The 81,958-nt window shown below is 62.0% G+C and carries 83 protein-coding genes and 9 pseudogenes; 36 read left to right on the top strand and 56 right to left on the bottom strand.

Annotation, left to right across the window (positions count from 1 at the left end; translation table 11 throughout):
- On the bottom strand, window positions 1–451 hold a 451-nt coding region (locus B5E41_RS27305), incomplete at its 3' end, for a PAS domain-containing protein (protein ID WP_141098814.1).
- A gap of 477 nt (window positions 452–928) precedes the next feature.
- Between B5E41_RS27305 and B5E41_RS27300 the strand changes: the two are divergent.
- Window positions 929–1,328, top strand: a pseudogene (locus B5E41_RS27300) (LuxR C-terminal-related transcriptional regulator).
- Window positions 1,329–1,340: 12 nt separating this feature from the next.
- Here the strand turns inward: B5E41_RS27300 and B5E41_RS27295 are convergent.
- On the bottom strand, window positions 1,341–3,638 hold the full coding sequence (locus B5E41_RS27295) for a putative bifunctional diguanylate cyclase/phosphodiesterase (protein WP_088396844.1): 2,298 nt from the start codon (window positions 3,636–3,638) through the stop codon (window positions 1,341–1,343).
- A gap of 252 nt (window positions 3,639–3,890) precedes the next feature.
- Between B5E41_RS27295 and B5E41_RS27290 the strand changes: the two genes are divergently transcribed.
- A complete protein-coding gene (locus tag B5E41_RS27290) occupies window positions 3,891–5,258 on the top strand; it encodes a TIGR03808 family TAT-translocated repetitive protein (RefSeq protein ID WP_088396834.1) in 1,368 nt (455 codons plus the stop codon).
- A 19-nt stretch (window positions 5,259–5,277) separates the two neighbouring features.
- On the opposite strand, the gene B5E41_RS27285 is transcribed toward B5E41_RS27290, so the two are convergent.
- Together B5E41_RS27285 and B5E41_RS27280 are read right to left on the bottom strand one after the other, a co-directional pair.
- Window positions 5,278–5,742: a YbhB/YbcL family Raf kinase inhibitor-like protein gene (locus B5E41_RS27285; RefSeq protein ID WP_085858719.1), complete on the bottom strand. Its 465-nt coding sequence runs from the start codon at window positions 5,740–5,742 to the stop codon at window positions 5,278–5,280.
- A gap of 116 nt (window positions 5,743–5,858) precedes the next feature.
- Window positions 5,859–6,098: a hypothetical protein gene (locus tag B5E41_RS27280; protein WP_088396843.1), complete on the bottom strand. Its 240-nt coding sequence runs from the start codon at window positions 6,096–6,098 to the stop codon at window positions 5,859–5,861.
- Between the two features lie 235 nt (window positions 6,099–6,333).
- Between B5E41_RS27280 and B5E41_RS27275 the strand changes: the two are divergent.
- Window positions 6,334–7,001: pseudogene (locus tag B5E41_RS27275) on the top strand (glutathione S-transferase family protein).
- Between the two features lie 3 nt (window positions 7,002–7,004).
- On the opposite strand, the gene B5E41_RS27270 reads toward B5E41_RS27275, so the two are convergent.
- Entirely contained in the window at window positions 7,005–7,901 is an 897-nt protein-coding gene (locus B5E41_RS27270) for a LysR substrate-binding domain-containing protein (protein ID WP_064801148.1), read from the bottom strand.
- Window positions 7,902–8,079: 178 nt separating this feature from the next.
- Between B5E41_RS27270 and B5E41_RS27265 the strand changes: the two genes are divergently transcribed.
- Window positions 8,080–8,265 carry a hypothetical protein gene (locus tag B5E41_RS27265; RefSeq protein WP_085858715.1) on the top strand — a complete coding sequence of 62 codons (186 nt, stop codon included), beginning with the start codon at window positions 8,080–8,082 and terminating at the stop codon, window positions 8,263–8,265.
- 157 nt (window positions 8,266–8,422) lie between these two features.
- Here the strand turns inward: B5E41_RS27265 and B5E41_RS27260 are convergent, their stop codons facing one another.
- From B5E41_RS27260 to B5E41_RS31460, 3 genes are all read right to left on the bottom strand, one after another.
- The gene (locus B5E41_RS27260; RefSeq protein WP_088396833.1) at window positions 8,423–8,887 is read right to left on the bottom strand and encodes a DUF2231 domain-containing protein; all 465 of its coding nucleotides are present in this window, start codon (window positions 8,885–8,887) and stop codon (window positions 8,423–8,425) included.
- 1 nt (window position 8,888) lies between these two features.
- Window positions 8,889–9,104, bottom strand: a complete 216-nt coding sequence (locus B5E41_RS27255) for a hypervirulence associated TUDOR domain-containing protein (protein ID WP_064806016.1) — start codon at window positions 9,102–9,104, stop codon at window positions 8,889–8,891.
- 65 nt (window positions 9,105–9,169) lie between these two features.
- Window positions 9,170–9,439 carry a hypothetical protein gene (locus B5E41_RS31460; protein ID WP_141098813.1) on the bottom strand — a complete coding sequence of 90 codons (270 nt, stop codon included), beginning with the start codon at window positions 9,437–9,439 and terminating at the stop codon, window positions 9,170–9,172.
- Between the two features lie 69 nt (window positions 9,440–9,508).
- Between B5E41_RS31460 and B5E41_RS27250 the strand changes: the two genes are divergently transcribed.
- The 5 genes from B5E41_RS27250 to B5E41_RS27230 all read left to right on the top strand — a co-directional run bounded on the left by B5E41_RS27250 (window position 9,509) and on the right by B5E41_RS27230 (window position 12,905).
- Window positions 9,509–10,510 carry an ABC transporter ATP-binding protein gene (locus tag B5E41_RS27250; RefSeq protein WP_088396832.1) on the top strand — a complete coding sequence of 334 codons (1,002 nt, stop codon included), beginning with the start codon at window positions 9,509–9,511 and terminating at the stop codon, window positions 10,508–10,510.
- 43 nt (window positions 10,511–10,553) lie between these two features.
- Window positions 10,554–11,354, top strand: coding sequence for an ABC transporter permease (locus B5E41_RS27245; RefSeq protein ID WP_088396831.1), 801 nt, complete (start codon window positions 10,554–10,556; stop codon window positions 11,352–11,354).
- 2 nt (window positions 11,355–11,356) lie between these two features.
- Window positions 11,357–12,160, top strand: a complete 804-nt coding sequence (locus B5E41_RS27240; RefSeq protein WP_088396830.1) for an ABC transporter permease — start codon at window positions 11,357–11,359, stop codon at window positions 12,158–12,160.
- An 83-nt stretch (window positions 12,161–12,243) separates the two neighbouring features.
- Entirely contained in the window at window positions 12,244–12,498 is a 255-nt protein-coding gene (locus tag B5E41_RS27235; RefSeq protein WP_088396829.1) for a type II toxin-antitoxin system Phd/YefM family antitoxin, read from the top strand.
- Window positions 12,498–12,905 carry a type II toxin-antitoxin system VapC family toxin gene (locus tag B5E41_RS27230; RefSeq protein ID WP_088396828.1) on the top strand — a complete coding sequence of 136 codons (408 nt, stop codon included), beginning with the start codon at window positions 12,498–12,500 and terminating at the stop codon, window positions 12,903–12,905. Before B5E41_RS27235 ends, B5E41_RS27230 begins: the two co-directional genes overlap by 1 nt.
- Window positions 12,906–12,965: 60 nt before the next feature.
- Here B5E41_RS27230 and B5E41_RS27225 read toward each other — a convergent pair whose 3' ends face one another.
- Entirely contained in the window at window positions 12,966–13,586 is a 621-nt protein-coding gene (locus B5E41_RS27225) for a glutathione S-transferase family protein (RefSeq protein WP_088396827.1), read from the bottom strand.
- Window positions 13,587–13,876: 290 nt separating this feature from the next.
- Window positions 13,877–14,233: a DUF4406 domain-containing protein gene (locus B5E41_RS27220; protein WP_088396842.1), complete on the bottom strand. Its 357-nt coding sequence runs from the start codon at window positions 14,231–14,233 to the stop codon at window positions 13,877–13,879.
- Window positions 14,234–14,356: 123 nt separating this feature from the next.
- Between B5E41_RS27220 and B5E41_RS27215 the strand changes: the two genes are divergently transcribed.
- Entirely contained in the window at window positions 14,357–15,112 is a 756-nt protein-coding gene (locus tag B5E41_RS27215; RefSeq protein WP_088396826.1) for a DeoR/GlpR family DNA-binding transcription regulator, read from the top strand.
- A gap of 56 nt (window positions 15,113–15,168) precedes the next feature.
- Here the strand turns inward: B5E41_RS27215 and B5E41_RS27210 are convergent, their stop codons facing one another.
- Both B5E41_RS27210 and B5E41_RS27205 read right to left on the bottom strand, forming a co-directional pair.
- The gene (locus B5E41_RS27210; RefSeq protein ID WP_088396825.1) at window positions 15,169–16,176 is read right to left on the bottom strand and encodes an asparaginase; all 1,008 of its coding nucleotides are present in this window, start codon (window positions 16,174–16,176) and stop codon (window positions 15,169–15,171) included.
- Between the two features lie 186 nt (window positions 16,177–16,362).
- The gene (locus B5E41_RS27205; RefSeq protein ID WP_088396824.1) at window positions 16,363–16,701 is read right to left on the bottom strand and encodes a hypothetical protein; all 339 of its coding nucleotides are present in this window, start codon (window positions 16,699–16,701) and stop codon (window positions 16,363–16,365) included.
- A 727-nt stretch (window positions 16,702–17,428) separates the two neighbouring features.
- On the opposite strand from B5E41_RS27205, the gene B5E41_RS27195 reads away from it, so the two are divergent.
- Window positions 17,429–18,640, top strand: a complete 1,212-nt coding sequence (locus tag B5E41_RS27195; protein ID WP_088396822.1) for an MFS transporter — start codon at window positions 17,429–17,431, stop codon at window positions 18,638–18,640.
- 43 nt (window positions 18,641–18,683) lie between these two features.
- On the opposite strand, the gene B5E41_RS27190 is transcribed toward B5E41_RS27195, so the two are convergent.
- Window positions 18,684–19,307 carry a helix-turn-helix transcriptional regulator gene (locus B5E41_RS27190; RefSeq protein ID WP_088396821.1) on the bottom strand — a complete coding sequence of 208 codons (624 nt, stop codon included), beginning with the start codon at window positions 19,305–19,307 and terminating at the stop codon, window positions 18,684–18,686.
- A 102-nt stretch (window positions 19,308–19,409) separates the two neighbouring features.
- Between B5E41_RS27190 and B5E41_RS27185 the strand changes: the two genes are divergently transcribed.
- The gene (locus B5E41_RS27185; protein ID WP_088396820.1) at window positions 19,410–20,831 is read left to right on the top strand and encodes an MFS transporter; all 1,422 of its coding nucleotides are present in this window, start codon (window positions 19,410–19,412) and stop codon (window positions 20,829–20,831) included.
- Window positions 20,832–20,924: 93 nt separating this feature from the next.
- On the opposite strand, the gene B5E41_RS27180 is transcribed toward B5E41_RS27185, so the two are convergent.
- From B5E41_RS27180 to B5E41_RS27165, 4 genes are all read right to left on the bottom strand, one after another.
- Window positions 20,925–21,929 (bottom strand): NAD(P)H-quinone oxidoreductase, encoded by a 1,005-nt coding sequence (locus B5E41_RS27180; protein ID WP_088396819.1) that lies wholly within the window; start codon window positions 21,927–21,929, stop codon window positions 20,925–20,927.
- Window positions 21,930–22,006: 77 nt separating this feature from the next.
- A complete protein-coding gene (locus tag B5E41_RS27175; protein ID WP_245303164.1) occupies window positions 22,007–23,755 on the bottom strand; it encodes a GGDEF domain-containing protein in 1,749 nt (582 codons plus the stop codon).
- A gap of 227 nt (window positions 23,756–23,982) precedes the next feature.
- Entirely contained in the window at window positions 23,983–24,225 is a 243-nt protein-coding gene (locus tag B5E41_RS27170) for a ribbon-helix-helix domain-containing protein (protein ID WP_088396817.1), read from the bottom strand.
- A gap of 195 nt (window positions 24,226–24,420) precedes the next feature.
- Window positions 24,421–24,969 carry an HdeD family acid-resistance protein gene (locus B5E41_RS27165; RefSeq protein WP_088396816.1) on the bottom strand — a complete coding sequence of 183 codons (549 nt, stop codon included), beginning with the start codon at window positions 24,967–24,969 and terminating at the stop codon, window positions 24,421–24,423.
- Between the two features lie 183 nt (window positions 24,970–25,152).
- Between B5E41_RS27165 and betI the strand changes: the two are divergent.
- From betI to betA, 3 genes and pseudogenes are all read left to right on the top strand, one after another.
- Window positions 25,153–25,737: pseudogene (betI, locus tag B5E41_RS27160) on the top strand (transcriptional regulator BetI); the annotation flags it as partial.
- Between the two features lie 151 nt (window positions 25,738–25,888).
- Window positions 25,889–27,352, top strand: a complete 1,464-nt coding sequence (betB, locus tag B5E41_RS27155) for a betaine-aldehyde dehydrogenase (protein WP_088396814.1) — start codon at window positions 25,889–25,891, stop codon at window positions 27,350–27,352.
- A 167-nt stretch (window positions 27,353–27,519) separates the two neighbouring features.
- Window positions 27,520–29,169 (top strand): choline dehydrogenase, encoded by a 1,650-nt coding sequence (gene betA / locus B5E41_RS27150; RefSeq protein ID WP_088396813.1) that lies wholly within the window; start codon window positions 27,520–27,522, stop codon window positions 29,167–29,169.
- 11 nt (window positions 29,170–29,180) lie between these two features.
- On the opposite strand, the pseudogene B5E41_RS27145 reads toward betA, so the two are convergent.
- The 3 genes and pseudogenes from B5E41_RS27145 to B5E41_RS27135 all read right to left on the bottom strand — a co-directional run bounded on the left by B5E41_RS27145 (window position 29,181) and on the right by B5E41_RS27135 (window position 30,609).
- A pseudogene (locus tag B5E41_RS27145) lies at window positions 29,181–29,655 on the bottom strand (DUF6644 family protein).
- A 6-nt stretch (window positions 29,656–29,661) separates the two neighbouring features.
- Window positions 29,662–30,048 (bottom strand): DUF6152 family protein, encoded by a 387-nt coding sequence (locus tag B5E41_RS27140; RefSeq protein ID WP_088396812.1) that lies wholly within the window; start codon window positions 30,046–30,048, stop codon window positions 29,662–29,664.
- Between the two features lie 114 nt (window positions 30,049–30,162).
- Window positions 30,163–30,609 carry an RrF2 family transcriptional regulator gene (locus B5E41_RS27135; RefSeq protein ID WP_088396811.1) on the bottom strand — a complete coding sequence of 149 codons (447 nt, stop codon included), beginning with the start codon at window positions 30,607–30,609 and terminating at the stop codon, window positions 30,163–30,165.
- 422 nt (window positions 30,610–31,031) lie between these two features.
- Here B5E41_RS27135 and B5E41_RS27130 point away from each other — a divergent pair, with 422 nt between their 5' ends.
- From B5E41_RS27130 to B5E41_RS27100, 8 genes and pseudogenes are all read left to right on the top strand, one after another.
- Window positions 31,032–31,775: a phosphoadenylyl-sulfate reductase gene (locus B5E41_RS27130; protein WP_088396841.1), complete on the top strand. Its 744-nt coding sequence runs from the start codon at window positions 31,032–31,034 to the stop codon at window positions 31,773–31,775.
- Window positions 31,776–31,888: 113 nt separating this feature from the next.
- A complete protein-coding gene (gene cysD, locus B5E41_RS27125) occupies window positions 31,889–32,842 on the top strand; it encodes a sulfate adenylyltransferase subunit CysD (protein ID WP_088396810.1) in 954 nt (317 codons plus the stop codon).
- A gap of 1 nt (window position 32,843) precedes the next feature.
- Window positions 32,844–34,340, top strand: a complete 1,497-nt coding sequence (gene cysN / locus B5E41_RS27120; protein WP_088396809.1) for a sulfate adenylyltransferase subunit CysN — start codon at window positions 32,844–32,846, stop codon at window positions 34,338–34,340.
- Window positions 34,341–34,714: 374 nt separating this feature from the next.
- Window positions 34,715–34,987 carry a hypothetical protein gene (locus B5E41_RS27115; RefSeq protein ID WP_176439503.1) on the top strand — a complete coding sequence of 91 codons (273 nt, stop codon included), beginning with the start codon at window positions 34,715–34,717 and terminating at the stop codon, window positions 34,985–34,987.
- Window positions 34,988–35,513: 526 nt separating this feature from the next.
- Window positions 35,514–35,954, top strand: coding sequence for a lipid-binding SYLF domain-containing protein (locus B5E41_RS27110; protein WP_088396807.1), 441 nt, complete (start codon window positions 35,514–35,516; stop codon window positions 35,952–35,954).
- 24 nt (window positions 35,955–35,978) lie between these two features.
- A pseudogene (locus tag B5E41_RS32720) lies at window positions 35,979–36,114 on the top strand (tautomerase family protein).
- 287 nt (window positions 36,115–36,401) lie between these two features.
- Window positions 36,402–37,043, top strand: a complete 642-nt coding sequence (locus tag B5E41_RS27105; RefSeq protein WP_088396806.1) for a peroxiredoxin-like family protein — start codon at window positions 36,402–36,404, stop codon at window positions 37,041–37,043.
- 104 nt (window positions 37,044–37,147) lie between these two features.
- On the top strand, window positions 37,148–39,439 hold the full coding sequence (locus tag B5E41_RS27100; RefSeq protein ID WP_088396805.1) for a PBP1A family penicillin-binding protein: 2,292 nt from the start codon (window positions 37,148–37,150) through the stop codon (window positions 39,437–39,439).
- Window positions 39,440–39,807: 368 nt separating this feature from the next.
- On the opposite strand, the gene B5E41_RS27095 is transcribed toward B5E41_RS27100, so the two are convergent.
- Entirely contained in the window at window positions 39,808–40,845 is a 1,038-nt protein-coding gene (locus B5E41_RS27095; RefSeq protein WP_088396804.1) for a LacI family DNA-binding transcriptional regulator, read from the bottom strand.
- A gap of 452 nt (window positions 40,846–41,297) precedes the next feature.
- Here B5E41_RS27095 and B5E41_RS27090 point away from each other — a divergent pair, with 452 nt between their 5' ends.
- Complete coding sequence (locus B5E41_RS27090) at window positions 41,298–42,800, top strand: DegQ family serine endoprotease (RefSeq protein ID WP_088396803.1); 1,503 nt, start codon at window positions 41,298–41,300, stop codon at window positions 42,798–42,800.
- A gap of 530 nt (window positions 42,801–43,330) precedes the next feature.
- Window positions 43,331–43,531: a hypothetical protein gene (locus B5E41_RS27085; protein ID WP_085858659.1), complete on the top strand. Its 201-nt coding sequence runs from the start codon at window positions 43,331–43,333 to the stop codon at window positions 43,529–43,531.
- Window positions 43,532–43,678: 147 nt separating this feature from the next.
- Here B5E41_RS27085 and B5E41_RS27080 read toward each other — a convergent pair whose 3' ends face one another.
- The 7 genes and pseudogenes from B5E41_RS27080 to B5E41_RS27050 form a co-directional block, all read right to left on the bottom strand.
- Window positions 43,679–43,864: a hypothetical protein gene (locus B5E41_RS27080; protein WP_020920687.1), complete on the bottom strand. Its 186-nt coding sequence runs from the start codon at window positions 43,862–43,864 to the stop codon at window positions 43,679–43,681.
- Between the two features lie 184 nt (window positions 43,865–44,048).
- Complete coding sequence (locus tag B5E41_RS27075; RefSeq protein ID WP_088396802.1) at window positions 44,049–44,477, bottom strand: DUF1515 domain-containing protein; 429 nt, start codon at window positions 44,475–44,477, stop codon at window positions 44,049–44,051.
- Window positions 44,478–44,489: 12 nt separating this feature from the next.
- Window positions 44,490–46,342 (bottom strand): annotated as a pseudogene (locus B5E41_RS27070) (hypothetical protein).
- Window positions 46,339–46,566 (bottom strand): hypothetical protein, encoded by a 228-nt coding sequence (locus tag B5E41_RS27065; protein WP_088396840.1) that lies wholly within the window; start codon window positions 46,564–46,566, stop codon window positions 46,339–46,341. The pseudogene B5E41_RS27070 and the gene B5E41_RS27065 overlap by 4 nt, the downstream one beginning before the upstream one ends.
- Window positions 46,567–46,570: 4 nt before the next feature.
- Window positions 46,571–46,933 carry a hypothetical protein gene (locus B5E41_RS27060; RefSeq protein WP_088396801.1) on the bottom strand — a complete coding sequence of 121 codons (363 nt, stop codon included), beginning with the start codon at window positions 46,931–46,933 and terminating at the stop codon, window positions 46,571–46,573.
- Window positions 46,933–47,394, bottom strand: a complete 462-nt coding sequence (locus tag B5E41_RS27055) for a lysozyme (RefSeq protein ID WP_088396800.1) — start codon at window positions 47,392–47,394, stop codon at window positions 46,933–46,935. The genes B5E41_RS27060 and B5E41_RS27055 overlap by 1 nt, the downstream gene beginning before the upstream one ends.
- Window positions 47,387–47,587: a DUF7940 domain-containing protein gene (locus B5E41_RS27050; protein WP_088396799.1), complete on the bottom strand. Its 201-nt coding sequence runs from the start codon at window positions 47,585–47,587 to the stop codon at window positions 47,387–47,389. The genes B5E41_RS27055 and B5E41_RS27050 overlap by 8 nt, the downstream gene beginning before the upstream one ends.
- 242 nt (window positions 47,588–47,829) lie before the next feature.
- Between B5E41_RS27050 and B5E41_RS27045 the strand changes: the two genes are divergently transcribed.
- Complete coding sequence (locus B5E41_RS27045; RefSeq protein WP_245303163.1) at window positions 47,830–48,684, top strand: acyltransferase family protein; 855 nt, start codon at window positions 47,830–47,832, stop codon at window positions 48,682–48,684.
- A gap of 206 nt (window positions 48,685–48,890) precedes the next feature.
- Here the strand turns inward: B5E41_RS27045 and B5E41_RS27040 are convergent, their stop codons facing one another.
- The 3 genes from B5E41_RS27040 to B5E41_RS27030 form a co-directional block, all read right to left on the bottom strand.
- Complete coding sequence (locus B5E41_RS27040) at window positions 48,891–49,694, bottom strand: class I SAM-dependent methyltransferase (RefSeq protein ID WP_245303162.1); 804 nt, start codon at window positions 49,692–49,694, stop codon at window positions 48,891–48,893.
- Between the two features lie 538 nt (window positions 49,695–50,232).
- Complete coding sequence (locus B5E41_RS27035; protein WP_088396798.1) at window positions 50,233–51,588, bottom strand: hypothetical protein; 1,356 nt, start codon at window positions 51,586–51,588, stop codon at window positions 50,233–50,235.
- A 241-nt stretch (window positions 51,589–51,829) separates the two neighbouring features.
- On the bottom strand, window positions 51,830–52,603 hold the full coding sequence (locus B5E41_RS27030; RefSeq protein ID WP_088396797.1) for a class I SAM-dependent methyltransferase: 774 nt from the start codon (window positions 52,601–52,603) through the stop codon (window positions 51,830–51,832).
- A 411-nt stretch (window positions 52,604–53,014) separates the two neighbouring features.
- Between B5E41_RS27030 and B5E41_RS31925 the strand changes: the two genes are divergently transcribed.
- Window positions 53,015–53,188 (top strand): hypothetical protein, encoded by a 174-nt coding sequence (locus B5E41_RS31925; RefSeq protein ID WP_176439502.1) that lies wholly within the window; start codon window positions 53,015–53,017, stop codon window positions 53,186–53,188.
- A gap of 5 nt (window positions 53,189–53,193) precedes the next feature.
- On the opposite strand, the gene B5E41_RS27025 is transcribed toward B5E41_RS31925, so the two are convergent.
- From B5E41_RS27025 to B5E41_RS26955, 15 genes and pseudogenes are all read right to left on the bottom strand, one after another.
- On the bottom strand, window positions 53,194–54,615 hold the full coding sequence (locus B5E41_RS27025) for a DUF885 domain-containing protein (RefSeq protein ID WP_088396796.1): 1,422 nt from the start codon (window positions 54,613–54,615) through the stop codon (window positions 53,194–53,196).
- Window positions 54,615–55,052: a hypothetical protein gene (locus B5E41_RS32475; RefSeq protein ID WP_245303161.1), complete on the bottom strand. Its 438-nt coding sequence runs from the start codon at window positions 55,050–55,052 to the stop codon at window positions 54,615–54,617. The genes B5E41_RS27025 and B5E41_RS32475 overlap by 1 nt, the downstream gene beginning before the upstream one ends.
- Complete coding sequence (locus B5E41_RS27015) at window positions 55,049–56,056, bottom strand: tail fiber domain-containing protein (RefSeq protein ID WP_088396795.1); 1,008 nt, start codon at window positions 56,054–56,056, stop codon at window positions 55,049–55,051. Before B5E41_RS27015 ends, B5E41_RS32475 begins: the two co-directional genes overlap by 4 nt.
- Window positions 56,022–56,438 carry a GNAT family N-acetyltransferase gene (locus tag B5E41_RS27010; RefSeq protein ID WP_088396794.1) on the bottom strand — a complete coding sequence of 139 codons (417 nt, stop codon included), beginning with the start codon at window positions 56,436–56,438 and terminating at the stop codon, window positions 56,022–56,024. Before B5E41_RS27010 ends, B5E41_RS27015 begins: the two co-directional genes overlap by 35 nt.
- A complete protein-coding gene (locus B5E41_RS27005; protein WP_088396793.1) occupies window positions 56,435–58,258 on the bottom strand; it encodes a hypothetical protein in 1,824 nt (607 codons plus the stop codon). The genes B5E41_RS27010 and B5E41_RS27005 overlap by 4 nt, the downstream gene beginning before the upstream one ends.
- The gene (locus B5E41_RS27000; RefSeq protein WP_088396792.1) at window positions 58,255–58,959 is read right to left on the bottom strand and encodes a hypothetical protein; all 705 of its coding nucleotides are present in this window, start codon (window positions 58,957–58,959) and stop codon (window positions 58,255–58,257) included. The genes B5E41_RS27005 and B5E41_RS27000 overlap by 4 nt, the downstream gene beginning before the upstream one ends.
- Before the next feature lie 99 nt (window positions 58,960–59,058).
- Window positions 59,059–59,625: a hypothetical protein gene (locus B5E41_RS26995; RefSeq protein WP_088396791.1), complete on the bottom strand. Its 567-nt coding sequence runs from the start codon at window positions 59,623–59,625 to the stop codon at window positions 59,059–59,061.
- A 197-nt stretch (window positions 59,626–59,822) separates the two neighbouring features.
- A pseudogene (locus tag B5E41_RS26990) lies at window positions 59,823–60,609 on the bottom strand (hypothetical protein).
- Window positions 60,610–60,631: 22 nt separating this feature from the next.
- A complete protein-coding gene (locus B5E41_RS26985) occupies window positions 60,632–61,606 on the bottom strand; it encodes a phage major capsid protein (protein WP_088396790.1) in 975 nt (324 codons plus the stop codon).
- Window positions 61,607–61,638: 32 nt separating this feature from the next.
- Window positions 61,639–62,685, bottom strand: a complete 1,047-nt coding sequence (locus B5E41_RS26980; RefSeq protein ID WP_088396789.1) for a hypothetical protein — start codon at window positions 62,683–62,685, stop codon at window positions 61,639–61,641.
- A 41-nt stretch (window positions 62,686–62,726) separates the two neighbouring features.
- The gene (locus B5E41_RS26975; RefSeq protein ID WP_088396788.1) at window positions 62,727–63,038 is read right to left on the bottom strand and encodes a hypothetical protein; all 312 of its coding nucleotides are present in this window, start codon (window positions 63,036–63,038) and stop codon (window positions 62,727–62,729) included.
- Complete coding sequence (locus B5E41_RS26970; protein WP_088396787.1) at window positions 63,035–65,158, bottom strand: hypothetical protein; 2,124 nt, start codon at window positions 65,156–65,158, stop codon at window positions 63,035–63,037. Before B5E41_RS26970 ends, B5E41_RS26975 begins: the two co-directional genes overlap by 4 nt.
- Window positions 65,158–66,729: a terminase large subunit gene (locus B5E41_RS26965; RefSeq protein WP_088396786.1), complete on the bottom strand. Its 1,572-nt coding sequence runs from the start codon at window positions 66,727–66,729 to the stop codon at window positions 65,158–65,160. Before B5E41_RS26965 ends, B5E41_RS26970 begins: the two co-directional genes overlap by 1 nt.
- Entirely contained in the window at window positions 66,695–67,165 is a 471-nt protein-coding gene (locus B5E41_RS26960) for a terminase small subunit-like protein (RefSeq protein WP_088396785.1), read from the bottom strand. Before B5E41_RS26960 ends, B5E41_RS26965 begins: the two co-directional genes overlap by 35 nt.
- A 19-nt stretch (window positions 67,166–67,184) precedes the next feature.
- Window positions 67,185–67,421 carry a spike base protein, RCAP_Rcc01079 family gene (locus B5E41_RS26955; protein WP_088396784.1) on the bottom strand — a complete coding sequence of 79 codons (237 nt, stop codon included), beginning with the start codon at window positions 67,419–67,421 and terminating at the stop codon, window positions 67,185–67,187.
- Window positions 67,422–68,209: 788 nt separating this feature from the next.
- On the opposite strand from B5E41_RS26955, the gene B5E41_RS26950 reads away from it, so the two are divergent.
- A complete protein-coding gene (locus tag B5E41_RS26950; RefSeq protein WP_176439501.1) occupies window positions 68,210–69,109 on the top strand; it encodes a dienelactone hydrolase family protein in 900 nt (299 codons plus the stop codon).
- A gap of 321 nt (window positions 69,110–69,430) precedes the next feature.
- Here B5E41_RS26950 and B5E41_RS26935 read toward each other — a convergent pair whose 3' ends face one another.
- The 8 genes from B5E41_RS26935 to B5E41_RS26900 all read right to left on the bottom strand — a co-directional run bounded on the left by B5E41_RS26935 (window position 69,431) and on the right by B5E41_RS26900 (window position 75,049).
- Window positions 69,431–69,964, bottom strand: coding sequence for a YidB family protein (locus B5E41_RS26935; RefSeq protein ID WP_088396783.1), 534 nt, complete (start codon window positions 69,962–69,964; stop codon window positions 69,431–69,433).
- 140 nt (window positions 69,965–70,104) lie between these two features.
- Entirely contained in the window at window positions 70,105–70,437 is a 333-nt protein-coding gene (locus B5E41_RS26930) for a hypothetical protein (RefSeq protein WP_011424430.1), read from the bottom strand.
- A gap of 123 nt (window positions 70,438–70,560) precedes the next feature.
- Entirely contained in the window at window positions 70,561–71,364 is an 804-nt protein-coding gene (gene aac(3), locus B5E41_RS26925) for an aminoglycoside 3-N-acetyltransferase (protein ID WP_088396838.1), read from the bottom strand.
- 124 nt (window positions 71,365–71,488) lie between these two features.
- The gene (locus B5E41_RS26920; RefSeq protein WP_088396782.1) at window positions 71,489–72,499 is read right to left on the bottom strand and encodes a DUF3618 domain-containing protein; all 1,011 of its coding nucleotides are present in this window, start codon (window positions 72,497–72,499) and stop codon (window positions 71,489–71,491) included.
- The gene (locus B5E41_RS26915) at window positions 72,499–72,915 is read right to left on the bottom strand and encodes a phage holin family protein (RefSeq protein WP_088396781.1); all 417 of its coding nucleotides are present in this window, start codon (window positions 72,913–72,915) and stop codon (window positions 72,499–72,501) included. Before B5E41_RS26915 ends, B5E41_RS26920 begins: the two co-directional genes overlap by 1 nt.
- Window positions 72,908–73,474, bottom strand: coding sequence for a nutrient deprivation-induced protein (locus B5E41_RS26910; RefSeq protein ID WP_088396780.1), 567 nt, complete (start codon window positions 73,472–73,474; stop codon window positions 72,908–72,910). The genes B5E41_RS26915 and B5E41_RS26910 overlap by 8 nt, the downstream gene beginning before the upstream one ends.
- Before the next feature lie 2 nt (window positions 73,475–73,476).
- Window positions 73,477–74,730 (bottom strand): sialidase family protein, encoded by a 1,254-nt coding sequence (locus tag B5E41_RS26905; RefSeq protein ID WP_245303160.1) that lies wholly within the window; start codon window positions 74,728–74,730, stop codon window positions 73,477–73,479.
- Window positions 74,731–74,746: 16 nt separating this feature from the next.
- Window positions 74,747–75,049 (bottom strand): hypothetical protein, encoded by a 303-nt coding sequence (locus B5E41_RS26900; RefSeq protein ID WP_088396779.1) that lies wholly within the window; start codon window positions 75,047–75,049, stop codon window positions 74,747–74,749.
- A 194-nt stretch (window positions 75,050–75,243) separates the two neighbouring features.
- On the opposite strand from B5E41_RS26900, the gene B5E41_RS26895 reads away from it, so the two are divergent.
- The 7 genes from B5E41_RS26895 to B5E41_RS26865 all read left to right on the top strand — a co-directional run bounded on the left by B5E41_RS26895 (window position 75,244) and on the right by B5E41_RS26865 (window position 79,177).
- A complete protein-coding gene (locus B5E41_RS26895) occupies window positions 75,244–75,573 on the top strand; it encodes an ArsR/SmtB family transcription factor (protein ID WP_088396778.1) in 330 nt (109 codons plus the stop codon).
- A complete protein-coding gene (locus B5E41_RS26890) occupies window positions 75,570–76,034 on the top strand; it encodes an SRPBCC family protein (protein WP_088396777.1) in 465 nt (154 codons plus the stop codon). The genes B5E41_RS26895 and B5E41_RS26890 overlap by 4 nt, the downstream gene beginning before the upstream one ends.
- Before the next feature lie 41 nt (window positions 76,035–76,075).
- Window positions 76,076–76,492, top strand: a complete 417-nt coding sequence (locus B5E41_RS26885) for a GFA family protein (protein WP_088396776.1) — start codon at window positions 76,076–76,078, stop codon at window positions 76,490–76,492.
- A 189-nt stretch (window positions 76,493–76,681) separates the two neighbouring features.
- Window positions 76,682–77,014, top strand: a complete 333-nt coding sequence (locus B5E41_RS26880) for an ArsR/SmtB family transcription factor (RefSeq protein WP_088396775.1) — start codon at window positions 76,682–76,684, stop codon at window positions 77,012–77,014.
- A complete protein-coding gene (locus tag B5E41_RS26875; RefSeq protein WP_088396774.1) occupies window positions 77,007–77,489 on the top strand; it encodes an SRPBCC family protein in 483 nt (160 codons plus the stop codon). The genes B5E41_RS26880 and B5E41_RS26875 overlap by 8 nt, the downstream gene beginning before the upstream one ends.
- Window positions 77,482–78,102: a glutathione S-transferase family protein gene (locus tag B5E41_RS26870; protein ID WP_176439500.1), complete on the top strand. Its 621-nt coding sequence runs from the start codon at window positions 77,482–77,484 to the stop codon at window positions 78,100–78,102. Before B5E41_RS26875 ends, B5E41_RS26870 begins: the two co-directional genes overlap by 8 nt.
- 199 nt (window positions 78,103–78,301) lie before the next feature.
- Window positions 78,302–79,177 carry an alpha/beta hydrolase gene (locus B5E41_RS26865; protein WP_088396773.1) on the top strand — a complete coding sequence of 292 codons (876 nt, stop codon included), beginning with the start codon at window positions 78,302–78,304 and terminating at the stop codon, window positions 79,175–79,177.
- Here B5E41_RS26865 and B5E41_RS32470 read toward each other — a convergent pair.
- Both B5E41_RS32470 and B5E41_RS32465 read right to left on the bottom strand, forming a co-directional pair.
- Window positions 79,147–79,349, bottom strand: a pseudogene (locus B5E41_RS32470) (antibiotic biosynthesis monooxygenase family protein); the annotation flags it as partial. The gene B5E41_RS26865 and the pseudogene B5E41_RS32470 sit on opposite strands and share 31 nt — an antisense overlap.
- Before the next feature lie 122 nt (window positions 79,350–79,471).
- Entirely contained in the window at window positions 79,472–79,999 is a 528-nt protein-coding gene (locus B5E41_RS32465) for a hypothetical protein (RefSeq protein WP_245303159.1), read from the bottom strand.
- 398 nt (window positions 80,000–80,397) lie between these two features.
- On the opposite strand from B5E41_RS32465, the pseudogene B5E41_RS26845 reads away from it, so the two are divergent.
- Window positions 80,398–81,958 (top strand): annotated as a pseudogene (locus B5E41_RS26845) (hypothetical protein); the annotation flags it as partial.

Genomic DNA, 81,958 nt, shown 5'->3' with positions numbered 1-81,958 from the left:
GCGTGAATTCGATAACCGCCTGGGCGCGCGACAGCGCGCTTATCTTGCCGGCATCTTCGGCGCTTTGCATTTTCTGCCTGGTGATATCGGTCGCGAATTTCACCACCTTATACGGCTTTCCGCCACTGAAGACGGGATTGTAGGAGGCTTCGATCCAGATTTCCCTGCCGCCCTTGCCGATGCGCTTGTATTGGCGCTGATCGAACTCGCCTCGGCCGAGCTTTGCCCAGAACTCGCGATACTCGGCCGAGGAAACTTCTGCCGGCTCGACGAACATCCGGTGGTGCTGGCCGACAATCTCGGACAATTCGTAACCGAGCGCGGCACAGAAATTGGCGTTGGCCGTCAGAATCTTGCCGGTGAGGTCAAATTCGATGATGGCCTGTGACCTGCTCATCGCCGCCAGTACGGCCTTGGCATCCGAACCGAAGCCGAATCCTAGTGTCTTCATGCTGTTCCCCCTAACACAGATGTTACGCGAATGACTGCCGCGACCCATCACCGGACTTGCGCTGGATGGGCAACCTGGGAAGAGAATCCGATAAATTCTTTAAGTATCCATTAACCCACAATCGCCGAACAGAAGCCCTCACGCCCGAACGCCACGTAAATAATAACAAAATAAAATCAGCTATTTGCCTGAAGCCCCCCGAGGGCCGGCTTCAGCAGGAGATATTCCCGTGGGGATTTCGAGCGTGAAGACAGCGTTTTTTTCACATGGACCTGCCCTGAAAAATCTAAGATCGGTTTACTCTTTGTTAAGCATCAATCGCCCTTTATGTTCGTATTTCCGGCGGTGAACAGCCTTTCTGTTTTCCCGCTACAACTGCATATTTCAGCGTCCTTCGAGCGTGCAGGATCAATTCCAATACGGGCGAATTGCTGGACACGTCAGCCGTGAACGCGGGGAGTGATTTGGAGAAAAGACATGAAGCTCGAGGATGAGTTCAATCGAATTGAGGACGTCGCCGCAGGCTTCAAGACGCATTACGAAGTTTCAAATATATGAAAGATCTGACCCAGGATCTGGGAATGACGGCTTTCCTGATCATGACGCTGCCGACGGTCGACTTCGTTGAAATAGGCGCGACAAAGATCATCACCTGACATTGAACGAGAAACACAAACCGATTGCCTTTAAGCCGAGCGAGCTGGACTGCCTGAGGCTGACGGCCGGGGGCAGGAAGAGCAGCGAAATCGCGAAGCTTCTCGATCTGTCGGAAAATGCGGTCAACAATCATATCGGCAGCGTGATCAAGAAGCTGGGATGCACGACGAGGACACAGGCGGTCGTCGGCGCTCTGCGCCTCAATATCATTCGGGTTTAGAGCTTTTCCGAGTTAGATCGACTGCGCCTGCAGCAACAGGGTAGCCTCCTCCGGCGGGACGGGCTTCGAGAAGCGATAGCCCTGCGCTTGCTCGCAATGGGCCTGCCGCAGGAAATCCATCTGGGCGTCGGTCTCTACGCCTTCGGCGAGGACCGACAGTTTCAGCGTTTGCGCTAGCGAAATGACGGCGGAGGCGATGGCGACGGCGGTTTTGTCGCCCGGCAGGGCCTCGACCAGCGAGCGGTCCATCTTCAGCCGGTCGAAGGGGAAGGTCTTCAGGGCCGCGAGGCTGGAATAGCCGGAGCCGAAATCGTCGATCGACAGGCGCACGCCGAGCGCCCGCAGTGATGCCATCATCGCCAGAGCGCGTTCGGCATCCTGCATCACCACGCTTTCGGTGACTTCGAGCTCCAGCCAGTGGGATTGCAGACGGTGGCGCTCCAGCGCCTCGGCGACGTGGGTTGCGAAATCCGGATCGGCGAACTGCTTGGCCGAGACGTTCACGGCGATCGTCACCGGCGCCAGGCCCATATCGTGCCAGGCGCGCGTCTGGCGGCAGGCTTCGTTCAGCACCCAGAGGCCGAGGGGAACGATCAGGCCGGTCTCTTCGGCGAGCGGGATGAATTTGACGGGCGGCACCCTGCCCTTGGCCGGATGGTTCCAGCGCACCAGCGCCTCGATGCCGGTGATGCGGCCGGTGGCGACATCGACCTGCGGCTGATATTCCAGGAACAGCTGGTCGCCGGTGATCGCCTGGTGGAGTTCCTCGTGCTCACCGAGCGGCATGCCGACGGGCGCGCCGTCGCCATCATGATGCTGCAGCGTGTTGCGGCCGAGCTGCTTGGCGCGGTACATGGCGCGGTCGGCGTTGGCGAGAAGCTCGTCCGACGTTGCGCCGTCGAAGGGAAAGGCGGCGACCCCGATGCTCGAGGTAATGGCCATCTCGCCGCTCCCGCCGTGTATCGGCCGGTTGATCGCCTTCTGCAGCTCGCGAAGACGGCGGGTGATGCCGGCATCGTGGCTCGACTGGTGGACGAGCACCACGAGGAATTCATCGCCGCCGAGCCGCACCACCATATCCGAGGGACGGATGCTGTTGGCCATGCGGGTGGCGATCTCCTTCAGCACCTCGTCGCCGGCCGCATGGCCGCGGCCGTCGTTGATGTCCTTGAAATTGTCGAGGTCGATATAGGCGACGGTGACCTTGCGATTGTTGCGCCGGGCTTGATCAAGAATGTTGGCGAGCCGCTCCTTCAGAAAGGCGCGGTTCGGCAGGCCGGTGAGTTCGTCGTGATGGGCCATGAAATGGATGCGATCGTCGACCCGCTTGCGCTCTATGGCGATGCCGGCGATGTGGGTGGCGAGCGCCACCAGGTTCATTTCATGCTCGGTGGGACGGCGCACTTCCCTGGAATAGAGAGCAAAGGTGCCGAGCACATTATTCTCGGAGGTGGCAATCGGTGTCGACCAGCAGGAGCGGAAGCCGAAGGGGGCGACCAGGCCCCGGAAATCCTCCCAGAGCGGGTCGCTCATCACGTCCTCGACGATGACAGGCTGGCCGCGCCAGGCGGCGGTGCCGCAGGATCCGACTTTTGGGCCGATGGTGACGCCGTCGATGAGCCGGCTGTAGCCGCCGGGCAAGTTCGGCGCCGCGCCGTGATAGAGCCTGGTGCCCTCGATATCGAGCAGCAGTACCGATCCGTCGATGCCGGTCAGTTGCGCCTCGATCATCAGCACCAGCGCCTCGAGGATCATCGGCAGCGGCTCGTTGCGGGCGATCATTTCGAGCAGTTTCGCCTGGCCGCGATGCAGATCCTCCTGCAGTTTGCGCTCGGTGATATCGCGGGAAACACCGATCAGGCCGACGATTTCGCTGCGTTCGTTGCGCAGCGGTATCTTCGAGGTCAGCCGGCAGACCGGCCTGGGGCTGCCTGGAAGAACGATCGTCTCCTCCATGTCGATCCGGGCCTGGCCGCTCGCCATGATCTGCTGCTCAATATCGAAATGCCGGCGCGCCACCTCGAAATCGAACAGGTCGAAGTCGCGCTTGCCGGTGATCTCTTCTGCGCTCGTAAAGCCAAGGTGGCTGGCGGTGACGGCATTGGCGAAAACGAAGCGGCTGTCACGATCCTTGACGTAGAGAAAGTCCGGAAGTTCGTGGATGATTGCTTTCAGGCGCAGGTTCTCAACGCCCTCCGAGAGGTGATGAGCGGTGGACGCCATCATCGCCTCAGTCGCAGCAACGAAACGCCGCGTTTCGGCCGTCAGGGAATCGACAGTTTCCTGTCGCCTGGCACTCGCTTCGTGCATGACGCCATTCTCCCCCAGCGGCTGAAGGCCCATTCCGCAACACCCAATGTATTTTCACCTCAAAGTAGTCCGCATTCCCTTCGGGTTGCTTAAACGAAAGGGTGAATGACACACCAAGATAAGCGGCGAGATCCTGCCATCGGCCCCTGTCGCAGCAAGAATTTCGGATTGATGTGAAGGGCCTGTGCCAAAAGAAGGCAGGCGGGCTGGCACGTTTTCTGCTACGGGCGCGTCATGACAGGAGAGCCCGGAATGCCCCTTCGCCGCGACATGCTCCTCTTTCTCGCCGCCTCGGCGCTGGCGGGCGGGACGTCGCGAGCGCTTGCCTCGCCGCTGACGGCTGCCAGTCAGCCCGATCTGCGCGGTGCAATCGACGCGGTGGAATATCGCGCCGTTCCCGAAAGCGGCGACCGCAAGACCCGCAACCTGGAGCAGATGATAAAGCAGGCGGCGGCCGAGAACGTGCCGGTCTTCCTGCCGCCCGGCACCTACAAGATTTCCAACCTCACCCTGCCCGACAATACGCGCATATCAGGCGTGCCCGGCGCCTCGCGGATCGTCTATACCGGCGACGGCCATCTATTTGCGGCCGAAAACATCAGGCGCATCGAGCTTTCCAATCTCGTCATCGACGGCGGCAACCGCTGGCTCGGCGATCATGCCGGCGGGCTCCTGCAATTTACCGGTGTCGACGAGGTGCTGATCGACAATTGCGAGATCGGCGGCAGCCGCAAGCACGGCCTGCAGCTGGAGCGCTGTGGCGGGCGGATCGAACGCAGCCGCATTTCGGGCGCCGCTCAATCCGGCCTCTACGCCGTCGATTCCGCCAATCTTTCGATCGTTGCAAATATGGTCTCGGATTGCGGCAATGGCGGCATTCTCGTGCATCGCTGGAAGAATGCGGAGGACGGCACGGTCGTTTCCGGCAATCGTATTTCCAACATCCGCGCCAATGACGGCGGCACCGGCCAGAACGGCAACGGCATCAACATCTTCCGAGCCGACGGGGTGATGGTGGTGAACAACCAGATTTCCGACTGCGCCTTCACGGCGATCCGCGCCAACTCGGCCTCGGACATCCAGATCAGCAGCAATCAGTGCCGGCGCTCAGGCGAGACGGCGATCTATGTCGAATTCGCCTTCGAAGGGGCGGTGGTCTCCGCCAATATGATCGACGGGGCGGCGAACGGCATTTCGATCGCCAATTTCGACGAGGGCGGGCGGCTCGCGAGCGTCACCGGCAATGTCGTGCGCAACCTGACGCTGAAAGGCCCCTACAAGCACGAGGTCGGCTTCGGCATCGGCATTGCGGCGGAAGCCGATACGCTGGTGTCCGGCAATGTGATCGAGGGCGCGCCACGCTGGGGCCTGCAGATCGGATGGGGGGCTTATCTCAGAAATGTCGTCGTCAGCGGCAATGTGGTGCGCAAGGCCCCTGTGGGATGCGCGGTCTCGGTCGCCGAGGGGGCCGGCACGGCCGTCATCACCGACAACATCTTCCAGGAGGTTGGTGAAGGGGCGGTCCTCGGCTTTGAGTGGGACAGACAAGTCTCCGCCGAAATGGCGGGCGGCAACGCGCCCTATGCGCAGCTGACCGTCGAGCGAAACCGCGTGTCCTGACACGCGGCTCCGTCTTTGCTCAGTGCGTCTGATAGGTGCCGGTGACGGTCGCTTCCGCCAATGCGTGTTTCTTTGCCTCCGCCCACATCGCGCTGATACCGGCGGCATCCGGCGTAGAAAGCTTCGGCACGTCGAGGGCCGCGAGGCGGAAGATGTAGTGATGCGGGCGATCGCCTGCCGGCGGCTGCGGGCCATCGTAACGGGCATTGCCGAAATCGTTCTTGTAGAAGCGCGGCGCCTGCTCCGGCGCCGTATCGACGCTTTCGGCAAGTGCGCACCACTCAGCCGGGATATTGGCAATGCCGCAATGGCGGAACGTGCCATGCGGAGCATCCGGATCCTCAACCATCAGAGCAAAGCTCCTGGTCTCCTCGGGCGCGCCGCTCCAGGTCAGGGGCGGAAAGAGATTCTCGCCGGCGCGCGCATATTTCTTCGGGATCGGCTGATCCTGGGCAAAAGCCTTGCTGATCAATGTCAAAGTCATGACATTCTCCTTTCTAAGCGGGCTCCTTTCTAAGCGGGCTCCTTTCCAAGGGGGCTCCTTTCTAATCGGGCTCCTTTCTGATCGGGAGCTCCTTGATGTTCGGGGCTCCTTCATCGTCAGGGACGACCACCCCCCTTTTTATGCTCGCTCTCCTGATTGCGGCCGCGCATCATGGCCCGGTCGTCATTGCGGGGGTCCGGGTCGGCCTTCAGATCATTGCCTTTGCGATAGGCTTCCTTCGCCTGCTCATTGCGTTGCAGATCTGCCTTGGCGTCGAAATCCTTGCCGGCATTTGCGGTTTTCTCGCGTTTCTCGATGACACGAAGCTGTTGTTCATGCGTCTTCTTGCCCGTCATGAGTTCCTCCTTTGCCTGGCCCGCGTTGCGCACGCGGCTCATCGCTTTTCGGCGCTTGGACGGCGCCAATCTCAGGGTCCAACCCGCCGGCTCTCTCATTGTTCCCAATTGTGCTCGATCCGGCCGGGAAGGCCCCGGCGGCATCAAAAGCTTTCATCGTCCCATCAGCGGCGAGGACTTTTCCGAGGGTGATCCGGCGTTTACGGTTTCTGCGACACAGCGAGGGGATATCGTCATGCTGACAATCTATGGGGTCTATCGATCGCGCGCTTCGCGCTCGTCTACTGGATGGCGGAGGAACTCGGGCTCGAATTCCGCTCGATCCCCGTGCTGCAGGCCAGGCGGCTTGCCGACCCGCTCGCCGAAGAGGCGCCGCTCAACACGCATTCGCCCGATTTTACAGCCCTCAACCCGATGGCGCAGATCCCCAGCATTCGCGACGGCGACCTCGTCATGCACGAGTCGCTGGCGATCAATCTCTACCTCGCGCGCAAGCATGGCGGGCCGCTTTCCGGCCAAACCGTCGAGGAAGACGGATTGCTGACGATGTGGACGATCTGGGCGGCCTCGCAGGTCGAGCCGCATTCGGTGCGGATCGTCCTGACCTACGATAACGAGCTTGAGAACAGCGACGATGGCAAGCAGACGATCGCCGCCGCCTGCTACGGGCTGCGCCGGCCATTTGCGGCGCTCGAAGGTCACCTTTCCGGCCGGCAGTGGATCGTCGGCGATCGCTTCACCGTCGCCGATCTCAACATCGCCGAGGTGTTGCGTTATGCCCAGAGCGAGGCGGATCTTTTCGACGCGCATCCGAACATCAAGGCTTGGATCGAACGCTGCCAGTCCCGCCCGGCTTACAAAGCGATGCAGGCGGCTCGCAGCAAGGAGCCGGTCGAGGTTTAACGCCTACTCGAAAAGCGCCAGCGTTCCGGCCATCTCCTCGCGGATCCAGGCCTTGAAATCCTTGACCTTCTTCGGTTCGCGCGCGCCTTCGGCGGTGATGAAATAGTGGCCGAAGCCGGTCTTTGCGCGAATGCCGAAGGGCGCCGCCAGCCGGCCTTCGGCCAGCGCAAAGTGCGCAAGCGTCTGCCAGGCGAGCATCACGCCCTGGCCGGCGATCGCCGCATCGAGGCACAGCGAGGCGTCGTTGAAGACATGGCGCGTCGACGGCGTCGCGCCCGAAAGTCCGGCCTCGCGCATCCAGACTTCCCAGCTGAACATGGCGCGGCCGTCGATAACCGCTGGTAATCGCAGGATATCCGCGGGTTCATGTAGTTTCGCCGCCATCTCAGGCGAACAGACGGGAAAGACCTCCTGTTCCAGCAGCAGTTCAGCCTTCACGTCGGGCCATTTGCCGGCTCCGACGCGGATGCCGATATCGACGTCGCCGAGCGCCGGATTGACGAGATTGTGCGTCGCATCCAGCCGCAGCTTGATGTCGGGGTAACGCTCGGCGAAGCGGTCAAGCCGGCAGACGAGCCAGCGGGCGGCGAAGACCGGCGCCACCGAGATGGTCAGGATCGTATCGTCCTTGCGGCTTGCGATCGAGACCGCCGCCGAAAGGCGGGCGAAGCCCTCGTCGAGCGCTGCGAGCACCGGCCGACCGGCTTCGGTGGCGATCATGCCCCGGGCGGTGCGCTCGAAGATCACTTGGCCGAGTTGGGCTTCGGCCTTGATCACCTGCTGGCTGACGGCGCCAACCGAGACGCCGAGCTCGTCGGCGGCCGCCTGCAATGAGCCGAGACGACCGACGGCCTCCAGCGCCCTGAGGCCGTTGAGATGGACGCTATTCAGGTTCTTCATATAGTTTTTCTATAATGTCGCCGTGGTAATCTCAATTGAAAAAGCACCGGCGCAGGCAGACATTGCAAGCATACAGAATCCCGCTCGACCGGCGATGGCACGATGAGCGGGAGAGCTTGTTCGGCACCAGCCGCCGTTTGACCATCTTTCCGCGCCGCTGGAGAATGCGAGGCTTGCCATGTCATGGCTGAAGTTTTTCTTGAGGTCTGCCGCGGGGACGCAGATCGACCCGGACTGGAAGGATGACCCGCTGCGGCATCCCGAGGTCCAGCGCATGTCGCTACGCGAAATCGCCGATCTGCCGCTGGGAGCGGAGACCGGTTTTCATGCCGAGGCCAGGCCGCCGCTGGCGAAATGCGCGTGAGCACCGCTCCCGCGCTTTTGCTGGTTTTGCGTTATGCCGGCGCCCGTTAAACGGCAGATGCCTGCCAGCAAATCACCGAACGCAGCGCCTCGAGAGCCTCATCCTTGTACGTTGCCGTTGGTGTATGATGGGGTCGTGCGGCGGGGATGCATGCCGTTCATGATCTCGTCGGATTGGCCGGATCCTCGCTGACGCCGACGCGGTGGCGATAGACCATTTCCCAGCCTTTCCAGCCGTTGAACAGAAGAAGGGCGGTGGCGATCAACGACAGCACCAATCCCGTCGGCACGATGAAGTCGCCACCTTCGGCCAATCGGCGCCAGAGGTTGACGGCCTCGATCAGGACGAGGACGACATTGCCGATCATATGGAACCAGGCGTCGCGCAGGTCGCGAATGCGGCTGTCGCCGAGAAAGTCAGTCAATCCGGCAACTGCCGCCAGCGCCGCCATGACAAGGCCGGCGCCGAGCATCCAGTTGGTCGCTACTGCCCAGGCCGGATCGCCCGATCTGGCGTAGACGATGTCGACAACAAGCGTGCCGACGAAGGCGGCGACCGGGAACGGGATCAACATCGGATGGATCGGATGACCGGCAATGCTCAAGGTGCTTTTCGGGTTCATCCTATTGTCCTCCGACCTTTTTCAATGCGTCTTGCCTGTGGGCAGCGATATGATCGCTCTTGTCGCTCTTGATCTCGTACTGGGGCGATGCCTCCGTCGCCCGGCGCCGATGGCCCTTGTAATCAAAATCCCGGGTGTGGATCGCGATGATGCGGCCGGAGACCTGCCCGGCCTCCGAATTCCAGGTGACGTGATCTCCCCGAGCAAATTTGGCCATGTCGCACAACTCGTCAGATGCAGCAGAGTATGCGTCAAACATCCAGACCGCCTGGTTTGTTCCCGTCACGGCCGACAAGCTGAAACCCGCAGCTGTGGAGAAGAGGCCTGCCGCTTGCGGCGCGAGCGAAGATTGCGGAAGCCCAGATAGTGATCGGCATCCGAGGTGTTCCATCGACCGGCAAGAACGATGATCGCGATGTCCACAGCGACGATGAGCAAGGCATAGATTTGCCCATGCCTGCAATGAAGCGCAGGCGGAAATCGGTCAAAGGTGGTGGCGACATAAGGCCGAAATGACGGTCGAAACGCAACTTCAGCTTGAACGAATCCCACTTCGCGCTAGCCTGCCTTCGCAAGCCCTCGCCGCCCGAGTCGGCTCGCTTCACCTCCGAGGGAATAGACATGCCGGCTTTGATCGAAGCACGGGGCGTCAGCAAGCGCTTCCGGCAGCACAAGAGATTTCCGGGTTTGTTCGGCGCCTTCAAGACGCTGGTGACGAGCGAGTATACCGAGGTTCAGGCGGTTTCCGATATCGGCTTCGATATTACCGCCGGCGAAGCCGTCGGCTATCTCGGCCCGAACGGCGCCGGCAAATCGACGATGATCAAGATGATGACCGGCATTCTGGTGCCGAGCGCCGGCACGCTTTCGGTGCTCGGCCGCACGCCGCATCTCTCCCGCATGGACAATGCGCGCGAGATCGGCGTCGTCTTCGGCCAGCGCAGCCAGCTGTGGTGGGACCTGCCGCTGATCGACAGCTTCACCCTGCACCAGCGCATCTATGATATCCCGGCTTCTCGCTATGCGGACAACCTGCGTCACTTCAGCGAGCTGCTCGACCTTTCGCCCTTTCTCGACCGGGCGGTGCGCCAGCTCAGCCTCGGCCAGCGCATGCGCGCCGAGATCGTCATGTCGCTGCTGCACGATCCGAAAATCCTCTTTCTCGACGAACCGACGATCGGGCTCGACGTGGTCGCCAAGGATGCCGTGCGGCGCTTCCTCGCCGAGATCAACCGCGAACGCGGCGTCACCATCATTCTCACCACGCATGACCTGCAGGACATCGAGACCATCTGCCCGCGGCTGATCATGGTCGATCACGCGAGGCTGATCTTCGACGGCGAATTGCGCCGCCTGCGCGCCGCCCTCGGCTCGGCTCGGCGGCTGACGCTGGAATTTGCCAGCGACCCCGGCCCTTTGCGGCTCAGCACCGCGTCGCTCGTCAACGACGAGGGCTTGCGCAAGGAATATCTGATCGAGCGCGAGGACGTGTCGCTGGTCAAAATCCTTTCGGAGGTCGGCAGCGACCGCGACCTCAAGGACGTGGCGCTGCACGAGCCCGACATCGAAGAGGTCATCCGCACCTTCTACCAGGGTCGCAATGCCAGAGCCCGGGCCTCATGAGCGCTTATCTCGCCTTCACACGCAACGCCCGGGCGCCCACGCTATGAGCGCATATCTTGCCTTTACACGCAGCGCCTTCCACGCGCAGCTCGCCTATCGCAACGAGGTCTGGGCCAATATTTTCGGCAAGCTGGTGCAGGTCGTCGCCCGCGTCGCCATCTGGCTCGCCGTCTATGGCGGCGCCGGCGCGACCGTGGTCGACGGCGTCTCGCTGCAGCAGATGGTGACTTATGCGCTGCTCGGCGGGGCTGTGATGGGCGCTACCCGTCCGGAAAGGGTCATCGGGGAGATCGGCCGGTCGCTCAAGACAGGCGATATCGCCGTCTGGCTGCTGAAGCCGCTTTCCTATCCGCTCTATCTCTTCGCCAATGAATGCGGCAGCTTTTCCTATCGCCTGGCGACGCAGGTCATCCCGACCGTCGCCTTCACCGCCTTGATCTACGGCATGCTGGCGCCGGCAAGCCTGTTCCATGGCCTGATGTTCGCCGTCTTCTGGGCGCTGTCCTTCGTGCTGATCTTCCTGATGTCGGCGCTGTTCGGGCTGATCGCCTTCTGGCTGATGACGAGCTTCTCGCTCGACTGGATCCTCGGCGCCCTGCTGCATCTGTTCTCCGGCCTGCTGGTGCCCTTCTGGTTCTTCCCTGAGCCCTTAGCGACGATCGCCCGCCACCTGCCCTTCGCCTGGGTCGTCTATTATCCCAATGCCGTCTATCTCGGCAGGCTTTCGGTGGCCGACACCTGGCTACATCTCGGCCTCGGCCTCGGCTGGGCCGGACTGTTCCTTTTGGGTGTGCTCTGGCTGTGGCGCCTGGCATCGCGCCGCATCACCGTGCAGGGAGGCTGATCGTGTTCATCTATCACCTCCGCGTCATTCCGCTCCTGGTGCGCATGCATGTGCGCTCACAAATGGAATATCGCGGCGCCTTCTGGCTCGACCGGCTTGCGCAGATCCTCTCCTATGGTAGCGTCTTTGCAACGATCGGCATCCTGCTTGCCCGGTTTCAGACGCTCGGCGGCTGGACCTGGCCGGAGCTGGCGCTGCTCTTCAGCTTCCAGCTGCTCGCCTATTCGCTGGGGGCAGCGATGAGCTTCGTGCAATTGCGCGACCTCGAGGAGCTGGTGCGGCTCGGCACCTACGATACGCTCCTGGTGAAGCCGTTCAGCCCCTGGGCCTATCTCGTCTTCTCCGGCCTCAATATCGGCTATGCCGGCCACATCATCCTGGCAGTGCCGCTGCTCGGTTGGGCCATCCTGTCGGTCGACTTCGCCTGGTCTGCGCCGTCCATAGCTTTTCTGCTTGCCGCGATCGTCAGTGCGACGCTGTTGACCGGTGCGATGATCACCATGATCGGCGCGACGGCACTGATGTGGGTACGGTCGAACCACCTGTTTTCGATCTTCTTCGGCTTCTGGGAGCTGACGCGTTATCCTCTCAACATCTTTCCCGGCAGCATCCAGCTGACGCTGATCACCGCCGTTCCCCTGGCACTGACCAGCTCGGTCCCGGTCGGCGCCCTGCTCGGCAAACCCATCCCGATCCTCGGCGGTTGGGCCGGGCTGGTGACGCTCGCCGCCGGCCCGGTCTGGGTGTTGCTCGCCATGGCCCACTGGCGCTACGCCACCCGCAGGTACCAGGGTGCGGGCGGCTGATGATCGGGCAGCCGAGAACACCCTCATTGACCTGCCGCCCTTCCGCTCTTACATAGCTAGACAGTCTAGCTAGGAGCGGTTTTATGGAATGGCAATTGCAGGACGCAAAGAACCAGTTCTCGAAAGTGGTTCAGAAGGCGCGAGACGAGGGACCGCAAGTGGTCACCTTGCGCGGTGAGCGCGCGGCTGTCGTATTGTCCGCCGACGATTACGACGCCCTGCGTGCCGGCCGCCCGACGCTGGTCGATGATCTACTGGGCGGTCCTGCCTGGGACGATGATCTCGCCGATGCGGTCGAAGCGAGGGTCAAGAGCCCGAGCCGTGGCGTGACTTTCTGATGTATCTCGTCGATACCAATATCGTCTCTGAGGCGCGACGCGGCACGCTCCAGGCGGTTTCCTGGCTGCGCTCTGTCGATCCGCTGAGCATCCATCTGAGCGCGTTGACGCTCGGCGAGATCATGCGCGGCATTGCCCTCAAACAGAGGTCGGATCCGAAGGCCGCGACCCACTTGGCCGAGTGGCTGCGCAAGCTGCGCCACGACCATGGCAGCCGTATCCTTCCGGTGACCGATCAGATTGCCGTGGAATGGGGCCGCATTGCAGCGATCCGGCCGCGCGGCGACATTGATGGATTGATCGCTGCGACGGCGATCGTCCACGATCTCATCGTCGTCACCCGCAATGTCGACGACTTCCAGGACACCGGTGCATCCGTGATCGACCCCTGGCAGACCTCAGCGTGAGTTCAGGGGCGGCTACGACCGGCCCCACGCCCCCGACCGGAGTTGACATCTCCCGGCGCATCAGCCCCGGTCATAGACCAGCGCCCGCTGAACGGCGGGGCGCTGCAGCATGCGGGCGTGGTGGTCGCTGACCTTTGCGAAACGGGCGGGATCGACGCCGTCGGCGGGCAGCCAGTCGGTCATGACGAAGAGATAGGGATCGGCGAGCGAATAGGTCTCGCCCATCACCCACGGGCCTTTGAACATCGTCTCTTCGATCAGCGTGAAGCAATCGGCCATATTCTGCGGTACCTTGGCCTTCATCGCCTCGAGTGCCGCCGGCTCGTCGGCCCAGCGCGAGCCGCGCCGGCGATGGGCATGGTTCACATGCACGGTCGAGCAGAGATAGCTGTTGAAGGATTGCAACCGCGCCATTTCGAAGGCATCGCCGAGCGGCGCGAGCTTTGCGGTCGGGGCGCTTTCAGCGATGAAGCCGAGGATCGCCGGCGTTTCCGTCAGCACGCCGCGCTCGGTGACGAGCGCCGGCACCCGGCCCTTCGGATTGATCTTCAGATAGTCGGGCGAACGCTGCTCGCCATTGGCGAAGCTGAGCTTCTTCGTTTCGAAGGCTAGGCCGGATTCTTCCAGAGCAATAAGGCTTGCGAGCGCGCAGGTTCCGGACGCGTAATATAATGTCAGCATGGTTGTCCACTCCCTTTCGGAACGAGATATAGCGCAGGGATGACTGCGCCGGAACGGGGGAGATGGGTTTGCTTTGCGTCGGAGTCGCCCCTCATCCGGCTGCCGCCACCCTCTCCCCGTTCTGACGGGGAGAAGGGAATATGCCGCGACCTCTCGGTCCCCCTCGGGCCTCTCGCAGGGCACGTCCCCTCTCCCCGTCAAAATGGGGGTCCGCGGGACGGGTCGAGACCAGCGGCTCGCCCCCGGCAAGGGCTAGGGTGAGGGGCAAATCACCGGCACAAACTCGCTGCTCAGCCGCAACCCGGCACATCCTCCAGCCGGTGCCAGACCGGGATGCCGCGTTCTCTGGCGATGCGCACGTCATTGTCGGCGCCCTTGGAATCGCCGGGTAAGCGCAGCACGCCCTCGCAGAGCTGCAGCAGCCGGCCGGCGACCGGATGGAAGATTTCCTCGTAGAGCGCGTCCCCGACCGATCTGCCGCCGGCGGCGTGCCAGATCGGCAGCGCCACCCATTCGCCGATCATCGGCACATGGCCGGCTTCAAACAGCTTGTGGGAGGGTTCCTCCAGCCGCTTCAGGTTGGCCGCCATTTTTTCCGGGTCGTCGCCCGTCCCGGACCGATAAGGCCCGGCAATCAATATCAACATGATCCACTCCATCACTCTCCCGGCTTCATGCACGGGATTTCCCGAAAATGCACGATATTTCTTGAATGTCGAGTCATTTCGTGCAACATCATGTCGTCTCGTTCATTTTCGTGCGGAAAGACAATGCTCACGACGCAACGCAAGACCCTGATCCTCGACATTCTGCGCCGTGACGGTCAGGTGATTGCCAAGCGTGTCGCCGAGGATTTTTCGCTTTCGGAAGACACGATCCGGCGCGACCTCAGGGAAATGGCGGCGGAAGGGCTGTTGAAACGGGTGCATGGCGGGGCGATGCCGCTTTCGCCCCATCTGCCCGATTTCACCGCGCGGCGCAGCGTCTCGTCCGAGGTCAAGGCGCGGCTCGGAGCCGCCGCGGCGGCGATGATCAAGCCGGGGCAGATGATCTTCCTCGACGGCGGCACGACGACAGCGGAGATCGCCAGGCATTTGCCGCGTGACATGGCGCTGACGGTCGCGACCCACAGTCCGACGATCGCCGCCGAGCTCGAGCACCATCCGACGGCGGAGGTGATCCTGGCCGGCGGACGGCTCTACAAACATTCGATGGTGGCGACGGGCGCTGCGGCGATGGCGGCGATTTCGCAGTTGCGCCCCGATCTCTTCTTCCTCGGCGTCACCGCCGCCCATCCCGTACACGGGCTTTCCACCGGCGATTTCGAGGAAGCGGCGATCAAGAGACATATCGCCCGCTGCGCGGCTGAAACGCATGTGCTGCTGACGGAGGAGAAGTTCGACCTCGTCTCGCCCTGCCCTGTGCTCGGCATTGCCGAAGTGGCCGGGCTGATCGTGCCGACGGAGATGACGGCCGAGCGGCTGAAACCCTACCGCGATCTCAACGGTACGATAATGGCAGCCTAATCACGCGCTAAAAAGCAGGGCATGATGTCGTGCGAAAACCGCGCACGGTTTCGGCATCACGCCGAGAAGATGGAGGTCGCTCTGATATCGCCGACATGGATGCCGTTCCAGTTGCCCATCGGCATTGCGGCAAAGGCCATCAAGGCTGCATGCACCGTCTCTTCCGTCTCGAAGAAGCGGGCAAGCGTCGCCGCCACCATGGCCTCGGCGGCGCGGGTGGCGCCATCCTCACATTTCAGCGCGATGGCGATGCCCTTTTCCGGGATCGCGGCACAGAAGACACCCTCGGCGCCGGTCTTGACGAAGATGCGGCCGGGAGCGATCTGCATCAGTTTGGTGCAGGCGCGGCCGGAGCCGGCGACATAGAAGGGCTCGGCCATGCAGGCTTCGATCAGGCGGCGGGATGCTTTGGCGCGCAGGGGCTCCAGGCCGATGCCGGTCGCCATTTTGGCAAAGCCGTGGGCCAGGCTGCGCAAAGGCACGGCATAGGTCGGGATTGAGCAGCCGTCGGTGCCGCAGCTCTCGGCGCCGAGCACGGCGCCGGTCAGACTTTCCATCACTGCTCGGATCTCGACCTGCAGCGGATGCTCGTAGCCGACATAACCCTTCGGGTCGATATCGCGGTGGCAGCAGGCGCAGATGAAGCCGGCATGCTTTCCCGAGCAATTGTTGTGCAGCGCCGTCGGTGCGTCGAGCGTGCGGGCCTGATGGATCAGAACTTTCTGGTTCATCGACCAGTGGGCGCCGCATTCCAGCGCTTCGGCATTCCGGCCGGCATGCGACAGCATCGAGGCGGCAAGCGCCACATGTTCTTCCTCGCCATTATGCGAGGCGCAGGCGAGCGCCAGTTCTTTGTCGCCGAAGCCATAGGCATCCGCCGCGCCGCTCTCGACGAGCGGCAGTGCCTGCATCGCCTTGCAGGCCGAGCGCGGGAAGACCGCGGCGTCGATGTCGCCGAGCGAAAAGACAAGCCTGCCGTCGCCATCAACGACCGCCACCGCGCCGCGATGACGGCTTTCGACGAGCAGACCACGGGTGACTTCGACGGCGACGGGATTGGTCATGGCTCTCATCCGGATGCTGGGGACGAGGGAGGCATAACGCGTCCCGCCGCGAAAGCCAACGGGTTTAGCCCCACCCCTCCGTCATGCTCGGCCTTGAGCCGAGCATCCATACCGCATCTACCAACAGCAGCGGCATGGATCCGGGATCAAGCCGAAGGACGACGGTGGATGGAGAGCAGTCCGCGCCTATTCTCTTTCAATGACGATTTTCCTGAGGACACCGCCACTGTCGGGAACCTCGACTTCGATGGCTTTGCTCTTACGTCCGGACTGCACTTTGCCGCAAACCGCGATTGCAGCCCTCATGAGGCCTCTGTCGGTCAGGCGTTCTCTGTCGGTCGGGATGGCTGGCTTAAACGTATCTGTGGCTTCTTTCGCCGATTCCCATGTCATTTGGAAACCACATCCGTTCATCACGAGGTTCCGAAAGAAGTGCTGAACGAGCGGACGACCGTCGGGGGCTGTGTGCGTGCAACCTGCAACGGCCAAAGAAAGCGCGACAATGCCAAGAATGCGAAATTTCATCGTCCCATCCAAATGATCAACCCCGGCGAGCACTAATGACAGAAAATTGGTAGAGTCAATCGACTAGAGCAACGCACGCATTTACGCCGAAGCGCCCACCCACTCGGTCATCCCAGGCCTTGATGGATGCGGTGTGGATGCTCGGCTCAAGGCCGAGCATGACGAAGGGTGGGGTGGCTCGTGGAGCAGAACTGCAATGCCGGGCGGAGGAGAATGATTGCGCACGCTGCCAATTCGGCCTCGACCTCCGTCATCCTTGCGCCTGGCTCCAACCATATTGATGAAGGCTGCTCGGATCGCGCCGTCCGCACCCCGTTGAATCCAAGCCTTGAGGTTGGACGCGTAGCGACGCTATCTTGCAACCAAAATCACATTCGAAGGAAGTGCTTTGCAATCAACTCTATCCATTTCAGAGTCCATATTGTGGCTATTTTTCACGCTTGTCTCTCTCGGTCTGGCGTGCTGGTTGGCGCGCCGGCCTAAAAGGACAATCGTCGGAATCATCCTCGGAGCGCTTCTCGGGTTGGCATTGATGTCAATCGCGTCGGTTCTGACCGGCTTCCTCGGAAGCGTTCTTCCCTTGGGGCAAATCGATTTCTGGCTCTCCAGTTTGACGGCGCAGATCTGACGCAGACAGTCATCACAGGAATTGACTGAAACGATCGAAAACTATCGTTTCTCTGATGCATCGGACGCGGCTAAAGATGGTGCATCAGGAACCGCCCGAATGTCATCCACTCTTTCCCTCATCCTGCGCGACAACAGGATCCGCATTCCCGCCGTGACGCTCGTCGCGCTTGCCTTTACCTACGCCTCGACCGTGCCCTACCAGTCGATCATCGGGATCAACGAGCTGGGCTTAAGCAACGGCGCCTATTCGGCGCTGGTGTTCTTCTCGGCGATCGTCAACGTGACGACCAGCCTGACGCTCGGCATCTGGTCGGACAGGCTGAAGGAGCGCCGGCCGCTGGTGCTGGGGCTTTCGGTCGCCGGCATGCTCGGCTTCGGATCGATCGCAATCATCCACAGCCCGGCAATCTTCATCTTTTCGACGCTGCTGCTGGTGCCGATGAGCGGCTCCACCTATTCGCTGCTCTTCGCCAGCCTGCGCGCCAGGACCAACCAGATGGAGCGTAGCGAGGGCGCGGCGGTGACGGCAACGGTGCGGGCGCTGTTTTCCGGCTCCTGGGCGCTGGCGCCGGGGCTGATCGGCCTTTATCTCGTCAATTCGCCATCGATGACGCCGGCCTATGGCATCGCCGCACTCGCCAGCTGCACCTGCTTCTGCCTGTATTTCTTCTTCGCCCCCGGCAACGGCAGCACCGGCCCTGCTCCCGATCCGGTGGGTTTCCTCGCTTCGCTGAAACGGATCTTCATGCCGAACGTGCTGATCCGCGTCGTCATCATGTCGCTGCTTTTCGCTCTGCAGCGGCTGAACGGCATGCTTCTGCCGCTGATCATCACCCGTGCGGCGGGCGGAAACGTCGCTGACGTCGGTTTCATCGCCGGGCTGACGGCGCTTCTCGAAATGCCGTTCATGATGATGTGGGGCATGGCGCAGCGGCGCTTCCGCACCGCGTATGTGCTCGCCTTCGGCGCGCTGATCTACTGCGCCTATCTGCTGCTGCTCGGATTTGCGTCCTCGCCCTGGCACATCTATGCGCTGCTGCTCGTCAACGCCTGCGGCGCGGCGGCAATTCTCAGCGTGCCGATCACCTATCTGCAGGATCTGATCGCCGACCGGCCGGGGCTCGGAACCTCGCTGCTCTCGCTCAACACCTTCATCGGCACCGGCATCGCCGCCGGGCTCTTCGCCTTCGGCACATCGCTCACCGACTATTCCGGCACCGCCTTCGTCGGCGCCGCCTCCGGCCTGGCGGCGGTTGGGGCGTTGCTCCATCTGGAAAGCAGCAGGCGGCAGGCGCGGCAGCCGGCCTGATTGCAGGCAGTGCAGGGCACACGCCCGCTTCAATCGCCATGCCTTAACGCGCCGTGATGCGGTAAGCGCAGCGGCGGGCGCCGGTGAGGATATGTTCGCTACGCTCGACGTCTGCGCCGAGGGCGGCGCGGAAGGTTTCGAGCTCGGAGCGGCAGAAGCCGGCGCAGGCGGTGGCAGCCGCGCAGATCGGACAGTGATTTTCAACCAGCATGAACGAGCCGTCCGCCTGCTGCCAACTGTCGGCCATATAACCCTCGCGGGTGCGGATCGCGGCCAGGCCCTCGACGCGCGCGGCAAGGTCGCTGGCGTTTTCGAGCTCGTGGCGATAGCGCTTCAGCGTCTCGACCTCGCGGGCGGCGATGACGGTGTCAAGCGCTCCCGCCCCAAGCTGATCAACGAGGGTGCCGAGGAGATTGGCCGTCAGTTCGGCATGGCCATCGGGGAAGCGGCGATTGCCGGCCGCAGTCAGGTGCCAGAGCTGACGCGGCCTGCCCCTGCCGGCAGCGGCAACGGTGACCGGCTGCACCAACCCCTCCTCTGCCATCTTCGCCAGCTGCTGGCGGGCGGCCTCGCTGGAAATGCCAAGCGCATCGCCGATTGCCGAGCCAAGCTGCGGGCCCTCGGTCTTGAGCAGGATCAGAATTCGGTTGGCCGGGGACTGACGCATATTTCTCCAAGTGAACTCTTGTTTTAATCGCAGCGACGTGCAATTTTCCAATTTATAACTTGGAAAATAATAATCCGCCAGCAAAAACATCGGGAGCATCCCATGTCCGATATCGACCAGACTATTTCCATTCCGAACGCCAGTTCCGTCTTCCGCCTGTTCCTGCCGGAACACCTGCCGGCGACCTTCATGCTTGCCGGCGGCGTGACGCTTTATGCTGTCGAGAGTTACATCACCGCCACCATCACGCCCTCGATCGTGCGCGATATCGGCGGCCTTGCCCTGATTTCCTGGGTGACGAGCCTGTTCGTGGCGGCCGCCATTCTCGGTTCGATCTTCGTCGCCATGCGCCCGCGGGGAATCGGGCTCCGCGTGGTCTACGTGATCGCGGCGCTGGTCTTCGGCGTGGGCAGCATGGTCGCGGCAATCGGCCCTTCGATGCCGGTGGTGCTGATCGGCCGCGCCGTCCAGGGCCTAGGGACGGGTGCGCTGGCTGCCCTCGGCTATGCCTTCATCCGCTATGTCTACCCGGAACCACTATGGCGAAAAGCCTCGACGCTCTATGCGGCGATCTGGGGTGTGGCGACCGTCATCGGGCCGACGCTCGGCGGCTTCTTTTCGTCAGGCAGCGATTGGCGCTACGCCTTCATCGTGCTCGTACCGCTCGGTCTTGCGATGGCGGCGCTGGCGCCGCGGCTTTTGCCCGAGGCCAGGGATGAGCGCGACCAGGCGGGAACACCGGTCCTGCAGATTGGGCTGCTGCTTACCGCCGTGCTGATGGTCAGTGCGGCCGGCGCGATCGACGTGACAGCCATCAAAGCCCTGCTGATCATCGCCTCGGTCGTCGCGGTCTCGGCCATGCTCGGCATCGAGGGCCGAAGCCGCAACCGGCTGCTGCCGTCCGGCGCCGTCAGCCTTTCCCGACCGATTTGCCGCGTCTACCTGGCAATGCTCGCCATGACCGTCGTGCTCGTCAGCGAGGTCTTCATTCCCTATTTCCTGCAGGTGCTGCACGGGGTAACGCCGCTGATCTCCGGTTATCTCGTGGCGCTGGTCGCCCTCGGCTGGACCTTCGCCGCCTTCATCGGCAGTTCGTTGAGTGGCCGACAGGCCTATCTGGCGATTGTCGCCGGCGCGCTGATCGAGGCGGCGGCGACCGCTTCGCTGGCGGTATTTCTCGCCAACGAAAATCCGCAGGGGGATTTGCCGCTCATCCTGCCGGCAGCGGCCGCCATGTTCATGATGGGCTTCGGTATCGGTCTCGGCTGGGCGCATCTCGTCGCCATGGTGCTGAAGCTTGTTGCCAGCAACGAACAGGACAAGGCCTCGGCGGCAATCCCGACGATGAGCTCGCTTGGCGGCGCCTTCGGTGCGGCTTTCGCCGGCGTCATCGCCAATGGCGCCGGCCTCGTCGATCCGGGCGGCATGTCGGGCGCGCTGTCGGCAGCGCATTGGCTTTATCTGCTGATGGCGCTGCCGGGCATTCTCGCCGTCGGCGTCTCGCTGACCCTCAGAACAGGATGATTTTAGGCCGAGTCGGCCTAAAACCTGAATCCTGTTCTAGATTAAAAGAGTTAGAGCATGATGTAGCCCGAAAACCGTTCACACTTTTCGGCATCATGCTCGGCTGACGCGCAGCATGACCTTGCCGACATGGCTGCCCTCTTCCAGCAGCCGGTGCGCCTCGACGACATGCTCGAAGGCGAAGACCTTGTGGATCACGGGGGCGACCGTGCCGGCCTCCAGCAGCGGCCAGACTTCGGAAAGCAGGTCGTCGCGGATGGCGCGTTTTTCTTCGGCGGTGCGCGGGCGCATGGTGGAGCCAGTGACCGTCAGCCGCTTGACCATGATCGGCGAGAGATTGACCTTTTCGGCGACGGCCCCGCCGAGGAAGGCGATGATCGACAGGCAGCCGTCCTTGGCAAGCGAGGCGATGTTGCGCTCGAAATAGGCGGCGCCGATCATGTCGAGGATGACATCGACACCCTGGCCGGTCTCGGCCTTGATCACCGCGGCGAAATCCTCGCTCCTATAGTTGATCCCTCGTTTGGCGCCGAGCTTTTCGCAGGCCTCGCATTTTTCCGTCGAGCCGGCGGTGGCATAGACCTCGGCGCCGAAGGCGCGGGCGAGCTGGATGGCGGTGGTGCCGATGCCGCTCGTGCCGCCATGGATCAGCACGCTCTCGCCTTCGGTCAGCCCGGCCATCTGGAAGAGATTTGCCCAGACGGTGAAGAAGGTCTCGGGAAGCGCCGCGGCCTTTACAGCGTCGTATCCCTTGGGAAAGGGCAGGATCTGACCGGCTGGCAGCAGGCAATATTCGGCATAGGCGCCGCCATTGGCGAGGCCGCAGACCTTGTCGCCGACCGCATAGCCGCGGACGCCAGGCCCGACGCCGACGATTTCACCGGATAGCTCCAGCCCGAGAATCGGGCTCGCATCCTTGGGCGGGGGATAGCTGCCCTGCCGCTGGGCAATATCGGGACGGTTGACGCCGATCGCCTCGGCGCGCACGAGGACCTCGCCTTCGCCGGCCACCGGCAGAGGACGCTTGCCGATCACCATCACATCAGGCCCGCCGAAGGATTTGAGATCGACGAAACGCATTTCCTGAGGCAATGACATGGCGCGACCCTCCTGATCCAGAAGGTTCGGAATAGATCAGCCCGGCCGGCTTGGGAAGGCTGGAAGCGGCAAGGGCGTCAATTCGCCTCGCCGAGGAAATGGAAGGCGAGGCCCTCCTCGCTCTCCTTGGCGGCCGACTTGATGACGGCGATTTCGGCGCTCACGCGGTTGATATCGTCGATGACGAGGCCTTCCGGCAGTTCGAGAACGCCGATCGAGCAGCGCATCAGCGGGAACAGGGCCTCAGTGCCGGTGCGATCGTGGCCGAGGATGCGGCCGGCGGCGCGGTGCTCGTCGGAATAAAGATCGAGCACGTCGTCGTGGAAATCGCTGATCAGCCGGTCGAGGATCTCGGCCAGCTCCTCCTTCGTCCAGCCGACGACGCCGATGAAGAAATCATCGCCGCCGACATGGCCGAGAAAATGCCGCTCGGCGAAGAAATAGCGGCGCATCAGCGCGGCAAACAGCGAGATCGCGTGGTCGCCGAGATGGAAGCCGTAGGCATCGTTGAACGGCTTGAAGTTGTCGAAGTCGCAATAGCAGAAATGGCGGACCTCATCGCCGTCGCGGCCGGACTGGCGCATGAAATCGCGGATGGCGCGATTGCCCGGCAGGCCGGTCAGAGGGTTCTGGTCCTGGGCGGTCTTCAGCTGTTTCTCGTTGATGACCTTGATCAGCGAAGCGGCGGAAACAACGCCGGCATAACGCATATTGTCGGTCAGGATCAGGCAGTTGCTGCCTTCCATATTGGCGAAGATCGCCATCAGCTGCTCGGCATCGCTGTCGAGGCCGACGATCGGCGCCATCTCGACGAAATGCGAAATGGAGCGCTCGTACATCTTGTTCTTCAGGAGGTCACGGCCAAAGGGCTGATAAATATACTCTTTGAGATGCTGCTCGTGGATGATGCCGCGCGGTTCGCTATTGGCGTTGAGGACGGGAAAGAAGGCCTGGCGCGGATTTCGGCGGAAGAGCTCGAAGACGCTGTCGATGCTGTCGTTTTCGTAGACCGTCGGCAGGAGTTCGATCTGCTTGCGGATGAGGATTTCGTCGAGCGACTGGCTCGCCCGCTTGCTCTTGCCGAGCTCCTGCAGATGCGGGAAGGATGGCGCCAGCTCCGACATATGCGTGGTCGGCCGCGAGATGAACCAGCCCTGGACGAGATCGACACCATATTCGCGGCAGGCGATGAATTCGGCCTCGGTTTCGATGCCTTCGGCGATGACGCGGGTGCCGAGCACATGGGCAATGTTGACGATGCTCTTCAGCAGATGACGCTTGCGCGGGCTGCGGTCGATCTCGGCGACGAAATGCCGGTCGATCTTCAGATAGTCGACGGCATGATCGCAAAGCAGCTTCATCTCGCCGTGACCGACGCCGAAATCGTCGATCGCCAGCTTGAAGCCGGCCTTGCGCAGCGTGGAAACCAGGGCGGCAAATTCCGGCACGCTGGTATTGTCGAAACGTTCGGAGAACTCGAAACAGATGGAGGACGGCGGAATATTGGCCGTCCGCAGGTGTTGCAGCAGGCTCTCGACCAGGCGCTCACCATCGGGGATCAGCCGGACATCGAGATTGAGGAACAGCGTCGCGGTGGAGAAATTCGACAGCGTCGCGAACTTGGCGAGCGCGCGGCTGGCAACCATCTGTTCGAGCTGCAGCAGCTGACCGGTCCGATGCGCCTCGTCCAGAATGTCGGCCGGCGTTTCGTAACCGATGCGCTCCTGGCCGCGCATCAGGGACTCGTAACCGAAGACAGTACCGGTGCCGGCTTCGACAATCGGCTGGAAGGCGTTCTCGACGACGAGCTTGGCAAGGGTTACCATCTGATCGCTCGCATAACGGCGGAGCACGCCCGGCTCGACGGCGCCAGCCAAAGAAATTGCAGTCTTCATTGTGGGCCGATCTCCACTGCGACTTGTTCTTCTTGCTCAGGAACTTGCCGCAGAAGGATCAATGAACCCTTTCGCCAATATGAAAGTTTTGTGAAAGACGCGAATCCCGGCACGCGTTCCGCGTGAATTCGAATTACCCAGTACAATCAGGCGCTTGTTCAGGCGGAGCGATGGCGCTGCGCTTCGTGATCGGCAAACATGTCGGCGACGCATCTGCCGCCGGAGGCGACGCTCTCGTCGTCGAGGAGATCTGCCTTGAATTCGCCGAGCTTGCGGGCGGTATCCCAGAGGCGAAGCGCCTCGCGGACGACCTCGCTGCTCGAGGCGTAACCACCCGTGTCGACGGCGGCACGGATGCCCGCCGCCTGTTGCGGAGAGAGGGAAACGGTGACCATCGGCATGAACTTCCTCCCTTTTTTTCTTCAGGCAGTACCCTGCCTTTGGGGGACGCATGACCATTTTCGGCATCTCGGCGATTTCGCCGGTGCTGTGGTGCATTCGCACGGAAACCGTCCGCATAACCCGGATCGGCCCTAATCCCTAAAGTCTAATCCCCCGTCATGTCCTTGTCAAAAAAGAAACGGCTTTTCACCGTTTCAGCTGCGGATGCCGAGGCCGAAGGCGATCATCGTCCAGCCCTGGACAATGAGATCGACGGCCAGGAACAGGCCGAGGACCCAGAGGCTGTTGACCGGCCAGCCGAGCGCGATGACGAAACCGGCAAGCGCGGTGATGACGCCGCTTGCGACGATCCAGCCCCAGCCTTTGACCGGCTTCATGCGCCTTCCGACCCAGGTGCGGAAGACGCCGGCGATGACGAGGGCGAGCGATAGAAACAGCGTCAGCGCCGCCGATGTCAGGATCGGATTGACGAAGGCTGCGATGCCGGCAAACACATAGAGCAGGCCGCTCAGGGTCCAGAAGAGCACATGATCCCAGCCACGGACCTGAAAGGCATGGACGAGATAGGTCACGCCGCCGAACAGCATGAGCATGCCGACGTAATAGACTGAAACGACGGTGGCGAGCATCAGGTTGCCGAGCGCGATCAGACCGCAGACCAAGAGCAGCACGCCGAGGCCGACGAACCAGATCCATTTCGACTGCAGCTGGGATGCCGGCGTTTCGTTGAAGACATCGGCCATAAACGCACCTCCCGTAGCTTTGAATATGTTGCAGCACTGGCCCGGGGGAAGATGCGGCCGCGGGCGGCATGCAAGAAAGATTTTTATTGATTGATCAGTCAATCAAAAATAATATGGGTAGAGATATGGCCAGAAGTAACATGGCGCCGTTTTCAGGGAGTTGCGGCCTTGCCGAAAGTCGGAATGGAGCCGGTGCGCCGCAAGGCGCTTGTCGATGCAGCGCTGCGGGTGATCGGTGATCACGGCTCGCTTGCCGTCACCATGTCCGACATCGCCCGGCAGGCCGGCGTCTCGCCAGCCCTTGCCCATCATTATTTCGGCAGTAAGGAACAATTGCTGATCGAGACGATCCGCTCGCTGCTGAGACAGTTGCGCAGCGATACGGTGGCAGCGCTGAAGGCAGCGAAGACGCCGCGCGAACGGCTTTCGGCGGTGATCCGTATCAGCTTCCACGCCGACCAGTTCGCACCGGAGACGATTGCCGCCTGGCTTGCCTTTTACGCCGAAGCGCAGCGGTCCGAGGAGACGCGGCGCTTTCTGGTGATCTATGCCAGCCGGCTGCGTTCGAACCTGCTTGCCGACCTCAAGGCGCTGCTGCCGGCCGACGCCGCAGAACGCATCGCCGAGGGCGCTGCGGCGATGATCGACGGGCTCTATATCAGGCAGAGTCTGAAATCGGCGCCGATCGGCATCGAAGCCTCGATCGCGCTGACGGAGGATTATGTGAACGCGCTTCTAGCCGCCACCTCCCCTTCTCCCCAGCGGGGAGAAGATGTCCGAAGGACAGATGAGGGGGTGAGCGACGCAGGAGCGAACGGCCGAAAGGCCGAGATTGCCGCCCCCTCATCCGGCCCTGCGGGCCACCTTCTCCCCCAGGGGAGAAGGGACGACCACATCGAACACCCCAAGGACAAATGACATGAAAGCCCAGCCGAAAGCCTCGCACTTCATCGACGGCGAATATGTCGAGGATACCGACGGCACCGTCATCGAGAGCCTCTATCCCGCCACCGGCGAGGTCATCGCCCGGCTGCATGCGGCAACGCCCGCAATTGTCGAAAAGGCGATTGCTGCGGCCAAGCGCGCTCAGCCGGAATGGGCGGCGATGAGCCCGATGGCGCGCGGGCGCATCCTCAAGCGCGCCGCCGAGATCATGCGCCAACGCAACCGCGAGCTTTCCGAACTGGAGACGCTCGACACCGGCAAGCCGATCCAGGAAACGATCGTGGCCGACCCGACCTCGGGTGCGGATGCCTTCGAATTCTTCGGCGGCGTCGCACCCGCCGGCCTCAACGGCGCCCATATCCCGCTCGGGCAGGATTTTGCCTATACCAAGCGGGTGCCCCTCGGCGTCTGCGTCGGCATCGGTGCCTGGAACTATCCGCAGCAGATCGCCTGCTGGAAAGCGGCCCCGGCGCTGGTCTGCGGCAATGCCATGGTGTTCAAGCCTTCCGAGAACACGCCGCTCGGCGCCCTGAAGATCGCCGAGATCCTGCATGAGGCGGGGCTGCCGAAGGGGCTCTTCAACGTCATCCAGGGCGACCGCGACACCGGGCCGTTGCTCGTCAATCATGCCGATGTCGCCAAGGTGTCGCTGACCGGCTCGGTGCCGACGGGCCGCAGGGTCGCGGCCGCGGCGGCCGGCAACCTCAAGCACGTGACGATGGAGCTCGGCGGCAAGTCGCCGCTCATCGTCTTCGACGATGCCGATCTCGATTCGGCGGTCGGCGGGGCGATGCTCGGCAATTTCTATTCCACAGGCCAGGTCTGCTCGAACGGCACCCGCGTCTTCGTGCAGAAGGGCATCAAGGCCGAATTCCTCAAGCGGCTGAAGGCGCGCACCGAGGCGATACTGATCGGCGATCCGCTGGATGAGGCGACGCAAATCGGGCCGATGGTTTCCTGGGCGCAGCGCGAGAAGGTGACCGCCTATATCGCGAAGGGCAAGGCCGAAGGCGCAACACTCGTTGCCGGCGGCGGCATTCCGAACAATGTCTCGGGCGAAGGCTATTACGTGCAGCCGACCGTCTTTGCCGATGTCACCGACGACATGACGATCGCCCGCGAGGAGATCTTCGGGCCTGTGATGTCGGTGCTCGATTTCGACGATGAGGACGAGGTGATCGCGCGCGCCAATGCCAGCGAATTCGGCCTCTCCGGCGGCGTCTTCACCGCCGATCTCACCCGCGCCCACCGCGTCGTCGACCGGCTGGAGGCCGGCACGCTGTGGATCAACACCTATAATCTCTGCCCTGTCGAAATCCCCTTCGGCGGCTCGAAACAATCCGGCTTCGGCCGGGAGAATTCGCTGGCGGCGCTGGAGCATTATTCCGAGCTGAAGACGGTTTACGTCGGCCTGGGGCCGGTAGAGGCGCCTTACTAAGTCAGCGCAAGCAGCCCCTCATCCGCCCTCCGGGCACCTTCTCCCCCAGGGGAGAAGGGAGTCGAGAGGCCGCGGCACGTCCCTTCTCCCCTCGGGGAGAAGGTGGCGGCAGCCGGATGAGGGGGCGACGCGGCGCGGCGGCTGAAGCAAAACACGAGAGAAAAACCATGCAAGCAGATTTCGTCATCATCGGCTCCGGCTCGGCCGGCTCCGCCCTTGCCTACCGCCTCTCCGAGGACGGCAAGAACAGCGTGCTCGTCATCGAGGCGGGCGGCAGCGATTTCGGGCCGTTCATCCAGATGCCGGCAGCGCTTGCCTGGCCGATGAGCATGAAGCGCTATAATTGGGGTTATCTCTCAGAGCCGGAGCCGAACCTCAACAACCGGCGCATCACCGCGCCGCGCGGCAAGGTGATCGGCGGCTCCTCCTCGATCAACGGCATGGTGTATGTGCGCGGCCACGCGGAAGACTTCAACCGCTGGGAGGAGCTCGGCGCCAGCGGCTGGGCCTATGCCGACGTTCTTCCCTATTTCAAGCGGATGGAGCATTCGCATGGTGGCGAGGAAGGCTGGCGCGGCACGGACGGGCCGCTGCACGTGCAGCGCGGCGGCTTCACCAATCCGCTGTTCCGGGCCTTCGTCGAGGCCGGCAAGCAGGCGGGCTTCGAGACGACCGAGGATTATAACGGCAGCAAGCAGGAAGGCTTCGGACTGATGGAGCAGACCATCTTTGCCGGGCGCCGCTGGTCTGCCGCCAATGCCTATCTGAAACCGGCGCTGAAGCGCGATAATGTCGGGATCGTCTACGGTATGGCGCGCCGGATCGTCATCGAGAACGGGCGGGCCACCGGCGTCGAGATCGAACGCGGCGGCAGGACAGAGTTGGTGAAGGCGAACCGCGAGGTGATCGTCGCGGCCTCCTCCTTCAACTCGCCAAAGCTTCTGATGCTGTCCGGCATCGGCCCGGGCGAGCACCTGAAGGAAATGGGCATCGCGGTGAAGGCCGACCGGCCGGGTGTCGGCGCCAATCTGCAGGACCATATGGAATTCTATTTCCAGCAGGTCAGCACCAAGCCGGTGTCGCTCTATTCCTGGCTGCCCTGGTTCTGGCAGGGGGTGGCGGGCGCGCAATGGCTCTTATCGAAGGGCGGGCTCGGCGCCTCAAACCAGTTCGAAGCCTGCGCCTTCCTGCGCTCCGCACCCGGGCTGAAGCAGCCCGACATCCAGTATCATTTCCTCCCCGTGGCGATCAGCTATGACGGCAAGGCGGCGGCCAAGAGCCACGGCTTCCAGGTGCATGTCGGCTACAACCTGTCGAAATCGCGCGGCAGCGTGACGCTGCGCTCGCCCGACCCCAAGGCCGATCCTGTGCTGCGCTTCAATTATATGAGCCATCCGGAAGACTGGGAGAAGTTTCGCCACTGCGTGCGGTTGACCCGCGAGATCTTCGGGCAGAAGGCGTTCGACGCCTATCGCGGCCCGGAGATCCAGCCGGGGGAAAGCGTCCAGAGCGACGAGCAAATCGACGCCTTCCTGCGCGAACATCTGGAAAGCGCCTATCACCCCTGCGGCACCTGCAAGATGGGGGCGAAGGACGATCCGATGGCGGTGGTCGATCCGCAGACGCGGGTGATCGGCGTCGACGGCTTACGCGTCGCCGACAGCTCGATCTTCCCGCATGTCACCTACGGCAACCTGAACGGCCCCTCGATCATGACCGGCGAGAAGGCCGCCGACCACATTCTCGGCAAACAGCCGCTGGCGCGCTCCAATCAGGAGCCGTGGATCAATCCAAGGGCGGCGGTCAGCGATCGGTAACAGCCTCGGCGTCAGAGAAATCCGATCCACCGCCCGGCCAATAGAGCGGCGATCCAGCTCGCCGCCGACAGCGCTGCAGAAAAGCGCAGGCCCGGCCGGATGCGGCCGCTGGTGGTGAGTGTTTTCCACCCTTGCCCGAGATGGACCGCAAGGAGGTTGAGAAGGCCGAACCCGATCAGGGCGAGCTTGGCCAGGAAGGCGGGATTGGCGGCATATTCGACCGCCCGCACGCTGAAGAGGCCGAAGCCGGTGAGGATGGCCGCGGCAAGGCCGATGCCCGCCGCGCGCGACAGAAATGGCGCGATGATCTGCGCCGGCACCTTGCGGAAGAAGCCGGCGAGCCTGAGATCGAGCGGCAGGATGGCGCCGACGAGAAGCCCGATCGCCAGGATATGGGCGGCGTTGACGAAACATGTAGAGCGTTGCGGAGCGCCTGAGCGCAACCGCGGGCGCTGTGGCCGACAGCCATTCGAGGACGGCGATCACGGCGGATCAGTTCGTCCGGATCCGGTCGGGATAGATATCGTACCGCTTGTCGCCGATGCTGATGCGCACGGCCTTCATCCGCTTCTCGTTGCGATCCTGCGAACGGTTGCCAAGCGCGACCACCTGATCACCGGGCTTGGCGACACCCTCGACGAAGCCGGAGCGTTCGGTCTGGCGCGGATTGCCGAGTTCGACACGCCAGAGGCCGTCATCGGCGGTGGCGACATCGAGCGTCGGATGCGGCCCGCCCCATGATATTTTCTCGATGGTGCCGCGCAGCTCGATCTGGTCCGCCTCGGCCCATGACCAGCCGTGATGGGCGGCAGCGCTGGTTGCAAGGGCAACAGACAGTCCGACGGCGGCCAGCCCATGCTTTGTCGAAAGTGCAAACATGATTGTTCTCCCTACCCGAATGGGCAGGCAGGTGGAGCATTGCGGCGGCGAGAAAAGCCATTTCACCAAATGTTGAAGGTGAGACGCCCAGCGCCCTTCTCCGAGCCTTGGTGCTCAGGCCAGCAGGCGGGTGACTTCGGCGCCCTGTCTCGGACCGACGGCATCGGCGATGGTCGTCGAGAACAGCACCTTGCGTGTGGCGTCGGCCACCTTGGCGAAGACGTGCCTGATTTCGCAGGTCTGTTCGCCGTCGCAATCTTCGCACCTGCGATAGGCTGTGATCGACAGGCACGGCAGCGGTGCGATCGGGCCGTCGATGATGCGCAGGATTTCGCCGAAGGTGATGGTGTGGGCGGGCTTGAGCAGGAGATAACCACCCTGCTTGCCTCGGCGGCTGGCGACGATGCCGTGATGTTTCAGGTCGAGCAGGATCTGTTCGAGGAACTTTTTCGGGATCTTCTGCTGGGCGGCGATATCGGAAATCATCACCGGTTCGTCGGCATCGGCATCAGCCAGAACCGTCAGCGCCCGCAGCGCATATTTCGCCTTTTGCGTAATCATCTCAGACCGTCGACACACACAGGCGGCGCGCATTTCCGCGCCGCTTCACGAGCACATTTGCCTCTATGGCACAACCAGCATGAACGGAATTTGAACGCACCAGCAGAAAGCCTTGAGGGACAAGCATTTTGGCCTCGTTTTTGACGCTCGGCCAAGCCCTTGCAATCTACGCCAAATCAGCGCCTCCCGCATCTTTCTCGGCATCACTTCAGATTTCGGATTGACAGGCTGCGTGTAACTCTACTAAATTTATAGACATTCAGGCGGCCGAGGCAGATTTTCTCTGCCGGGCGGCTGTTTTTTTGCATTGCGGCAGCTTCGGAGAGATATTTGCTCCTCCTGCCGCAGCTTTCGAAATCCCTTTTTCTGTGCGATGCATGCGCGAACTGCGATACTCCTGCTCAACAAAGGACAGGATTCTGATGACTGTTACCAATCCAATCGCGCAGGCCGAGGCGCTGAACGAGAAGCTGGCGGGTCTCGACCTTGCCGGACGTCTGTCGCTGGTGGCGGGCCTTGGTGGCCGCGTGGTGTTCACCACCTCGCTCGGCATCGAAGATCAGGTGATCACCGCCGAGATCGGCACGCACCGTCTGCCGATCGACGTCGCGACACTGGAAACCGGTCGGCTGTTTGCCGAGACGCTTGATCTGATGACCGAGACGGAAGCCCAGTACGACATCCATATCCAGCGCTTCGGGCCTGAGAAGGCCGATATCGACGCCTATGCTGCGCAATACGGCCTCAATGGTTTCTACGAGAGCATCGAAGCCAGACATGCCTGTTGCGGCGTGCGCAAGCTGAAGCCGCTTGCGCGTGCGCTCGAAGGGGCGACGATCTGGATCACCGGCCTGCGCCGCGGGCAATCGGCCAACCGCGCCGAGACGCCCTTTGCCGAATATGACGCCGAACGGCACCTCCTGAAGGTCAATCCGCTCGCCGATTGGGACATCGAGGCGATCAAGGCCTTCGTTTCGGAAAACGGCGTGCCGGTCAATCCGCTGCATGCGCGCGGCTACCCCTCGATCGGGTGCGAGCCCTGCACAAGGGCGATCAAGCCCGGCGAACCTGAGCGCGCCGGCCGCTGGTGGTGGGAGCAGGACGAGAAGCGCGAATGCGGCCTGCATGTCGCCGAAGAGGCCTCAGCGGTGGTGGCCGCACAATAATCAACCCTCACGGCTTTCCCAATCAGGGCGCGGCGGCCGCTGCAGCCTTTGGGGAAGCCAACATCAAGGAATTGTTTGCGGGCAGCCGCAAGATCGACAGTCTGGAGTAAGACATGCCCGATAGCCGTCCGGATACGGAACTCAGCAATCCCCAGAGCGCCAAGGCGCCGCTCGACCCGCATCTGAAGGCGCTGGAAAACGAATCCATCCACATTTTCCGCGAGGTCGCGGCCGAATTCGAGCGTCCCGTCATGCTCTATTCGATCGGCAAGGATTCCTCGGTGCTGCTGCACCTGGCGCGCAAGGCCTTCTATCCCGGCCGCGTGCCCTTCCCGCTCCTGCATGTCAACACTGGCTGGAAATTCCGCGAGATGATCGCCTTCCGCGACGAAACCGCGAAGAAGTACGATCTCGATCTGATCGAGCACATCAATCCACGCGGTGCGGCCGAAAACATCACGCCCTTCACCCATGGATCGGCGGCCTTCACCGATATCATGAAGACCGAGAGCCTGCGCCAGGCGCTCGATGCCGGCCAGTTTGACGCCGCTTTCGGCGGTGCGCGGCGTGACGAGGAAGCAAGCCGCGCCAAGGAGCGCATCTATTCCTTCCGTACGCCCGATCACCGTTGGGACCCGCGCAATCAGCGGCCGGAACTCTGGAACATCTATAACGGCATGATCCGCAAGGGCGAGAGCGTGCGCGCCTTCCCACTGTCGAACTGGACGGAAGTCGATATCTGGCGCTACATCCAGGCCGAGGACATTCCGCTCGTTCCGCTCTACTACGCCAAGAAGCGCAAGTTCGTGGAACGCGACGGCATGATGATCCTGGCCGAGGATCCGCGCCTCGAACTCTTGCCCGGCGAAGTGCGCCAGGAAGGCATGATCCGTTTCCGCACGCTCGGCGACTTCCCGCTGACCGGCGCCATCCGCTCGCAGGCGACGACGCTCGAAGAGGTGATTGCCGAACTCGAAATCGCAACGGTGTCCGAACGCCAGGGCCGCGCGATCGACCGCGACCAGTCCGGCTCCATGGAAAAGAAGAAGCGTGAAGGATATTTCTGAGATGACCGCAGCCAACACCGCCGTCTCGGCCGCAACCGTCGCCAGCCTGCCCGCGGCCGAGCCGCAGAAGGCTCAGCGCGACTCGCGCCCGCTGCGCCTGATCACCTGCGGCAGCGTCGATGACGGCAAGTCGACGCTGATCGGCCGCCTGCTCTGGGACACCAAGGCCGTCAAGGAAGACCAGGCCGCCACGCTGCAGCGCGATTCGACCGGCAAGCAGAACGATCTCGGCCTGCCCGACTTCGCGCTCTTGCTCGACGGGCTGCAGGCCGAGCGCGAACAGGGCATCACCATCGATGTCGCCTATCGCTATTTCTCGACCGACAAGCGCTCCTTCATCGTCGCCGACACGCCCGGCCACGAGCAATATACCCGCAATATGGCGACCGGCGCTTCGACCGCCGATCTCGCCATCTTGCTGGTCGACGCGCGCTTCGGCATCCTGGAACAGACGCGCCGCCACGCGACGATCGCCTCGCTGCTCGGCATCAAGCAGTTCGTGCTTGCCGTCAACAAGATCGACCTGACGGGCTACGACCGCGCCGGCTTCGAGAAGATCAGCCACGAATTCCGCGAGTTCGCCCTGTCGCTCGGCGTCAAGCAGATCACTGCCATTCCGATGTCGGCGCTGAAGGGCGAAAACGTCGTCTATTCCGGCCAGGGCGCCATGCCCTGGTACAGCGGCCCAACGCTGGTGGAGACGTTGGAGCTTGCCACCGTTCGTTCGTCGCAGACAGTCGGCTTCCGCCTGTCGGTGCAGCGCGTCTCGCGTCCGGGCGAAAGCTTCCGCGGCTATCAGGGCACGGTTGCCGGCGGCTCGGTCAAGCCGGGAGACAGCGTCATGATCCTGCCGTCGGGCATGGTCGCCAATGTCTCCAAGATCGTCACCTTCGATCTCGTGCGCAACGCCGCGGTTGCCGGCGACGCCATCACCCTGGTGCTCGACCGCCAGGTGGACGTGGCGCGCGGCGACATGATCGTCTCGATCGACGCCCAGCCGCAGGTCGGCCTTGCCTTCGACGCCCAGATCGTCGCCCTGCAGCCCGAGGGCATCGAGCCCGGCAAACGCTACTGGCTGAAGAGCGGTTCGCGTCGCCAGCGCGTCCAGGTGCAGCCGTTAAGCCAGCTCGAATTGAAGACCGGCACGTGGAACGCCGCCCAGCGGCTCTACATGAACGCGATCGGCAAGGTGCGCCTTTCCTTCGACGAAGCGGCGATCTTCGACCCGTACGAGCAGAACCGCCAATCCGGCTCCTTCATCCTGATCGATCCGGAGACCAACAACACGGTCGCCGGCGGCATGGTGACCGGCAAGCGCACCGAACTCGGCGGCCTGCACACCGGCGACGCTCGCGTCATCCTCTCGCTGCCGGCCGATCTCGCCGAGCAGATCATGGCGAGCGAACTCTTCGCCAGCCGCAGCCATGAAGCCGAAGTGCGGCGCATGACGGCAGCCGAAGCGGCCGAACTCTGGTCGAGCGCTGCGAGCGATATCTGATAAGAGATAGGGGCCAGCAAGATTGGCCCCTTATGCGAGGCCGAACCCGCTGGCTAAGGGCTGGCGGATTCCTCGCGAAAGGCGCTGTCGCAAACTTCAGTGATGAAATCGATCCGCTCCTCGGACGTTGCACACCCGCTTTCGGCCGGAAGCGGCCAAAGCCCTCGGGCTTAAGCCCATTGCCTTGTCCGGCATTTTCCAAGCCACTTAGGCGAGACCAGATTAATCGCAAGACCCGCTCTCAGAGTTGACTCCCAGAAATAGTCACACCTGTTCTGCAGGCAGTGGCTCACGAGGATGTGATGACGAATTGGCGAATATCGGCGGTGGCTAGCGTGTTGTCGTCCAGGGCAGAAAACGAAGGAGTTCTTGCGATGAAAATCCATCCCTTGATTACCGCGGCGTTCTTTCTGATTTCCACCTGCGGCGTTGCCCAGGCCGACGACCACCTTTTCCAGGCGGAACAGCATGGATTGAAGTCCGGCAGCACGGCAGCTTCCACGACGCATGCCTTTACGACCAACAGTGCCGGTCACAGCGGTACATTGGCGCCCGGCCAGGGAAGTCCGTTCACCGGACACGACACCCAGACGCCGGCCACTGACACGGATGCCGCCAACGAGCACGCCAACGTGAAGCCCCGCTGAGGAGGCCAACGGTCACTCAGCGCGAATTGCGATTAGGCTCATTCCGTTCGGTAGATCGATTTTGAAGGCGCAGCGATTGTGTTTCTTGCGCCTTCATTGTGCACGACAGTCCGCTCCCAATCGCAGCGCTCGGCGTTCGTCACGTCGGAACCAGGGATGGCCTCGCAATTGCCGCCAGTTTTCTGGTTCTTGCAGCATGCGGGCGGGTACGTCTAACCGCTGATGCCCTGATGAGCATCGCTCTTGCGACTAACCTGATCGACGGGGGGTGAGGATCACCTTCCATCATCGACAAATGGTCTCGATTTCGGCAATACTGAGTCAGCCGAGCATTGGCTGCCACCGGCTGCCCTGCCACCGAGACTATGTTTGCCATCGGCTTCGTTTTATGGCCTCTTTCTCCCAGTCGGTTTCTGGCCGCGTGCTTGGAACCAATGACGGGCGAGACTGTTTCAGCTGTGACTTTGGCATGACGTTGACACGCCCTCCTGGCTGGGTAAGCCTCGATTTTGAGGAGACTTGCATCATGAAGAATTCGTCCACAATTCGTTCGGTCGCGGCTGCGGTTATCGCTGCAGCGGGAATTAGCTTTGCCGGCTCCGCGCATGCCGACAGCGGTACGATCAGCTTCTCAGTCTACAAGGCTGCCTTTTTTGTGGGTGGTTCTGGAGGCGAGGGTACACTGACCTTCCATGGTCGCCGCTATCCCATCACTGTCGGCGGCATCTCGGGCGGCCTCGCCTTCGGGGCTTCTAAGACCAATTTTCACGGTACCGTTCGCCATATTCGCCGCGCTCGAGATGTGACGGGGGTCTACGGTGCGGCGGGCGGTGGCGGCGCGGTCGGCAAGGGGGCCCAGGTGATTGTCATGACCAATGACAAGGGCGCCCAACTTGAGCTCACAGGCAAGCAGGTAGGCCTGCAAGTCAACGCCGATCTCAGCGGTATTGCCATCACGGTAAAGTAAGGGCGGTCGCTCCGTTCGTCGCCCCTGCGCGCCATCGCCCGCGAAGCGACCAAGGCCGCGTCGAAACGCTGGCGTGTGCCGGAATCGGTGGAAATCCTAATAACGGAAATCGCCAAGGAATTCCTGGGCGGTCGGTGGCAAGCTGAAATCTGATGCTTGAGCCACGACCCGCGGCATCGAAGGCTCGATCTGCGGGACGCCAGAGACCAACAAAGAAAATTGAGGGACCTTACGGCCGCTAAGAAATCAGAGTTTTCCAGAAAGTGGACTTTCTCAATTCACGATTCGCTGTTTATCGCTTGCCCGCGGGCTCATGTGAGACCATTTTAGATTGGATCCTGGCGGCGCGGTAAGACGAGAGGTCAAGCCTGCAATGCCCACTCTCGACCTCGAAGCACTTAATGTGGCGCCTTTTCTCGACTGATCCCCGAGCGAGGAGGTTGTCCAATGTCCACGCGCTATGTCGACCATCCGCTGCAACCGGGCGACCGGGTCCCGAACGTCGAGTTCGATGCGATCTCGCGCGAGGGGAAGATCGCACTAGATGATTTTCGTGGCCACAGCCCATTGTTGATCGGTTTGTTTCGAGGCCTGCATTGTCCGTTCTGCAGGCGCCATGTCGCGGCCATGGCATATCTCAACCCGATGCTGCGTGAGAAAGGCGTCCAATCCCTGGCTGTTGTAAACACCCCGGTCGAACGGGCGCGACTTTATTTCCGCTACCATCCGATACCAGATCTTCTTGCAGCTTCCGACCCGGTAAAGGCTTCGCACCAAGCCTTCGGCTTGCGCGAGGTCGGCATCGACACGGTGATGGCGATACGGATCGATCTTCCGGGCGAGTTGCCCGAGCCCATGAACCCGATTGCAATGGACGAATTTATCAACAAGAAGGAAGGATATCAGGTTACGGAAGCCGATCAGCAGATGATGACGGCTGACCACGGGCAACTTGTCGGTCAGTTCCTCATCGACCGGGAGGGCATCGTGCGCTGGAGCTTCACTGAAGTTCTGGAGCCTGGGCTGCAGACATACAAGGCCCCGAATTCCCAGGAATTGATATCGGTAGCTTCTCAAGTCGCACTTTGAGCCGTCTATGTCATAGGAGCAGTCCTTCGAGACCTTTTGCGGTGGAACACGCGGCATCACCCGGCTATAAACCTCATGCTGCGTGACCTTTTTAGCGGTAACCGATGCCCAATTCTCCCGAATCCTCAGGTGAAAGCGTTAGTAGTTCGAGCTCGGGTCGCAATCAGAACCTGGATTCTCCAGCGCAAGCGGCCGCCTCGGATTCAACAGGAACCACCCAAGTCGACGACGCGAAGCCGCCCCACGGATCCTTCGACCAAACCAGGCGAGCCGCCAGAACTCTGTTGCGGGCGATACGCCAAGATGTGCAGGCAAGTTCTGCCTTGGCAAAGATCAAAACGACCGCATTGCTTTGGGGGACGAAGCTCGGGAGGCGGCCTGGAACAGCGTGGGCTCCCCACAAATGGATGACGACAGCCTTGGTCAAAGCCGGGCGCGGCATTCGCGAGCGGCGCTCAACACCGCGTGAAGGTCGATGGAGCGCATCGCTCATTGCGGGCTGGCGGAAATTCGCTCTCGGGTCCATCCTTCTTGTCTGCCTCCTCGTCGGAAGCGTGCTGGTGTGGGCACTGAAAGACGTGCCCTGGAGCGAAATCCGGGATGGAACGTTAAAGCCGGTCGTGGTGCTGGAAACTGCCGACGGCGCGCCTCTGGTCAGGCAGGGACCTTATCAAGGGCCATATGCGCGCTACGACCAGTTTCCGCCCCATCTGATCGACGCCGTCCTGTCGATCGAGGATCGCCGGTTCATGGATCATTTCGGCGTCGATCCCAGGGGCATCGGCAGGGCGTTTCTGCGGAACCTGGAGGCCGGCTCGGTGGTGGAGGGTGGCAGCACCATCACCCAGCAACTCATCAAGCTGCAATATCTCGACAGCGATCGAACGATAAAACGAAAGATACAGGAAGTTGTCATCGCCGTCTGGCTGGAATGGAAGCTCGGCAAGCGGGAAATCCTGACGCGCTATCTCAACAGCGTCTATCTTGGCGCGGGGGCTACCGGCATGCCTGCGGCCGCGCGCATCTATTTCAACAAGGATATCGGCGACCTTAACCTGCCGGAGTCGGCGATGCTGGCGGGGTTGCTGCGGGCGCCCAGCCAATGGAACCCCATCGATAATTTCGAAGGCGCCCGGCAGCGCACCATGGTCGTTCTCGACGCGATGACGGCCAATGGCAAGATCACCGCGCCGGAGGCGGCGGAGGCCAAGGGGAGCTTTGCCAAGCTGCATCCAACGACGCCGACGCCGCGCTCGGGAAGCTGGTTTGCCGACTGGATTTCGCCGCAGGCGAGCGAAATCGCCGGCGCCTCGCCAGGGTCGACGACGGTGCGCACCACGCTGGTGCCGCAGTTGCAGCAGATCGCCGAAAGAATCGTGCAAAGGTCCTTGAACGGTGAAGGAAAAACAGTGGGAGCATCGCAGGCCGCTTTGGTTGCGATGACGCCGGACGGCGCGGTCGTGGCCATGGTTGGCGGGCGCGACTACAAGGCGAGCCAGTTCAACCGCGCCGTCACTGCGATGCGCCAGCCGGGTTCCACTTTCAAGCTATTCGTCTACTACGCAGCATTGAAGGCTGGGCTCACCTTGTCCGACCAGGTTCTGGACGCGCCAATCGACATCGACGGCTGGTCGCCGGAAAATTCCGGCGGCAATTATAGTGGGTGGGTGACGCTTGCCGAGGCGTTCGCGCGATCGCTCAATGCCGCGTCGGTGGCGCTTGCCCAAGAGGTCGGTCTGGACAATGTGATTGCCGCAGCGCGCGAACTCGGCATCGATGCGCCACTGGCCGACACGCCGTCTTTGGCGCTCGGTACCTCCGAAGTCAATCTGCTCAATCTCACCAGCGCCTATGCGTCCGTCCAAGTCGGCCGGGCCCCCGTCAAGCCCTGGGGTATCATCGATTTCCAGGCGGCAGGGCAGCCCAAGGCCTTTCGCGTTGGCGCGCAATCCAAGCCGAGTGTCGATCTTTCGCCTTACCAGTCCGATCTTCTCGGACTGCTGCAACTGGTGGTCGAGCGCGGCACCGGACGTGGAGCAGATCCCGGCACCTTTGCGGCCGGCAAGACCGGCACCAGCCAGAACAATCGTGATGCCTGGTTCGTCGGCTTCACGGACAACCTCGTCGTCGGCGTCTGGGTCGGCAATGATGATGACGCGCCGATGAAGGGAGTGACGGGCGGCGCCCTGCCGGCCCATATCTGGCGCGACTTCATCCGCGAGGCGACGACCGCACCAATCCTGAACGGCGTGCGATCGACCGAAATAGTCGACGATGGCCAAGGAGCACCGCAGTCCTGCAACATCAGCGCCTGCTCGCGCAGTTACCGATCCTTCCGCCCGTCCGATTGTACCTATCAGCCCTATTCCGGCGGCCGACGGCTTTGCGAAAAGTGATGTGGATCGGCAGAGGCCGAGCCTGCCTCACGCTGCCCCATCCCCAATGTGCCCGCCGGACCTTCCGGTGAGGCAAGCCGCACTCTCTCTCCGCCCTCATCCTAAGGCGCCCCGCAGGGGCCCCGAAGGACGAGGCGGCCACCGGCGTCTCTTCCGGCAATGGATGCGGCCGCAGTGCCCATCAGCCGCCCCCGTCCTTCGAGGCTCCGGCCTTTGGCCTGCGCACCTCGGGATGAGGGCTGATCGTGGTGCCGTGTGGCCAGGTGAGCCACCGTGGTGCCGTGTGGCTGGCGGCCTGACGGGTACTCATGGTTGCCGGAGCCGATCGGTCCCGTCGGTGGCCAGCCATCATCAGCAGATCGCACCCGTCACCGCGTCGAACCGCGCGGCACGATCGAAAAGCCGCAATCGACCTTGTCTTCCCCGGGCGGCTCGTCGTGGATGGCGCGCAGCAGCATGTCGGCGACGCGGTGGCCGATATCCTGGCGCGGTAGGTGCACCGTCGTCAGCGACGGCTCGATGAAGGGCGAAAATTCCAGGTCGTTGAAGCCGCAGATGCCGACATCCTCCGGCACGCGGATGCCGCGCGCCTTGCATTCGATCAGCACGCCGAAGGCCAGTTCATCGCTCTGGGCAAACACGGCATCCACATCGGGCACGCGCTCGAGCAGGCGGGAGAACAACTCCCTGCCGAGGCCGATACGGCTCGGCGCATCGCCGCCGATGATGAGATCCTCTTGGAAAAGGCCGGCTTGCCGCATCACCGCCTCATAACCGGCAATGCGCCGCCGCGAGCGGACGTCGCCGCCGCGACCGATGAAGGCGATCCGACTATAGCCCCTCGACAACAGGAAGCGGGTCGGCTCAGCGCCGGCCGCATAATGATCGAGGCCGACGACCAGCCTTTGCGGCTCCTGGCTGAGATCGGTGATATGGGCGATGGGACAGACGGCATTCTCGATCAGCGGCAGAAGATTGCAATAGGATTCGGCGCCGGCGATGATGACGCCGGCCGGCTTCTGGGTCAGGATGGATTTCAGCAGGCCGGCCTCGCCCTCGGCATGGTGCAGCGTGCTGGAATATTGCACAGTGAACTCGGTGCCGCGGAAGCGATCCTCGATGCCGATCATTAAGCCGGCAAAACCGTACTGATGCAGGGCGGGCGTGATGACGCCGATAATGCCGTTGTGGCGGCCGGCCAGCGCCCGGGCGGCAAGATTGGGAATATACCCCATCTCCTCGACCGTGCGCAGAATCTCCTCGCGCAGATCCTCCGAGACGATTTCCGGATTGCGCAACGCACGCGAAATGGTGATCGGGCTGACGCCCACCTTCTTCGCCACATCGCTCAGCTTCACCTGCATCCCGCGTTTGGCTTTCCGCCCCCGCTCAACCGAATTCTTCATCGCCCCTCATATACCGTGGGCGAGGCGCGTCTGCGGCTGATTCCCCGGTCATTACTTCCTGACGAAGAAATATTTTAGATTCTACTAACTTTTATGGCCGCAACGGGTTCCAGATCCGACTTGCCGAAGAGAGCGGGATCGCCTTTATCAGGCGAAACGACCGGCAGTTTGGCAGGGAGCCCAGCGGCTGGCGCCGACACCGGCGACGAAGGTTAAACTTCAGTAATGTCTTACAAATCGGCAATATAAACATGATCAATATTTAATTTGTAAAGCCGTTCGGCGCGATCATATTAATCCCGAGCGCGAATTCTTCTTGCCCTCCCCGATCGCCGCCTCCCGACGATCCGCGCCGGCGAGCGGAGGAATTGGCGCACCTGATCCGACGCCAGGTCCGAGACACGGAACCACGACGCCATCACAAGCCAACGCTCTCGCAAGGGATCACCACCATGTCACATATTCTCAGCAAACATCGCACAGCAGCGCTTGTCGGGGCCGCCATCATCGCCGGCGCGGCATGCCTGCCCTTCGCCATCAATTCGTCCAGCGCCTTTGCCGCACCATCGGATACGGGCGGTATTCTCGCCGCGAGCGGCTCCTTCGCCTCCGTCGTCGACGCCGACAAGCCCGCCGTCGTCACCATCACCACGACGATGAAGACGACGGATGTCAGCGCCGATCAGCAATCGCCGATGGACGAGCAGTTCCGCCAGTTCTTCGAGGACCAGGGCATTCCGCTGCCGCGCCCGGCGCCGCAACAGCGCGGCTCCCAGCATGCGATGGCGCTCGGCTCCGGCTTCATCATCAGTCCCGACGGCGTGATCGTCACCAACAACCATGTCATCGACAATGCCGTCGACATCAAGGTGACGCTCGACGACGGCACGGAACTTCCGGCCAAGCTGATCGGCACCGATCCGAAATCCGATGTGGCCGTCTTGAAGATCCAGGCGGGCAAGCCGCTGCAGACCATCGCCTGGGGCGATTCCGACAAGCTGAAGCTCGGCGATCAGATCCTGGCGATCGGCAATCCCTTTGGCATCGGCACCACGGTGACGGCGGGCATCGTTTCGGCGCGCGGCCGCGACCTGCACAGCGGGCCCTATGACGATTTCATCCAGATCGATGCGCCGATCAACCACGGCAATTCGGGCGGCCCGCTGGTCGATCGTGAGGGCAAGGTCGTCGGCATCAACACCGCCATCTATTCGCCGAACGGCGGCAGCGTCGGTGTCGGTTTCGCCATTCCCTCCGACGAGGCCAAGGAGATCGTCGCCAAGCTCGAGAAGGACGGTTCGATCAATCACGGCTACCTCGGCGTGCAGATCCAGCCGGTCACGAAAGACGTCGCCGATGCCGTCGGCCTCGACAAGACGGGCGGCGCGCTGGTGGCCGCTGTCTCCGCCGATACGCCGGCCGCCCACGCCGGTCTGAAACCCGGCGACATCGTCACCTCGGTCGGCGGCGAGACCGTCAAGACGCCGAAGGACCTGTCGCGTCTCGTCGCCGATCTCTCGCCGGGCACGCAGAAATCGCTCGGCGTCTGGCGCGACGGCAAGGCGATCGATCTCAACGTCACCGTCGGCGCCAATGCGGACGGCCAGAAGCAGGCCGCGGCGACAAGCCCGGAAACGTCGGGTCGGGCCTCCGGCCAGCCGAGCCTCGGCATCGGCCTTGCCGAACTGACGCCGGATGTGCGCCAGCAGCTCAACCTGCCGCGCTCGGTCAGCGGCGCGGTGGTCGCCAGCGTTAATCCGGACAAACCGGCCGCTGCCGCCGGCATTCAGTCGGGCGACGTCATCGTCTCGGTCAACGACCGGCCGGTGCACAATGCCCGCGACGTCAAGGCCGCAATCGCCGAAGCCGGCAAGGCCGGCCGCAAATCCGTGCTGCTGCTCGTCGAACGCGACGGGAATAAAACCTTCGTCGCCGTGCCTTTTGCCGCGGCGTGAAGCAATCCAGCAAAAGCTTGCGAAAGCGGGCTCACTTTGCTGACAAAATCTCTTCCGTCATGCTCGGCCTCGTGCCGAGCATCTGACCACCGCAATTGTTCCGCCGTAAAAGCGTTGATTATCAAATGCCTGATTGGACGTGCGCAGATCCTCGGCACAAGGCCCGGGATCGTCCCGTCGTGGCTGTCCGGCTCCGGGACAGAGCTGCGCCCGGACCTCGCAATATAAAGGCGGCATTTAAATCCAAACAGATCGCCTGCATTGTATGCCGGAAAACGACACAAAACCATGACGTTGCCTTATTGCCTGACATTCCCGCCGACGGGCCGTCAACTGCCGCTGGACGAATTAACCCTACTGCCTTACCTTAATATCAGCATCAACTTGAATACATCCCGCCCTGTGACATCGTATTTTCATGATCGCTAATTTGTTCCGGCACGGCGCCCCGGAACGGTGACCCGCCTTTCCCGAGAGGGACCGGCTTCATGCATCAAGGAGCGCCGCAACATCAAATGGAGGGGTATGCCATGAATAACATTGTGGAATTTCGTGCCAAATGCCCGGACGACAAAAGCCTGGCCGACTGTCGGGAGGCGCTTGAACCGCAGGTGATGAAGATCATTGCCGAGGCCGTCGGCAGGGGCTATCCGCCGGCCGAAGCGGCCATGGTGGTCGCCGACATCGCCGACGACTATATCCTGATGCTGTCGCGCGAGTTGCGCCATTGAAGGCTCTGAGTGCGTGCGATAGCCGGTAGCCAGGGAATCAGTGGACCGCGCAGCGCCTGCCGGGGTAGCAGGGGTACAGGAGACGAGACCAGCCGCGCGGCCCGGCGATCCAAACGCCGGATAGTGCCGGAAGTTCCGGCTCCGGCGCTATCGCCATTTCGGCAGGCGTGGCGGCGCGTTTGCCTGAATCTCGTGCAGCGGCGCATGAGACCCGAGCAGCTTTTTCAGCTTCTTCTCCTCCGCCGGACCAATCCCGAACTTGCGGCAATGCTCGGCAACATCATGTTCCCGGGGCCCGGGAATACGAACTTGGCGATTGCTCATGCTCTTCATGTCTGCTTCCTCCTTGAAAGGGTAACAAACAGGCGGCGGTTTTGTTCGTTAGAAAAGTCTAATTTTAGTAAGCCGTGCGAGAGAGCAATATATCAGCCGAGCTGACTCCGTTTGCTGCGCTTGACTTGCCGGCATTCGCCAGCAGGCGCCGTCAGTCGCCGAACAGCGCAAAGTGGCGCACCGCTCAACTGATCTTCAACCAATGCCTGAGCGCCGCCACCGCGCCGTCGCTCGCATAGGCAATGACCCCGCCCGTCGTCAGGCCTGCGAAGGCAATCAGCCCGGAGATGCCATAGCCGATCGATTTCATCCGTTTCCACTCTTCGAGCGCCGGGCCGACCGTCTCCTGGTTCTTCTCGACGGTTTCCTTGAGCGTCAGGATCTCGGCGCGGATCTGCTTATCGGCTCCGCCTGTGATTGCCACCCTGGTATCGAGATGGGCGATCTGCCTTGCCTGTTCGTCGAGCCGTCTGTGGATCACCGTACGGCTCTCATGGGCACTGGCCTTTTCGTCGCCCATCTCCTGGCGCAGCAGCGCGACATTTTCCTCGATGCCGGTCAGCCTTCCCTCGACGCGCCCGAGAGCGCGCAGGATATCGTCGTTGGATGTCATGGCGGGGCCACCTCAGGAATTGAATTTGAGCTTCTCGGACTGGGCAATGCCGCTCGAAATGCGGTCGATCATGATCGGCTGCGGGTGGATGAAGGAGACCGGCGAAAGCTCCCCGACGGACGGCGCCGGACGCACCACGGAGCCGGCCGGCAGAATGACGGCGCTCACGCCTTGATAGGTGATGACGTTGCCGGCGATGCTGGCGACGACCTGCGTGCTCAAGCGAGCCAGGCCGTCCGGACCGGAATAGATGTGCAGCGTCTGCTCGGGCCTGAAGATGCTCGCATCCGCGACGAGGATCTGGTTATAGGTGGCAACACCGTCAGTTCCGGCCTGTGCGGTCAATGTCGTGCTCGCAAGCTCCAGCATGCCGGGCCAGACACCGCCTCTGGAGGGGGAGACCCATGCGGCGTAAGTATCGATTGCCGCGTCGCAGCAAGCCGATGTCTGCGCAAGGATATCATCGCGAAGCCGCCACTTGCCCGAAGCATCCGTCCCGTCCGACGGCCAGCTGTTGTTGGTTCCATAGACCTGATACTCGGCCCTGAGGCCGAGATCGTTGCAGGTAATGGTCCCGGTTGCCGGCGAAGTGCCGCCGGCGAAATTGTAGGTGAAGGTGTTGGCGTCGACGACCGATATCACATAGCTTCCATTGTAAGCGGCCGGCGTCGCTCCCGAAATACTGACGGTCTGGCCTGTCGCAAGTCCGTTGAGGCCACTTGCGATGGTTGCCGTGGCGACCGTGCCGACCGAAGTCAGCGTGATGTTGCGGGTGACGGTTGTGCGCCCGAGCGGCGGGAAGGCGACGATTTTGACGCCGGCATATTCGGCGCGCAGGCGGGTGACCAGGGAGCGGTAGTTGGTGGTGAAGAACTGCGTATAGGTCGAGGCCGTGTCGTTCTGCCCCATCTGATTTGTCATGACCGTGAACGGCCATTTATTGCCGTTGAAGGCAATAATCTCGCGGATGATGTCGCGGCGCCTGGTGGCGATCGAAGAGCCGCTGCCGGTTATTCACGGACGGAACCGGCGCCGGGCATGCCGACCAGGCAATGGGGAATGCGGCCCGGCCCACCATCTTTGTCGAGCCAGCGGCGCAACCAGCCGAGATTACCGCGCATATCGGCGGCGGACGAATATTCCTGGCGCGCCTCCCCGATGCTGTCGCAGAAAACGAGCGCGACCGGCCTTCCGTCCCAGTCGCCCTTGGCGACCATGAAATCGGCCCCCCAATATTGCGGCTGCGCCTGTGTGCCATAGCCGGTATCGAGCGCGGCGGTGCTGTCGGCGAGCGGGCTATCCTTGAAGGCAAGAAGGGTGGCGAGATCGCCGGCGCCCCAGACGCGTTCGCCGCGATGCTTCTGGATGCGGTAGACCGGCCAGACCTTCTCGCCGACGGCGGTGTGATAAAACAGCCAGATTTCGATTTCGCTTTCCGGCGCGACATCGGGAATGGTCAGTTCGTCGGTCCAGGCGCCGTTCGTCTGGTCGGCGACGGTCACCGTATTCGAGCCGGCGAAGCTGCATGGGTAGAAGACGCCGGCGACGCGGATGAACATGGCATCGGCGACCACGGAATTGCCCGGCGTGCCGATCGTGCCGGTGACGACGGTTTCCTGCGGCGAATTTCCGCCTTCGGTCGAGGCGAAGCCGGAGAGATGGAAGCGGAAGGTCCGCGTCCTGTATTGCGGCGTGTTGACGACGATCTTGGTGCAGACATAATTCGTGCCGGAGGCGGCGGTGACAATCGCGCCCGACGGCATGCGGTTGCGCGTGGCGAAGAACATATAGCGGTCGGGGTCTCCGGCGCTTCCCGCGCCGCTCAGCAGCGGATTGGCAAGGGCGAGCGAAATGGCATTCATCATCGGCGTGTTCCGTATCGGCTGGTGAGGTCATCATAGAATTTGACGCTGCGCCCCTGACGGGCGTTGGCGCGGTCGAGCGCCTGGCGCTCGCGGGCCAGGATCGCAATCAGCGGCTCGCCCTCGCGGACAGGCGCATGCGCTTCCTGCTCTCTGAGATCGTCGGGCAGCGGCGGCAGCACGAGGCCGGCCGCCGCCTGCCCGCTCGCGACCGCCGCCTTGTTCAGCCGCTCAGTGGCGGAGCAGCCAGTCACGATCAGCAGCAGTGACAGCGCAAACACGGTTCGTTTGCGAAAGCTCGAGTTCATAGGATCGGATCTCGTTTTCCAATGTGTCTCTGGCGGCCTGCTCGGCGGCCTTGGCGGCCTCCAGGCGCCTGCGGTGCTCCTCACCGGCGCCTGCCGCCGCATACCGCTGACGCTCCATCTCGGCCGCCCTGGCTTCGGCCGCGGTCTTTTCCGACATGAGGACGTAACCGGCGCGCGCCTGACGCGCCGCCGAGGGATAGCCGATCGACACGGCATAGAGGTGATAGAGTACGAGGCCTGCGGCGATGCCGGCGACCATCTTCAGCGCGTCGAGGAGGCCGAACATCAGATGCCCTCCAGGCAGAAAGCGCGCTCCTTCTGGCGGCGGCGCGTCAGGCCGGGAAAGGTGATGCCGGCGGCGCGGTTCCATTTGAGGAGAGCCTCGCAGCCCTCGGCCGTCCTGCCCTGGTTGATTAGCTTGACCGCGCTCGAGCCGCAGGCCGCCCTGACGCCGACATTATAGGCAAAGGAGGTCAGCGCCACGAAGCGGGCATCCGGAAGCGGGGCCGTGACACACTGCTCTATGCCATTGGCATAATGCTGCAGCTCGAGCGAAAGCAGCGCCTTGCACTGCTCGATCGTCTTGTAATCGCCCGGCTTCACACCGTTGGTGCTGCCATAACAGATCGTCCACGGTTGGCCTCGGGTGGCCGGGTCCGGATAGGCGTGCTGCCGAAGCCCTTCGAAACTTCCGACCAAAGCAACGGCCATCGCGGCCGCGGCGCTACCTTTTTTGAGTCTATTCATCTTTAAGATTCTCCTGATGGATGATGCGCGCGATCGGGGACATCAGGAGGATGCAGACCGACAGCCATTTCGGGATGAAGTCATCTAGGTACGGCACGACATACGGCAGCAGCTCGAACAAGCCTGCCAAATAGACGCACCACATTGAAAGCGACCACGTGAGCACGCGGCGCTTGTTGCGGATCAATTTCATGGGGTTTTTGCCTCAGTGTCGGCGGCTTATTAGAGTACTCGCAAGTACACTAATAGTTGTCTCTTGATAAAGTGTTCGCGCCGAGGTTACTTGGCCGCATGCGTTCACTTCAAAATTCGGGCAAAGTCGAAGGTATCGATACCGTCAGAGCGGTTGCCGCCCTGTCTGTTGTATTCGCGCACCTTCTTGGCCCGGCGATGCCCGGACTTTCGAAATAACTCTTCACGGGCCATCCGGCGGTAATTGCCTTTTTTGTAGTCTCGGGCTTCTGCATCCACTATCCGTACCGGGCGCGCATGCTTCAGGTCGGGCCATTCCTTGCCGGCCGCTTCATTCGGATAGTGCCGCCAGCCGCCGCAGCCTTCATCCTGGCGCAAGCGCTGGGTATGCGAGCCTACAATCCGATCGACGGCTATATTCTCTGGTCCGTCGTCTGCGAGGCAATTTACTACTGCCTTTATCCCCTTATCCTAGCCATCTCTCGCCGGATTGGTTGGCCCTTGCTCATCGTGGCATCTGTCGTGGCCGCATATGGCGTAGCGATAGGCGTTGGCTCTGACCAATACGGAAACGCCAAAGCCTACGGACCACAACTCAATTGGGTTGTCGGGCTCCCCGCATGGCTCCTCGGCTGCTACCTCGCTGAAAATCTTCACCGTCTGAAGTTGCCAGGCAATGTTTGGGGCTGGCGCGCCGCGACTGCCGCAACTGCTTCTGCTCTCTACTGGGCGACGATGAACACCGCAGCCGGCTTTTACCTGACCATGGTGCCGTTCTCGGCGCTCGCCGCTTGCTGGATACTGGTGGAGATCAGGAACGCCTCTGAAAGAGGCCCCCTCAATGTCTTGGAGACCATCGGTGAGGCCTGCTTTTCAATTTACCTCGTCCACGTCATCGCGGCCGCGGCAATTGGATGGTTGGTGACGACGCCGATCGTCGTTTGCGCCCTGTCGCTGGCTCTCGCCTATCCGTTCTACCGATGGATCGAGAAGCCGTGCCATGCCGCCGCACGCCGTGCGAAAGCAAAGATGGAGCAGCTAGCCGCCAGGCATCGCCTGGAAGAACGCGACGGAATCGCGATAAGGGACGGTGCGTAGTCGCTCGAAGGTGCTGAGGACCGATTCCTGCGGCAGCGAAATGCCAAACTGACACAACTGTAAAAGCGCAAGCTAATGAAGAATGCTGCGCCGACTAGCTACACTACAATTCATCGCGCCAAACATTCACCAGCAGGTATGATCCCACAAAATGGCCCAAACTGCTGAACTGGCCGGCTGAATTGGGAAGGCCGCTAACGGATCGATCACTTGGTAAGGATATAGCAGTGAAATGCACTGCTGCTATCATTTTTTTGGCCTATAGCAGTGAGAGGATTTGCAAACATCCGGAGCGCATCTACCCACTCTGCTTTTATGCTTGGCAACTTCTGAGGATCGACGCTCGCAACCATGCTCATGAGCGCCGGAAACATCGGTCGAAAACCAATATCCCATGCTTGGATTACCACTTTGGGCAGGTGTTGTGAATGGTGAGAAACCGAAAGGCCTGCGCTTCTAAAAATCTCCCGCCAAGCATCATCTGATTTTGACTGCTTTATGTTATCGCTCAGTCTTCCGCGGTCTAGCAATTCAAGCCACTTCCACTGCTCATCCTTGGTCTTGGCATATAAGGAGTTATAGAAGCTGAACTGTGGAAGGGTTTCATTCGGTAGCATCAGGCAGATCTTGCCGCCGGGCACCAAAATTCTTCCCAGCTCAGACATGACCTCAGCCGGATTATCCAGCCAATAGACGATGTTAGAAAAGATCGAACCAAACGAATTACTGTCGAAAGGTAGGGGCGCGTTTCCATCTCCCTTGATCGTTTCCTTATAGAAATTCAGCGCCGCCGCTTTTCGAAGCAGATTAGCTTTATGATCGAAGCCTACGCTTATCTGGTACGAAGGAGAGCTCGCCACGAGGGGATCGTAACTCTCATCATAGGAGTCATACACGTCTACGTTCTGATAAAATCGGTCAAGTTTCTCCGTCTTTTGAAATGCATCGAAGCCTGCGCTAAACCGCCCCCCCCGCTCTAATGAACGAAAAGACGCCGTCTCCGCATCCAAAGTCTAGCGATCTCCCTTCGAATTCGAAGCCCTTCATCGCCTCGATATCCAAATACCTCCAGATAGCGGTCTCAGGCCGGAGCCAGAACACGCTCAACAACTGCTCTAAAATCGAAGTCACTTGATCACCGCTATCGCTAATTTCATCCCTGGGCTATACGATGGAAGGCAACGCGGTTCAACGCGGATGTGCGGTTGTCCTGCGTAAAAGCCGGGGCCGAAGCGGACCTCTCAGCAGATGAACGATTTCTCTCGGCGTGTCGGAACCGCGAACCGAAACGAGAGTAATCATTGCAAAAGACGTGGCATCAATAATGGCGGTCTCAAGCTTACAATTTGCCGCCTCCTGAAAAAATGCGCTGATCTGCGCCGCCGAGAAGCGTATGCCGCAAACCCCGCCGCCATCATGTGGCTGTCCTGGACGAAGGTTCCGCTATAGTCGAAGGCATCCGGCGTTTCGCGTCCTGCTAGGCTACTTATAACACCACTAGCTCGGCGGATCGGCCTGGCGAAGCGTTAGCCGGAATTGCAAAAGGCACTATGCAGCCCTCCCACACGGGAAATAGAAGCCATCGGTCCACATCCATATATTGCCGGCTGCGCCTGCGACTTGGCGGATTTGCTTGTTCGTGTTTGTCCATATATCCGCTGAGCCGATGGCATAGTTGCCTGCGACCTGGACAGAGCCGACGTTGCCACCGTCATTGCCGATGCTTGCAGCCAGTATTCCCTGTGAGGGATCTGAAAAAAGCGCGGCGGCCGTCGTGGCGGAGGAAGTATACTGGAATCTCAATTTTGCCTTCACCCGCGCTCCATTCGGCACTGTCAGTGCCAGGAATGTTGAGGTTGTAGAGATAGCGGCATTGGCAGCATCCTTGACCGGCGTCACAAAGGTATATTCGTCACGTGGATACAGAACAAATGGCCGAATGTTCGAACTTCCATCTGTTAGCACGACGCCGATGCATTTCACGATCGTATAGCCGGTAAGCAGTGTCGTAGTGATGCCGCCGATGATTGGCGAGGTCGAGAAAACCACGTCGAAAGACAGATCGGCGTCCTTGCGCAAGGCGTAGGCGAAGTATGTCGCATTTGCTGCGACGGCGCCGGCATCGAGGCCGCCCGCGCCCGTTCCGGCCGCAAATGTTCCGGTCACCCTCTTGGTAAATGACGCCGCGCTGGACACGAAACTCGCACCCGACCGGGCCGAGCCGGAGGTAAAGTCGATATGGGTATTCGGGCTGCTGCCGTTGTTGGAAAGGATGAGGCCGACGACGAAATCGCCGACGGCCGAACTGTCGGCTTTGCTCTGGATTCTGGAATAGACCTTGTCGGTGAAGAAAGCGGCGCCCGAACATATGATGTTGACGCTATGGCCGTTCTTGAGGACAAGCGTCGCCGCACCGTCGATCGTCTCCGAGCCTGTGGGATCGATCGTCACGTCGCCACCGTCGGCAATGACGCAATAGTGCCAGTTTGCGCCGAGCGTTGCCGCTGCGCTGAGGGTGAGCATCGCTGCCTGGGTAAAGCGATGGACCGCATTGTCGTCGGACGCCACCGCCGTGTAATCGCCTGACTTTGCCGCATAAACCGACGCCTTGTCGAACCCGACGTCGACGCCGTTCTGCGTGAACCCTAGGAGGCCGCCGCCCTTCAGATACAGGCCGGTCTGCGGGTTGGTGGCGAAACCGATGCCGGGCGCCGAAACCGTGCCGCTTGCCGCTTTGAGTGGCGCGGTCATCGGCGCCGAGCCGTCGCGCGGCAGCGAGTTGGTGATTTCGTTGCCGAGGTCGGTGGTCAGCGCGTTCCAGGGTGCCGGGTCGATGACCTGGCCGACAGAAGGCGTCGTTCCGGCGGGTTTCGAATAGATGCCGGTTGACGGGTTTCTGGGCATTCATCGTCTCCAAAGAAAAAGGCCCCGCGGATTGCGAGGCCATTGTGGGTGTGTGTAGCTCTAAAGGATTGATGGGCGGCGCATTTTGCGCGGGTTGATCAGGCGATCGACAGGCTCGATCTGCCACCTCAGGATCGTGGATATCCTCGTTTCCCGAAGACGGGCACTTGGATTTCTCCGTTTTTGAGATCGCCAACGGGAAAAGACGCTCGAATGAGACCGCCTGTTTTACGCTTTCTTTCTAACCTGCGTCGGCCTGTCTTCTCTTGAACAAGAGGTCGGCTCCATAGACATCCGCGCGAGTACCGATCACGCCACTGTTGCGGCTTTCAAAGCGTGCAGCGAGATCAAAGCCCATTTCGTCGGCTATTCCCCTTAATGATGCTTCTGAAATGGTCTGGTGCGGATAACGTATCTCTATATTGTCGAATCCTTCAGGAACCGGGCCGGCGCCATTATCGAAAAGCCGGGACGACTGAACGGTGAAAAGTTTTCTGTTCGAGAAGGCATTCCGCGCCAAATAAGCGTAACGAGTTGTCCTGCTCAGAGCCTCGCGCCACAATTGTTCCGGATCGGAAAGGTATTGAAGCGTCCCGCTGCTGTAGAATACGTCAAACTCGGCCGGCAACTGGTCAGAGAACGATAGCCCCGGCCTGAGGGCCTTCGCGGCCTCCGCCATGGATTTTGTCTCCACGATTGTGAATGACCAGGCTGGGAACCGCTTGCGCAAAACGGCGCAGAACTCCCCAGCGGATCCGCCGAAATCGACGAATCGGCCGGACGGAACATCCATAGCCGGCAGGAGATCCGCAGGAAGTTGGACATAGGATTCTTCCTGACCAACTAACTGGCGCGACCGTTCTATCCGGAATGCTGTCAGATGCTTATCCCCATACGCGGGAGCCGCCGCCGCTGCTTTGTTCCATGATTTGTATAACCTCTCACGCATCCGCCAGTGATTTACGGCTACAACTGCGGAACTAGGTAGAACCTTTTTGACGAGACGTTTGAGCATAAGGACCTGCGTTTCAAACATTGGCAAGTGGCAGTCGAAGATGAACTGACCGTCTACAGCACTAACGGGCGCCCCGCCACCAATAGTTTTACCTCTGCGTGATCTCAATTTAAGGTACTAACAAGTCTCTTATTTCGAGGTGGCCTGTTTATTCCGTGCCGAGCCGTCGCGCGGCAGCAAGTTGGTGATGTCGATTCCGAAGTCGGTGGTCAGCGCATTCAGGGCGCGGGGGTCGATGACTCTGATAATCTCCAAACAAAAAGGGCCCCGGGAATTGACTCTTGGGCGGCGCACTTGGTTTGATGGTGACGCTCGCAACATTGCTGCCGATGGCCATCCCAATGCAGATCGCCTGCGGGTGGCTGCCATTATGAACTCCACAGGCTCCCAAGCGCTCAGGAAAGATTTTTGATGAGGAAATTCATATCGATGACACTGGGGACGGTCATGGCGATTGGCGGTGCATCAGTCGGCGGTTACATGTTCCTGCATGCCAGCCAACCGGTCAAAATGATTATTTGGGCCATGCCGATAAGCGTGATGGCATTGGGGGTTGCCATTTTGTGGGAAGATATGCGGGGATAGCCCCATCACCACCCACCCCCGCCATTTTGCTGCTGCGGCTGCTGAGAAAGCAATAAAGCTCTTACGAGTGCCTCCGCCTTCGGTTGGCGGACGACTTCCTTCGGCGCCGCATTCAGCGTGGCCTCGTAAAGCGGGGAACGCTGCCGAACCATTCGATCAGCGGCAGACAACGCCCGCCATGTCAGGATATTCGACAGTTCCTTACTGCCCTGGCCCAGGACCGTCGGGACCAAAGCACCCACAGCCGCGCCGCTGGCGGTGGCTCCGGCGCCGCCAGTCTTGCTCGCCACCGCTGCCGCGGCGCCGCCGGCCGCCGCGCCCAGCATCCTGGCCATACCGCTTCCGCCCTCCAGAAATTTTCCTATCCGACGCGTGACGTTCTGGGCCGCGCTTCCCTCGGCAATGGTTTTGAGCGCTGCCAATTCTTCGGGAGAAAAACCGAACATCTCCTGGTCCTGAAGAAGCGTCGAGGCCACACGTTGACGAATCGCATCGGCACCATTCTCGGCCGAATTATGCGGGACAGCGCGGGAATCTGGAGATCTATCAGTCCCGTTCAGGATATCGGAACGCTTTGCGGCTGCGGAATTGCCGCTTGCGGCCTTAAGGGCGTCGGCCGCGTCAGTGGCCTTTCCGGCAACGACCGTCGCCGGATCGGCAGCCTCAATGAACTCGTCCAATTCTCGAATAACTCGCGACGCTGCAGCTTGATCGTTCGGATCTTTGACGTTTTGGACTATTTTTTCGAACGTCTTGCGGGCTGCGTCCAATCCCTCGATGCTCGCGAAGCTGTCTTCCGGAGGAGTGGAGAGCTTGGCAAGAATTTTATGAGTCTTCCCGGCGATGTCTGCGTCGAAACCCTCTTTTTCGAGCTTCGTTTTGGCTGCCTCTGCCATTGTTTTTACGGCATCGGCTGAGTAATCGACACGACTGTTACGCATCGTCTCGAAGTTGCGATTTGCTTCGGCATAGAGAGCGTCGCCGGATGGCGGCTCCAGCTTATCTGGCTTTCGCAAGTTCTTGCTCACGCCTGGGACGATCGCCTCTCCTGAGCGAAGCCCCGGCGTTATCGGTGTGAAGATCGACGCAAATTCCAACGAGCGGCCAATCCCCTCCATGGTCGGCCTGCCATCTGGGCCAAACATCTGTACCTTGCCGCTGTAGACGTCACCCGGAAGCATGAAGGCGCGTTTTGCCATCCCCAGAATGCCGGCGTCGCTATCGAAATATCTGTTCCCGTCGCGGTCCCGGCTGATCGGCCAAAGTTGTCCGATATGACTCTTATCTACAAGTGGAGGGGCGCTATCTGTGGGCTGAGGGAGGCTCCGCGACAGCTCATCAACCAGAAGACTCTGGTCGTCCGGAGAGAGGCTCAAAAAGCTGTCGTCGACGGTCAATTTCTGGCCATTAATCTGGATTGTCGCCATTACTGTTCAATGCTCCACAAGGTGCCGTTCGGTGTTTTGCGCATGCGCGAAGGCGTCGTTCCAGCAAGGGCGACAGGGGTAGCCCGTTGTCCCGGAACGACCGAGGCAGCGACCGGTGGAGTGACCGCTTCCGCTTGTCCTGACGCTACGGGAGTGGCATCGGCCGGGTTGAGCTTGTCATTGCGATCGAATGCTTCGTCGCGAGAGATGATCGGTGGGGGAGCTTCAGCCGCACCCGCACGCTGCTCCTTATCCTCCTGCCTGAGCGCCAGCCCGCCCATCAGGGCCTGGACGAGACGCGCCGCCCCTTGCCACGGCGATTGCACCGGGCTCGTCTCCATGCCCTGCTGCAGCATGGCATAGGCCAGCCGCTTGCGCTCGTCGCTGATCTCATTTTGTGTCTTGCCGGTATCGCCGCCGAAGAGGAAACCCCTCATGCCACTGCCCTTTCGTAATCGACGCGATCGAAGCCGTCGGCATGTTCGAACACCGCGTCGGGGTGAATCTTGCGCACATCGTCGGACATCAGGCCGATCTGCATCGGGCCGCCGTCCTTGTAGCGGAAGGCGTAGACCGGCAGGCCGTTATCCAGCGTGCCGACGCGGCTGATGTCTTGCTTCAGCCGCCGGTCGGACTTCATCGCCCAGCCGCCGAGCAGCGAGCCGCCGAGGCCGAAGAGGCCGCCCATGGCGGCGTTCGACTGGGCGAGCTGCTGGTTGTAGAGGCCCATCTTCTGATTGAAGTTCTCGTTGATCAGGCCGGCCTGGTCGACGGTGGGCAGCTCAGTCGTCGGCGTGTTGACGTAGCTCGGCTGGTGCACCTGCGAGCCGGACATCAGTGCCGAAATCTCGTTCAGCGGCTGGTTGCGCTCGGTCAGGATCGAATTCTGCGCATTGGAATACATGTCGCCGAGATATTGGTCGGAGGCGGCCTGCTTGCGGGTGGTAAAATCGCGCATGGCGTTGTCGTAAGCCGCCGAGCCCATGGCGATGCCCTTGTCGGCGAGGCTCTGCTCGAGGCTCGCCTGGTCGTGGTCCCACTGGTTGTTGAAGCCGGAGCGCCAGTGATCGTTGACATATTTGTCGACATTGCCGGCGCTGAGGTCGACATTGGTGCCGAGGATGCCGGAGACCTTGGCGGTCTGGTCGTTGGCGAGCCTGGCGAGGCCGAGCTGCGTCTGCTGCGTCTGGTCGTAGATCGCCTGGTTCTCGGGCGAATAGGTCTGATAGGCGGAATAGGTCGGCAGCTTATAGGTCTTGCCGTTCTGGTCGGTCATCGTCTGATAGCCGCTGACCCTGTATTCCAGCGAGCCGTCGGGCGTGTACTGGTTGGTGTGGCTGAGGCCAGCATTGGCAATGGCGGTGTCGACGTTGGTGGCGGTCTGCGCCGCCGCGGTCTGGGTCGGATCAGGCGCCTTGGGAGCCTTTGGCGTGGAGACCATAGGGAAAATCCTCCTTCATGATGGCGTAAAGCAGGCCGTCGCAATCGCCGAAATAGCCGCGCTGGCGGCCTTCCGGCTCCGCGCCCACTCTGGCGAGCAGTCTCTGGGCGCTGATGTTGTCGGCGCGGGTGCGGCAGGTGACGCGGCGGCAGCCGAGCTGGTTGAAGACATAGTCGGAGACGGCGCGCATCAGCGTCAGCGACAGCCGGTCGGCGGCAAGCGAGATCTCGATATCGTGCTCGGTCCAAACGTTGAAGACGAAGCCGGCGAGAATCCGACCGCGGTCGACCTGGGCAAGCGTGGTGTAGGGCGGGTGAAAGGTGACGCCGATCCTGGCGCCCACCCAGGCGGCGATTTCGGCGCTGGGTTCGCAAACGATCAAATCGGCGCGCCCCTCTCGTAAAGCAGCGAGCCGCCGACGACAGCGGCTTCCGAGACCGAGCCCGAAGAGCCCGAGATCAGCGCCCGGATCGTCGGCGCCAAGGCTGAACCGGCGCCGCCGGCGGAGGCGAATTTGCGCACCAGCGAAATGCCGGGGAATTTCGAAACACCCCAGACCGCCGTTCCCCATTTCGCCGCCGCATTGTTCTCGACCGACGACAGAAGCGCTGTCGGCACCTTCGTCTGGTAGTCGACCGAGATGCCGCCATACATCAGCGTCGACACGCCGATCTCGGCCGTCACCCCAATCAGTTTCGAGAGCTTGGTCGAGAGCCCGTCGCCGAAGCGGCTCCAGGCGCCGACCATCAGCGCGTCGATCGCCGCGCCATTGTCGTTGGCCCCGACCTCGGCCTCGTAAAGCGTGCCGTCGGCGGCGCCGAAGAACAGCCGGTCCTGCCATGTCGCCCAGCAGGAGGCGGGCATGCCGACGAAGCGGCACCAGGCGCCGGTCTCGGTATTCATCACATATTGATAGGGGCCGAAGGAGGACGGCAGGTTGACGATCGCCATCTGCCGCGCCGGGAAGCTCGAAAGCTGCCACTCCTGCGAGGTGGTCCCGGTCGCCGCGACGGTCGCGCGCCATGTCGGGCCGATCCTGGCGGTAATGGCGCCGAGGCTGGTGGCGCCGCGATCGAGCTGCACCGCCTTGGTGATCGGCACGATGCCGTCCGTGGTCATGATCGCGAGATCGGCGCCGACCGACAGCAGGCAGCGGTCGGTGCCGAGCGGCCGGCCGAGCTTGAAGGTGCCGATCAGACCCCAATTCGCCGCGCTCGAAGGGTCGGAGCCCTGGAAGACGATCGCCTCGCCTTCCGAGGAGATCAGCACCAGGCATTGCTGCAGGCCCGTCGACACGGGGATGGTCCAGACGTTGATCGCCACCAGCGTGCCGCCATATTTCATGTTGCCGCCGACCGGCAGAACCGTCGCCGCGCCGCTGACGGCGTCGGTGGCGAGGTACCAGACATTGGTCGAGTTCTTCTCGATGAACCACAGGCGCGAGCGATAGGCGGTGACGGCGCTGAGCAGCGAGGCGTCGGATATGCCCGTGATCATCGTCGAGGCGACATAGGGCGTGGCGGTCGCGCCCTTTTCCAGCTGGGCGTTGCTGACTGTTCCCGTTACGGTGACGACAAGCGTGCCGGCCGCCGGTGTGAAGGTGAGCGACACCCGGTTGCCGGCGCCTGTGCCGTTCAGCGTGCCCGAAAAGGCGCCGGAGAGCGTCACGGAGCCGGTGCCGAAAAAGCTCAGCGTATAGGCCGTGTTGCGCACGGCGACGTTCTGACTGGCGAGGGACGCGGCGCCGACCAGGAAATTGTTCGTCCAGGAGCTGCCGTTGAAGATCAGCGGCGTGTCGAGGCCGTTGACGAGGCGCAGGAATTCCTGGCCGGCCGGGTTGGTATATTGCTGCACCGACCAATGGGCGCTGGCGAGGCCGGAGACGACGGGCGCGCCGGTCGCACCGCCCACCGTCACGTCGAAGATCTTGTCGCCGGCGGCGGCAAACAGCCTGTTGCTCACGCCGGAATAGGGAATGACCGTCTGCACATCGGCGCCGAGACCGGTGGCAAAGGCAAGGAAACCGTAGCGGGCGCGTACGCGGTTGGCCTCGGGAAAGAAATTGTCGAGCTGGAAGGCGGCATCCTCAGGCATATCGGCCATCTCGACATCGGTTCGCCAGCCGCCGATCGGCGCGATCCAGTCCTTGCCGGGGGAAATGCGGCGGGTGCGGCCGTTAGGGGGGACAGGTCTGCGGGTCATGGCGTCACCGTGATCGTGCCGGGCCAATAATTGTCAGGGCTTTGTCCCCTCGCCGGCAGCGCAAGGTCGACAGCACCTGCGGCACGATCGGCGCCGATCGCGGCTTCCTTGGATCGCTCGAAACTGGCGAGCTCCTCGCCGTAATCGAGGCCCTTGGCCCGCTTCCAGCGCCAGATCAGCGAGAGTTCGAGAAGCTCTTCGGGAAAGAGCGCCGTGTCGGTGTCGTTGGCCCAGCTGGCGGCAGTGGCAGCGCCGCCGTTCACCGCCACCCAGAAGCCGGAGACATAGGCATATTCGATCGTCTCGCCGGCGACGTTCGGGTAGATGTCGAGCCTGCCCGCCGCCATGCGCCAGATCTGCGGCACCGGATTGGCATTCAGGATGGTCTGGCGCTGCCAGGTCTGCGGCTCCGCCGGGCCGTTCAGCGCCCACAGACGGGAGACGTTCCAGATCCGCGCATTGGCGGCGAAGCGGTCCCAGTCACCGGCCGGTTCGGCCGGCTCGGGGGCGGCACCGGTCGCCGCGAATTGCCGTCGCACCATCAGCGCCGACCAGTCATGGGCCCGCATCAGATCGCGGCCGGCGCGGGTGGAAAGGATGCGCAGCTGCATGATCTGCGGATCCGCCGACGACATGACGGCCGTCGGCGAATCGAGGTCGATCTCCGCGCAGACGTTCTGAATGATGGTCAGCAGCGACATCGGGGTCTCCGGTTCAGAGCGGTTGGCGTGGGGCCGGCGGGGTAAGGTGAATTTGCGTGAGGGTTGTGCCGTGTGGGGGCCGCTTGCGCCAGCGCTTCTTCAGGCTACTTGCCGACCGCGGGACTTGCCGCCCTCGCCTTCCCTTTCGAGCGCCTCGAAGCGAACGGCCATCTCCTTCATCTGCGCCTGCAGGCGGCTCACCTCGTCCTTCAGCCGCTCGTTTTCGGCGGCGAAGGCGGAAGCGGCGCTGGAGTTTTCGGCAGTGGCGAGATAGGCGCGGGCGGCGGCGGTCAGCTCGTTGGCGCCCATGCCGATCTTCTGCTTGGCGGTATCGGACAGCGCTGCCAGCTGCTCGACGGTATAGATATTGACCGCCTCCAGCTCCTTGATCTGGCTGGGTTTCAGATAGGGCCATTGCGAAAGCGGCGTGCCGGTCAGCTGCTCGCGGGCGGCCGCGCCGTCCTTGAAGCGCTTATAGGCGTCGGCAAAACGCTGTTTGTCGTTGTCGGTCACCTCGCGGTAGACTTCGGTATGCTTGTCGCCTGCGATGAAGATGCGGACGAATTCCTTGTCGGCAAAGATCGGCCGGCCCTCTTTCTCGGTCAGGAAGGTCTGTTCGACCGGCTCGAGGCTGAAGGAGGCGTAGATTCCGGTGTTGTCGGGCATGTGCTGGTCTCGCTGTTGATGGCGGGGAGATGGGATGGTCGGGGGAAACATCTCCTCTCGTCATCCTCGGCCTTGTGCCGAGGATCTGCTACGCATCGACTGGCAGCAGATGCTCGGGACAAGCCCGAGCATGACGGAAGAGAAGTGTGCAAGCGTCGAAACTAGCCATGGCGGGCGCCGAAACGCCCGCCGATTGCTTAATTCACCTTCGACAGAAACGGCCGCATCAGCGTCGCCTCGAGCACGCCCGTCGCCGTGACGGTAATGCCCGTGCCGTTGGCGGTCGCATTGGCCGAGAGCGTGATGGCCTGGACGACGCCGGTTCGGGCTGTAGGTGATGCCCGAAATCGTCGTGCCGCCTGATATACCCGTGCCGGAAACGGCGGCGCCGATGAACGGGCCGGAACCGGCGTTCAGGCCGGCGAGACCGGTCAACACGCTGGAGCCGTTGACGGTGTTGGCCGCAAACGTCTGGTTGGCAGCGGCAAAGTTGACGTTAGCGATCGCCTTGGTGCCCACCGTCGCCGAGGCAGGCGCACTTGCCTGGCCGGCCGTCGTGGTGGTTTCGGCAACGACGAGGGCGGCCGTTGCACTCGCCACCTGGGCCGGCGCCTGGCCGTTGCGCTGCAGCCAGATGTAATAGGTGCCGGGCTGAAGGGTCACGGCGCCCACCGGGCCGCCCGTCAGCGTCGGCGGCTGGGCCGCACCGGAGAAGACGCCGCAGCGCTGGCCGACGACGGCAGCCGCCGTGGTCAGCAGCGAAGCGACATAATCCCGGCTCCACTGAAACCATTGGCCCGGCTGCAGGGTCGTCTGAGACGCCAGCACCAGCTGGCAATAGACCCATTCGGATTCGCGCTCGCCGCCGGCGATCGCGCCGAGGGCGAAGTTCGGCCCCGGAATTCCGGAGCCGGCAACGATCGGGCCTTCGACGACGAACGGGTTCGCGCCAAGACGATCGGTCTGGGAAGTTGCGATGGTCATGGGAGGTGATCCTTTCGTTCGATCAGGCGAACAGCACGCCCTGCAGGAAGGCGTTGTTCATGGTGAGGTTGCCGGCAAAGCCCATCAGCTGGACGAAGGCATCCTGGTTGGTGTTCATGCGTTCGTCGCCGATCGGGGCCATGTCGCGGTCGCGGTGCGGGCGGTAGAACAGGTATTTGGTGTTGAGAAAGAACATCTGATTGGCGGGCGCGCCGCCGCCGAAGCCGCCGTCGAAGATCACGTCGGCGCCCATGTATTGCAGCGACTGGAAGCCAGCCATGCCCTTGTCGGCGGAGGTGATGCGCTGGATCGCCTGCAGCGATTCCCAATAGAGGCGGAAGAAGTTGTTGTCGGCGACGACGAGATCCGGCGCGTCGGAGCCGCGCACGCAGGACATATAGAGCCGGTTCATATAGCTCTGGATGTTGGCGTTGCTGGCGGCCGCACCGCCATCGGCCGAGGCGGAGAATTTCTGGTTGCGCCAGAACCCCCAGGTGGCGCGCGAGATGCCACCGACGGTGCCGGAGGTCGGCGAGGTCGAGATCAACAGCTGCAGGCCGCCGATCTGACGCCCGCCATCGGCCGTGCCGTCGGAATAGCAGTCGAGCGCGATATTGTTCTTCAGCGTCGTCTCGGCATTCTCGATGCGCTGCTCGAGCAGATCGAGGATCGCATCCTCGCCGGAGTTCTGCAGCTGTTCGAGGCCGGACATGGAGACGGCGACGGCGGCCTGCTTCAGGTCGTATTCGGCGGCGGTGATGACGTCGGAGGGCTGGACGTTGAGGATGTCGTAGCCGGAATAGCGCTTGAAGGTACTATTCTCCTGGTACTGCAGTTCCTGGACGATGGTGCGGCCGCCGGAAACCGGCTTCTTGCGGCCGCGGCTGTTGAGACGAGTGAGAAGACCGTTGTTCTTCGTCACGTCGTCGGCGACCGTGCCGCTGCGGTTGCGCAGCGTCGTGGTGACGATTTCAGAGAGATTGGGCGAAATGGGCATCGATCATTCCTTTGATCAGAATTGGCCTGTGATCAGACTTGGCCGCGCGAAAAACGCATGGCGTCGCGCAGCGAGTCGCGGATGGAGGTGGGCTGGCCTCTTGCCGCATCGCGGGTCGGGCCCGGGGCGGAAGAGCCAGAGATGGATCGCGAGGCGCGGCGGGCTTGATCTGCCGCTGCGGCCCTCTGGGCATGCTGTTCTCGGACGAAGGCCGGCGCAGTCTGGCTGATCAACTGCTGGCGAATGTCCGGACGCATCCAGCATGCGGCGTCGTAGGCGTCCTGAAGCGTCGATGCCCGCCCCGAATTGATGAGGGCGACCATGTCGTCAAGAACGTCTTCGGCATGCGCATTGGCCGGATCGGAAAGAAAGGCATCGACCTGAGTTTCGGTGTCTCTCTTGCGCAATACATGTTCGACCGTGGCCTCGACATTGATCGGCCGAGGTTGCGGCGCTGCCTGCTCGTGTTGCTGAAGGGCCTCCCCTGCCCGGCCGTTGACCAGGGCGTGAAGATTAACCCCGGCCACCTTGGCGACATGAAGCACGGTGTTGACGGGATCGCGGATCAGCGCATTTTCCCATTCGATCGCCCGGCGCATGACATCGGCATGGGTCATGCCGGCCTGGCGGACGATCGGGGTGAATTCTTCGAGCCCCTTGTAATCCTGCAGGACGCGGAAGCCGCGATCGACCTCCTGCTCCCGCTTGGCAATCGCCGCCTGCACTTCGCCCGGCAGACTTGAAAACTGCGCCTTGGCTTCCGCCGACCAGCCGGGCGGAACCCGGTTGCCGACGACGGGCTGTTGGCGGCTATCAATCTCGCCCGTCTGCTGTGCCGTCGGCAGCTGGCTTGCGGTGGCCGTCCTGCCAGCCTGCTCCTGCCCCTTGGCCAGGAAGCGGCCGTTTTCGCCGTCGCGCGGCTGGGCCGAGATATCCTCCGGCCCATTGCTTTCGACGGTGTCGATTGCTGCTTTCAGGCTGTCGCGGATGCTGACCGGCCCATCATTCACCGAATGGTCACCGGACGCGCCGAAATCTTCGCTGCCGTTGCCGGCCTCGTTGAGGTCTTCCATATTCATGTCGGAAACTTCCTTTGTCGGGGATTGATGCCCGTTCAGGTTCAGGCGTTGTATTCGGCGTAGACCCGCCGCAATTCGTTGCGGATCGCCTTTCGGTCCGTCTTCGGCTTTTCGATCGGCTGCGGCCTCTCATTGCCGATCTCGACCACGCCGGCCGCCCGGTAGGCGGAGCGCAGCTTGGCTTTCGAGGTGTAGTGCCGGCCGTCATGCATCGACTGGATCTCGATCGTGTCGCTGACGAAATGCGGCGCCGACAGGTCCGACTGCGCAAGGTTTTTCACCGGCATGCAGTTGTGCGGCCACTTATCGAGCGCGTGCCAGCCGCCGCAGACGCGGCAATAACGTTCTCTCATCTTTGCCCCCGGAACTGTTGATAGGCGGGCTGCTGGAACTGCTGCAGTGCCTGCGCGGCCATCTCGCCGCGCGCCTGTTCCAGCGTGGCGCGATGCTCGATCTCGGCTTGCGCCACGCCGAGCTCGGCCTTGCGCTGTTCGGCGCCGGCCTCCACTTGAGCCGTCTTCAGCTTGAGCATCTCGGCGGGTGAAGGCTGCGGCTCCGGTTTCGGCGCGGTGGCGGCCTCGGAGAGCTGGGCACCGACCTGCTCCAGCATGCCTTCGAGCTGGCGGCCGGCGCGGAAGCCGCGGGCGGCAAAGAGGAGCGTCTCGACCATGACGGGAACCAGAACCGGGTTCTGCTGCGCCATGGCGCCCGCCTGCTGCATGAAGCCGCCGACCATCTGCACGAATTCCATGCGCCGCTGCTTTTCGGCATCCTCGTCCGGTTCGATCGTCGAATCCGTTTCGATGTCGATCTGGAAGCCGCGGATGCTGTCGTTGCGCAGGAGCTGCACCACCTCGTCGATGCTGGGCTGCGCCATCATCTGCTGCAGCTGCGGCGGCATTTCAGGCGGCGCCATTTCGGGGGGCGCCATTTTGGGGGGCAATGGGGCCGGCTGGCCGATCTGCTGCGCCCGCATAGCGGCCTGCTGCGCCGCCATCTGCATCTGCTGCATCTGCATTTCAACCTGCTGCTTCTGAGCCATCGTCGGCAGTTTGATGCCGCTCACCAGCATCAGCGTTTCCGGTTGGAACTGGTCGCAGATGATTTCGCCGGCCAGGCGGATGATGTCACGGGCGAAGCGGGCAAGCTCGGCCTGGCGGTCGCGAATGCGGATCGAGCCCCATTGGCTCTTGATGCGCTGCGCCGTCGCCGTTTCCGAGGCCTGGGTATCGCCGCGCACGATGTCCGATATGCCGGTGATCTGGTAGACATCCTCGATCAGTTGCTTGCGCGCCGCCATACAGGCGACGATCACCTTCTGCACCTCGTCGATCGGCAGCGTCACCACCGCCTTCGAGCCGCCCTTGTCGGTGAAAGCAGCCCATTCCGGGATCGGCACCATCACCATATCGTTTTCAGGCCGCATCGCCTTCTCGATCGCCGGCGAGATCGCGCCGTCGCCGGAGGGGTAGAAGACCTTCAGGCGCAATTGATCGGTCAGCTTGTTGATGCGCCTGGTCAGCAGGTCGATCTCATCGCATTGCTGCTGATAATAGACATAGTCAGGAACCGGGATCAGCGAGCTCGTCGACATGGTGCCATAGGCCGGGCGCGGGCATGGCCAGAAATGCGTCAGCTCCAATGGCGGCTCGGAGACCTCCAATGCGACCGGCGAGCCGTCGGCGATCCAGACGGTATAGTTCTCGCTCTTGCACCAGATCTCCCAGACATGGGTCTTGCCCTCGTTCTCGGCGCGTTCGGCCTGGCTTTCGCCCTTGCGGGCACCGGCAGCATCGGCCGCGCCCGAGGCCATCGCCGCACGGCCGAAGCGCCTTTCCATCTCCTCGCCGGTCATCGGCACGCGCCGCGCCACCCAGGTCACATCCTTCCAGCGGCGGGCCGGCGAATGCAGGAAATCCGACCAGTGGACATAATCGATGCAGACGCGCTCGTCGGCGATCGTTTCGAGGGCTGCACCCATCTCGCCGGGCAAGCCATCGGCCGGCGGGTTCGAGGGTTCGACGCCCAGGTCGAGCGGTTCGAAATCGGCCTCGTAGCGCAGCCACACCGTGCCGCGGGCGCAGAGCAGGAAATCGTCGCGCACCGCCCGCATGATGGAGTCGAGATCCGCCTCGTCGCCCGTGTAAGCAAGATTGCGTTCGACGATTTCCGAGGCGATGCGCGCCACCGGCTCGGCATCCTTGAAGCGGCGCTCGACCACCGGCTGCGGCACGCGGGCATAGACGGCCGGCTGCAGCACCGCCGTATTGGCCCAGAGTATCGGAAAGCGGCGCTTGGCCGCGCTCGTCTGGTCCGACTGCTGGTCGAGATAGATCTTCTCGATCTTGCCGCAGCGGTCGTGCCAGGACTTGAAATAGCGCTGGGCGCGTTCGAGCTCCTGCTGCCAATGGGCGCCGACCTTGGCCGGATCCCAGCGCTGTTCGCCCTCCAAAGCCATCGTCTCATCTTCCATCAAACACGCTCGCTATGTCTCGGGGTGGACTCGGCAAATTCATTGAATGTCATCGTCTGGAATGTCGGCAGTGGCTTACGCTCGGGCTTCAGCGGTTCGGGCGCCAGGCCAGTGAAGATGATCGCCAGAGCGCCGAACGCATCCGCCCCATGCGAAGCCCAGTTGTGCAGTGGCTCGTCGCGGAAGACGCCGAGATCCTCATCCCAGTCCTTGCGGTAATTGCGCAGGCATTTGATGCCTTGGGCGCAGCCGGCCTGGTCGAACTCGACTTTTGCCAGGATGCGCCGCGTGCCATTGATGCGGTCGTGGACATAGGCGCGCTCGACCTTGCGGACCGTGCCGAGGCCGCGCGCCCTCACCTCTTTCAGCATGATTTCGATGCGGGTCATGCCGCCGCGCGTCCATTCCCGCACCTTGATATCGTGCGGCATGTTGTGGACGCCATAGACATAGCCATGTTCGCCCGCCCGCCGCTCCAGCTCGTCGAGCATGCCGTCCATGCCGGTGCCGGTATGCTCGAAATAGCCGATCATCCTCACCCGGCCGGGCAGCACCTGGAACAGCCAGACGCTGTTGGCGTCGTCCATGCCGATGTCGGAGATGGTGTGGACGGGGTAGCCTTCGACATGCGGGAACACGCCGATGCGCTCCTCGGCGTCGGCGATCGCCATCTGGTCGGCATAATAGGCGCCCTCAACACTTGCCTCGAAGGCTTCGGCGGGCGTCGAGGGATATTCGCGCTTCATGTCACCGAGCTGGATTTCGGCCTTCTTGACGCACCAGGCCTTCTGCCCCGCCGTCAGCGTGATCCGCTGTTCGGCAAGCTCTCGGAAATATTTGGCGAATGCGTCGCTGATGATGACGCTCTCGGGCGCGATCGAATATTGCGGCTCCTTCCACCAGGGAAAGAAGTGGAACTTGAAGTCGAGTTCGCTCAGCACAAGCGCCTGGCGCTGCTTGACCTGAGCATCCTCGCAGAGCGCGTAGAAATGCCCCTCCTGGCCTTCCGCCGTGCTTTCGACGAAGACCATCTGGCCGGCCTGTACCGTGTTCAAGGCGCCGGTCCTGACTTCCCGCGCCTTGTCGGGATATTTGGCGCAGAGCTTTCCATATTCGGAAATATGCAGATATTGCAGTGTGCCCGAGCGCAGCGAGGTGCCGACGCGGATGCTCGAATTGTTGGCGAGCAGCAATTCGCTCTGGTTGGTCCTGATGACGGGCACGGCATTGCGGATGCCTTCGGGCAGATTGTCATAGGGATATTTGATCTTGTCCCGGAAGATCGTCTGCACATCGCCGAGCGTATGGGCGATGGTGCCGGCCCTGATATCGCGGTTGAAGACGCAGGCATCGAGCATGAAGATCTGGATGAAGGTGGTCAGCCCCAGCTGGCGGGCCTTCAAGAGCACGTTAAGATAATGCATCTCCTCGAAAAGGCTCGTCTGCATCACGTTCATCTCGAACCTGACGCGCCTGCCGGCCTTGTCGGTGATCCAGTAGAGATTGTTCAGCCGCCAGCGCCAGTCGGAAAACTGGTCAACCGCCGCTTGGAAGTCCGCGCGTCCTGCCATTGACCGCCTCCAGCAATTGCGAGACTTCGCCGGTCACGCTCTGTTCGGACTCGACCTTGGCGCCATATTTCCTCGGCCGCAGCTTCTCGGCCACCCATTGGCGGGTGGCGATGCGCAGCTGCGAACGCCTGATCGCCTCGCCGTTTTCCTGCCAGCCGGTGATCTCGCCGGCGGCATTCTTCTTTTCGATCCAGTCGTCGCTGCTGTTGTCGGCGATCTCGACCATCTCGTCGACGAAGCTGTCGGCCATGATCTCGCGCGCCAGCGCATATCGCGCCCGGAACGCCGCCTTCTCCTCGTCCGCCAGCCAGGACAGCACCGTCGATTTCGCCGGCATGTCCTCGTCCCGACAGATCGAGCGCAGGCTCTCCCTGTCGGCGATGCGCGCGCAGATCCTCTCCGCCAGCGCCTGGCTGAACTTGCTCGGCCTGCCCATGGGATCCGCGTCTGAACGCTCAGAACAATGCGACGATATTCGACGCCGTCGTCCCGGTCAGCGCCACGATCGCCGCATGCACCGGCAGGATCGTCCCGGCCGGCACGCTCTTGAAGATCACCGGATCCACGTCGCGCCGCGGCGCAATCGCCACATCGCCGGCCGTGCCGATATAGAGCGCACGGGCCCCGACAATGGCGCTATCGTTCGGCGCCACCACAGCGGCCCGCGAGGCCGGAGCAATCGAGGGGTCCATTGCAGTTCTCCTTGTAAGGGGTGGGTGTCCATGCCGATGCGGCTCGATCCCGATATGATCGGAGATGAGAGGTCAGGCCGACAAAGATGGCGGGATCAACGATGATCTGAGGAGGCGCGAGACCGAAAGTCGACGCCGACTTGAGCGTCGACATCACCTCTCGATTCAAATTTCGCAGCTTGGATTTACGGCAGTGATAAATGATCTGCCGGGGGATGATCAAGCGCTGATTGTCGGTCTCGCACCAGGGTGAAATCGAGCCTTCTCGACCAGGTGGACGCCACAATCCCATGGGCTGCTCCGGCTGCGGATTTGGTGAAACGCCACCCCACCTTCCGTCATCCTCGGCCTTGTGCCGAGGATCCATGCCCGGTTCTGATGGATACCAACGTGGATCCTCTGGTCAAGCCCGAGGATGACGGAGCAAGGGGTGAGCTCTGTGGCAAATCCGTTGGCGGCGGCTCACTCGCAGGCCTGGGGCGGGTGACGATTCGATCGAAGGACGACCCGACTTCATCGTCGACATCACCTCTCGATTCAAAATTCGCAGCTTGGATTTACGGCAGTGATAAATGATCTGCCAGGGGGTGATCAAGCGCTGATTAGCGGTCTCACGCCAGTGTAAAATCGAGCCTTCTCGACCAAGGTGGACGCCAGAATTCCACGCGCTGCTCCGGCAGGTTTGGCAAAACGCCACCCCACACTCCGTCATCCCAGGCCTTGAGCCTGGGATCCATGCCCGCCCAGCAAAGCCAGCGTGGATCCTCGGACGGCAAGCAATACCATCCATGGAGATCGAGGATTATAGTGGCAGCAGACCGTCGATCACACGGGTGGAGGAGCCTGTGAAAACCGCAAGACTTTTGCTGTGCCTTGTCGCCTTCGCCGTCGCCGTGCCTGAGGCCGCGGCCACTGCCGAGGAGCTGGTGCGGTTCGAAAGCGTGCCGGTAAAGCTCAGCCCGTTTCGCATCCGCAAAGCCCGGGAATTGGGGGAAACTCTGCCTCAGCCGCAAGGCACGCCATTGCTCGGATATTTGTCCCGCCCCGAAGGCGACGGCCCCTTCCCGGCAATCGTCGTCATGCATGGATGCGATCACCTGCGTTCGAGCGTCAGGGAGCTTTGGCCGAAACGGCTGGTCAGATGGGGTTATGTCGTGCTCGTCGTCGACAGCTTCACCACCCGCAACCTTGCCGACCCGTGTCGAAGCCATCTTCCTGCGCGCGCCTTCGATGCCTATGGCGCTTTGGATTTCCTGTCGAAATCAGGCTTTGTCGACGCGCAGCGCGTCGCCTTGATGGGCTTCGCCGCCGGCGGCACCACGACTTTGGACGCGACGAAAATCGAAGGATACGAGCAGCTGATGGAGCGCAAGTTCAGGGCGGCAATTGCCTATTATCCCGCCTGTGATGCAGATCGTGGCGATCCAACGGTGCCGACCTTGATCATGACCGGCGAACGAGACAACTGGAGCCGGGCTGAACGATGCCAGAAGCGGCTTGCCCGCCTCAGCGACAATGCCCCGCCCGTCGAGCTCAACGTCTACAAGGGCGTCTATCACAATTTCGATGCGCCGGAGTTCATGGTGGGAAGGAGAGTGCTGGGTCATATCGAAAAATACGACCCCGACGCTGCGGCGAAGTCCATGCGCAGCGTTTACGCCTTTCTTCGAAAGTACCTGGCGAAATGAAGCCCCGGTGATCTCCCGGCAAACACTGCGACGGTGCGCTTGCACCAGGACTAGAGCTTTTCCGGGTTAGATTGAAGCATTCTGTTGGCTCAAACGGAGTCGGATGGTCGACCGGCTGGCGCGCGTCGTAGCCCAGCTCTACGGCCAAGCCGGCCGGTCGATCAGCCGGCCCGTTTCAGCCAACCCGAAGGACCGGGCATGTTTCCGCCAGGATCAGAGGCGATCGGCTCGGACGTACCTGGGGGTATGCCCATCGCCAATCGCCTCTGCCCTGACGAAAACCTGCTCCGGCAGAATGCTTCAAGCTAACCCGGAAAAGCTCTAAACGCTGCTCGGTCCCCCTGACGGCGTCGCCTGGCTGGCCGACGATGAAAACGCCTCTTCGGGGCTCGGCACTTTCCCCTCCGGCGTCAGATCGTCGACGGCCTTCGGAAGATCGCGGCTCAGCCGCCCGAGGATCTCCTGATGCGAGAGGCCGGTATTCCTGGCGATCTCGTCCAGGACATCCGGGCCGAGGGCTGTGGCAAGTTCGCCGTCATTGATGTCGGCATTCTGCCCGCGGCGCACCCAGGACTCCATCTTGTCGCCCTGGCCGTTCTGCTGAAAGGTCTTCAGGAGGTCGCCGATACCGCCGCTGACGATGCTGCCGGAGCTCAAGCCGCCGAGAAGGCCACCGAGACCGCCGGAGCCGGCCAGTCCGCCGAGAATGCCGCCGAGCCCGCCTGACGGCTGGCCTCCGGCGCCTGCCGGCTGCGGGTTCTGGAGGCCCCGCAGGAGCTCCCGGATCTTGTCCCTGTTCTGGTAACCGGCAACGGCAAGAACGGCGAGAAGCGCCTTCATTTGACCGCTCATCATGATGAAATCCTCCTGTGGTGCTCCGGGGTTCACGCCGGCCGGAGTGCTGAATGGGCGCAATGTTCACACGTGGAAAGCTTCCCCGCCGGCGGGCAGAACGGCCCGTGCCGGTGGCATTGTTCGACTGTCTCAAGGCACGGTCAGATTTCCGGGCAACCGCGCCGGTTGGCGAAAACCATCCGATCCGGCCCGCGGCGCGTCATCCCCTCGACGACGATGCTGCGCGGCGACATGCGGACGATACGGGCCCGGCGCAGGCCTTCGCTGCGGGCGATGTCGAGCGCATCGTCGGGATCGCAGCGGCGCGGCCCCCGGCGGTCGTAGCGGTCGTAATCGCGATCGCGGTCGTAGACGCCGACGCCTCCGGGGCCGATGCGCAGTTCCATATCCTGCGCGGCCGCAATCGTTGGTGCGATCGTCAGGCCGCTCATGGAGGCCAGGCCGATCAACACGAACTGAAGAGACTTATGCATGGATTCCTCCCATGGCCTTGTTGCTTATCGCCATACCAACATCGCCATCGGGATTTTGTTCCGTGAGGCCGGAGGAGCCGGCGCAGGGGGGAAAGCTGGAGCCTGCGGAGCCGCTCAACGTGCTCAGGCGTGATGCTCCAGCCAGGCGACAGCGAAGCTGCAGATCGAAGCCGCATCGACCAGCACCGATGGCGCGTCTCCAATCAGGCCCTGTGCGCCCTGCCCGCCGGCGAGAAAGGCGCTGACGATCCGGGCGAAGCAATCGCTTTCGAGCCCGGGCACGACCGGGTCGCCGGTGTCGAATTCCTCGAGCATGCGCCACACCACGCCGGCCGGCGTGGCAAAGGGCACTTCATAGCGGCGCAGGCGCTTGTTCGGGATTTCAGCCAAGTGCTCGGCATGGTGGAGAACGGTCATCGTGTCGAGCGGGGCTCCGGCCATGAGCACCTTGCCGCCGACCGCCACGAGTTTGGCGAGCGGAGAGCCCTCGCCATAGCCGTAATCGAGCGGGTGGTCGGCGGTGAGCCAGTCGGCCCTGGCGCCGATCGCCGCGACCGAGGCGCCCGGATTCCCGCTGCGCCGCGCCCCTGCCGTCGTTCGAAGGAATTCCGGGAATATGCCATTGTCGCGGATCGCCCGGGAGGTCATGGGATCGAAAGGCGCGATATGGTCGCGCCATTCGAAAGGAACACGGCCGTTCTCGTCGAGCAGTTCGTCATAGGCGCCGTTCCAGTCCGTATAGGCGACGATGGTGCCTGGAGGGCCGACGACGTCGCGCAGCGCGTCGATGAACATGTCGGGACCGTTGAGCAACCGCCCCAGCCTGCTGATGGCGGCATGCACCATAACCATGTCGCCGAGGCGAAGCCCAAGCTTCTCCATATCCTTGCCGAGCGAGAGACGGGTGTGAAAGTGCGGAGCGGTCATCAGCAAACGATCATCAGGACGTGACCGGGAGTCAATGCTCCCCGGATCTGAGACGGGAAAGCGGATCAGTCAGACAGCGCCTCTTTCCGCGTGGAACCTTTCCTGGCCGACCGGGATGGATCCTCTACCGCCGATCGCTTCCGCCGAGGCCATCCTTGCGATCTATGAAAGCTTCAGCTTCATCCACCACGCGTTCCTTGACGGCATCATGAGTATCGGAGGCCACGTCCACGGCCTTGTGATAGACTTCCGACGCTACCTCTTTACCCTGCGCGACGGCGTCCTGGGCCTGACGGCTGAGGCTGTCTCTAGTGCTATCTGCGGCTTCGCCGACCAACTCATCCTCGGTGTCGGTATGGGGCAGCGCCGCGCCGATCGCTGCACCGACCGCGAAAGCCAGAGCACCGCCGACTAGCGGCTGGTCGCGGAAATGGGTGAGGATCGCCTCATTGAGTTTGCTCGTTTGCTCCTGAAGACTGGTCGCCGCCGAAGTGGATCGGCTCGACAGCGAACTCGCCGCGCCGGAGGCACGGGCGCTGAGGTCGCTCGCGGCGCTTTTCGCCTGCTCCCATTTCTCCGCCGCCCAGCCGGTTGCCGCGTCGAGCATTGCACCAGTCTCGTCGGTGATCTGGCTGATCTGTTTTCCGCTGGCGTCGGCGAAGCCACGATAGGTCTTGCCCGCCTCGTCCATGAAATGGCCGGCACGACCTCCTGTTTCGTCTGTCAATGCCTTCAACCTCTTGCCGGATTCGTCGGCAAAATGGCTGTAGCGCGCTCCGTTTTCCATTGCCGGCGGACCAATCCTGCGGACTTGGCCGGTCGCCGGATAAAGCGGATATTCAGGATCCTCCCTCCAGGTCGCCGAGTCACCTGACGACGGACTGCCTTTTGCCATCAGCCAGGCGAGGCTCACGCCCATCAGCGCGACCGGCAGAGGGTTCGCCTTGAGCGCGTGGCCAAGATTGCTGACATACTCTGCACCGCCGCTTCCCTTGGCGTATGCGATGACCTCGTCGATGAGCTGGCCCGGCGACATCCGTTCCTGGATCGCGTCAATCCGGTCTCCGATCCGGCGGCGGTCCTGGTCGATCTCCCGCTGAAGCTCGGCCGATGTTTTCTCCATTGCGTTTTCCATCAGATTTTGTCCTTCACAACATCAACGTCGCGGCGAAGCGAGGTTGCAGTTCGATCCAGTGTCAAGTTGTTGCCGCGAAGTGCGGCGAGGGCCCGGGAGACCAATGCCCACGCGATTCCGGCTATGATGATGCCGACGATCAGCGAGGCGAGCGCACTGGCAGTGGTTTCGGTAAATCCCTGTGTCACGAGGAAGGCCGCGAGACCGCCGACAAGGGCACTCAGCAGGACGCCGACCGCCCCGATTGCCAGGACCAAGCCGAACAGGAGAATCTCCACGCCGCTGAGCGCCCGCGAAAGTTTTTCCGAAGCCTCCGTCTTGGCAAGATCGATTTCCTTGCGAAGCAGGCCGGTGACATCACCAACGAGGCCACTGACGAGCTCGGAGAGGGGTGTGTTCTCTGAAGATTTAGCCATTGTTTTCGCCTCCGGTCGTTGCGGTGCCGGGGCGGAGGCCAATCGATGGCTCACGCGGCGCGGCAGCTGTTTGCCTTTTCGCGGAGGCTGTCAGGAAGCGGCTTGCCGCCAGGCCGGCTAGTGCGGCTATCCCGAGAAAGGCGAGCGGTTGCTTGCGCCCGAAATCCTCTGCCATGGTGGCGATTTCGCCGATGTCCTTGCCTTCCATCCGCCGAGCGACAGTGCGCACGCTCCGCCCGATTTGCTTGGCGTATCGTCCGACCTCTGCCTGACCGGAGCTTTCCATTTCGGCGCCCGCTTTCTCAAGTGCCGTTGCAACGCCGCCGACCTGGCGAGCAGCGAAGCTGGTGCGTTCGGAAATGACTTCCTTGGCCTTCTCGACGGCCGTGTCGGCGCCTTCCTTGATTGTTTCCTTGGCGGCGGAAACATCTTCGCTCACCTTCGCTTCCAGATCGGAAATGGACGTGCGCGTCCCCGGCGAAGAACCGAAACCTGGGGATGAGGGCGGTGTCTGCGCCGATGCGCTTCTTCCTGCCGGATCTGTGAAATCGTTTTGCATGTCTAACCTCCCATGTCGTGGCGGCGACTGCCGCGCCCCCGAACCACAGGTTCCCCGCTTTGTTCCCCGAACGCGCCTGAAACGTTCCTCTTCGGCCCATGATGACAGGATGGGGCTCCCAACTGCGGCTGCAATGAAGCAGCGCCGTCCTCGGCTCCTTGTTGATCTTTGGCGGGCGTGACAATAGACGCTGCGACGTAACGCTCCTCCCTGTCGCCATCGTTGAAGTAGTAGACGGCGAGCAGGGATCCCTCACCGCGTTTTACTATTCTGGGATAACCGAGATCAGCCGTGCCGCCATCGCTCCGGATGACCCTCTCGGCGCCCCATGTCTGGCCGTCATCGAAACTCATGCGCATCCTGATACCAAATGGCGGATCACGGTAGCCGTAGACGACGAGTAGCATGCCTTCGATCCATCCGAGCGCTGGCGGATTGCCATTGCTGCCCGTGTCGTCGACGATGCAGCCTTTCCGCGTCCAGGTCTTCCCTTCGTCGTGGGAGGTGAAGGCTTCTATCCAACCCTTGCCACCTCCCCTCCCCATGCAGCGCGTCAAGGTCAGCACGGCGCCACCGGAAAGTGCCGTAGAGGCCGGCATGATCGAATAGCCCTCAGGTTCCGGGCCGACAAAGCCTTGAAGGACGAAGCTGCGCCCCCCGTCGGCGGTGCGCGCGCAGAACACTCTGCCTTCCGCACCGTCCTCTTTGGAGGTGCTGAGCATGAAGAGCGCATGGTCTCTGCCAAGAGGAACGATATCGGTGCGCGCCGAGATCGGAAGATGCAAACCGGTGAAACGATATGGACCTTGCCATGTCAGGCATCGATCCCGGCTGACATAGAACCAGCTGACAGCATCACCCTGCACATCGGTTCTGGCGCACATCAGGATCGTCTCGGGATCGAGAAAGTCTATGGGTTCATCCAGGAGGCAGAGGTCATCACGGACCGACAGATGGGGACGAATCTTGAGATCGGCGTTCAGGTGCTCGTCGGCCGAAAGCGAGAGCCCACCCGGGACGTGGCCGCAGAACGGCTCGCCCATCCATGTCAGTCCTCCGTCCAGGCTGCGTGCCTGCCACGGTACGAATGGATAATCACGGTCCAGTTCGTGCAACTCCCCCTTCGCTCCGAGTTTGCCGCGCGCGAAGACGACGACGATTTCGTCACCCCAGGACCAGAGACCATAATTTGCCGGCCAGGCCGCGAACTCATCCTGTCTGCGGTAGATTTCCAGATGGCGCAATTGCATGTCCATGGAGGCTTCCAGGCGGTCAGAGCGTTTCGACCGGAAGTGCCCGCACGAGCAGTTCATCCTGGCCGAGCAGCTGTTCGAGTTCGCGCCGGTATTGGCGCCACCACACCCGATCGAGACTGCCCACCATGACTTCGATCACAATGACGGTATCTTCTTCAGTGCCCTCATCATTGGACCAGAGCCCTCTTGCGGGGGAATTGAGATATGCCGTCACCCCGCCATGGCGCTCCGTCATCTCGCGCTGAATTGTCGCGATAATGCCTTCGATGTCGATCGCCGCTCGCGGCGCTGCCGGAATAAACAATTGTATCAAATGCACGTGGAATTCTCCTCGTTCCGCAAACTTCGCAAGTCTGACGAGGTTCCGGCCCGGCTCGAAATCTGGTGCGATCACGCTGACGAGCGCGGACGCAAGGTGCCGTCATAGGGCTGATCAAACAACGGGCATCGCCTTTCGGAGCCAGCTACCAATTAGTCTTGACTAATCAATTAGTCCGCGCTATTGATTTTTTCATGATCGAGACCGCCCCCATCACCACCGTCATGCGCGCCCTTGCCGATCCCACCCGGCGGGCCGTGTTCGAGCAGATCGTCAACTCCGATGAGATCACCGTCGTCGAGCTGACGCGGGCAAGCACCGTCACTCAGGGCGCCGTCTCGCAGCACCTCAAGGCGCTGAAGCTGGCGGGCCTGATCGCCGAGCGCCCCGAGGGCCGCAATGTCTATTACCGCGCCGAGCCCGAGGGGCTCGCGCCGCTTATCGACTGGATGAGCCATTACGGCACGTTCTGGCGCGAGCGTTTTGCCGATCTCAGAACCTTGCTGAAGGAAATCGATCCATGACCGAGACCGCATTGAAGCCCGACACGCAGGAAATCGTCGTCGACGAAGTGTTTCCGCACGCGCCGGAAACGATCTGGAAAACGCTGACCACGGCCGAGCTGATGGGCCGCTGGCTGATGATGCCTGAAGGATTCGAGCCGGTCGAGGGCAAGCGCTTCACCTATCAGACGACGCCGGCGGGCGACTGGGACGGCACCATTCACTGTGAGGTGCTGGAGGTGAAGCCGAACGAGCGTCTCACCTATGCCTGGAAAGGCGGGCATGCGGGCAATACCGGCTACGGCTCGCCGCTCGATACCGTCGTCACTTTCATCCTTGCCAGAGCCGAAAACGGCACCCGACTGCGCCTCGTCCATTCCGGCTTCGTGCTGCCGAAAAATGAAACGGCCTACCGGAAGATGGGCGAAGGCTGGAAGAAGGTCGTGAAGAATATCGGCGCCCTCGCCGGCAGCGAGAACTGATCCGGCACCAGCCACATCACAAATTTGTTCAGGAGAAAGCAATGAGCAAGCCTTATACCGGCGGCTGCGCCTGCGGCGCCATCCATTACGAGATCTCGGCCGAGCCGATTGCGATGAACGACTGCCAGTGCCGCGATTGCCAGCGGACGAGCGGCACCGGCCACGGATCCTATCTGACCTTCCCGAGCCGCCAGGCGGTAAAGCTTGAGGGCGAGGCCAGCCACTGGCAGATGGTCGCCGACAACGGCAACGTCAAAACCCGCGGCTTCTGCCCGGCCTGCGGCGCGCCTGTTTACCTGACCTTCTCCTATATGCCCGATTTCTTCACCATCCACGCCGCCAGCCTCGACGAGCCGGAGCGATATCAGCCGCTAATGGCAACCTACACCGTGCGCGGCCTCGCCTGGGATCGGGTCGACCCTGACGTGGCGAAATTCGAAAAGATGCCGCCGATGTGAGGCTGGCGCAGCGCCCGCAAATGGTCTCTCGGGTGCTCGGTCGCGAGCGGGGAAGGTTCCGCTCACGACATCGTCGCTTGGGCACCGGGGGTCGAGTTTTTTCGTGTCGTTGCCGATCCAGCATAAATTGTCTTTGACAATTCTCCGCATAGAATATAACTAATTGGCTATATAGCTAATTGGTGATGCATGGACGACAGGCTTGATACGATTTTTTCCGCCCTCTCCGACCCCACACGGAGAGCAATTCTCGCGCGGCTTGCCAACGGCAAGGCGACCGTAGCCGAGCTCGCCGATCCCTTCGAGTTGTCTCAACCCGCCATCTCAAAGCATCTCAAGGTCCTCGAACAGGCCGGGTTGATCCGCTCTGGCCGGGAAGCGAATTCGCGTCCCCGCATCCTGGAGCCGGCAGCCTTGAAGACAATTGCTGATTGGGTCGCCGACTACAGGCGCTTCTGGGATGAAAGCTTCGATCGTCTCGATGACTATCTCTCCAAGGTACAAGGAAACGAAAATGACTGATCCAGAGACCGAAACAGACAACAGCCGTGACCTGGTTCTCGTGCGAAGATTCGATGCCCCCTGTGATCTCGTTTTCAAGGCATGGACCGACCCGAAAGCCTTTGCGCAATGGTGTGGTCCTCACGGTTTCAAGGCGGTGGGCGACAGACTGGAAGCCTGGCCCGGCGGCAGACACCGCGCCTGTCTGATTGCACCGGATGGAGAAGAGCATTGGGTCGGCGGAAGATATCTGGAGGTCGAGCCGCCGCACAGGCTTGTCTTCACCCATGCCTGGGAGACCGCAACCGGCGAAACCAGCCCCGAAACGATCGTCACCATCACCTTCAGGGAAAGCGACGGAGGCACGGAAATGACCTTTCGGCAGAGTGGATTTGCCAGCGCATCTTCGCGTGAGGGTCATGAATCCGGTTGGTCGCAAAGTTTCGAACGATTGGACTCTTTTCTGGGAACCGCCGAAGGGCAAAATCATGGGTAAGGCGACAATGAAGCTTTACTATTGCGAGACGCTCAATCCGCGAAAGGCTTGCGCCGCCGCGCGTTTTCTTCAAGCCGACGTGGAGTTCGTCAGGGTTGACCTGGCGAGCGGAGAACAGCGAACCGCGGAATTCCTGGCGCTGAACCCGAACGGGAAAGTCCCGGTGCTGCAGGAGGAGGCCGGAACCTTATGGGAAGCGAACGCCATCATGTGCAGGTTGTCTGACACGGTCGCATCGGATTTCTGGCCGCATGATCACCGGCAGATCGACGTGCTGCGCTGGTTGAGCTGGGATGCCAGCCATTTCACCCGGCACGGGGCAACGCTGTGGTTTGAAAGTTTGATTAAGCCGTTGTTCGGCGGAGAGCCTGACCTCGCCGTGATTGAAGACGCGAAGACGAGTTTTCGGCTCCATGGCCGGGTGCTCGACGATCATCTGGCCGCCAACAGCGTCGCCGTCGGCAAGACACTGACCGTTGCGGATTTCGCACTGGCAGCCGCACTTCCTTATGCAACCGCTGCCGACATACCACTCGCCGAATTCCGGCATATCCAGAAGTGGTACGCACAGCTTGAAGAACTGGATGCGTGGCAAAACCCTTTCCCAGCCTGAGAGGGATGAGTGAAGGAATTGTTGCGAGCGTGAGAGGCGTTACCGCCGAGTTGTGTTGAGGACGATCGTCCTCTCGACCTCTTCTCTACAGCAACACTTTGTGCATATATTGCCGCTGCGCCGAGCACATCACGCCGCAACGGGCCGCATTTGCTGCAAAGCGTTCAGGGCATTGCCAAACCTGCGGGTAGATTCTGTCGTGAGCACCACAAGGTACTTGCTGATCTTGCCGCTGATGGCGGCCATCGCCTACATGGCGGTCGCCGGCCTGCTCTATTTTTCTCAGAGAACCCTGCTTTTTCCCGGAGCGGGCGCCGCACCTGTTGCGGAGCAGGCGCGCTGGGGCGAGTCGGTCCATGTCAGTACGCCCGACGGGGAGATGCTTCAGGGACTGTACAGCCAGGGCGACAGCGACAAGCCCTGCGTGCTGCTCTTTTTCGGAAACGGCGACCGCGTCGACAATTACGCGTTCCTCGCACAGGCGCTGGCGGCACGCAGGATTGGCTTTCTGGCGATTTCCTATCGCGGCTATCCCGGATCGACCGGCTCACCCAGCGAGCAGGGGCTGCTGACGGACGGCATCGCCGCGTTCGACTGGCTTTCGGCACACGGCAGAAGCGAGATCGTCGTGCTGGGCCGGTCACTTGGCACTGGCGTCGCCGTGAACACGGCCGCGCAGAGGCCGGCCGCAGGCGTCATTCTCGTCTCGCCGTACCTGTCGGTTCTGTCGGTTGCGCAGAGGCATTATCCGTACCTCCCGGTCCAGCTTCTTCTCAAGGATTCCTTTCGGTCGGACCTCAACATAGGCAAGGTCAGACAACCGAAGTTGTTCCTCCACGGCCGGCTTGATGACAGTATCCCGCTGTCTTCAGGGCAGGCGCTGTACGACATCGCACCCGAGCCCAAACGCATGGTGATCTATGACGGTGCCGGCCACAACGATATCTTCAACGATGGCATGGTCGGTGACGTGACCCGTTTCGTGGAAGCGCTGGAAGGAAACGGCCCTGGATCCCGTCATGAACGGGAGTCTGAGGGCGAAGATCATCGCGGTGGGTCGGCTTCGAATCCATAAGCTCTTCCAACGATAGCGCCACACGAATTTCATAACGCGTGTACCAGTCTGCCCGGCCCCGGCGTTGCGCTTCGACGTGATCGACAACCGCTTTCCATGCCCGGATGCTTTCTTCGTCTCTCCAATAAGAGTTGATGATGCCGAAGCTGTCCGCACGGCGGCCGCTTTCGAAGGGCCGGCGTGAGTCCTCGGGTCAAGCCCCGAGGACGACGAAGGGCGGGTGGATCTTCTGTCGATACACAGTATGCGCCCGCCCGATGAAGGCGCGTGCACCATTGCCGCCTCTGGCAGGTTCTAGGGTTCTTTGACGACTGAGATCTCGACCCAGGTATTGAAAATCTCTTTATGGTTGGCGTCCTGTGCGACGATCACCGCCAGCCAGCTATTTTGGCCTTCGATCAAATATGCCGTGCCGCTTTGCCTGCGCTCTTTCGTTATCCGGCCCAGCGAAGCTGCGGAGAGCCCCGCCTCGAAGGCTTCAAGCTCCGCGTTGGAACAACTCAATCGGTTTTCTGCCAGACCTTGTAAGTAATCGAGCGAGCAGGTGGCAGAGAAGAATTTTTGGAAGTCCCGATACAACATCGAGAACCGCTGCCCATTTGGCATCGTGTAGACCTCGCTGCTCGTTCGAGGCTCTGAGGTTGCATTGACGGGAGAAGAAATGGCTTCGACCTTCCAATCACCGCGGCCGGCGCCATCGTGCAGGGCAACCTGACTTCTGCCATTCAGCACGCACAGCTTCAACGTATCATCAAGAGGGCACGCAACCGCTCCCCCGTGGCTCGATATAATTGCAATCGCCAAAGCTGAAATAAATCGCATGCAGTCAACCCCCAAATCACCCTGTCGGCAGCGTAGTTTGCATGGTGGAGAAAACAAGACAGCGGGCCAGCCAACCACTGTTGCCGAAGCAGAGCCAGGAAAGCCTCGACTTCATCCTCGCATGGAGTGGCAAAAGCAGCGCCGTCCGCTTCCATTTTCCAGCCGCAACTGAGCTCCAGTGCACCAAGGGCGTGTGAGGATTGACAGAGTTCTACCAACAAAGAGCTACTGGAAAATCCAAAAGATCGGAGCATAGTCCGCCGAGTTGGGTTCAGCGCGCGCGGGAAAAAGTGGGACACAGCACTCCTGCCGCCACGCTTTGACGACTTAGCAGGCAACATTGATAGCTCGACGACTTGGCAGGCAACATTGATAGGTTGATGCGGAGGTAGCGTGTGATGGTGCAGGGCGTTGTTTCTCTCAGCGGGACTCTGACTCAGAATCAGACTTTGGCGGCAAATGTCACGGATGTTGACGGATTACCGTCAGGGACGATCATTACCTATCAGTGGCAGGAGAGCAGCGATAACGGTGCCACGTGGACCAACATAACAGGTGCAGCCACAGCCGCCCTGACCTTGCAGCAAGCTCAAGTCGGAAAGCGGGTGCGGGCAACCGCTGCTTACACCGATGCTTTGGGTAACCAGGAACTGGCTGCCAGCACCACCAATGCCGCCGTCGCCAACGTGAGCGACATAGGCGTCGTCACGATCAGCGGTACACCCGTGCAAGGCCAAGCCCTGACCGCCGCGGTCTCGGATCTGGATGGGCTCGCCAACGTGTCGATCACATATCGTTGGCAGCAACTGATCGGAAACACCTGGAGCAACATCGCGGGCGCCACCAGTTCAACGTGGACGCTTCAGGCAGCGCAGGTCGGCAGGCAAGTCCGCGTCCAGGCAACCTATACCGATCAGTCGGGAGGAACCGAAAACAATCGAACCAGCCTGGCGACATCCCCGATCGTCGCGAGTAATCCTGCCGGCAACGACATTGGCGTCATCTCCATCATCGGGGCCGCAACTCAAAATCGGACGATCGCGGCGGGCGTTACTGATGTCGACGGGCTCCCGTCCGGGACCATCGTCGCTTACCAATGGCAGCAAAGCAGCAACGGCGGCGGCACGTGGAGCAACATTGCCGGTGCCACTGCGAAAACACTCAGCCTGCAGCAAGCACTGGTTGGGAAGCAGGTTCGAGCGACCGCCACGTACACCGATGCCCTTGGGAACAACGAAACGGTCGCCAGCAGTCCGACCACGGCCGTCGCCAATGTGAACGACGTAGGCGTGGCGACAATCACCGGTGCGCCCGTTCAAGGCCAAGCCCTGACCGCGGCCGTTACCGACCTCGATGGGCTCGCCAACGTGTCGATCACCTATCGCTGGCAGCAGCTGATCGGGACGACCTGGACCGACATCGCCGGAGCCACCGGTGCGAACTGGACACTCCAGGCGGCGCAGGTGGGCAGGCAAGTCCGTGTGAGAACCACTTACACCGATCAGCTGGGTGGTGTCGAAACCAACCGGGTGAGCACGCCGACCGCAGCGATTGCCAGTGCAAACAACCGCCCGGGTGCGCTTGGCATCAGTGGCACCGCGACGCAAGGTCAGGTGTTGACGGCCGCCGTCACCGACGCGGACGGCGTGCCGGGATCGGTGACCTATCAGTGGCAGCAGAGCAGCAACGGCACCACGTGGAGCAATATCGGCGGAGCGACTGCCAATACGCTGACCCTGCAGCAGGCCCTGGTCGGCAATTTCGTGCGGGCAACAGCCAGTTACATCGACAACCTGGGCAACAGCGAGAATGTCACCAGCCCGGCGACGCCCTCGGCAGTCGCCAATGTCAATGATCCCGGCGTGATCTCGATCAATGGCATAGCGAGCCAGGGCCAGACCTTGACCGCCAGCCTCAGTGACATCGATGGCCTACCGGCAACAGGCGTCAGCTATCTGT

Source organism: Rhizobium esperanzae (assembly GCF_002204185.1).
Classification (GTDB): domain Bacteria; phylum Pseudomonadota; class Alphaproteobacteria; order Rhizobiales; family Rhizobiaceae; genus Rhizobium; species Rhizobium esperanzae.
Note: the sequence above shows the minus strand (reverse complement) of the source record. Positions and strands in the feature narration are given on the sequence as shown.

Coding starts and splice junctions, on each gene's coding strand:
- B5E41_RS27295 (WP_088396844.1), bottom strand. CDS start 3,638: ATGCACGAAGCGAGTGCCAGGCGACAGGAAACTGTCGATTCCCTGACG.
- B5E41_RS27190 (WP_088396821.1), bottom strand. CDS start 19,307: ATGCGTCAGTCCCCGGCCAACCGAATTCTGATCCTGCTCAAGACCGAG.
- B5E41_RS26885 (WP_088396776.1), top strand. CDS start 76,076: ATGAGCAAGCCTTATACCGGCGGCTGCGCCTGCGGCGCCATCCATTAC.
- B5E41_RS27135 (WP_088396811.1), bottom strand. CDS start 30,609: ATGATTACGCAAAAGGCGAAATATGCGCTGCGGGCGCTGACGGTTCTG.
- B5E41_RS27050 (WP_088396799.1), bottom strand. CDS start 47,587: ATGAAATTGATCCGCAACAAGCGCCGCGTGCTCACGTGGTCGCTTTCA.
- B5E41_RS27075 (WP_088396802.1), bottom strand. CDS start 44,477: ATGACATCCAACGACGATATCCTGCGCGCTCTCGGGCGCGTCGAGGGA.
- B5E41_RS27255 (WP_064806016.1), bottom strand. CDS start 9,104: ATGGCCAAATTTGCTCGGGGAGATCACGTCACCTGGAATTCGGAGGCC.
- B5E41_RS27220 (WP_088396842.1), bottom strand. CDS start 14,233: ATGTTGATATTGATTGCCGGGCCTTATCGGTCCGGGACGGGCGACGAC.
- B5E41_RS27095 (WP_088396804.1), bottom strand. CDS start 40,845: ATGAAGAATTCGGTTGAGCGGGGGCGGAAAGCCAAACGCGGGATGCAG.
- B5E41_RS26910 (WP_088396780.1), bottom strand. CDS start 73,474: ATGCAAAACGATTTCACAGATCCGGCAGGAAGAAGCGCATCGGCGCAG.
- B5E41_RS27245 (WP_088396831.1), top strand. CDS start 10,554: ATGAGCGCATATCTTGCCTTTACACGCAGCGCCTTCCACGCGCAGCTC.
- B5E41_RS27110 (WP_088396807.1), top strand. CDS start 35,514: ATGAAGAATTCGTCCACAATTCGTTCGGTCGCGGCTGCGGTTATCGCT.
- B5E41_RS27035 (WP_088396798.1), bottom strand. CDS start 51,588: ATGCCCAGAAACCCGTCAACCGGCATCTATTCGAAACCCGCCGGAACG.
- betA (WP_088396813.1), top strand. CDS start 27,520: ATGCAAGCAGATTTCGTCATCATCGGCTCCGGCTCGGCCGGCTCCGCC.
- B5E41_RS27005 (WP_088396793.1), bottom strand. CDS start 58,258: ATGACCCGCAGACCTGTCCCCCCTAACGGCCGCACCCGCCGCATTTCC.
- B5E41_RS27025 (WP_088396796.1), bottom strand. CDS start 54,615: ATGGCGACAATCCAGATTAATGGCCAGAAATTGACCGTCGACGACAGC.
- B5E41_RS27100 (WP_088396805.1), top strand. CDS start 37,148: ATGCCCAATTCTCCCGAATCCTCAGGTGAAAGCGTTAGTAGTTCGAGC.
- B5E41_RS27180 (WP_088396819.1), bottom strand. CDS start 21,929: ATGTCATTGCCTCAGGAAATGCGTTTCGTCGATCTCAAATCCTTCGGC.
- B5E41_RS26905 (WP_245303160.1), bottom strand. CDS start 74,730: ATGGACATGCAATTGCGCCATCTGGAAATCTACCGCAGACAGGATGAG.
- B5E41_RS26875 (WP_088396774.1), top strand. CDS start 77,007: ATGACTGATCCAGAGACCGAAACAGACAACAGCCGTGACCTGGTTCTC.
- B5E41_RS26955 (WP_088396784.1), bottom strand. CDS start 67,421: ATGGACCCCTCGATTGCTCCGGCCTCGCGGGCCGCTGTGGTGGCGCCG.
- B5E41_RS27290 (WP_088396834.1), top strand. CDS start 3,891: ATGCCCCTTCGCCGCGACATGCTCCTCTTTCTCGCCGCCTCGGCGCTG.
- B5E41_RS27185 (WP_088396820.1), top strand. CDS start 19,410: ATGTCCGATATCGACCAGACTATTTCCATTCCGAACGCCAGTTCCGTC.
- B5E41_RS27115 (WP_176439503.1), top strand. CDS start 34,715: ATGAAAATCCATCCCTTGATTACCGCGGCGTTCTTTCTGATTTCCACC.
- B5E41_RS27270 (WP_064801148.1), bottom strand. CDS start 7,901: ATGAAGAACCTGAATAGCGTCCATCTCAACGGCCTCAGGGCGCTGGAG.
- B5E41_RS27215 (WP_088396826.1), top strand. CDS start 14,357: ATGCTCACGACGCAACGCAAGACCCTGATCCTCGACATTCTGCGCCGT.
- B5E41_RS26980 (WP_088396789.1), bottom strand. CDS start 62,685: ATGAATATGGAAGACCTCAACGAGGCCGGCAACGGCAGCGAAGATTTC.
- B5E41_RS27055 (WP_088396800.1), bottom strand. CDS start 47,394: ATGAATAGACTCAAAAAAGGTAGCGCCGCGGCCGCGATGGCCGTTGCT.
- B5E41_RS27205 (WP_088396824.1), bottom strand. CDS start 16,701: ATGAAATTTCGCATTCTTGGCATTGTCGCGCTTTCTTTGGCCGTTGCA.
- cysN (WP_088396809.1), top strand. CDS start 32,844: ATGACCGCAGCCAACACCGCCGTCTCGGCCGCAACCGTCGCCAGCCTG.
- B5E41_RS27015 (WP_088396795.1), bottom strand. CDS start 56,056: ATGGTCTCCACGCCAAAGGCTCCCAAGGCGCCTGATCCGACCCAGACC.
- B5E41_RS26930 (WP_011424430.1), bottom strand. CDS start 70,437: ATGCATAAGTCTCTTCAGTTCGTGTTGATCGGCCTGGCCTCCATGAGC.
- B5E41_RS27285 (WP_085858719.1), bottom strand. CDS start 5,742: ATGACTTTGACATTGATCAGCAAGGCTTTTGCCCAGGATCAGCCGATC.
- B5E41_RS27210 (WP_088396825.1), bottom strand. CDS start 16,176: ATGACCAATCCCGTCGCCGTCGAAGTCACCCGTGGTCTGCTCGTCGAA.
- B5E41_RS27140 (WP_088396812.1), bottom strand. CDS start 30,048: ATGTTTGCACTTTCGACAAAGCATGGGCTGGCCGCCGTCGGACTGTCT.
- B5E41_RS27105 (WP_088396806.1), top strand. CDS start 36,402: ATGTCCACGCGCTATGTCGACCATCCGCTGCAACCGGGCGACCGGGTC.
- B5E41_RS27030 (WP_088396797.1), bottom strand. CDS start 52,603: ATGCTCAAACGTCTCGTCAAAAAGGTTCTACCTAGTTCCGCAGTTGTA.
- B5E41_RS27250 (WP_088396832.1), top strand. CDS start 9,509: ATGCCGGCTTTGATCGAAGCACGGGGCGTCAGCAAGCGCTTCCGGCAG.
- B5E41_RS27230 (WP_088396828.1), top strand. CDS start 12,498: ATGTATCTCGTCGATACCAATATCGTCTCTGAGGCGCGACGCGGCACG.
- B5E41_RS27080 (WP_020920687.1), bottom strand. CDS start 43,864: ATGAAGAGCATGAGCAATCGCCAAGTTCGTATTCCCGGGCCCCGGGAA.
- B5E41_RS27090 (WP_088396803.1), top strand. CDS start 41,298: ATGTCACATATTCTCAGCAAACATCGCACAGCAGCGCTTGTCGGGGCC.
- B5E41_RS27085 (WP_085858659.1), top strand. CDS start 43,331: ATGAATAACATTGTGGAATTTCGTGCCAAATGCCCGGACGACAAAAGC.
- B5E41_RS27260 (WP_088396833.1), bottom strand. CDS start 8,887: ATGAACCCGAAAAGCACCTTGAGCATTGCCGGTCATCCGATCCATCCG.
- B5E41_RS27170 (WP_088396817.1), bottom strand. CDS start 24,225: ATGCCGATGGTCACCGTTTCCCTCTCTCCGCAACAGGCGGCGGGCATC.
- B5E41_RS27060 (WP_088396801.1), bottom strand. CDS start 46,933: ATGTTCGGCCTCCTCGACGCGCTGAAGATGGTCGCCGGCATCGCCGCA.
- B5E41_RS26895 (WP_088396778.1), top strand. CDS start 75,244: ATGATCGAGACCGCCCCCATCACCACCGTCATGCGCGCCCTTGCCGAT.
- B5E41_RS27130 (WP_088396841.1), top strand. CDS start 31,032: ATGACTGTTACCAATCCAATCGCGCAGGCCGAGGCGCTGAACGAGAAG.
- betB (WP_088396814.1), top strand. CDS start 25,889: ATGAAAGCCCAGCCGAAAGCCTCGCACTTCATCGACGGCGAATATGTC.
- B5E41_RS26935 (WP_088396783.1), bottom strand. CDS start 69,964: ATGATGAGCGGTCAAATGAAGGCGCTTCTCGCCGTTCTTGCCGTTGCC.
- B5E41_RS27195 (WP_088396822.1), top strand. CDS start 17,429: ATGTCATCCACTCTTTCCCTCATCCTGCGCGACAACAGGATCCGCATT.
- B5E41_RS26960 (WP_088396785.1), bottom strand. CDS start 67,165: ATGGGCAGGCCGAGCAAGTTCAGCCAGGCGCTGGCGGAGAGGATCTGC.
- B5E41_RS26915 (WP_088396781.1), bottom strand. CDS start 72,915: ATGGCTAAATCTTCAGAGAACACACCCCTCTCCGAGCTCGTCAGTGGC.
- B5E41_RS26950 (WP_176439501.1), top strand. CDS start 68,210: ATGGAGATCGAGGATTATAGTGGCAGCAGACCGTCGATCACACGGGTG.
- B5E41_RS26880 (WP_088396775.1), top strand. CDS start 76,682: ATGGACGACAGGCTTGATACGATTTTTTCCGCCCTCTCCGACCCCACA.
- B5E41_RS27265 (WP_085858715.1), top strand. CDS start 8,080: ATGTCATGGCTGAAGTTTTTCTTGAGGTCTGCCGCGGGGACGCAGATC.
- B5E41_RS27175 (WP_245303164.1), bottom strand. CDS start 23,755: ATGGTAACCCTTGCCAAGCTCGTCGTCGAGAACGCCTTCCAGCCGATT.
- B5E41_RS27280 (WP_088396843.1), bottom strand. CDS start 6,098: ATGACGGGCAAGAAGACGCATGAACAACAGCTTCGTGTCATCGAGAAA.
- B5E41_RS26995 (WP_088396791.1), bottom strand. CDS start 59,625: ATGCCCGACAACACCGGAATCTACGCCTCCTTCAGCCTCGAGCCGGTC.
- B5E41_RS26920 (WP_088396782.1), bottom strand. CDS start 72,499: ATGGAAAACGCAATGGAGAAAACATCGGCCGAGCTTCAGCGGGAGATC.
- B5E41_RS27225 (WP_088396827.1), bottom strand. CDS start 13,586: ATGCTGACATTATATTACGCGTCCGGAACCTGCGCGCTCGCAAGCCTT.
- B5E41_RS27165 (WP_088396816.1), bottom strand. CDS start 24,969: ATGGCCGATGTCTTCAACGAAACGCCGGCATCCCAGCTGCAGTCGAAA.
- B5E41_RS26965 (WP_088396786.1), bottom strand. CDS start 66,729: ATGGCAGGACGCGCGGACTTCCAAGCGGCGGTTGACCAGTTTTCCGAC.
- B5E41_RS27000 (WP_088396792.1), bottom strand. CDS start 58,959: ATGTCGCTGCTGACCATCATTCAGAACGTCTGCGCGGAGATCGACCTC.
- cysD (WP_088396810.1), top strand. CDS start 31,889: ATGCCCGATAGCCGTCCGGATACGGAACTCAGCAATCCCCAGAGCGCC.
- B5E41_RS26970 (WP_088396787.1), bottom strand. CDS start 65,158: ATGGAAGATGAGACGATGGCTTTGGAGGGCGAACAGCGCTGGGATCCG.
- B5E41_RS27235 (WP_088396829.1), top strand. CDS start 12,244: ATGGAATGGCAATTGCAGGACGCAAAGAACCAGTTCTCGAAAGTGGTT.
- B5E41_RS26870 (WP_176439500.1), top strand. CDS start 77,482: ATGGGTAAGGCGACAATGAAGCTTTACTATTGCGAGACGCTCAATCCG.
- B5E41_RS32465 (WP_245303159.1), bottom strand. CDS start 79,999: ATGCGATTTATTTCAGCTTTGGCGATTGCAATTATATCGAGCCACGGG.
- B5E41_RS26975 (WP_088396788.1), bottom strand. CDS start 63,038: ATGAGAGAACGTTATTGCCGCGTCTGCGGCGGCTGGCACGCGCTCGAT.
- B5E41_RS26890 (WP_088396777.1), top strand. CDS start 75,570: ATGACCGAGACCGCATTGAAGCCCGACACGCAGGAAATCGTCGTCGAC.
- B5E41_RS32475 (WP_245303161.1), bottom strand. CDS start 55,052: ATGAGGGGTTTCCTCTTCGGCGGCGATACCGGCAAGACACAAAATGAG.
- B5E41_RS26985 (WP_088396790.1), bottom strand. CDS start 61,606: ATGCCCATTTCGCCCAATCTCTCTGAAATCGTCACCACGACGCTGCGC.
- B5E41_RS31925 (WP_176439502.1), top strand. CDS start 53,015: ATGAGGAAATTCATATCGATGACACTGGGGACGGTCATGGCGATTGGC.